At 43.1% G+C, this 115,343-nt stretch carries 111 protein-coding genes and 1 pseudogene (1 of these 112 only partly in view); 76 read left to right on the top strand and 36 right to left on the bottom strand.

From position 1 onward, the window contains the following. The first annotated feature begins 19 nt into the window (after positions 1–19). The 7 genes from BLU98_RS08615 to BLU98_RS08585 all read left to right on the top strand — a co-directional run bounded on the left by BLU98_RS08615 (position 20) and on the right by BLU98_RS08585 (position 6,983). Complete coding sequence (locus BLU98_RS08615) at positions 20–1,483, top strand: oligosaccharide flippase family protein (protein WP_092723627.1); 1,464 nt, start codon at positions 20–22, stop codon at positions 1,481–1,483. 109 nt (positions 1,484–1,592) lie between these two features. Continuing rightward, positions 1,593–2,186 (top strand): acyltransferase, encoded by a 594-nt coding sequence (locus BLU98_RS08610; RefSeq protein WP_092723626.1) that lies wholly within the window; start codon positions 1,593–1,595, stop codon positions 2,184–2,186. Beyond that, positions 2,183–3,373 carry an SDR family oxidoreductase gene (locus BLU98_RS08605; RefSeq protein ID WP_257574836.1) on the top strand — a complete coding sequence of 397 codons (1,191 nt, stop codon included), beginning with the start codon at positions 2,183–2,185 and terminating at the stop codon, positions 3,371–3,373. Before BLU98_RS08610 ends, BLU98_RS08605 begins: the two co-directional genes overlap by 4 nt. Continuing rightward, positions 3,370–5,121, top strand: a complete 1,752-nt coding sequence (locus BLU98_RS08600; protein WP_092723624.1) for an HAD-IIIC family phosphatase — start codon at positions 3,370–3,372, stop codon at positions 5,119–5,121. Before BLU98_RS08605 ends, BLU98_RS08600 begins: the two co-directional genes overlap by 4 nt. Then, the gene (locus BLU98_RS08595) at positions 5,097–5,330 is read left to right on the top strand and encodes an acyl carrier protein (RefSeq protein ID WP_139173869.1); all 234 of its coding nucleotides are present in this window, start codon (positions 5,097–5,099) and stop codon (positions 5,328–5,330) included. The genes BLU98_RS08600 and BLU98_RS08595 overlap by 25 nt, the downstream gene beginning before the upstream one ends. 19 nt (positions 5,331–5,349) lie before the next feature. Beyond that, complete coding sequence (locus tag BLU98_RS08590; protein WP_092723622.1) at positions 5,350–5,895, top strand: GNAT family N-acetyltransferase; 546 nt, start codon at positions 5,350–5,352, stop codon at positions 5,893–5,895. Between the two features lie 29 nt (positions 5,896–5,924). Continuing rightward, the gene (locus tag BLU98_RS08585; protein ID WP_092723621.1) at positions 5,925–6,983 is read left to right on the top strand and encodes a pyridoxal phosphate-dependent aminotransferase; all 1,059 of its coding nucleotides are present in this window, start codon (positions 5,925–5,927) and stop codon (positions 6,981–6,983) included. A 30-nt stretch (positions 6,984–7,013) separates the two neighbouring features. Here the strand turns inward: BLU98_RS08585 and BLU98_RS17770 are convergent. Both BLU98_RS17770 and BLU98_RS17765 read right to left on the bottom strand, forming a co-directional pair. After that, positions 7,014–7,745 (bottom strand): annotated as a pseudogene (locus tag BLU98_RS17770) (IS4 family transposase); the annotation flags it as partial. 15 nt (positions 7,746–7,760) lie between these two features. Next, positions 7,761–8,186, bottom strand: a complete 426-nt coding sequence (locus BLU98_RS17765; protein WP_257574835.1) for a DUF4372 domain-containing protein — start codon at positions 8,184–8,186, stop codon at positions 7,761–7,763. A 158-nt stretch (positions 8,187–8,344) separates the two neighbouring features. Between BLU98_RS17765 and BLU98_RS08575 the strand changes: the two genes are divergently transcribed. From BLU98_RS08575 to BLU98_RS08420, 32 genes are all read left to right on the top strand, one after another. Further along, entirely contained in the window at positions 8,345–9,448 is a 1,104-nt protein-coding gene (locus tag BLU98_RS08575) for a Gfo/Idh/MocA family protein (RefSeq protein WP_092723620.1), read from the top strand. 26 nt (positions 9,449–9,474) lie between these two features. After that, positions 9,475–10,245 carry a 3-deoxy-manno-octulosonate cytidylyltransferase gene (gene kdsB / locus BLU98_RS08570; protein WP_092723619.1) on the top strand — a complete coding sequence of 257 codons (771 nt, stop codon included), beginning with the start codon at positions 9,475–9,477 and terminating at the stop codon, positions 10,243–10,245. A 17-nt stretch (positions 10,246–10,262) separates the two neighbouring features. Then, complete coding sequence (locus tag BLU98_RS08565) at positions 10,263–11,192, top strand: phosphoglycerate dehydrogenase (protein WP_092723618.1); 930 nt, start codon at positions 10,263–10,265, stop codon at positions 11,190–11,192. Continuing rightward, on the top strand, positions 11,185–12,222 hold the full coding sequence (locus BLU98_RS08560) for a Gfo/Idh/MocA family protein (RefSeq protein WP_092723617.1): 1,038 nt from the start codon (positions 11,185–11,187) through the stop codon (positions 12,220–12,222). Before BLU98_RS08565 ends, BLU98_RS08560 begins: the two co-directional genes overlap by 8 nt. A 12-nt stretch (positions 12,223–12,234) precedes the next feature. Beyond that, complete coding sequence (locus tag BLU98_RS08555; protein WP_092723616.1) at positions 12,235–12,873, top strand: D-sedoheptulose-7-phosphate isomerase; 639 nt, start codon at positions 12,235–12,237, stop codon at positions 12,871–12,873. A 15-nt stretch (positions 12,874–12,888) separates the two neighbouring features. Beyond that, the gene (locus BLU98_RS08550; RefSeq protein WP_092723615.1) at positions 12,889–13,638 is read left to right on the top strand and encodes an SDR family NAD(P)-dependent oxidoreductase; all 750 of its coding nucleotides are present in this window, start codon (positions 12,889–12,891) and stop codon (positions 13,636–13,638) included. Further along, positions 13,616–14,704 carry an AroB-related putative sugar phosphate phospholyase (cyclizing) gene (locus BLU98_RS08545; protein WP_092723614.1) on the top strand — a complete coding sequence of 363 codons (1,089 nt, stop codon included), beginning with the start codon at positions 13,616–13,618 and terminating at the stop codon, positions 14,702–14,704. Before BLU98_RS08550 ends, BLU98_RS08545 begins: the two co-directional genes overlap by 23 nt. Next, the gene (locus BLU98_RS08540) at positions 14,701–15,327 is read left to right on the top strand and encodes a cyclase family protein (RefSeq protein ID WP_092723613.1); all 627 of its coding nucleotides are present in this window, start codon (positions 14,701–14,703) and stop codon (positions 15,325–15,327) included. Before BLU98_RS08545 ends, BLU98_RS08540 begins: the two co-directional genes overlap by 4 nt. Positions 15,328–15,380: 53 nt before the next feature. Beyond that, the gene (locus tag BLU98_RS08535; RefSeq protein ID WP_257574834.1) at positions 15,381–16,391 is read left to right on the top strand and encodes a sulfotransferase; all 1,011 of its coding nucleotides are present in this window, start codon (positions 15,381–15,383) and stop codon (positions 16,389–16,391) included. Positions 16,392–16,401: 10 nt separating this feature from the next. Next, positions 16,402–16,824, top strand: a complete 423-nt coding sequence (locus BLU98_RS08530; protein ID WP_257574833.1) for a sugar 3,4-ketoisomerase — start codon at positions 16,402–16,404, stop codon at positions 16,822–16,824. Continuing rightward, positions 16,817–17,239 (top strand): sugar 3,4-ketoisomerase, encoded by a 423-nt coding sequence (locus BLU98_RS08525; protein WP_092723610.1) that lies wholly within the window; start codon positions 16,817–16,819, stop codon positions 17,237–17,239. Before BLU98_RS08530 ends, BLU98_RS08525 begins: the two co-directional genes overlap by 8 nt. After that, positions 17,229–17,798: an acyltransferase gene (locus BLU98_RS08520; RefSeq protein WP_092723609.1), complete on the top strand. Its 570-nt coding sequence runs from the start codon at positions 17,229–17,231 to the stop codon at positions 17,796–17,798. Before BLU98_RS08525 ends, BLU98_RS08520 begins: the two co-directional genes overlap by 11 nt. Positions 17,799–17,803: 5 nt before the next feature. Beyond that, a complete protein-coding gene (locus BLU98_RS08515; RefSeq protein WP_092723608.1) occupies positions 17,804–18,916 on the top strand; it encodes a DegT/DnrJ/EryC1/StrS family aminotransferase in 1,113 nt (370 codons plus the stop codon). After that, complete coding sequence (locus tag BLU98_RS08510) at positions 18,885–20,168, top strand: hypothetical protein (RefSeq protein ID WP_092723607.1); 1,284 nt, start codon at positions 18,885–18,887, stop codon at positions 20,166–20,168. Before BLU98_RS08515 ends, BLU98_RS08510 begins: the two co-directional genes overlap by 32 nt. Positions 20,169–20,182: 14 nt before the next feature. Then, positions 20,183–21,313, top strand: a complete 1,131-nt coding sequence (locus BLU98_RS08505) for a DegT/DnrJ/EryC1/StrS family aminotransferase (RefSeq protein WP_092723606.1) — start codon at positions 20,183–20,185, stop codon at positions 21,311–21,313. A gap of 37 nt (positions 21,314–21,350) precedes the next feature. Beyond that, a complete protein-coding gene (gene rfbF, locus BLU98_RS08500) occupies positions 21,351–22,127 on the top strand; it encodes a glucose-1-phosphate cytidylyltransferase (RefSeq protein WP_092723605.1) in 777 nt (258 codons plus the stop codon). 3 nt (positions 22,128–22,130) lie between these two features. Then, positions 22,131–23,228, top strand: a complete 1,098-nt coding sequence (gene rfbG / locus BLU98_RS08495; protein ID WP_092723604.1) for a CDP-glucose 4,6-dehydratase — start codon at positions 22,131–22,133, stop codon at positions 23,226–23,228. Positions 23,229–23,234: 6 nt separating this feature from the next. Then, positions 23,235–23,684 (top strand): dTDP-4-dehydrorhamnose 3,5-epimerase family protein, encoded by a 450-nt coding sequence (locus tag BLU98_RS08490; protein ID WP_092723603.1) that lies wholly within the window; start codon positions 23,235–23,237, stop codon positions 23,682–23,684. Then, positions 23,671–24,603 (top strand): glycosyltransferase family 2 protein, encoded by a 933-nt coding sequence (locus tag BLU98_RS08485; protein WP_092723602.1) that lies wholly within the window; start codon positions 23,671–23,673, stop codon positions 24,601–24,603. Before BLU98_RS08490 ends, BLU98_RS08485 begins: the two co-directional genes overlap by 14 nt. Before the next feature lie 3 nt (positions 24,604–24,606). After that, the gene (locus BLU98_RS08480) at positions 24,607–25,794 is read left to right on the top strand and encodes an O-antigen polymerase (RefSeq protein WP_092723601.1); all 1,188 of its coding nucleotides are present in this window, start codon (positions 24,607–24,609) and stop codon (positions 25,792–25,794) included. A gap of 1 nt (position 25,795) precedes the next feature. Beyond that, complete coding sequence (locus BLU98_RS08475; RefSeq protein WP_092723600.1) at positions 25,796–26,812, top strand: polysaccharide biosynthesis protein; 1,017 nt, start codon at positions 25,796–25,798, stop codon at positions 26,810–26,812. A 120-nt stretch (positions 26,813–26,932) separates the two neighbouring features. Continuing rightward, positions 26,933–28,057: a polysaccharide biosynthesis C-terminal domain-containing protein gene (locus tag BLU98_RS08470; RefSeq protein WP_092723664.1), complete on the top strand. Its 1,125-nt coding sequence runs from the start codon at positions 26,933–26,935 to the stop codon at positions 28,055–28,057. Positions 28,058–28,059: 2 nt separating this feature from the next. Next, positions 28,060–29,193, top strand: coding sequence for a non-hydrolyzing UDP-N-acetylglucosamine 2-epimerase (wecB, locus tag BLU98_RS08465; RefSeq protein ID WP_092723599.1), 1,134 nt, complete (start codon positions 28,060–28,062; stop codon positions 29,191–29,193). Further along, entirely contained in the window at positions 29,165–30,406 is a 1,242-nt protein-coding gene (locus tag BLU98_RS08460) for a glycosyltransferase family 4 protein (protein WP_092723598.1), read from the top strand. Before wecB ends, BLU98_RS08460 begins: the two co-directional genes overlap by 29 nt. Positions 30,407–30,414: 8 nt before the next feature. After that, a complete protein-coding gene (locus tag BLU98_RS08455; protein ID WP_092723597.1) occupies positions 30,415–31,311 on the top strand; it encodes an NAD-dependent epimerase/dehydratase family protein in 897 nt (298 codons plus the stop codon). A 125-nt stretch (positions 31,312–31,436) separates the two neighbouring features. Further along, entirely contained in the window at positions 31,437–32,393 is a 957-nt protein-coding gene (locus BLU98_RS08450) for an MraY family glycosyltransferase (protein ID WP_092723596.1), read from the top strand. A gap of 25 nt (positions 32,394–32,418) precedes the next feature. Next, complete coding sequence (locus tag BLU98_RS08445; protein WP_092723595.1) at positions 32,419–34,359, top strand: polysaccharide biosynthesis protein; 1,941 nt, start codon at positions 32,419–32,421, stop codon at positions 34,357–34,359. Positions 34,360–34,502: 143 nt separating this feature from the next. Beyond that, positions 34,503–36,056 carry a capsule assembly Wzi family protein gene (locus tag BLU98_RS08440; RefSeq protein WP_257574832.1) on the top strand — a complete coding sequence of 518 codons (1,554 nt, stop codon included), beginning with the start codon at positions 34,503–34,505 and terminating at the stop codon, positions 36,054–36,056. A gap of 28 nt (positions 36,057–36,084) precedes the next feature. Then, positions 36,085–37,671, top strand: a complete 1,587-nt coding sequence (locus tag BLU98_RS08435; protein WP_257574831.1) for a capsule assembly Wzi family protein — start codon at positions 36,085–36,087, stop codon at positions 37,669–37,671. A 75-nt stretch (positions 37,672–37,746) separates the two neighbouring features. Further along, positions 37,747–38,106 carry a helix-turn-helix transcriptional regulator gene (locus BLU98_RS08430; RefSeq protein WP_257574830.1) on the top strand — a complete coding sequence of 120 codons (360 nt, stop codon included), beginning with the start codon at positions 37,747–37,749 and terminating at the stop codon, positions 38,104–38,106. Between the two features lie 28 nt (positions 38,107–38,134). Further along, positions 38,135–39,136 (top strand): HipA domain-containing protein, encoded by a 1,002-nt coding sequence (locus BLU98_RS08425; RefSeq protein WP_092723592.1) that lies wholly within the window; start codon positions 38,135–38,137, stop codon positions 39,134–39,136. A gap of 1 nt (position 39,137) precedes the next feature. Beyond that, a complete protein-coding gene (locus tag BLU98_RS08420; RefSeq protein WP_092723591.1) occupies positions 39,138–39,539 on the top strand; it encodes a HipA N-terminal domain-containing protein in 402 nt (133 codons plus the stop codon). A 42-nt stretch (positions 39,540–39,581) separates the two neighbouring features. Here the strand turns inward: BLU98_RS08420 and BLU98_RS08415 are convergent, their stop codons facing one another. The 14 genes from BLU98_RS08415 to BLU98_RS08350 form a co-directional block, all read right to left on the bottom strand. Then, the gene (locus BLU98_RS08415) at positions 39,582–40,634 is read right to left on the bottom strand and encodes a hypothetical protein (RefSeq protein ID WP_092723590.1); all 1,053 of its coding nucleotides are present in this window, start codon (positions 40,632–40,634) and stop codon (positions 39,582–39,584) included. 110 nt (positions 40,635–40,744) lie between these two features. Beyond that, positions 40,745–43,039, bottom strand: a complete 2,295-nt coding sequence (locus BLU98_RS08410) for an SLBB domain-containing protein (protein WP_092723589.1) — start codon at positions 43,037–43,039, stop codon at positions 40,745–40,747. 45 nt (positions 43,040–43,084) lie between these two features. Next, entirely contained in the window at positions 43,085–44,737 is a 1,653-nt protein-coding gene (locus tag BLU98_RS08405; RefSeq protein WP_092723588.1) for a capsule assembly Wzi family protein, read from the bottom strand. A gap of 71 nt (positions 44,738–44,808) precedes the next feature. Beyond that, positions 44,809–46,212 carry an undecaprenyl-phosphate glucose phosphotransferase gene (locus BLU98_RS08400; RefSeq protein WP_092723587.1) on the bottom strand — a complete coding sequence of 468 codons (1,404 nt, stop codon included), beginning with the start codon at positions 46,210–46,212 and terminating at the stop codon, positions 44,809–44,811. 98 nt (positions 46,213–46,310) lie between these two features. Next, positions 46,311–47,087: a WecB/TagA/CpsF family glycosyltransferase gene (locus BLU98_RS08395; RefSeq protein WP_092723586.1), complete on the bottom strand. Its 777-nt coding sequence runs from the start codon at positions 47,085–47,087 to the stop codon at positions 46,311–46,313. Between the two features lie 13 nt (positions 47,088–47,100). Continuing rightward, on the bottom strand, positions 47,101–47,298 hold the full coding sequence (locus BLU98_RS08390; RefSeq protein WP_092723585.1) for a hypothetical protein: 198 nt from the start codon (positions 47,296–47,298) through the stop codon (positions 47,101–47,103). Positions 47,299–47,319: 21 nt separating this feature from the next. Further along, a complete protein-coding gene (locus BLU98_RS08385) occupies positions 47,320–48,294 on the bottom strand; it encodes a hypothetical protein (protein ID WP_092723584.1) in 975 nt (324 codons plus the stop codon). Between the two features lie 156 nt (positions 48,295–48,450). Then, entirely contained in the window at positions 48,451–49,626 is a 1,176-nt protein-coding gene (locus BLU98_RS08380) for a glycosyltransferase family 4 protein (protein WP_257574829.1), read from the bottom strand. A 34-nt stretch (positions 49,627–49,660) separates the two neighbouring features. Beyond that, a complete protein-coding gene (locus BLU98_RS08375; protein WP_092723582.1) occupies positions 49,661–50,791 on the bottom strand; it encodes a glycosyltransferase family 4 protein in 1,131 nt (376 codons plus the stop codon). Further along, complete coding sequence (locus BLU98_RS08370; protein ID WP_092723581.1) at positions 50,788–52,155, bottom strand: O-antigen ligase family protein; 1,368 nt, start codon at positions 52,153–52,155, stop codon at positions 50,788–50,790. The genes BLU98_RS08375 and BLU98_RS08370 overlap by 4 nt, the downstream gene beginning before the upstream one ends. 14 nt (positions 52,156–52,169) lie before the next feature. Continuing rightward, entirely contained in the window at positions 52,170–53,087 is a 918-nt protein-coding gene (locus BLU98_RS08365; protein WP_092723580.1) for a glycosyltransferase family 2 protein, read from the bottom strand. Further along, the gene (locus BLU98_RS08360) at positions 53,084–54,307 is read right to left on the bottom strand and encodes a lipopolysaccharide biosynthesis protein (RefSeq protein WP_092723579.1); all 1,224 of its coding nucleotides are present in this window, start codon (positions 54,305–54,307) and stop codon (positions 53,084–53,086) included. Before BLU98_RS08360 ends, BLU98_RS08365 begins: the two co-directional genes overlap by 4 nt. Positions 54,308–54,327: 20 nt before the next feature. Next, a complete protein-coding gene (locus tag BLU98_RS08355; RefSeq protein WP_092723578.1) occupies positions 54,328–55,296 on the bottom strand; it encodes a class I SAM-dependent methyltransferase in 969 nt (322 codons plus the stop codon). A 7-nt stretch (positions 55,297–55,303) separates the two neighbouring features. Next, entirely contained in the window at positions 55,304–55,978 is a 675-nt protein-coding gene (locus BLU98_RS08350; protein ID WP_092723577.1) for a hypothetical protein, read from the bottom strand. A 39-nt stretch (positions 55,979–56,017) separates the two neighbouring features. On the opposite strand from BLU98_RS08350, the gene dut reads away from it, so the two are divergent. The 5 genes from dut (at position 56,018) to BLU98_RS08325 (ending at position 59,439) form a co-directional block, all read left to right on the top strand. Beyond that, complete coding sequence (dut, locus tag BLU98_RS08345) at positions 56,018–56,467, top strand: dUTP diphosphatase (protein WP_092723576.1); 450 nt, start codon at positions 56,018–56,020, stop codon at positions 56,465–56,467. Positions 56,468–56,588: 121 nt separating this feature from the next. Continuing rightward, the gene (gene lolB1, locus BLU98_RS08340) at positions 56,589–57,431 is read left to right on the top strand and encodes a lipoprotein insertase outer membrane protein LolB1 (protein WP_092723575.1); all 843 of its coding nucleotides are present in this window, start codon (positions 56,589–56,591) and stop codon (positions 57,429–57,431) included. A gap of 25 nt (positions 57,432–57,456) precedes the next feature. After that, positions 57,457–58,809 carry a murein hydrolase activator EnvC family protein gene (locus BLU98_RS08335; protein ID WP_092723574.1) on the top strand — a complete coding sequence of 451 codons (1,353 nt, stop codon included), beginning with the start codon at positions 57,457–57,459 and terminating at the stop codon, positions 58,807–58,809. Between the two features lie 92 nt (positions 58,810–58,901). Beyond that, entirely contained in the window at positions 58,902–59,111 is a 210-nt protein-coding gene (locus BLU98_RS08330) for a hypothetical protein (protein WP_092723573.1), read from the top strand. Then, on the top strand, positions 59,086–59,439 hold the full coding sequence (locus tag BLU98_RS08325) for a hypothetical protein (RefSeq protein ID WP_092723572.1): 354 nt from the start codon (positions 59,086–59,088) through the stop codon (positions 59,437–59,439). The genes BLU98_RS08330 and BLU98_RS08325 overlap by 26 nt, the downstream gene beginning before the upstream one ends. A 54-nt stretch (positions 59,440–59,493) precedes the next feature. On the opposite strand, the gene BLU98_RS08320 is transcribed toward BLU98_RS08325, so the two are convergent. Further along, positions 59,494–60,507, bottom strand: coding sequence for an AI-2E family transporter (locus BLU98_RS08320; RefSeq protein ID WP_092723571.1), 1,014 nt, complete (start codon positions 60,505–60,507; stop codon positions 59,494–59,496). A 53-nt stretch (positions 60,508–60,560) separates the two neighbouring features. On the opposite strand from BLU98_RS08320, the gene BLU98_RS08315 reads away from it, so the two are divergent. From BLU98_RS08315 to BLU98_RS08285, 7 genes are all read left to right on the top strand, one after another. Next, positions 60,561–60,920, top strand: coding sequence for a hypothetical protein (locus tag BLU98_RS08315; protein WP_092723570.1), 360 nt, complete (start codon positions 60,561–60,563; stop codon positions 60,918–60,920). Beyond that, the gene (locus BLU98_RS08310) at positions 60,907–61,185 is read left to right on the top strand and encodes a hypothetical protein (protein ID WP_092723569.1); all 279 of its coding nucleotides are present in this window, start codon (positions 60,907–60,909) and stop codon (positions 61,183–61,185) included. Before BLU98_RS08315 ends, BLU98_RS08310 begins: the two co-directional genes overlap by 14 nt. 183 nt (positions 61,186–61,368) lie before the next feature. Beyond that, complete coding sequence (gene atpD / locus BLU98_RS08305) at positions 61,369–62,874, top strand: F0F1 ATP synthase subunit beta (protein ID WP_092723568.1); 1,506 nt, start codon at positions 61,369–61,371, stop codon at positions 62,872–62,874. Positions 62,875–62,879: 5 nt separating this feature from the next. Further along, complete coding sequence (atpC, locus tag BLU98_RS08300; RefSeq protein ID WP_026767969.1) at positions 62,880–63,125, top strand: ATP synthase F1 subunit epsilon; 246 nt, start codon at positions 62,880–62,882, stop codon at positions 63,123–63,125. A 199-nt stretch (positions 63,126–63,324) separates the two neighbouring features. Then, entirely contained in the window at positions 63,325–63,570 is a 246-nt protein-coding gene (locus BLU98_RS08295; RefSeq protein WP_092723567.1) for a hypothetical protein, read from the top strand. 208 nt (positions 63,571–63,778) lie between these two features. Next, the gene (locus BLU98_RS08290) at positions 63,779–64,222 is read left to right on the top strand and encodes a hypothetical protein (RefSeq protein WP_092723566.1); all 444 of its coding nucleotides are present in this window, start codon (positions 63,779–63,781) and stop codon (positions 64,220–64,222) included. Positions 64,223–64,422: 200 nt separating this feature from the next. Beyond that, a complete protein-coding gene (locus tag BLU98_RS08285; protein ID WP_092723565.1) occupies positions 64,423–65,310 on the top strand; it encodes an IS1595 family transposase in 888 nt (295 codons plus the stop codon). Here BLU98_RS08285 and BLU98_RS17760 read toward each other — a convergent pair. The 3 genes from BLU98_RS17760 to BLU98_RS08275 all read right to left on the bottom strand — a co-directional run bounded on the left by BLU98_RS17760 (position 65,288) and on the right by BLU98_RS08275 (position 66,396). Next, positions 65,288–65,434, bottom strand: a complete 147-nt coding sequence (locus tag BLU98_RS17760; RefSeq protein WP_257574824.1) for a hypothetical protein — start codon at positions 65,432–65,434, stop codon at positions 65,288–65,290. The genes BLU98_RS08285 and BLU98_RS17760 overlap by 23 nt on opposite strands. Before the next feature lie 225 nt (positions 65,435–65,659). Continuing rightward, positions 65,660–66,118, bottom strand: a complete 459-nt coding sequence (locus BLU98_RS08280) for a hypothetical protein (protein WP_092723564.1) — start codon at positions 66,116–66,118, stop codon at positions 65,660–65,662. Next, positions 66,118–66,396, bottom strand: a complete 279-nt coding sequence (locus tag BLU98_RS08275) for a hypothetical protein (RefSeq protein WP_092723563.1) — start codon at positions 66,394–66,396, stop codon at positions 66,118–66,120. Before BLU98_RS08275 ends, BLU98_RS08280 begins: the two co-directional genes overlap by 1 nt. A gap of 255 nt (positions 66,397–66,651) precedes the next feature. Between BLU98_RS08275 and BLU98_RS08270 the strand changes: the two genes are divergently transcribed. Continuing rightward, entirely contained in the window at positions 66,652–67,077 is a 426-nt protein-coding gene (locus BLU98_RS08270; RefSeq protein WP_092723562.1) for a hypothetical protein, read from the top strand. Positions 67,078–67,139: 62 nt separating this feature from the next. On the opposite strand, the gene BLU98_RS08265 is transcribed toward BLU98_RS08270, so the two are convergent. Beyond that, the gene (locus BLU98_RS08265) at positions 67,140–67,691 is read right to left on the bottom strand and encodes a YqgE/AlgH family protein (RefSeq protein WP_092723561.1); all 552 of its coding nucleotides are present in this window, start codon (positions 67,689–67,691) and stop codon (positions 67,140–67,142) included. A gap of 53 nt (positions 67,692–67,744) precedes the next feature. Here BLU98_RS08265 and BLU98_RS08260 point away from each other — a divergent pair, with 53 nt between their 5' ends. Further along, a complete protein-coding gene (locus tag BLU98_RS08260; protein ID WP_092723560.1) occupies positions 67,745–69,073 on the top strand; it encodes a sensor histidine kinase in 1,329 nt (442 codons plus the stop codon). On the opposite strand, the gene BLU98_RS08255 is transcribed toward BLU98_RS08260, so the two are convergent. After that, positions 69,059–70,285 (bottom strand): S-adenosylmethionine:tRNA ribosyltransferase-isomerase, encoded by a 1,227-nt coding sequence (locus BLU98_RS08255; protein ID WP_092723559.1) that lies wholly within the window; start codon positions 70,283–70,285, stop codon positions 69,059–69,061. The two genes, BLU98_RS08260 and BLU98_RS08255, sit on opposite strands and share 15 nt — an antisense overlap. Positions 70,286–70,524: 239 nt before the next feature. On the opposite strand from BLU98_RS08255, the gene mraZ reads away from it, so the two are divergent. From mraZ to ftsZ, 13 genes are all read left to right on the top strand, one after another. After that, positions 70,525–70,974 carry a division/cell wall cluster transcriptional repressor MraZ gene (gene mraZ / locus BLU98_RS08250; protein WP_026773560.1) on the top strand — a complete coding sequence of 150 codons (450 nt, stop codon included), beginning with the start codon at positions 70,525–70,527 and terminating at the stop codon, positions 70,972–70,974. Between the two features lie 107 nt (positions 70,975–71,081). Continuing rightward, positions 71,082–71,987: a 16S rRNA (cytosine(1402)-N(4))-methyltransferase RsmH gene (rsmH, locus tag BLU98_RS08245; protein ID WP_092723558.1), complete on the top strand. Its 906-nt coding sequence runs from the start codon at positions 71,082–71,084 to the stop codon at positions 71,985–71,987. Positions 71,988–72,087: 100 nt separating this feature from the next. Next, positions 72,088–72,408 carry an FtsL-like putative cell division protein gene (locus BLU98_RS08240; RefSeq protein WP_092723557.1) on the top strand — a complete coding sequence of 107 codons (321 nt, stop codon included), beginning with the start codon at positions 72,088–72,090 and terminating at the stop codon, positions 72,406–72,408. A 100-nt stretch (positions 72,409–72,508) separates the two neighbouring features. Further along, positions 72,509–74,620, top strand: a complete 2,112-nt coding sequence (locus BLU98_RS08235) for a PASTA domain-containing penicillin-binding protein (RefSeq protein WP_092723556.1) — start codon at positions 72,509–72,511, stop codon at positions 74,618–74,620. 3 nt (positions 74,621–74,623) lie between these two features. After that, positions 74,624–76,087, top strand: a complete 1,464-nt coding sequence (locus tag BLU98_RS08230; protein ID WP_092723555.1) for a UDP-N-acetylmuramoyl-L-alanyl-D-glutamate--2,6-diaminopimelate ligase — start codon at positions 74,624–74,626, stop codon at positions 76,085–76,087. 137 nt (positions 76,088–76,224) lie between these two features. Further along, positions 76,225–77,544, top strand: a complete 1,320-nt coding sequence (gene mraY, locus BLU98_RS08225) for a phospho-N-acetylmuramoyl-pentapeptide-transferase (RefSeq protein ID WP_092723554.1) — start codon at positions 76,225–76,227, stop codon at positions 77,542–77,544. A 10-nt stretch (positions 77,545–77,554) separates the two neighbouring features. Beyond that, positions 77,555–78,892, top strand: a complete 1,338-nt coding sequence (gene murD, locus BLU98_RS08220; RefSeq protein ID WP_257574823.1) for a UDP-N-acetylmuramoyl-L-alanine--D-glutamate ligase — start codon at positions 77,555–77,557, stop codon at positions 78,890–78,892. Positions 78,893–79,005: 113 nt separating this feature from the next. After that, on the top strand, positions 79,006–80,328 hold the full coding sequence (locus tag BLU98_RS08215; protein ID WP_257574822.1) for an FtsW/RodA/SpoVE family cell cycle protein: 1,323 nt from the start codon (positions 79,006–79,008) through the stop codon (positions 80,326–80,328). Further along, the gene (murG, locus tag BLU98_RS08210; RefSeq protein WP_092723552.1) at positions 80,325–81,413 is read left to right on the top strand and encodes an undecaprenyldiphospho-muramoylpentapeptide beta-N-acetylglucosaminyltransferase; all 1,089 of its coding nucleotides are present in this window, start codon (positions 80,325–80,327) and stop codon (positions 81,411–81,413) included. Before BLU98_RS08215 ends, murG begins: the two co-directional genes overlap by 4 nt. Continuing rightward, complete coding sequence (gene murC, locus BLU98_RS08205) at positions 81,410–82,765, top strand: UDP-N-acetylmuramate--L-alanine ligase (RefSeq protein WP_257574821.1); 1,356 nt, start codon at positions 81,410–81,412, stop codon at positions 82,763–82,765. Before murG ends, murC begins: the two co-directional genes overlap by 4 nt. A 2-nt stretch (positions 82,766–82,767) precedes the next feature. Next, positions 82,768–83,769: a cell division protein FtsQ/DivIB gene (locus BLU98_RS08200; protein WP_092723551.1), complete on the top strand. Its 1,002-nt coding sequence runs from the start codon at positions 82,768–82,770 to the stop codon at positions 83,767–83,769. After that, the gene (ftsA, locus tag BLU98_RS08195; RefSeq protein WP_092723550.1) at positions 83,766–85,133 is read left to right on the top strand and encodes a cell division protein FtsA; all 1,368 of its coding nucleotides are present in this window, start codon (positions 83,766–83,768) and stop codon (positions 85,131–85,133) included. The genes BLU98_RS08200 and ftsA overlap by 4 nt, the downstream gene beginning before the upstream one ends. A gap of 54 nt (positions 85,134–85,187) precedes the next feature. Further along, positions 85,188–87,059, top strand: a complete 1,872-nt coding sequence (ftsZ, locus tag BLU98_RS08190) for a cell division protein FtsZ (RefSeq protein ID WP_092723549.1) — start codon at positions 85,188–85,190, stop codon at positions 87,057–87,059. 78 nt (positions 87,060–87,137) lie between these two features. On the opposite strand, the gene BLU98_RS08185 is transcribed toward ftsZ, so the two are convergent. The 3 genes from BLU98_RS08185 to BLU98_RS08175 all read right to left on the bottom strand — a co-directional run bounded on the left by BLU98_RS08185 (position 87,138) and on the right by BLU98_RS08175 (position 91,415). Then, entirely contained in the window at positions 87,138–87,968 is an 831-nt protein-coding gene (locus tag BLU98_RS08185; RefSeq protein WP_092723548.1) for an ABC transporter permease, read from the bottom strand. Between the two features lie 10 nt (positions 87,969–87,978). After that, complete coding sequence (locus BLU98_RS08180; RefSeq protein ID WP_092723547.1) at positions 87,979–88,872, bottom strand: ABC transporter ATP-binding protein; 894 nt, start codon at positions 88,870–88,872, stop codon at positions 87,979–87,981. Between the two features lie 167 nt (positions 88,873–89,039). Next, a complete protein-coding gene (locus BLU98_RS08175; RefSeq protein WP_092723546.1) occupies positions 89,040–91,415 on the bottom strand; it encodes a 3-hydroxyacyl-CoA dehydrogenase/enoyl-CoA hydratase family protein in 2,376 nt (791 codons plus the stop codon). Between the two features lie 366 nt (positions 91,416–91,781). On the opposite strand from BLU98_RS08175, the gene gatC reads away from it, so the two are divergent. From gatC to BLU98_RS08160, 3 genes are all read left to right on the top strand, one after another. Continuing rightward, positions 91,782–92,072, top strand: a complete 291-nt coding sequence (gene gatC / locus BLU98_RS08170) for an Asp-tRNA(Asn)/Glu-tRNA(Gln) amidotransferase subunit GatC (protein WP_092723545.1) — start codon at positions 91,782–91,784, stop codon at positions 92,070–92,072. Between the two features lie 4 nt (positions 92,073–92,076). Then, the gene (locus tag BLU98_RS08165) at positions 92,077–92,784 is read left to right on the top strand and encodes an ABC transporter ATP-binding protein (RefSeq protein ID WP_092723544.1); all 708 of its coding nucleotides are present in this window, start codon (positions 92,077–92,079) and stop codon (positions 92,782–92,784) included. Between the two features lie 130 nt (positions 92,785–92,914). Next, positions 92,915–93,478, top strand: a complete 564-nt coding sequence (locus BLU98_RS08160) for a cob(I)yrinic acid a,c-diamide adenosyltransferase (protein ID WP_257574820.1) — start codon at positions 92,915–92,917, stop codon at positions 93,476–93,478. 103 nt (positions 93,479–93,581) lie between these two features. Here the strand turns inward: BLU98_RS08160 and BLU98_RS08155 are convergent, their stop codons facing one another. Beyond that, complete coding sequence (locus BLU98_RS08155) at positions 93,582–94,232, bottom strand: ABC transporter ATP-binding protein (protein WP_092723543.1); 651 nt, start codon at positions 94,230–94,232, stop codon at positions 93,582–93,584. A 119-nt stretch (positions 94,233–94,351) separates the two neighbouring features. On the opposite strand from BLU98_RS08155, the gene BLU98_RS08150 reads away from it, so the two are divergent. Further along, positions 94,352–94,573, top strand: a complete 222-nt coding sequence (locus BLU98_RS08150) for a DUF2795 domain-containing protein (protein ID WP_026767946.1) — start codon at positions 94,352–94,354, stop codon at positions 94,571–94,573. A gap of 54 nt (positions 94,574–94,627) precedes the next feature. On the opposite strand, the gene BLU98_RS08145 is transcribed toward BLU98_RS08150, so the two are convergent. From BLU98_RS08145 to BLU98_RS08125, 5 genes are all read right to left on the bottom strand, one after another. After that, positions 94,628–95,446, bottom strand: a complete 819-nt coding sequence (locus BLU98_RS08145; protein WP_092723542.1) for an enoyl-ACP reductase FabI — start codon at positions 95,444–95,446, stop codon at positions 94,628–94,630. A 137-nt stretch (positions 95,447–95,583) separates the two neighbouring features. Further along, positions 95,584–97,239: a DNA repair protein RecN gene (gene recN, locus BLU98_RS08140; protein ID WP_092723541.1), complete on the bottom strand. Its 1,656-nt coding sequence runs from the start codon at positions 97,237–97,239 to the stop codon at positions 95,584–95,586. Positions 97,240–97,315: 76 nt separating this feature from the next. Continuing rightward, positions 97,316–98,803 carry a tetratricopeptide repeat protein gene (locus BLU98_RS08135; protein ID WP_092723540.1) on the bottom strand — a complete coding sequence of 496 codons (1,488 nt, stop codon included), beginning with the start codon at positions 98,801–98,803 and terminating at the stop codon, positions 97,316–97,318. A gap of 3 nt (positions 98,804–98,806) precedes the next feature. Beyond that, a complete protein-coding gene (locus BLU98_RS08130) occupies positions 98,807–99,562 on the bottom strand; it encodes a zinc ribbon domain-containing protein (protein WP_092723539.1) in 756 nt (251 codons plus the stop codon). A 23-nt stretch (positions 99,563–99,585) separates the two neighbouring features. Beyond that, positions 99,586–100,680, bottom strand: a complete 1,095-nt coding sequence (locus tag BLU98_RS08125) for a Nif3-like dinuclear metal center hexameric protein (RefSeq protein WP_092723538.1) — start codon at positions 100,678–100,680, stop codon at positions 99,586–99,588. 34 nt (positions 100,681–100,714) lie between these two features. Between BLU98_RS08125 and BLU98_RS08120 the strand changes: the two genes are divergently transcribed. Both BLU98_RS08120 and BLU98_RS08115 read left to right on the top strand, forming a co-directional pair. After that, positions 100,715–101,566 (top strand): aminotransferase class IV, encoded by an 852-nt coding sequence (locus BLU98_RS08120; RefSeq protein WP_257574819.1) that lies wholly within the window; start codon positions 100,715–100,717, stop codon positions 101,564–101,566. Position 101,567: 1 nt separating this feature from the next. Next, positions 101,568–102,878: a cryptochrome/photolyase family protein gene (locus tag BLU98_RS08115; RefSeq protein WP_092723659.1), complete on the top strand. Its 1,311-nt coding sequence runs from the start codon at positions 101,568–101,570 to the stop codon at positions 102,876–102,878. A gap of 151 nt (positions 102,879–103,029) precedes the next feature. On the opposite strand, the gene guaB is transcribed toward BLU98_RS08115, so the two are convergent. After that, entirely contained in the window at positions 103,030–104,529 is a 1,500-nt protein-coding gene (gene guaB / locus BLU98_RS08110; RefSeq protein ID WP_092723536.1) for an IMP dehydrogenase, read from the bottom strand. 40 nt (positions 104,530–104,569) lie between these two features. Between guaB and BLU98_RS08105 the strand changes: the two genes are divergently transcribed. Beyond that, positions 104,570–105,763 (top strand): MFS transporter, encoded by a 1,194-nt coding sequence (locus BLU98_RS08105; RefSeq protein ID WP_092723535.1) that lies wholly within the window; start codon positions 104,570–104,572, stop codon positions 105,761–105,763. Positions 105,764–105,769: 6 nt separating this feature from the next. Here the strand turns inward: BLU98_RS08105 and dprA are convergent, their stop codons facing one another. Together dprA and BLU98_RS08095 are read right to left on the bottom strand one after the other, a co-directional pair. Further along, positions 105,770–106,882 (bottom strand): DNA-processing protein DprA, encoded by a 1,113-nt coding sequence (gene dprA / locus BLU98_RS08100; RefSeq protein ID WP_092723534.1) that lies wholly within the window; start codon positions 106,880–106,882, stop codon positions 105,770–105,772. A 92-nt stretch (positions 106,883–106,974) separates the two neighbouring features. Beyond that, positions 106,975–108,885, bottom strand: coding sequence for an OmpA family protein (locus BLU98_RS08095; RefSeq protein WP_092723533.1), 1,911 nt, complete (start codon positions 108,883–108,885; stop codon positions 106,975–106,977). A 61-nt stretch (positions 108,886–108,946) separates the two neighbouring features. Between BLU98_RS08095 and BLU98_RS08090 the strand changes: the two genes are divergently transcribed. Then, a complete protein-coding gene (locus tag BLU98_RS08090) occupies positions 108,947–109,603 on the top strand; it encodes a hypothetical protein (protein WP_092723532.1) in 657 nt (218 codons plus the stop codon). Positions 109,604–109,627: 24 nt separating this feature from the next. Here the strand turns inward: BLU98_RS08090 and BLU98_RS08085 are convergent, their stop codons facing one another. Continuing rightward, positions 109,628–110,209 carry a 7-carboxy-7-deazaguanine synthase QueE gene (locus tag BLU98_RS08085; protein ID WP_092723531.1) on the bottom strand — a complete coding sequence of 194 codons (582 nt, stop codon included), beginning with the start codon at positions 110,207–110,209 and terminating at the stop codon, positions 109,628–109,630. A gap of 35 nt (positions 110,210–110,244) precedes the next feature. Further along, positions 110,245–111,168, bottom strand: coding sequence for a bifunctional 5,10-methylenetetrahydrofolate dehydrogenase/5,10-methenyltetrahydrofolate cyclohydrolase (locus BLU98_RS08080; protein ID WP_307777213.1), 924 nt, complete (start codon positions 111,166–111,168; stop codon positions 110,245–110,247). Positions 111,169–111,785: 617 nt separating this feature from the next. Here BLU98_RS08080 and BLU98_RS08075 point away from each other — a divergent pair. Both BLU98_RS08075 and BLU98_RS08070 read left to right on the top strand, forming a co-directional pair. Next, positions 111,786–115,016, top strand: coding sequence for a SusC/RagA family TonB-linked outer membrane protein (locus BLU98_RS08075; RefSeq protein WP_092723529.1), 3,231 nt, complete (start codon positions 111,786–111,788; stop codon positions 115,014–115,016). 20 nt (positions 115,017–115,036) lie between these two features. Further along, positions 115,037–115,343: the start of a SusD/RagB family nutrient-binding outer membrane lipoprotein gene (locus BLU98_RS08070; protein WP_257574817.1), read on the top strand. Its footprint extends 1,154 nt past the window's final position; only the first 307 of its 1,461 coding nucleotides appear in the window; the start codon lies at positions 115,037–115,039; the stop codon falls past the right edge of the window.

Below are 115,343 nucleotides of genomic sequence, written 5' to 3'. Positions count from 1 at the left end.
AGATAGAATTAGAGAGATAATGAATCATACTGTGATCTATGGTATAGGTTCTGCAATTCAAAGCTTGATTAATTTTGCCTTTCTTCCCTTGTTCACCAAATTTCTTACAACTGAAGAATTTGGCATCTATTCTCTTGTTTTACTCATTGGAACCTTTGCCGGAGCATTTTTCTTTTTTGGTGCTTCAAGTGCGCTTTCCAGGTTTTATTTTGATGATGATACCATACAATATAAGAAGAATGCAATTGCAACAGCATTTAATATTACCATCTTTGGTGTTATCTGCCAGATAGTGCTTGGATTTGTATTTGCCACTCAACTTTCTATACTATTGACGAATAAACCCATCTATTCGCGTCATATTATTCTCATGTTTGTGGCAAGCTCACTAGGAATTATACAAAATTTGTTGCTTTTGATTCTACGACTTGAGAAAAAAAGTAGGAGTTTTATTTTGGCAACCATTAGTGGTGCATCTATTAGTCTATTAGTTATTGTTTACTTTCTTGCGTATAAGAATCAAGGAATTTATGCTCCGATCTTGGGTTTATTATCAGGTAATGCTGTTACGATATTGTTTTGTTTGCTATTTGTAACGAGCAAACTTCATTTTTCGATCAATATATCTGCTTTCAAAACATATATTGCTTTTGGTATTCCTACAGTACTCAATGGGCTTGCATATTATCTGTTGGACTGGCTGGACAGATTTATGATTAAAGCGTTTGGTTCTCTCTCAGATGTAGGCATTTATTCAATGGGTTACAAAATCGGAATGGTCATCTACATACTTTTTATAACGCCATTTGCAATGATATGGTCTACCATGAGGATGCAATATGCCAAACAGTCAAATTATGATCAGATGACTACCAAAGTGGTGTCTTATTTCACACTTGTTGGTATTACCATTACTCTTTTACTTTCTTTATTTGCAAAAGAAATTCTGATCTTATTTTCGGGTAATAATGCTTATTTAGTATCCTATAAAGTTGTACCATGGGTAATGATGGCATGCCTTATCAATGGGTATGGAAACATTTTAGATTACGGCATTTATAGGGAGAAAAAAATTCATTATTATTATATTATCCTGATTGTTTCATGCGTTATTAACGCAATTCTAAATTATTTGTTTATCCCAAAGCTGGGATATATAGCGGCAGCATATGCTACATTTATTACTTACTTATTTTATATTATTGTATTATACATTGTATCAAATAAATATTATAATATCAAGGTTGAATGGGCCAGGGTTCTGTCTTTGTATGTATTCGCGTTTGGTCTTCTTTTTTTAGCAAGTACATTCCCTTTTAATGATTTTATATGTTTTATCCTTAAAATTATTTTGTTCATAAGCGCAATAATTGTGACTTTTCTTCGCTGGCTTACTGCACAAGAGAGAAAGCTGGTATTTGATACTTTGAATAAAATGAAAGGAAAACTTTTTACTAATAAGATTTATAAGAGTGCAGAGTAAAATGAACTGCACTTGGCTATCAACATTATTGTTGCGATGTGAAATAAAACTAAGGCTGTGTTGGGCAGCTTAGTTTGGAAGTTTTATTTTAAACTGTTTATTTTACTATATGAGTATTACTGAAAAATTGATATATGAGGTGAGAAGCTGGTTTGAACTTTATTTTATAAGAGGGTTACCTAATGGCTTTATAGGAACAAGAATAAGAAGGATTTATTGGAAATGGCGAGTCAAGCAAATGGGGGCTAAGTCAATTATTTGCCGGATGGCACAGATAGAAGTTCCTGTATTGGTACGTATAGGTGATAATTTTCTATTAGGAGACCATGCAATTGTTAATCCAGGGGAAAGCAAGGGTATATTTATTGGCAGTAATGTTTCCATAGCAAGCAATGCATTTTTAAGAGCCGCAAATCATAGTTTTGACCGATTAGATATTCCTATTAGTATGCAAGGCCATAATTCAGCGAGTATTGAATATGATGGTAAAGAATACAGTATTGTTATAGAAGACGATGTGTGGATAGCATATAATGCAGTGATTGTGAGTGGAGCAAAAATCGGAAAAGGCTCAGTAATTGCTGCCGGTTCGGTAGTGTCTAGTGTGATTCCTCCGTGGTCGATTGTAGTTGGTAATCCCGGAAGAGTTATAGGAAACAGGGAGAAAAAAAATATTGTTTCAAAAAGCAATGAGATATCATGAAATATGGTGAAATAAAAATAGGGGATACAGCAGAGATCAGTCATACTATAACGGAAAAAGATATAGATAAATTTGTTGATTTGACTGGTGATGATAACAAACTCCATGTCAATAAAGACTTCGCAAGTAGAACAGAATTTAAGCAACCGGTTGTACATGGGATGTTAGGGGCTTCTTTTATCTCAACGTTAATTGGAACAAAATTGCCAGGTGATGGAGCTTTGTGGTTTTCCCAAACATTGGATTTTTTGCGCCCTGTGCGAATTGGAGATACCATCAGGGTTCATGCAGAAGTAGTGGATAAGAATGATAAGGCGAGCTCAATAGGACTAAAAGTAGAGATTTATAATCAGAATAAGCAACTTGTGACATCAGGACTTTCAAAAGTAAAAGTGGTAGATATTGAGGGGCCGGAAGCTCAAGACATTACAATTGCTAAACAAGTTGAAAATAAGACTGTATTAATTATAGGCGCATCTGGGGGTATAGGGAGAGCTGTGGCCATGAAATTGGCAGAGGACGGATATGATTTACTACTACATTATTACTCTAAGAAAGACGTTGTAGATGATTTAATAGGTAAAATTGAGTTATTAGGTAGGAAAGCGGTTTGTGTAAAGGCTGACCTCTTAAATGATAAAGATATAAATGAGTTTTTATTTAAGATTAAAAGGGAATTTACTTCTCTTACCGGGTTTGTCAATTGCAGCACAGTCAAAATACCTAACATTAAATATGCTGATTTAGAGTGGAATATCATGCAGGAACAGATTGATATTAATATAAAAAGTAATTTCCATTTGCTGGCGGGACTTTTGCCATTCTTTGAAAAAAATAAATATGGGAAGATTGTATTCATTGGTACAATGGCTGTAGATCAACCAAATAGCGAATGGTTGCATTATATTACAGCTAAAGCGGCATTAACGGGTTTTGTAAAAGCACTTGCAATTGAATATGCGTCTAAAGGAATAAATGTAAACATGGTTTCACCAAGTATGATAGATACTGATTTGGTCGTAGATGTTCCTAAGAAAATGAAGATGCTGATCGAAGCAAAAACCCCTCTTCGAAGGTTGTGTACACCACATGATGTGGCTGAAGCCATTTCTTACTTGATTTCAGAGAAATCTGATTTTATTACAGGAGAAACTATTCGAATTAATGGAGGACAAGTAATGTTATGAAAACCATGAATCTTTCTGATATTATAAGACGGAATGCTGAATTAGGCGAACAACTCCTTAATAAAGAAATTATACCGCTAAAAGTGTTGGCAAATATTTCTATAAATCAACTAAAGCCAACCTTGGAGTACAGCTTAAGATCCCATACCTTAAATGCTCATGTTACATTTGGCGACTATGACAATATCATCCAAGAGAGTGCGGCAATAGATACATTGAGCATACCTATAATATTCTGGGAATTATCAAACCTCAAAGAAAGTTTTGTATACGAAATTGAAACTGAAAATGAATCGTATTTCCAAAATTACTTTGATAAGATTACTACTGAATTGAAAATGGTTTTCGCGAACTTATCAAAATCCAAGTTGGTATTGTTTAATAAGTTTTCACATTTGTTTTTTTCCTGCAATAGCCTTAAGCCGACGATATTTGAGCAATTTGTAGATAAATTGAATGACTTTTTAATTGAATATGCCCCATCAAACTTTTTTTTAATAGAAATTAACAAAGTTCTTGCACGGGTTTCTATTGAGCAGGCAGTTGATTCAAGAGGCTTTTATCTTTCAAAGACGTTATATTCAATCACTTTCACGAAAATATATTCTGAATATATATCGCCAATAATACTTTCTATTTATTCTAAATCAAAAAAGGCCATCATATTTGATTGCGATAATACACTTTGGAAAGGAGTAGTAGGAGAAGATGGCGTAGAAGGCATTGCTTTATCGAGTGCTAATAAAAACGGTATCTATTACAAAGAAGTCCATCTTATTGCGAAAGCCCTTGCAAAGAAGGGAGTAATTATAGGTATATGCAGTAAAAATAATTTGGAAGACGTTGTTGAAGTCCTCGAAAAAAGGAAAGATAGTTCGCTTACTGAAAGTGATATTGTAATTAAGAAGGTAAACTGGATAGATAAAGCGACTAATCTACTCGATATTTCGAAAGAACTAAATATTGGGATTGATAGTATTGTTTTTGTTGACGATTCGGAGTTTGAAGTTAGCCTTGTGAACGCAAAATTACCTGAGGTGAAAACTTTGACTGTACCTCAAAAAACGTTCGAATATCCACAAACGATCAGTAAAAATTTAGATTTATTTTTCACGCTTAATGTTTCAGAGGAAGATAAAAACAGGGTTAAGATGTATCAACAGAATCTGGAAAGGGGAAAAGAAGTAAAATCTTATCAAAATATCGATGATTATCTGGCCTCTTTGAATATTGAACTTATTTTAAGTAACAAAAGCAAAACTTTTTTTGAACGATTGGTTCAATTAACTCAGAAAACCAATCAGTTCAATTTAACGACCAAAAGATATACAAATGCAGACATGCATTACTTTTATAATTCAACCGAATTTGACATATTCTCTCTTGATGTAAATGATAAATATGGTAACTCAGGGATTACTGGATTATGTATTATTAGGTACAATGAAAGAAATGCAGAAATAGATACTTTTTTGATGAGCTGTCGGATACTAGGAAGGAACATTGAAAAAGTATTCTTAAGCGAGATATTGAAACAAATAAAGCTGAAAGAGATAGATACTGTCAAAGCCGAATACAATAAAACGCATAAGAATTCTTTGGTAGAACCTTTTTTCGAGGAAAACGGTTTTGAATTGATTGAAAAATCAGATGACAAGAAAGAATACTTATTTGACTTCTCAAAGCATTCTCTAAATGAAAATATTAATTACATTAAAGTTATATGGAATCAAGAATTAAAAAGATAATGGCCGATGTTTTTCTGATAGATGAAAGCAATATCAATGAAAACAGCTCACCTGAAACAATAGAACAATGGGACTCAATCGGGCACTTAAACCTTGTGACTTCATTAGAAGAAGCATTCGGAGTAATTTTTGATGAAGAACAAATCATACAAATGCTGAATTTCAAATTAGTAGTGGTTGTTGTCGAAGAGGCTGTTGGCAATAAATAAATTAAAATCCATCAATACCATGACTAGTATTCCATTTATAAAAGGTGCAGGAATATACTTAAGAGAGTTGAATGAGTCGGATCTAAATGGCTCATGGTATTCTTGGTTGAACGACCAAGAGGTGACCAAATTTCAGAATAAAGGGATATTTCCCAATACCCGTGAAAAGCAGAAACAATACCTAGATTACTTGAATGGCAGTAAGAACGATGTTGCATTTGCAATTGTAGAAACTGAATCTAATAAACATATTGGCAACGTCGGGCTGCATCATATTGACTGGGTGCATCATTCAGCTGAATTAGGAATAGTACTCGGAGAAAAATCTGCATGGGGGAAAAAATATGGGAAGCAATCTTGGCAATTGATTACCGAATATGGCTTTAACGTATTAAATCTTCATCGGATCTATGCGCAGATTATGGAAGGAAATATTGCTTCATGTAAAAGCGCTGAATCGGCAGGATTCGTACAAGTAGGATTTGTACCTGATGCATTTTACAAAAATGGCCAATATATAGGCTTTCATTATTACAACCGCATACGCACGCAGTTGCCACTTTGATCAGTTAAATAAGCAAAAACGTATAAGATATGCTTAAAGCCCGACACCTTGTTTCTCAAATTAACAGGCCTGCACCGGAAACACTTAAGAGAGAATCGTTAATGCGACTTGATAAGAATGAGCGAACGACCCTTTTTAGCGAGACTGAGTTTAACAAAATCATGTCATCCATTACCCCTTTCGATCTTGTGGCTTACAGTGAGCTGGAGCCTACTTATGAAGCATTTGTTAAATGGCTGAATATCGATAGATGGAATATTATTCTTTCGCCTGGATCAGATGCGGCTATCAGGTCAATTTATGAAACGTATATAGAACCTGGTAATGAAATCATCAATTATGACCCCAATTATGCAATGTTCTCAGTGTATGCAAAGCTTTTTGGTGCTACAGAAATTGTAAAAAAATTCAAGAACGATTTTTCTGTTGATGTAGACGAATTGATAGCATCTATATCAACGAAGACCAAAATGGTTATCATCTCAAATCCAGGTCATAATGGGACTGTAACTTCTGTAAAGGATATTATGCGTGTCATCGAAACTGCTGAACAATTTAATACAATTGTATTGGTTGACGAAGCTTATTATCATTTCAATGATGTTACATTGGTGGATAAGATTAACGACAAATCAAATCTAATTATCACCAGAACATTATCGAAAGCATTTGGTCTTGCTGCAATCAGGGTAGGGTATATATTAGCAAATCAAGACGTAATTAAAGATATCTATCGGATTAAATTGGTGCACGAAATCGATGGTGTCTCTTCTAAAATTGCAAAATACATGGTCGAGAATGATCATATAATGAAATCTTACGTGAATACAGTCAGAGAAGGAAGAGAATTGATAAGTGAACGGTTTTCGCGAATGGGTATTACTTTATTCCCTAGCCAATCGAATTTTGTTTATTTCGATCTGAATAGAAAAATAGATACACCTCAGCTCATAAAAAAGCTCCAGGAGCATGATATTTATATTAAGACCCCAATTCGAACTGCCCCTTTCGATAAATATCTGAGAATCACTATTGGGAGTGCAACACAAATGGAAGTGTTTTGTGATAGACTCGAGACGTTCATTTAAGATAGTAATGTTAATCACATTAGTGTCTGGTTAAATTAGGTTGATTTTCAATTGAATATGATTTTGATCTTTGACATCTTGGTATATTGTTTTTTCAAAAAGGCTTGGTAAATGAGTTTTATCCAGCAGTGATACACCCAGTATTTGTAGTATTTCATAAGGCGTCTGTTTCAATTTCAATTTTGCTTTTATGATTGCTATCAATGTATAGGTTATGATGGCGATATAGATTTGAGTTCTAACTGCGTTTTCAGAAACACCCCAGAATAATTTTATTTTTAGATGTTGCTTGATCCATTTAAAAAACAATTCAATCTTCCATCGGTTTTTATAAAGAAGTGCAATTTCGGTGGCAGGTAAAGTCAAATTATTAGATAGGAATATGAAGGTTCTTTTTTGTTCCGCATCATAAAACTTGACACGTCTAAATATTTTTTCATACTTCTCAAGCGACATTGCCCCTTTTAATTTTATTCGCTGATCACAAAGAATGCCATTTTTCTTGTCTGGTTTCTCAGCCGGGACTCTGACAAATGAGAGATTGCTTCTTGATCTAATAACAAAAAAAGAATCATGATTGTCAATGATTGCCATACGATCAAAGTCAATGTAGCCGCGGTCCATGATGTAGTAGCCACCAGGTTCATAATCAATAAAATCCAGCCCATTCACATCGTGCACACTGGCTGGTGTAATATGCGTAAAAACCGGGATGGCAGTTCTGACATCCAATAATGTATGCAATTTAACTGCTCCTTTGGCTCTTCTAAAAGCTGCTCACCAAAAAACGTTTAGACAGAGATCAATAGTTGTAGAATCAAATGCATATACATTTCCAGTAATTGAGGAATCAAAATCAGAACCTGTTACACATATTTTTTGAGCTTCCGCAATCAATTCATAAGCATACATCTCAAAAATTTGGCACTCCCTTTTCTCGTTTACTTCTGCCAAATTTGATCTCGAAATATTTTTTCCTATTCCTAAATGATAATGCTTTGACTTATGTGCGGATAAACAAACCAGAAGATCACGAAGGCTATCACGATTACTTAATTGCCCAAACATCATGCACATCATCTGATTCCAACAGGTAAAGTGTTTGACCCATTTATCTCCTTGGAATCTGCTTACACATCGATCAAAAATGCGAGCTGGAAGAAAAGTGACAATCTGCGAAAAAACATATTTGCCCTGATTCATAAACAAACTGATTTACAGTAAGTTATGAAATGAGCTATTTCAAATCGTCACCGACTTTTTTTTCTATGAAACACATATATACCAAGACTTTCAAAGAACTACTAACTATTTTTACCGGACACTAATGTGTTAATCACACTATTTAGAAATAATAATGTATGAATATTAAGAAATTTAAAGTGGCTGTAATTGGCTGTGGCCGAATAGCTGGACACCACGCGCGTTCAATTGAGCAAAATGAGTATCTGGAGCTTGCAGCGGTCTGTGATTTAGCTATAGATCGTGCAGAGGCATATGGAACAGAATTCAAGATCCCTTATTTTGTTGATTATCGAGAAATGTTTAAGGCAATAACTGATCTTGATATCGTAGTGATTGCGACTCCATCTGGAATGCATTTTGAACATGCTATGGAGGTAATGGAAGAATATAGTAAGCACGTTGTCATTGAGAAACCAACCTTCATGAGGCCTGAACAATTAATGCATGCAAAGACAATTGCATTAAAAAAAGGGTTACAAATATTTCCTGTATTTCAAAACAGATATAACTCTGCAGTGGAAAGAGTAAGAAAAGCATTGCAAAATGATGAACTTGGCGATATCAGGATCATGAATGTAAGATTGCGTTGGTGCAGACCACAGCGTTATTATGATCTTTCTCCATGGCGAGGAACCTATTCTCACGATGGGGGTGCAATAACCAATCAGGGAATTCACCACATTGATTTACTTCGATATCTTGGTGGAGAAGTAGACAGAGTAAGCGCAACAATGCGAACGCTTGGAGCTAATATTGAAGTGGAGGACTCTGTAGTAGCAACTTTTGCATATGCCAATGGAGCTATTGGAAGCCTTGAAGTAACTACTGCAGCACGACCTGATGATTTTGAAGCATCTTTGTCAATAGTGGGGTCAAAAGGTCTGGCTCAATTAGGCGGTATAGCAGTAAACAAGTTGGAGATATTCACGCCGCAACCCGCAGATTGCATTACTTTTAGTGATGATTTTTCCGATCTTCCTGATCGTGGTAGAGTTTATGGTCGTGGTCATGGCAGGATGTATGAGGACATAGCCGCTTTCTTTATAAAAAATAAAAATTACCCGGTTAGTCTCGACGATTGTGCAAATACAATTAATTTATTGCACGCTTTCTATAGCTCTGATGAAAAAGGAGGCTGGATAAACATCAATGATCATGTTAAATCTGAACGCCTTGGTAGGACTAATGATAGTATTTCTGATTTATATAGAACTAAATAGTTAAATATTCTTTTCAAAAACCATTTATGAGAATTATTGGCATTATACCCGCACGAATGGCTGCGTCAAGATTTCCTGGCAAACCAATGTATAATATCATTGACAGACCGATGCTTGCACATGTTTATGGACGAGCGAAGCTGTATAATTCGTGGGACCATCTAGCTATTGCAACATGTGATAAGGAGATTGAGGATTACGCGATTTCCCAGAATTATGAATGCACCATGACAAGTGATAAACATGCTAGAGCACTTGATCGGGTTGCAGAAGCGGTAGAAAAAATTACTGAATTTAAGGTGCAGGAAGATGATATAATTATTAATGTACAAGGCGATGAACCTATGATACATCCGGAAATGTTTCCGACATTGATTGAACCAATACTGAAAAGAGAAGAGGTAAAGGCAACCATTCTTGCAATGTTAATTGAGGAAGAATCAATTTGGAGGAACCCAGACACAGTGAAATTGATCTATAATGATAATCATGAGGTCTTGTATACTACAAGATCACCAGTTCCATATAATGGCAATAAATTTTCAAAAGAGTTACAGGCAAGAAGAATTTACGGTCTTTTTGCATTTGAATGGAAATATTTAAAGAAATTTTCAGCTCATTCTGAAACGCGTTTGGAAAAGCTAGAATCTTGCGATAGCAATCGTATTCTGGACATGGATTTTTGCCAGCACATTGCACCATACCCGTATATTAAATCGTATTCAGTAGATAATATCAAGGATATAGAATTGGTGGAGGCAAATATAAAAGCCGACAAATATTGGGGCAAATATTAACGTAATTATGTTTTAGTATGAAGGTAAAGGTATCAGCTGTGGCATTTTCAAAGAATACTTATCTTGTTAACAACTTGAAAGCAGATTTTCCTGATGCTGTTGTTAATGAAAAGGGTAAGAGATTTACACAAGAAGAATTGATTGATTATTTCTCAGATGCAGAAGGCGTAATCGTTGGCCTTGAAAAAATAGATGAGACTACTCTTGCTAGCCTTCCTAATGTTAAGATTATTGCAAAATATGGTGTTGGTCTTGATAACATTGATCTTGATGCGTGTGCTTCACGAAAAGTAAAGATTGGATGGACGGCAGGAGTGAATAAAGAATCAGTAGCAGAGATGGCTCTTGGATTCATGCTTATGCTTTGCAGGAACCTTTATGTCACTTCTAATCAACTTAAACAGGGAACCTGGAATAAATCGGGAGGATGGAATCTGAAAGGCAAAACAGTAGGAATTATTGGATTGGGGCATATAGGCAAACATCTTGCAAAAATGCTAACACCTTTTGAATGTAATATTTTGGGGAATGATATTGTGGATATTGATGCTCCTGATTTACGTGATAAAGTTGTTATGGTAGATAAAGAAACTTTGTTTGCCGAGAGCGATATTATATCAATTCATGCACCTCTTGATGCATCGACAATTAAAATGATCAATAAAGCCGTTTTTTCAAAAATGAAAAGATCAGCTTTTATTATCAATACAGCTCGGGGCGGGATTATTGATGAAGCAGCTTTAAAAGAAGCTTTGAAAGAAGGACTCATCTCTGGTGCCGCTATTGACGTTTATGAAAAAGAACCGCCAGAGGATACAGAATTGTTATCTTTTCCTAATCTTATATGTACTCCCCACATAGCTGGAAATGCCTATGAAGCAGTCGTAGCAATGGGTGAGGCGGCGATATACCATCTTAAAGAGTATTTAAAATATAAAAATGGATAAATTAAAAGTAGGGATTGCAGGTTACGGAGTAGTGGGAAAAAGGCGCCATGAATACATCAACAGCCACCCAAGTTTACAAGTGACCGCTGTTTGTGATCAAGTATTTACTGAGAACAGTGTTACCACTTCTGGTGTTAAATGTTTTACTAATTATACTTACTTGCTCGAGGAGAAACTTGATATTCTTTTTGTCTGTTTGACAAACGATATCGCTCCTATTGTTACAATAAAAGGATTGGAAAAAGGCATGCATGTTTTTTGTGAAAAACCGCCAGGAAGATGTGTAGAAGATATCAAAGATGTTATGGAGGTTGAAAAAAAATACCCTTCACTTAAACTGAAGTATGGATTTAACCATCGGTATCATGATTCGGTCAGAAAAGCCCTCGAATTAATACAATCTGGAACGATGGGAGAAATCATTAATATGCGTGGGGTATATGGTAAGAGCCGAATTATTCCCTTTTCAGGTGGCTGGCGTTCAAAAAGGGCGATGGCTGGCGGAGGTATATTGCTTGACCAGGGTATCCACATGGTGGACTTAATGCGCCTTTTTTGTGGTGAATTTGTAGAAGTAAAGAGTTTTATATCCAATGATTACTGGAGACATGATGTTGAAGACAATGCTTATGCTATTATGAAAGATAAGCGAGGGCGAATCGCAATGCTTAATTCAACTGCAACTCAGTGGCAACATAAGTTCGGACTGGAAATTACACTTACAGAAGGATATATTGAACTTCATGGTATCCTTTCCGGATCAAAAAGTTATGGAGAAGAAAAAATCGTAATTGGGTTACGAAATGAAGAATCCAACGATGGGCAAATGGAAAGTAAGACAATTAAATTCTTACAAGATAATTCATGGAAAGATGAGATCTACGAATTTGCTGATGCTGTAATCAACGATAAAAGAATAGAATTTGGCAGTAGTCAGGATGCATTAGATACTATGAAGCTTGTGTATAGCATTTATTACAACGACATTCAATGGCGAGATAAATTCTACATTAATAATCCGAATGAATAAAAAATCAATTACATGAATAATCTGGACAAGCTTTACCAAGAAAGAGGCCTCAATGCTTTTGAATTTAGCAGAGGGTATGCTGCGTATTTGATAACATTGCTCGAAAAATTGGATCATAAAAACATCAGTGAATGTATCCGCCATCTTGAAGAGGCAAGGCAAAATGCGAACACTATTTTTATAATAGGAAACGGAGGTTCAGCTTCCACAGCATCACATATCGGAAACGATTTTGGATTAGCGGTATTGAAGAAGAGTAACAAAGCAATAAATAAATCATATCGAGCACTGGCATTAACGGATAATATTTCTGTTATTTCCGCTATTGGAAATGACAGCACTTTCAATAATATCTTTTTGGATCAGTTGAAAGTGCATTTTCGCAAAGGTGATAAACTAATAGCAATTTCTGCAAGTGGCAATTCACCTAATCTTGTTGCTGCGGCAGAATGGTTTAAAGAACAGGGTGGAACTGTTATTGGTTGGCTAGGATTTGACGGAGGAAAACTTAAGAATATAGTAGATGTACCAATAGTTGTTGAATCACCGAAAGGCGAGTACGCTCCAGTGGAAGATATCCATTTGGTAATTAATCATATTATCGTCACCTGGATGCAGTATCATATCATGCACGAAGATGGAATTGTTTAATGTATTCTGTAGCATATGCGTTTTGATTTCACTGGTAAAACAATAATTGTTACCGGGGCTACTAGAGGGATTGGTAAGCAAATTGCCGATGATCTGGCTGAACTGAAAGCAAATCTTATTCTTACAGGAACGAATCCTGATGAGATTGATATGCTGAATAGGAGTGCCATTACAAATTCAACTTCTAAGAAGTATCATTGTGTTAACTTTTCTGAGAACGAGAGTTTATTAGAATTTATCGATGAGCTCAAAAAAACTGATCGGGTCCATGGGCTCATAAACAATGCGGGTATCAACAGACTGAATTATATTGATGAAACGCTCATCGAAGACTGGAACGATATGATTTCAGTCAATCTTTCCGCTCCTTTTCAATTGATCCGTTGTGTTTCGGAAAAGATGAAGAAACAATCCTATGGTAGGATAGTAAATGTAGCGTCTATCTTCAGTAAAATTAGTAAAGAAAGACGTTCTGTTTATTCGGCAACAAAATTTGGTATCCACGGATTGACTGTAGGTGTATCCAATGATCTTGCAAGACACAACATTTTGGTTAATACGCTTTCACCAGGCTTTGTGCTTACAGATCTAACCCGTAAAAACCTTTCTGAAAAAGAACAGCTAGAAATGGCGCAAATGATTCCTGCACGAAGACTGGCTGTTACGCGAGACATATCAAATGTGGCCATTTTCTTAATGAGTGATTTGAATCAATATTTAACAGGGCAAAATATAGTTGTAGATGGAGGATTTACAAATATTTGACACATTCGCAATTAATTCAAAAATTAGAGAAACCTATAAAGTTTCCTTTATTAATGATTTTGACTCATTAAAATCATTAGTAGAGAAGGGGAAATTAGTAGCTGTAATTGACAAAAAAATAGCAAAGTTATTCCCTGCTCTTTCAGAAATTCTATCTTCATCACGTAAAGTGGAAATAGAATGTAATGAGCAGAATAAAACAATCGATTATTGTCAGGAAGTAATTCGGAGACTTATTGAACAAAATACAAGAAAGGATGATACGCTTATTGCTATTGGTGGAGGAATTACCCAGGATATAGTTGCTTTTGTATCGTCTATTTTGTACAGAGGGGTCGATTGGAAATTTTACCCAACGACACTTCTTGCTCAATGTGACAGCTGTATAGGAAGTAAAAGCTCTATTAATTTCGACCAGTTTAAAAATCTGATTGGAACGTTTAATCCACCCTCTCAAATTTTTATCAACCCATTATTTCTTGATACGCTTTCTGAGAGCGAAATACGTTCCGGTATTGGGGAAATGCTGCATTATTTTTTTACTGAAGGAATCGATATTGCTGATCAGATCAGTGAACAGTATGAATCGCTACTGCACGATAGATCTAGGCTTCTATATTTCATCAAGAACAGTTTAAGAATCAAAAAGCAAGTTATTGAAATAGATGAGTTCGATACTGGCTATAGACATATATTTAATTACGGACATACGTTTGGTCATGCAATTGAAACAATTACTGAATATCAAATTCCACATGGACAGGCAGTATCAATTGGAATGGACATTGCCAATTATATCTCCTTGAAACTAGGTATGCAAGAGATGGAATCTTTCCAAAGATGCCATACTATCCTGCGGAAGAATATACCTCCGTTTTCTTTGAACCAAAATAATATTAATGAGTATTTATCTGCCTTGAGCCGGGATAAAAAAAATAAAGACAATCGGTTGGGGTGTATCTTAAGTAAGGGGCCTGGAAAAGTGGAGAAAATGTTTCTGCCAATGGATGATGTACTGAAGCAATATTTACTCGATTATTCAAAAGAATATACCAGAAGCGTATGATTCACCTTTCATATTTTTTGAGTTCAATGACTCCAGCTTATGGAGGAGAAGAGAATGCAGTTAAAACGGAAATGATTAGATCAATTGCTAAAGGAGATAATACAAATAATCTTTTAATATCTTTTCCGGCCCACATTGGAACACATGTAGACTTTCCGTTTCATTTTTCAAACAGTGGAAAAACCTGCAGCGACTATACAGCTTCTTTTTGGATATTTCAAAAAATTGGTATTATTGAATCTTCGGTAGAAGACGTACCCAAAGAAATAGAGAAACTTTCTGAAGATATTGAATTGCTTATATGGAAAACAGGATTTTCAAAGTATAGAGGGGAAAATCGTTTTTGGATGGAGCAACCTGTGGTACCGGCTAATTATGCAAAACTATTTCGAGATAGATTTAGACAATTACGTGTTTTTGGATTTGATATGATATCGCTTACTAGTAAATTGGACAGGCTGGAGGGCAGGTTAGCCCATCAGCAATTCTTGTTAGAACATGAAATACTTGTTCTTGAAGATATGAAACTGGATCAATTGAATTTTACTCCAAAAACAGTAATAATAGCCCCTTTGCTTGTAGAACATGCTGATGGGGCACCATGCCACGTAATTGCTTGGTAAAATATTATTGACTAGTATATATGTGCAGATTCCTTATTGTTTCTGGATTTACAATGAGCGGGAAGACGGTTATCTCTGACTTGCTTCGTGAATTTGATGGATATCAAGTTCCTGTTAACACATTCGAATTCAACTTGTTGAGGGTGCAGAATGGATTACTTGACATGCAAAAGGCATTTGATAAAGACTGGTCTCCGATCAGGTCAGATGCTGCAATCAGAGCTTTTAAACGAATTGTTGAAAGGGCAGGAACAGTTGCTAAACTTTCAAACCCCAAAACACTTTTTGTTGCTAACGGAATGAATTATAATGCCTATTTTAATAACAGGTTCCTTGAAATCAGTGAAGCGTATATCAAATCGTTGATTGATTTTGAATACGAATCTGAATGGCCATATTTGTCATTAAATGAATCCGGATATAAACAATTCATTACTCGGTTAACAAGAACGATCTTCCCAAAAAAAATCTTTTTAGAGAAAATATATGGTGCTGGAAATGCGGATTTTGTCAAACTTACAAGGGGATACTTAAATAACCTATATAACGTTATAGCTGAATCGACAACCAAAACATTTGTATTGCATAATGCTGTAGAACCATTCTACCCTATGGCAGGCCTTAATCTTTTCGAAAATGCCAAAGCAATTATTGTAGATCGGGATCCACGGGATATTTATGCAAGTAATTTTGTGAGACATGGCGTTCATGTTCCGGCTGCCGAAGTGAAAAGACACTGGGACCTTAAATTAGGAATAACAGGTGCGGCAAATATTGACGTGTTTATCAAACGGCAGAAGATGATACATGATAAGATTGATACTTCGCTTGATACCGAAAACGTTCTACGCCTCAATTTTGAAGAGATCGTATTAAACTATGAAGATACGTTAACAAAAATATATGGATTTTTGGGAGAAACTTCTCAAGCACATATTCGGAAAAAAGAATTCTTTCAGCCATCTTTATCTGAAAAGAATATCGGAATTTGGAAAAAAATGAGTGATCAGGGAGCAGCAGAAGCAATTTATTATGCACTTCCGAGTTACTGTTATAAAAATTAATTTAACTATTGTGACAATAAGCAATATTCGATTTCAAGAGCTGCCTAAAATAATTGATGAAAGAGGTAATCTTTCTTTTGTGGAATCCCCACGATTTATTCCGTTCGACATAAAAAGAGTGTATTGGATATATGATGTGCCAGGGGGAGAAAAAAGAGGCGGGCATGCTTACAGAACTCTTAATGAAATGATTATTGCATTGTCAGGGAGTTTTGATGTAGAATTTGATGATGGGGAGAACAAAGCGAAGTATACTCTCAATAGATCATATACCGGTATCTTTGTACCGCAACTTATATGGCGTTCTTTGACAAACTTTTCAACCAATGCACTTTGCCTGATTATCGCTTCAGAAGATTATGATGAAAATAACTATATACGTAATTACAGTGAGTTTGTCTCGCTAAAAAAAATTGCATCAGCAAATGAATGAAAATGCAAAAAAAAATACGATTGATGATTGTGCTCTTATAAATTTACCTAGAATTCATCATAAATCAGGAAATATTACTCCCGTAAGAGGCAATATTGAATTGCCTTTTCCTGTTAACCGAATTTTCTATCTTTATGACATTCCTGGGGGGGAATCACGTGGAGCGCATGCTCATAAAGTTTGCCATCAATTTCTGGTGGCGGCCAGTGGGAGTTTTGATATTCTTGTTAATGATGGCCAACATAAAAAAGTATTTACCCTCAATAGGCCATATATCGGTCTTCATATACCTCCATATATCTGGGCAGAAGAGTTTAATTTCTCATCTGGAGGTATTTGCCTGGTATTAGCGTCTCATAAATATGACGCTGAGGATTATATAAGAGATTATAATCGATTTTTGAGTGAAAAATAACGCTTATATTCACCCAACTGCGGAAGTACAGACCCAACATATTGGTTCTGGCACCAAAATTTGGCAGCATTCAGTAGTGTTAGCGGGTGCAGTCATCGGTAATAATTGCAATATTAATTTTAATTGTTTTATTGAGAATGATGTTACGCTTGGTAATAATGTAACAGTTAAATCGGGAATTTTTTTGTGGGATGGCATTACATGCGAAGACGACGTTTTTCTTGGACCGAATGTTGTTTTTACGAATGATATCAGGCCAAGAAGTAAAGCATTTAAAACACCAGTACGGACTCTGATCAAACAAGGAGCTTCGATCGGTGCTAATTCAACAATATTAGCTGGAATTACAATAGGAAAGTATGCAATGACCGGTATTGGCTCCGTTGTTACCAAGGATATCCCTGATTATGCTTTATTTTATGGTAACCCTGCGAAGTTTAAAGGATGGGTAGATAAAAAAGGAAACAAACTATTAGTTAAAGATAACTTATTCTATTCAGAAGAAGAGAATAAGAATTATATGTTAAAGGATGGTAAGCTTGTAGAATTACAAAAGTAAATTAAATGAAAGTTCCTTTCCTCAATCTTAAGAAAATCAACGAAAAGCACAAGGATGAATTATGTAAAGCGTTTAACCAGGTCTTGGAAAGCGGATGGTATATTATGGGGGAAAGGTTAAAAGCTTTTGAGCAAGAATTTTCTTCCTATTGCGGAGTGAAACATACTATAGGTGTTGCTAATGGGCTGGATGCACTTATATTGATAATACGTGCATATAAAGAACTCGGAATTTTGCGAGAAGGAGATGAGATCGTAGTACCAGCAAATACCTATATAGCTAGCATTCTTTCCATATCTGAAAATGGCTTAAGACCTGTATTGGTTGAGCCTGATCCACAAACATTTAATTTGGACAGCAAAAAGATTACCAAAGTCATAACTAATAAAACGAAAGCTATTTTGTTAGTTCACTTGTATGGACAAATGTGCGAGATGGAAGCTATTAAGAAGATTGCTGATGATTATGGCTTATTACTAATTGAAGATTGTGCGCAATCTCAAGGAGCAGTTTGGTCCGGAACAAGAAGTGGTAATTGGGGTAATGCTGCGGGGTTTAGTTTTTATCCTGGCAAAAACCTGGGAGCACTTGGTGATGCCGGGGCTATTACTACAAATGACGACAGACTATCAGAAGTAGTGCGGGCCCTGCGCAATTATGGATCAGAGATAAAATACTATAATATGTATAAGGGAGTCAATAGCAGGCTCGATGAATTGCAAGCAGCCTTATTGCTTGTAAAATTGAAACACTTGGATGCTGAAAATGCTATTCGCAGATCAATTGCATCAAAATATATATCAGATATTATACATCCAAATATTACTTTGCCTACCGTAATCCAGGAAGAGGCACATGTGTGGCACCTCTTTGTTGTACAAGTCGAAAACAGAGATAAATTTCAGCGGCACTTGTCAGAGCTAGGGGTCCAAACTGTGATACATTATCCAATAGCCCCCCATAAACAAAAAGCTTATAAAGAGTTCAATCATCTAGAATTTCCGATAACCCAGAAAATTCATAATACTGTAATTAGCTTACCTGTTGATATTACAATGTCTGATGAAGACATCAATTATATAATTGATGCCTGCAATAGCTATAATGAAACAATTTAATAATTTTCAGCAATATTCTATTTGTTTCTTTTTTCCTTATCATGAGGTAAGTGGCGTTCCTGTTTTGTTTTCTAGAATGGCAAATACGATTATTGACCAATACCCTTTCATAGATGTTTCAATCATTGATTACAATAATGGCGCGATAGCAAGAAATTTTACTTCAAATGATAAAGTAAGAATTATTGAGTTTAAAGACGGTCAAAGAGTCTCCCCACCCGACGACTGCGTACTGATTATGCAGTCGATCCTCCCGTATGCAATGAGGCCTGAGCTGTTGATTAAGCCGAAAACAAAAATATTATTGTGGACATTACACCCTGAGAATTTAGTACCGATATTGATTCCTTTGCCAGGATTACGAAATATTCAAAATCACTATTTCCAATTCTACAAAACCATCGCTTCTCTTTTTTTTAGAAAACGAATCAAGTTGTGTAAGGAATATATTCGAATTGCTAATATTCGAAAAGGACTTTATTTCATGGATGGGCCTAATTTTGAGAAAACAATTAAATACCTTTTCCTTGATCGGTTCGATGTAGATTTCTTGCCTGTACCATCAGTACCTTCTTTATTTAAAGAAGAAAAAACGATTAATACGGATGTGATTTATTTTTGTTGGGTTGGCAGATTGTGCGACTTTAAGTCCCATATTCTTATACATACGCTTAAGAAATTATCGACTATCGCCGCAAAGACTCAAAAAAGAATTTATTATTATGTTATCGGAGAAGGGCCTTTTAGGGAAAGAATATCTATGCTTAATATTGATAACCATTATTTTAAACTTGATATGAAAGGACCAATGACACCCGATGCATTAGACCGATTCCTTGCCACAGAGGTTAACGTGCTTACTGCAATGGGTACCTCAGCACTTGAAGGGGCAAAATTGGCAATACCAACAATTTTACTTGATATCTCTTATTACCCAATAAAAGGTGATTATTTGTTCAGATGGTTGCATGATACAAAAGACTATGATCTCGGTCATGATATAAGTTCCAAAGATTATGTTGAAAATAATTCTTCCCTTGAGACAATGTTTCTATCACTTTTTGAACAGTATGAAGAATTGTCGAGAAAAGCATTCGAATATTTTAAAAATAACCATGATATAGGTGTTACAGCACGTAGGCTTGTTTCAGCAATAGAGCACACAAATTTTGCCATAGAAAATGTTCCGCCGTATTTATTGAAAAGAACTTTTTTGCGGAAACTATACGATAAAATGCGTGGGTTCAATTAAATTTATTTTTGTATATGATTAGGTTGTCTAAATCAGTTGTCGGCACTGAAGAAGTAGAAGCAATTACCAAGGTATTATTACAGGACGGATACCTGGGAATGGGAAAAGAGGTAGATTTATTTGAAGAAGAGATTGCTAATTATCTTGGAGTAAAACGCTCTTCAGTTGTTTGCGTTAGCTCTGGCACTGCAGCATTACATCTTGCAGTACAAGCAGTTGCCAGACAAGGAGACGAAGTGTTAGTCCCTTCATTCACATTTATATCATCATTTCAGGCCATCTCTGCCAGTGGAGCAACTCCTGTTGCTTGTAATATTTACAAGGATTCATTAACAATAGATATTGAGCATGCGGAGAGCAGAATAACAAACAGAACAAAAGCTATTATGCCGGTACATTATGCGAGTAATCCGGTAAATCTTGAGAAAATTTACCGCTTAGCCGCGAAATATAAGCTACGAGTAATTGAGGATGCTGCACATTGTTTCGGATGTAGTTATCAATCAAGTAAAATAGGTTCGTTTGGAGACATAATTTGCTTTTCTTTTGACGGAATTAAAAATATTACCAGTGGAGAGGGGGGAGCTATTATTACATCCGATGAAAAGATTCAATCACTAGTAAAAGATGCGCGACTCTTGGGTATAATGAGTGATACCGAAAAAAGATTTTCTGGAAAACGTAGTTGGGATTTTGAAGTTGTTGATCAGGGCTATCGTTACCACATGAGTAATATATTTGCTGCTATTGGACGGGAGCAATTAAAAAAACTAGATACTGTCTTTGCTCCGACTAGAATAAAACTCGCAACAATCTACAAGGAATTGCTCTGCAAAAATTCATCAATTGCTATCCCAGTTACTGAAAAAAAGGCTTACATCGTACCTCACATATTTCCTATAAGAATTCTGAACGGAAAACGAGATGAAATAAAACAATATTTAGAAGCTAATGGAGTGCAAACTGGTATTCATTACAAACCTAACCATTTGCTTTCCTTATACTCGGATAAAAAAACTAAATTGGATGTGACGGAAGAAATTTATAAAGAAATATTAACCTTGCCATTGCACCCTGATCTGAAAGAAGAAGATATTTATTATGTTTCAGAATTAATCAATAGGTATTTAGGTTATACTGACTAGCATTGCCCCACGATTCTATAAATATAAAACACATCAAGTGAAAACAATTATTCTAGCAGGCGGACTTGGAACAAGGCTGAGTGAAGAAACCACACTTAAACCTAAACCAATGGTTGAAGTGGGTAACATGCCAATTTTGTGGCATATTCTGAAAATATATTCACACCACGGCTATAATGATTTTGCAATTGCTCTTGGATATAAAGGAGATGTAATCAAGGAATTTTTTCTTAATTATAAACTCCATAAAAGTGATATGCTGATTAATTTGAAATCTGGAAATGTGACTTTTCAAAATGACTTTTCAGAGGATTGGAACGTTGGCTTGCATGATACAGGGCCGCATTCTTTGACAGGCGGTAGGTTACTTAGATTAAAAAAGCTTTTCAAACCAGGAGATACATTTATGTTGACATATGGTGATGGAGTGGCAGATGTGAACATAAAGGAGTTGGTTTCATTTCACAAGGCACATGGTAAATTGGCAACTCTAACTGCAGTGAGGCCGCCAGCTCGATTCGGTTCGATTGTTATGCATAATGACGGAGATATTATTGAATTCAAAGAAAAGCCGCAAATAGGAGAAGGATGGATTAATGGGGGGTATTTTGTCTTTAATTATGATGTGTTTAATTATCTTGAAGACGGAGATGAGACAATTCTTGAAAAAGAGCCATTAGAAAATCTTTGTAGAGACCATCAGCTTGTGGCTTACAAGCACAATAATTTTTGGCAATGCATGGATACAATACGTGACAGAGATTATCTTAACAATATTTGGCAATCAGGCAATGCACCCTGGAAAAAATGGTAAATCATGTTTAAAGACATCTACAAAGGAAAAAGAGTTCTAGTAACTGGGCATACTGGTTTTAAAGGATCTTGGTTAACTATTTGGCTCCTTAATTTGGGAGCCGATGTGGCTGGATTTTCATTAGGTATTCCTTCCAAGCCATCACACTTTGAGAAATTAAATATTGAACCCAAAATTAATCACAATCTTGGAGACATTCGTAATTACGACGAAATTTATGCACTTTGCAACAAATTTAAGCCAGAGATAATTTTTCATTTAGCGGCTCAGCCCCTAGTCAGAGATTCGTATGCAGACCCCAAAGGGACTTTTGAGACAAATATGATTGGAACGTTGAATGTACTGGAAGTTATCAGGAATATGGCAGATGCTGTTAAAGTAGGTTTGATTATAACAAGCGATAAGGCATATGATAACGTGGAATGGGTACATGGATATCGTGAAAACGACAAACTAGGTGGAGAAGATCCTTACAGTGGCTCAAAAGGAGCCGCTGAGCTTATAGCTAACTCTTACATGAAGTCTTTCTTCCTTTCAGGTTTCCCGAATCTGGCAACTACCAGGGCCGGGAATGTTATCGGTGGAGGAGATTGGGCAAAGGACCGTATAGTGCCCGATATTGTAAGATCATGGTCGTCGAACAAAGCAGTCGAAATCCGAAACCCACATAGTACAAGGCCCTGGCAGCATGTATTAGAACCACTGAGCGGCTACCTTTGCCTGGCTAGCGAATTATATAACGAGCACTCTGTAAACAGGAATACCTCATATAATTTCGGCCCCGATTCAAAAGTCAATAAAACAGTAGGAGAGTTAATTGAAGAAATGAAACTGTATTGGAATGAGAGTGCAGGCTGGATTAACCGATATGTTAATGATGGAAAAAAGGAAGCAAACCTTTTAAAATTGGCTTGCGATAAAGCGAATATTGAATTAAAATGGTATCCGGTTTTAAATTTTCATGAAACTATTCAATTAACTACAAGCTGGTATGTTGATTTTTATTCTGGTCAAACTGATATATTTCAATTAACAAGAGAGCATATCGATTTTTATACTGCCAAAGCAAAAGAGCGAAATATTAATTGGGCATTGAATTAAATAGTTATGATGGATAAAATACATGATTTACTCTGTGTTCCACTCAAGCAAATAATTGACGAGCGTGGAGCAGTATATCAATACCTTAAATCCACGGGAGATACTTTTAGAGGATTTGGTGAGGCCTATTATTCTAAAGTGAATACTAATGTGGTTAAAGGGTGGAAGTTTCACAAAGAGATACATCAACATTTCTGTGTTCCATTCGGGAGAATTAAATTGATAGCTTATGATTGTCGAATAGATTCACCCAGCTATGGTGCGATTCAGGAAATTATTATTGATGATAGAGAAAATTATCAGATGATTTCAATGCGACCGGAGATATGGTACAGTTTTCAAGCATTGTCCGAACCATTTGCATTACTGGCTAATATTATCAACAAACCACATGATCCAGCGGAATCGCTGAATTTGCCATTGGATAATAAGGAGATACCCTATGTCTGGAAATAAAACTGAGCCATTGGTGAGTGTCATCATTAATTGTTATAATGGTGACAAATTTCTCAGACAAGCTATAGATTCTGTTTGCTCACAAACATATAAAAACTGGGAGATTATATTTTGGGACAATTGTTCTTCTGATAAGAGTGCAGATATAGCAAAAGAATACGGAGACCGATTAAAATATTTCAGGGCTGAGATAAATACTCCGCTTGGGCATGCGCGTAATCTTGCTATGCAGAAAGCGAATGGAGAATTTATAGCATTTTTGGATGTTGATGATATTTGGTACCCCGATAAATTATCATTACAAATCAATGAAATATTAACCGATAATGATTATTGTATTTGTTACTCGGGAGTAGAAGAGGTTTTAGAAGACGAGACGCATTTCCGCTATTATATTCCGGGTTATAAATCGGGCTATCTTATTAATCAGCTTTTGGAAAACTTCAACATTCATATTGTTGCAGCTTTGATCAGGAAAAGTTGTTTGGAAGAGTCAAATATGAAATTTGATGAGCATTTAACTGCCTCAGAAGAATATTGCTTATTCATAAACCTGAGCCTTATGTATCCCATTGCAGTTGTTAACCAGCCGTTGGTCAAATACCGTGTCAGCATGAATTCACTGACCTCTAGAATGTCTGACAAACTTGGATATGAGCGACGGTATTCATTGGAACTTCTTAAAACAAAACAACATTTCTCTAACAAGGTCAATATTCAGAAGTTTAAGAAAGCTTATTTACACTCATATTATTATGATGCAAAATATCATGTAACTATTGGTAACAGATGGAAAGCAATTAATTGCATGATAAAGACACAGCTTAGTGATATAAAGCATATATTTCTATTTTTTATACTTTTCCTACCATTAAGTGCATGGAAGAAAGTTCATATGTATTATCGAAATAGACACTAACCTTTGAAACTTAGATTTGATATATCAAGACCAGATCTTCTTTTTCTTATTGTCTGGGCGTTACCATTTATTTTACTGCAGTTTTTCAGCTTAGATTTTTTTATTGGAATATCTCCTAAAACGTATTGGCTTGTTATCGGAAATGTTGTTTCTTTTTTGGTCATTTATAAAACGTTTAAGCTGCTCTTTGCACATAAAATTTTATCGATCCCCAAACCTGATATTACTTTTAGCCTGGGAAAGGCCATGTCTTTTATCAGGCTTGTTTTTCCTATTTGGATCGCTCTTTACTGTGTAACAATCATATATTCCAAAGGATTTCCATTATTATGGATATTAAGCGGACAATCGAGAACATATGATGAGTTTGGTGTGCCAACTTTGTCAGGCTTTTTAAACATGGTGAGGGCGTTCTTATGTGTGTTGTGTCTGATTGTGTGGCTGAAAAATAAACAAAGAAGATATATATATATATTCATATTCCTAATTATTTCTGCTTTCTTCTTTGAAGCAAACAGAGGTGGCGGTCTTGTTCTGGTCTTGCATCCTGTTGGGTACTATTTATTTATAAAGAGATTTAAACTGGTCCAACTGTTCAAGGTAGCGTTTTATGCATTGATCTTCCTTGCTTTTTTGGGTTTCATGGAACAATATCGTTATCTGCGAAACGATGAGTATGATATATACCAAAAGTTTGAAAATCTTAATTTATCATCCAGTGAGCCTAATATAGCGTTAGTTTATCTTTTGCCTCCCGTTTTATATGTAACAACGCCTGTTCAAAATTTAAATTATCTGGTAGTATCAGGAAACACTCCTAATTATATCCCCTTTTATTCATTGATGTCTCTATTACCTACTGTAATAAGAAACCAGCTCATCGATCAAAATAATAAGGACTATGGAGAACTATTAAATGAAACCTATAATACTACAAGTTTTTATACACCTTTTATAAGAGATTTTGGTATTACTATCACAGTTATCTTGGTAATAATAATACAAATGATCGTTTCCTATGTTCATATAATGGCAAAATACACAGAAAATAATTTTTACAAACTTTTATATCCTGTTTTCTTCATGTGTATCATATTATCCCCATTTAATTTATATTTTACTTCGTTGGTTACTGTTCTTTATCCATTTATATGCGCTGCATTTGTCAACCTTAAAACAAAAAAAACCTAAAATGATTTTATTAATTACAGGTGGTACAGGTTCATTTGGTAATGCTGTTCTGAAACGTGTTTTGCACGAAGACCAATTTAGTGAAATACGTATTTTTTCGAGAGATGAGAAGAAGCAAGATGATATGCGCAAAGCGATTAATAATGACAAAGTGAAGTTTTACATTGGAGATATAAGGGATCAACAATCAATTGATGCGGTAGCTAAAGGCGTCGATTATATCTTTCATGCTGCCGCACTTAAACAAGTACCGTCTTGTGAATTCTTTCCAATAGAAGCGGTCAAAACCAATATACTTGGAACAGATAATTTACTTACATCTGCAGAAAGATATGGTATTAAGAAAGTAGTAGTCCTCAGCACCGATAAAGCAGCTTATCCGATTAATGCAATGGGCATGTCAAAAGCGCTTATGGAAAAAGTAATGGTTGCTCGTTCCAGAAACCTGGACGAAACCAGAACTATATTTTGTGGAACTCGTTACGGAAATGTAATGGCGTCCAGAGGCTCAGTAATTCCTTTATTTATTAATCAATTGAAGGCCGGGAAACCATTGACAATTACTGACCCTAATATGACAAGATTTATGATGACTTTGGAAGACGCTGTTGATTTAGTGCTATATGCATTTGACAATGCAAGGAACGGAGACTTATTTGTGCAAAAATCTCCAGCTGCAACAATTGATGTACTTGCTAAAGCTTTAATTGAATTGTATCAATCTTCTGTAGAGTTAAGAGTTATTGGCACAAGGCATGGAGAAAAACTTTTCGAAACCCTTGTAAATAGAGAAGATATGATTAAAGCAGAAGATTTGAATAAATATTACCGTATACCTGCGGATAATAGAGATTTGAACTATGAACAATATTTTTCTGAAGGGGAAAAGAATATTGTTCAACAGGATGAATATCACTCACATAATACCCATCGCCTGAATATAGAGGAAATGAAAGCCCTTCTTATGAAATTACCAATTGTACAACAAGATATTGATAAAACAAAAGTTTATCATTAGTCAAATAGATCATCAATCTGCTGTTTTATTTGATTATGCTGATATTAACTGTACAAAATATGCTTTCATGATGGTTTGAGCGTTTTTTTTGCACAAGTTATAAAACGAATTGAGAAAGAAATGAAAAAGATTGGAATTACAGGGCAACATGGATTTATTGGAACCCATCTTGCTAACAATATCTTGTTGCAAAAAGACGAATACGAATTAATCCCCTTTAAAAAAGAGAGTTTCGAGGATCAGCATCAGTTGAAAAATTGGGTGAGTGAGTGTGATATCATTATTCATTTGGCAGGAATAAATAGGCATGATGATCTGAAAGAGCTTTACAGATTAAACGTCTCTTTTGCAGAAAAATTGATAGCAGCTTTAGAAGAAGCAAACCATAAACCGTTCTTGTTGTTTTCTTCTTCAATACAAGAGGAAAATAATAATGAATATGGAAACGCTAAAAAGAAGGCCCGGGAAATCCTTCACGATTGGTCTATTAGAAACGATTCAAAATTTTGTGGGTTATTGATACCTAATGTTTTTGGACCGCTTGGTAAACCTTTTTATAATTCGGGAATTGCAACTTTTTGTTACCAACTTACTCATGAGCTAGAACCCAAGGTATTAAAGAATAATTATCTGAAACTTATTTATATCGATGACCTTATTAAGTATATATTCGAGATAATAAGAAAGGAGCAATTTTCGCCGCAATATTATATCCCCGCAACATATGAGCGAAAAGTATCAGATATTTTATTGATACTAGATAGCTTCAAGCGAATCTATTTTGAAAAAGGAGAAATCCCCGATTTGAAAGACCCATTTCACCTTAATTTGTTTAATACGTTTCGTGCTGCAATCGATCATAAAACTTACTTTCCAAGAAAATTTTCAATTCATAGTGATGAAAGAGGTGTATTTGTTGAACTAATTAAGTTATATGATAAAGGCCAGATTTCGTTTTCTACAACAAAGCCCGGCATAATAAGAGGGAATCACTTTCATACCAGAAAGATAGAACGTTTTGCTGTGATCAAAGGAAGAGCAATTATTAAGCTGCGTTGTTATCGAACAGATGAAGTAATAAGTTTTGAAATTGATGGAACAACCTCGCCAGCATACGTTGATATGCCGGTTTGGTATTCACATAATATTGCAAATATTGGTGAGGATGAACTAATAACAGTTTTTTGGATAAACGAGATTTACGATCCAAACGATGCAGATACTTATATGGAAAATGTCAATTGAAAATGAAAAAATTAAGAGTAATAACAGTAGTAGGGACAAGGCCAGAAATCATCAGATTGTCTAGGATCATTGCAGCCTTGGACGATTCAAAATCTATAGAACATATTTTGGTTCATACTGGTCAAAATTATGACTATGAATTAAATCAGATCTTTTTTGATGATCTGCAGATTAGGAAACCAGATTTCTTCCTTAACGCAGCAGGAGAAACTGCTACGGAAACAATAGGGAATATATTAATTAAAATAGACCCATTGCTACAGGAAATCAATCCGGATGCTTTTTTGGTTTTGGGAGATACCAATTCTTGCCTTTGTGCAATACCAGCAAAGAAAAGGCATATTCCTATTTTCCATTTGGAAGCTGGAAACAGATGTTTTGATCAACGAGTACCTGAAGAAACCAACCGTAAGATTGTTGATCACATATCCGATATTAACCTGACATACAGTGATATAGCAAGGGAGTACTTACTTAGGGAAGGATTCCCGTCAGACCGGGTCATCAAAGTGGGGTCTCCAATGTGCGAGGTACTTTCTCACTATTCCTCGCTTATTACATCGTCGGAAATTATACAAAAGCTCGGTATAGAAAAATATAAATACTTTGTAGTATCAGCACACCGGGAAGAAAATATAAATAATGAAACCAATTTTAATGGGCTAGTCCACAGCCTGAACTGTATCGTAGAGGAATATAATTATCCTATTATTTTTAGTACGCACCCCAGGACAAGAAAAATGTTAACTGCCAAGAACATCTCTTTACATGAAAATGTTAAGCAGTTGAAGCCAATGGGATTTGTAGACTATAATGCTTTACAACTTCATTCTAAAGCTGTTCTGTCTGATAGCGGAACTATTTCTGAAGAATCTTCTATTTTGAATTTTCCTGCACTAAATCTGAGGCAAGCGCATGAGCGGCCTGAAGCAATGGAAGAAGCTTCTGTTATGATGGTAGGATTAAATTCAGATAGAATCCTTCAAGCTTTAGTCCAACTTGAAAAACAAAAGAGAGGAGAGGATCGATCAATGAGACAAGTATATGATTATTCCATGTCGAATGTTTCAGAAAAAGTTGTGAGAATTATATTAAGTTATACTGATTATGTTAAAAGAACGGTTTGGAGTGAATAAAAACTGTAAAAATGAAAGGGATGTATGGATAATTTCAGAATTATTTTATCCAGAGACAATTTCTACGGGATATATTATGACAGAGATCGCTGAATGGTTATCTAAGTCTGCAAAAATCTCTGTGATTGCAGGTCCAAATTCATATGACCCTAAAGCAATTTTAGGAAAGGGCACGAGCGATTTGCAATATGAAGTTTATCGCATAACTAATGTTGCATATGATAAAAATAAATCGATTTCTCGCTTATTAGGGCAATTGCTTCTTTCTTTCCGTATGCTTCGTTTGATGCTGAAAATCATTCCCAATGGTGCAAGGTTGCTAATGGTCACGAACCCAATTTTACTTCTTTGGTTTACCAGTTTTTTTAGTAAAAAAAGACGATGGGATATCACACTGATTGTACATGACGTGTTTCCTGATAATGCAGCTGCGGGGGGCTTTGTCAAAAAGGGTTCTATTTTTTTTAAAATCCTCCAGAAAATATTCAGCAGATCATATCAATTGGCAAATAAACTTATTGTGATTGGCAGCGATATGGAAGACCTGATTAAAAAGAAAGTGAATAACAAAACTTCTATTGAAGTAATAACAAATTGGGCGGACCCGGAAATTATCCCGCTTGAAATAAAAAACTATAACGAGTATTACCCATTTGAAGTCAATGGGAAATTGATAATTCAATTTGCAGGAAATATTGGGAGACTACAAGGGCTTGATCATTTTTTCAACGCATTACAGGAGACAAAAAAAAGAAATTTTGTTGTAGTGTTAATAGGAGAAGGGGCCTTAAAACCAATTCTTGAAAAATTTAAAGCGAGCGAAAGTATTGATAATGTTCATTTTTTGAATCCCAAATCAAGATCAGAGCAATGTCAATTCCTTAATAATTGCGATATTGGATTAGTTACACTTAGCCCGGGCATGTATGGATTAGGAGTCCCTTCTAAAGTATATAATATTCTTTCTGTAGGTAAACCCATATTATATATTGGAGATAAAAATACAGAAATTGCAAAGTACATAGAATATTATAAAGTAGGATGGGCATTTACTTGGGAAGATAAAATAAGTCTGATAAACTTCCTGGAGAATATAGCAACTATTGAGCCTAATGAGATAATAGTAAAGGGCAGGAATGCTAGGGCATTAGCTGAGAGCAGATTTACGAAAGAAAAAATACTTGAAGAGTATAAAGAGGTTATTTTTAATTAGCTTTTACAATGAAAATCTTGTTGACAGGAGGGAAGGGATTTCTTGGCAATACAATAGCTGAATATTTTAAGTGTAATGCAGGATATGAAATTAAGGTATTAAGTAGAGACATCAATAGTGATTATAGTGTTGATTTGGCCACTACGACTTTTTATTTGCGAGAACAATTTGATGTTGTAATACACGCAGCAGGGAAAGCGCATAGTATTCCTAAAACAGGAATAGAAGCGCAGAAATTTTTCGATGTTAATTTTAACGGGACAGTTAATCTATTGACTTCACTAGAAGCCTCCCTTCCCAAAACTTTTGTTTTTATGAGCTCCGTTTCAGTTTATGGAATTTCTGAAGGGAAAGATATTTCAGAGTCACATGTTCTTTCCGCAGAAGACCCTTATGGAAAGAGTAAGGCTTTAGCGGAACAGGAAATTTTAAAATGGTGCAGCCATAATCGGGTAAAATGCGTGATTTTTCGACTACCATTATTGGTTGGGCTAGGGGCGCCAGGAAATTTAAAATCCATGATAAAGGGAATAAAAAAGGGCTATTACTTTAATATTGATGGTGGAAGAGCGAGGAGGAGTATGTTGTTGGTTAATGATGTGCCTAGAGCGATAGAAGCGGTTCTCGACACATCTGGAATTTTTAATCTTACAGACGGTGCTCATCCATCTTATAAAGAATTGAGTAATGCCATTGCTTTGCAACTTGGTAAAAGAAAAATATATAATATGCCATATCAAGTTGCATTTTTCTTGGCAAAATTCGGAGATTTCTTCGGAGCAAAATTCCCTATTAATTCTTGTAAATTTAGGAAGCTCACTGAGTCTTTGACATTTGATGATGAGAAAATCCGAAAGAAACTTAAATGGCAATCATCATCTGTTCTCGAAAACATTCGTATTTAAACAGTTTTCATTATTTCAAGATTCATGTGTCCTAGCATTCTCCTGAAAATAATAAAATAAATGCATCGTGCTCTTTTGTAGTAAGATTGATAAGGCCTGCGCGAAATAGAAACAAAAAATATCTAATGAATTTGCTTATATATTTAATGCTGTCTTTTAGCTGCGAGATCATTTATTTTCAAATAGCAAAAAAATTTAACATAATTGATAAACCAAATCAACGAAGCTCTCATACATTAATCACGATAAGAGGAGGAGGAGTTGTTTTCTCAGCTATGCTTTTGATCTGGTATTTACAGAATCAAGATTTCAGCTATTTTATCATAGGTCTTATGGCGATATCTCTAATTAGTTTATGGGATGATGTCAGTACTTTGTCTAATAACAAAAGGATTGTAGTACATGTCATTTCAGTCTGCCTTTTACTGATGGATGCAAAACTAAGCCTGAAATGGTATGCTTATCCAGCAGTTTTTATATGTATAGTCGGAATGATTAATGTTTATAATTTCATGGATGGAATTAATGGTTTAACCGCTTTATACTCACTAATAAATATGGTATCATTATATTGGGTCAATGAGTATCAGGCGCTCTACATAAAGAGCTCAATTTTTTTACCAGTCATTGCGTCCTTGATCGTATTCTCCTTTTTTAATGTCAGAAAAGTAGCTAAATGTTTTGCAGGGGATGTTGGGAGTGTATCTATGGCTTTTATAGTCAGCATTTTTCTGATTAACCTAATTTGCGTAACAAATAGCCTGTTGTGGGGTATTTTTTTGGGCGTATACGGAATAGATTCATTGTTTACTATATGCTGCCGGCTATTGCGAAAAGAGAACATTTTCCAGGCTCATCGTTCACATTTCTATCAGTTTTTGGTTAATGAATTAGGGTGGAAACACGTTACGGTTAGCAGTTTATATGCTGGAATACAATTCTTATTGAATATTATAGTAGTCATAAGCTATTGGAAAAATCTTCCTTTTCTGGCAATCTTGGGACTATTTGTAATTCTTATAATATATATTATCTTTAGGCTCCATTTAGAAGGTAAACACCGATTGTTTGCTAAGTATTGATTGGTAATAACGATAAACTAGTAACATGTTTAGAAAATTAAGCATTGTTCCACGCTGGATTATATTTTTAATTGACTTAGCTATTTGTGGATTCTCTTTTGGATTCTCATCTCTTATAAAGCATAATCTAACATTTGCAGGGATTAACCTGCACGATTTAAGTGGAAATCTTCTGATCATATTACTGATTAACTCTATTGTTTTTATTAATTTTCGCACTTATGCTGGTATCATAAGGTATACTGGGGTACAAGATGCCTTACGTATCTGTTATGCTATTGCAATGAGCACTAGTGTTCTCTTCTTTATTAGCCTTGTGGCTTCTAACTCAGGCGGAGCATTATTTTTTTCCAATGTAACGTTGATAATCTATGCACTTTTTAGTTTTCTGTTTCTTATTTCTTATCGCGTGTTGGTAAAATATGCATTTAGCTACTTACGTAATTACAAGATGGATCGGAAGCACGTGATCATTTATGGTGCTGGAGAGGCAGGATTTGCTACAAAACGGGTATTGGAACATGATACTACTAATAATGTAAATATTGTGGCTTTTTTAGATGATGATTTACGCAAGGTAGGTAAGGTTGTAGATGGTATTAAAATTCAACATATTTCCGATTTGCAAACTATTTCTCTTGCGAATAATGTTGATGAGCTTATCATCGCCGCCTTTAACCTTCATCCTTCTAAAAAGAATGAGTTAGTGGATTTTTGTTTGGACCATGATATTACGGTATTAAATGTACCGCCAGTAGACAAATGGATTAATGGACGATTTTCAACGAGACAATTACAAACAATAAAAATAGAAGACCTATTAGAACGAGAGCCGATTCGCATTAATAACGAAGAAATTCAAAATCAAATTAAAAATAAACGAATTTTGGTTACAGGTGCTGCTGGTTCTATTGGTAGTGAAATAGTTCGGCAATTGTTGAAATTCGATCCTCAAACTATTGTGCTTTGTGATCAGGCCGAAACCCCTTTGCATCAAATGGAGTTGGAATTACAAGATGCTAAAACTAAAACCAACTGTTTTTCATTTCTTGGTGATGTAACCAACTACGATAGGATGGAAGAGCTCTTTAATCTATTCGAACCACACTATGTATACCATGCGGCAGCTTATAAGCACGTACCTATGATGGAATTATGCCCCTCAGAGGCTATTTTGACCAATGTGTTAGGAACGAAAATTATGGCTGATCTGGCTATAAAACACAAAGTGCAACGCTTTGTGATGGTATCTACTGATAAGGCAGTAAATCCGACTAATGTGATGGGAGCTTCTAAGCGATTAGCTGAGACTTATGTACAATCGTTGCATTATCACCAGATAGCAAATCTAGCTAACAATAACCATCATACTACTACAAAATTCATTACCACTCGTTTCGGAAATGTATTGGGGTCTAACGGTTCAGTTATTATAAGGTTTAAAGAACAGATTGAGAAAGGGGGACCTGTAACAGTAACACACCCCAATATTACACGCTTCTTTATGACCATACCGGAGGCTTGTCAACTGGTGTTGGAAGCTGGGTCCATGGGAAAAGGAGGAGAAATTTTCGTGTTTGACATGGGAAAGCCTGTTCCTATTGTGGATTTAGCTAAAAAAATGATTAGATTATACGGATTGGTACCTGGCATTGATGTTGATATAAAATATACAGGATTAAGACCAGGTGAGAAATTGTATGAAGAATTGCTGACAGACTCTGAAAACACTTTGCCGACCTATCATGAGAAAATCATGATTGCTAAAGTAAGGCAGAATCATCTGGATGATATGTTGCATCATTTCGAGGACTTATTTTCACTGGCCAAACAAAAAGATGGTACGATGCAAATGGTGGCGAAAATGAAAGAACTGGTTCCGGAGTTTGTGAGCAATAATTCGGTATTTGAGCAGTTGGATGGGGATAAGGCGGCAGTGATTGAGATGAATAGAGCGGTGTCTTGATCGGGGAGACCCTTCGACTCGCTTCGCTCGCTCAGGGTGACGTTCTTTGTTCGCTCAGGGTGACGACGTTTTTTAATATGGCGAATAGATATAAAAGTAGCTTACTGAGATTAGGTAAGCTTTTTGTTTTTTTAATGGGGGGATTGCAGGTAGCTGCCCAGGGAGTGGAGATAGGATCGGTAAATGATCAGGCATTGCGGATGTTGCAATTGCAAGGGAAACTGGATGCAAAGTATTCTCTAATGGCACGCCCTTTTTTTGCGGAAGGGACCATTACATCTGACAGCATTTATAAACTGATTGATGATAGTGCCGGCATAAATGTGACCAGAAAACGAATAGGAGACAAAGGGATATTAGAAATTTTCCCTCTTACCATCAACAGCCAATTGAATACACATCACCCTTATGGATGGAATCAACCTGGGTTTGTACAGGCGAATGGATGGCAAGGGCTTATTACTGCTGGCGCTTATACTGCTATTGGGCCATTGAGTATACAGGTAAAGCCTGTAGTAGTATATGCTGCTAACACCGGTTTTGAACATACTAACACGTATGGCGCGGTAACAAAAGGTAGTTACTCGCGTGCCTTACCTGGCCAATCCAGTATCCGGCTGAATGCCGGAGCTGTTTCATTAGGTATTTCTACGGAAAATCTTTGGTGGGGGCCAGGTAGTTTTAATTCCTTGCTGATGAGCAATAACGCACCCGGATTCCTGCACCTTACTTTCAATTCTACAAGACCTGTAAAAACCCCCATTGGAAATTTTGAATGGCAATTGGTGAGTGGAAAACTTTACGAGGATACTATGTTGTTGAGAGAGGACAAGAACTTAACTACTACTTACTACAATCCTAAAACATACAGTGGTGATGGTTATAGTGGCCCTTATGATCCCAAGCAAAAATGGCGATATTTCAATGGTATTACGATTACTTACCAACCCAAATGGATTAAAGGGCTCTTCCTGGGCATTAATAGAATAGCCTATGCATACAATGATAGCTTGCAAAGTGGGAATAGCAATTTCTTCCACAGCTATATGCCTGTGATCTTTGGGGTATTTAGAGAGAGCTATGCTTACGGAACACAACAAGGGGTTAAAAAAAGGTACAAACAAATGCTAAGCTTGCACGCACGTTATCTATTGCCCCAAGCTCATACCGAATTTTATGCTGAATATGGCTGGGGAGATAATCTGTTCAATATCCGCGACTTTGCGCTTAATGTGCCCCATTCAACTGCCTATATCCTGGGAGCACGCAAAATGATCCCCCTGAGTGCTAAGAATCAATGGCTGGATGTACAAGCAGAACTGACAAGGCTTTCGCAACCTTCGGATTACATTCCCCGAAACGCTGGAAACTGGTACGGCTACCAGGGCGGTTACACCCAACAAAGCCGCATCATCGGCGCCGGCATTGGCCCTGGGAACAATGTACAAACCTTCGCCACTACCTGGGTGCACGGCTGGAAACGCTTGGGTATAAAATTGGAGCGGCTTCAGCATGACCCTAACAGTTACCCCGTTTACTGGTCAGACTATTCCGTGGGCTTTACCGGCCAGCAACGTTTCGGTAAATGGATAGCCAGCTCACTTCTGCAATTCATCCAGTCGAAAAACTATACCTGGGAAGCCGGAAAAGACCGCTTCAACTTTTATGGAACCCTGAACCTCACTTATGTATTCTAAGCTATTTTTATTTTTTGCTTTATCCTTCTTGACAGTTAGTGAAGGTTGGGGGCAGTCTTTCACCAGCGACCGGCTCAAAGAGCTCTTCCGTAACCAGCAATTACTGGGTACTTACCGATCGAATCATTCGCTCATGGTCAATGCCAACCAGTTGCCATTAGCCGATCTGGATTCGGCTCTGGGCATAAAAGCACAGCAACCTGTCATCGGGTTTCTCCCGACCCAACTGGTACAGCAATACAACAGCCAGTTACCGTACGATTGGAACAATGGCGCCATGATACCCGCCCGCGGTTACCAGTTACAGGCCTCGGTAGGCGTACACGCCCAACTAGGCCGCCACCTTGAAATACAACTGGCCCCCGAAGCCGTACTAGCTGAAAACCGGGTCTTTGAACAATTCTCTTCCCAACTGGGCGATAAATCATGGGCAGCGCGATACCGTTTCTGGAACACCATCGACATGCCCGATCGTTTCGGCAACGACCATTACCAAAAACTGTTCCCCGGCCAGTCTTTCATCCGCTACAATACCCGCTCCCTTTCCTTCGGTATTTCTACGCAAAACCTATGGTGGGGGCCCGCTTACCGCAATGCACTCATCATGAGCAGCAATGCCCCCGGTTTCCTGCACGCTACCATCAATACCATCCGCCCGCTGCACACCGGCATAGGCGATTTTGAAGGGCAGATCATTGCCGGCAAACTGGATGGCAGCGATGTATTGCCACCCCGCACCTACAGCGTTTACAACGGCCAGTTCCTGTACCAGCCCAAAAACGATGAATGGCGCTACCTGGCCGGGATGGTGCTCACCTGGCGACCCAAATGGACACCCAACCTCTTCCTGGGCTTTGCCAAAGCCTCTTATCTCTACAACAGTGATATCTCCAACCCGCTTGATGTGCTGCCCTTTGAAGGCTTCCTGGGACACCGGCGTACCCAGGCCGAACGCACCGGTAAGAAAGCTTCCCTGGGCTCCCTCTTCATGCGTTATATAATGCCGAATGAGCAAGCTGAGATGTACCTGGAATATGGCCGCAAAGACATTTCCATGATGCCCTGGAACGTACTGCAGAACGCGCCCTACCGCAGGGCCTTCACAGGTGGGTTCCGCAAACTCTTCGATTGGAAAAACCAAAGCCATATTCTGCTGGCAGTAGAGTTAACGCAATTGCAAGCCCCCGATGCCACCCTTATACGCAACCCCGATAGCTGGTATACCCATACCTATGTGCGGCAGGGCTATACACAACTGGGCCGCCCGCTGGGTGCCGGCATAGGCCCAGGCAGTAATAGCCAGACACTGGAAATAGCCTGGGTAAAAGGATTGAAAAAAATAGGCATCCAGTTCGAACGCCTCCGCCACAATGGCGATTTTTATTATTATGCTTTTGAATCGATCGGCGATTTCCGCCGCAACTGGGTAGACATTTCCACCACCTTCAAAGCCGATTGGAACTACCAGCGATTCTTCTTCTCCGGCCAACTCGGCATCATCCGCTCCCTCAACTACCAATGGCTGGTAATACAGTTAGATCCCCGCAATTATTTTGCACCGGGTAACGAGTATTTGAATATCGCCGCTAAAATAGGCGTCGGTTACCGGTTCTAGTATTCTTTCCATTCCTCCCATAATGATAAATATATTTTACAAAAAAAACTATATTTGTAAAATATATTTATCATTATGGAAATGAAAAACGCTTCCATCCTGCCAAGTGTTGCTAAAACACTTGCTTCATTGGGGGAAAATATTAAGCTGGCGAGGTTACGCAGAAAACTAAGTACAGAAGAGGTAGCAGAAAGAGCAAACATCAGCCGGCCAACCTTACACGCTGTCGAGAAAGGCTCACCACGTGCATCCATTGGCGCTTATGCACAAGTCCTTTTTGTATTAAACCTGGAGAAAGATCTGTTAAAAGTAGCTGCGGATGATATATTAGGCAGAAAGCTTCAGGATGCAGGGCTTACTGTGAAAGAAAGGTCTCCCAAAAAACCAACGAAAAATAACATGGCTTTACATACAAAAAAGAATACGGGTATTTGATTCAGAATTAAATACAAAAGAAAAGGAAGTGAATAACAGAGGGAATTTAAGGGTCGAAAAATCAAAAGCTTGTTCATTAGTGAATGAATATGCAATTTCACTGTTGAAAGAGGACGAATACCTTGTCAAGAATTACGAGTTGGATGGGGATGCTCCTAAGCAATTTATTAAAGCATACTTTTATGAGGAAGGTAGTACAGTTCGAAAGTCATCCTCAAGTTCCTGGCACTCCTATATTGCAAAGACCGCTGAAAAGTGGTATCCTCATGAGTCGGTTATAGAATATATGATAAATCGGATAGGGCAGGTACTTGGCTTAAATATGAATGATATTCGATTGGTGCGGGCAAATGGTCAAATTAGGTTCCTTAGTAAATATTTCTTGAAGAAAAATGATAAACTGATTCATGGCGCTGAAATTTGCGGGGAACATCTTGGAGATCAATTAATGGCACAGGAAATTGCAAACAATAAGACAACTTCAAGGGAACTTTTTACATTTGAATTTATTAAAGACTCAATAAGGTCCGTTTTTCCTGAGAGCTTTGATAATCTGTTAGTTGAACTTGTGAAGATGATCACATTTGATGCGTTGGTAGGCAATAACGACAGACATTTTTACAATTGGGGTGTCATAGATACGAAGAAAAAAACGTCAAAATTGCCTACATTTGCGCCCATTTACGATTCGGCAAGGGGTTTGCTTTGGAATCTAAATGATGAAAATATTAAGCACTTTTTGAATGTGCATAAAAATGGTGGCAAGAAAGTTGTAAATTATATTGAAGAGGCGAGTCCAAGAATCAGTATCGAAGGGAATACACAAGCCAACCATTTTCAATTAATTAATTTTCTCAAAAAATATAATTCAGAATATCCCGAGATCGTTAATGAATTGGCAAATGCAGAGAATGAAGAAAACGTGCTTAAAATGTTGAGAAGCGAATTTTTCCCATTATTCATTTCTCAACGTTCTGAGATAATAACACTAATTTTAGAAACGAGGTTTAAAAAAATACGAGGTATTTAACATGCTACGCAAAATTAAAAATTGGTTTAGCAAAAGTGATGATGATACAGAATTAGAAGTACAACTTCCCAAAGAAGAAGATGCGAAATTTATCCTTACTGTAGATAATATTCGCATAGGAATGCTTTATTGTGATAAGGGAGATTGGTACTTTAAATACACAGAAGATTTCAAAGATCATTCTAATGAGTATAATCGTATTGTTGGTTTTCCAGACTTAAATAAGACATACAAAAGCGAGACGCTGTGGCCGTTCTTCCAAATCCGTATCCCCGGATTAAAACAACCCGCTATACAGGAGATTCTTGAAAATGAAAAAATCAATAAGGAAAACGAAGCAGCTTTATTAAAACGTTTCGGCCAAAAATCTATTTCTAACCCTTATAAATTGGTAATGGGTTGAAAATACTTTGATGATGAGAAGCTTAGAGGTTAAAATTTTATTTTAAACCGGCTTCCGATAAAACCAGGCCAGCAACAACACACTTGCGGCAAACCCGATAGCTCCTCCCGCTGCCGCAGCCATCCACCAGTGCAACTCATTTTTTTTCAACGGTAACTCCGGCGTGTCTACCACCTGCACGGTGGGCGTTTCCTGTATCAGCGCCGTTCTGCTGATCTCCAGGTTCTTTACAATTTCTGCATAGATCGTTCCCTGCACCACTTTATCCCTCGAAGAAATTTCCGCTGTCACTTCCGGCGCTGTATAAACTGGGTTTACATCCAGCAACATACGACTGGCATCTGCCGCCGAATAAGTTTTGCGGTTCAGGGCATATTGTAAACTATCGGCCTTGGCCTGTAAACGCTTTACATTGGTTGACAACCTGCGCGTTTTGGTTTCAATATAAAAATCGGCCGACTCCTGTAACAATCTTTTACAGAACAACTGGCTCAGTTGCTCATTGCGCATGGTGGTTTGCATTTCAAAAAAACCCAGCTTACGGTCGGGCTTGGCAATGCTCAGCTCTTTTTCTCCTATCTGTTTGATGATGCGTTGCAGCAGGCTGTCTCCCAGCCGGCCGAACGTGCTAAGGCCGGGTGTAAAATCTACCTGCTTACCCACTTTGCTGCTGTTCTTCCATTTTTCTTTCCATCCATAAGTATCTGCGTACAAGTCGGCCAGGGAATATTGTTTGTTGCTGTCGACAGGCGTGAGCAGGGTCTTTTTAATCAAATGCTGACTCCGCACCAGCTCCAGCACATTATCACCTGCCAGTACGCCGCTGGCGCCGCCTGAGAGGCTGCCGATATCAAAGCCGAATTGTCCCGCCAGGGCGCTCATGATGGAGCCGCCGCCTGTTTTGGCGTCTTCTACCACGAAGCTGAGCCGGGCTGTGTATGTAACCGGGCTTAACCAGGCTAATACCAATCCCACTACAATACCTGCTACGGTTACCAGCACCCAGGTGCGTACTTGCCCTAAGGCTGCTTTTATGCGTTGCAGGGCTTGCTGCCATTGAGTTTGGAATGAATAAGGTTCGTCTTCGGGTAACATGATATTTTTAATTTTCAATCGTCATCCCGAGCGTAGCCGAGGGATCTGCCCGAACGCGCTAGCAGCTCCTTCGACTCGCTGCGCTCGCTCAGGATGACGTTTTTTTTCGGTTATTTTCTGAGTACTGCTATCAAGCTAATCAGCGCAGTGAAAGAGCCGGTGAGCGCTGAAATTTCTATCACCGATAAACCGCGCTTTTCTCCTTCCAGCCGCTCGGGTACAATGATCTTACTGCCGGGCATTACACGCGGGTAATGACGGAAGAAAAGAAAATGACGGATCTTTTTATTGATGCCATTACTGTACGCCACATAAGCTTTGCGCAGGTTCCCTTTATCGGTTACCCCGCCCGCATCGGCAATATAAGACAACATCCGGCCAGAGCCATAGCTCAGGATCTGCGGTGTGAACACAGCCCCCTGCACTTCTACAAAAGGTACATTGCGCGGCACATAAATGCTGTCATCCGGCAGCAGCAGGAATTTTTCATTGCTGCGGTTGCCCGCTTCAAACAAATTGGTGCCTACGCGCAAATGGTTGCGGTACACCTGCACATTGGCCATCGATGCATAAGGCGTAATACCACCGGCGCGCAGCAACAGTTCCTGCACGGTCTCATCTCTCCGCTCCAGCGCATAATCGCCCGAATACAATACTTCACCCCTGAGTTTTACATTGCCCAGGGTATGGTAGTTGAGTAGTTTGGGAACGAACACATAATCGAGTGGTTGCAACAGGGTATGGCTGCTTTGCTGTAGGGTAGAATCTACATCTACCTTTAACAGGCTGAGCAGTTGGTTGGCCAGGGTATCGGATTTATTTTTCTCTAATCGTGATATCTCCACTTTGTGGGTAGCGGCATCGGCCGTAAAGCCGCCCGCCATTACAATAGCGTCTTCTACTGAAATACCCTGCCGGAACTCAAATGAGCCCGGGTTGCGCACATTACCGCCAACGGTAACACTCAGCACATCCCGTATGCTGTCGCGCGCAGGTATGTAAACAGAGTCTTCGCGGATCAATGCAATATCATTGCTTTTGCCCGATTGTATTTGGTTGAGGTCGAAAGAGACCAGCTCGCGCAGGGCGCCATTGTCGCGGAAGCGCACAATATATCCGCGGTTGCGGAACGCATCTTCGCGCAGGCCATCGGCCTTACGGATCAGTTGGGTAAGGGTAAGATCCTGGCTCAATTCGTAATTGCCGGGATGATACACCGCGCCGCTGATAACGACACGGTTGCTGAAACGGCTGAGTATTTTTTCTACCTGCACCGAATCGCCATTGCGGGGAAGGAAATAAGCAAAATCGGCGGCCGCCACATCACGCACCTTTCTTTCTTTATCGCCCAACTGCACCAACTTTACCGCGTCTTTGAGAGCATGATCGCCCAGTCCGCCGCCATAGCTAATGAGATCGGCCAGGGTTTCTTTGCCCAGCAGCTCATAGATCGCCGGGCGCTTTACTTCACCCGCCAGCATCACCCTTTTCTCGTACACAGGAAAACGGATCACATCCTGGTCCTGCAAACGGATATTGGGTAATGTGCCCTTTTGTAAGAATTCATAAAAGTCAACCGTCTGTAATACTTTATTGTCGCGGATCAGCTCAATTTTTCGCAAAGAGCCGTTCTGCGAAGGACCGCCGGAGAGGTACAATACGTTGAAAAAACTGGCCAGGGCTGTTACCGTATAATTACCCGGCTTCTCGGCTTCGCCGATCACACTTATCCGGATGCCCCGCACATTGCCAAGGGAAAGGTACAAGCGGGTGCGGCCCGATGCCAACCCGGGGTAAGGAACGCGCAGCCGGTTCTTGATCTGTTGTGTGGCTTGGTCGATAGTGAGACCGTTCAGGTTCACAAAACCGGCATGGGGCAATTCATAATTGCCTTCACGGCTGATCACAGCGGTATTGGTGAGTTCATTGAGACCCGAAAGGGAAAGCGTTAATTCATCATTGGCGCCCAATACATAACTGGCCGGGGTGGCCACATTGAAATTGGGCTCAAAAGACATCTCCGGACTATTGAAAAAATCAAACCCGTAGTAAGGAGAATTTTTTTTCAGCTGCGGCGTTTCAAAGATCCAGGTGGAGTCGCGCATGAAATTACTGGTATCCTTGATGATGGAGTTGGTGCTGAATCGTGATTTGGAACCCGCCTGTAACTGCACCAGCCTTTTTTTGAAAGCATTCACTTCAGTAGGACTCATCCCTTTCTGCACCAGCAAACGAACGGCATCGCTTTCAGACATGCCCGACTTCTGCGCCTGTTGCCACAGTTGAATGATCTGCTGGTCGGACAGCTGCGATACTTTGCCGGAGAAACTGCCGTTCTGCGCCAGGGCGGCGGTACCTGCCAAAGTAATGAACAGCCAACCCAGGCCACGGAAAAAATGCTTCATAGTATGGAATAAGTGCGACAAATATATAGGTTTTGAAGGAGAGGCTTAGAGCCCGTAACTCATGCCGATGTTCAGGGTATGGTCGTTGTACGACTGTCCCGTTTTATAATCGGTTACGTGCAGGTTGCTGATAAAGCCGCGCAGGTACAATTTATGCACCCATTGATAAGAGAGGCTGCCATACCATTCCTGGCGATGGTTTTGCAGGTCGAACAGGAAGGGCGGTTGCGGCTGTGCAAAATATTGCTGGTCTACAGTGCCGGGTCCGCCCTTGCGGATATACTGGTAGCGAACCATGCACTGGAGGCGGGGAGCAGGAGTGTATTTGAGGAAAGCGATCCACCGGTCGGCATTATTACCCATCCAGTCGCCCAGCAGGTAACTGTCGTGCGTATACAGTTGGGCGGGTATCAGGTTGCTGTACACAAAGGGCCTGATCTTGGTATATTCGGCGCCGATGGTGAGATAAGGGATGAACGCATCTGTAACGGAAGCGCCGATATTCATACCTATCTGGTTGCGGTTTTTTACCTTATCGAACACCTTTGACAGGAGTATCTCGTCGATGAACAGGGTGGAGTACAAATGGGTTTTGGGCAACTGGTTGCGCGAGCTCACCTGGAAAAAGAACTGACCGTTTGAGCCGTTGTTATTGTTGTTGTCATTGACCAGGTTGTCATAAGCTTTGAAGAACATGATGGGGATCAGGTAGCCCAACTCCAGCCGGTCGCTGTAGATCATCGATTCGCCTAAGCTGATATCCAATCCTTTTGTGGGCGTGATCTGTACACTATGCGTAGCCATATATTTGGCGATGGTGAACTCGCGAATGCCACCATAAACGGTGTTGCCGGTACGGTAGGAGCGGGTAGAGTCTATAATATCTGAATGCAGCCAGGCATGGGTATAGTTGAAGCTGAGCCAGGGCAGTGGCCGGTAATCGAGGCGTATATAGGGATAGGTAGGGGCTTTGTCGGACAATACCATCCGTCCGTTCTCGCCATAACCCCATAGCAGGTGATCCTGCCCGATGCTTACCGAACCATTCTTCCAGGTATAGGCTAATCCGGCGCGTATGGCGGTGTAGTTATGGCTTTTTTTATTGTCGGCAATACGGCCAACGATACCGGTTTCGGGCGTGTTTTGCCTGGTAGTATCCATACCCGGGCCTTTTTCGTTGATATCGTTGAGGGCAATGTACCACGACCAATGCTTACCGCCATACCCATATATATTGAACCCGGAGCTGTATTGCTTCACATCCTTGCCACTGCCGCGTATATAGCCGGCAGTGATCACCGGATCGGCCCTGAGCAGGAACTGTTTACCGGTATAAGAAAAAAAGCGCCAGCGCGCATAACCGTCTTTTTTGAAAACGGTAGGTTTGGTATCGATGGCCGATGAATCGCGCTGCAATTCTTTTGAATCGGTATATTCCTGACGATAGAAATCAAGCTCTTTTTGTTCTACCCGGCTAAGTTGTGTTTGGTGGGCAGCCAGGCTGTCGAGGCATTGTTCAATATAAATGCGGCTGAGTGGCCGGATATGATCATTGAAAACGATGAATCCCTTCTGCGCCATACGGGAAAGATAATTGTACACCTCGCCGCGGTGGTCTTCCCAAACAGATTGACCGCTAGCCTTAGGGGTAAATGCTTGAAAGCTAAACAAGAGTGCGAAAAATAAGATGCTTCTCATTTAAAAATAATTTACAATGTACCGAACGGTCAAAGGTAGGCTTCGGCAAAAGATGCATAAATTAATATATTCTAATACGCATTCTGATCCCCTCTGCAGATATTGATCACCGTTTGCAGAATGATCTGGCAATCCAGCCAGAATGTCCAGCGATGGATATAATAGAGGTCGAAGTTCACACGGCGCTGCATAGAGCCCGGACTGCGGGTTTCACCACGACAGCCATTCACCTGCGCCCATCCTGAAATACCCGGCTTCACCACATGGCGCAGCATGTAATTGTCTACCGTTTGCATGGATTCCAGGTTTAGTGGTGTGGGGTGGGGGCGCGGACCCACCACCGACATATTACCCAGCAACACATTCCAGAACTGGGGCAGTTCATCGAGGTTAGTGCGGCGCAGCACGGCACCGAGGGGCGTCACGCGCGGATCGTTTTTCAGGGCCTGGTTATAATGGCCGTTGCTGTCGGTATCGTGGCTGCCATTCACCATGGTACGGAACTTATAGCAAGTGATCTTTTCATTGTTGAGACCCCATCTTTCCTGCTTGAAAATAACAGACCCTCGGGATGTAAGTTTAATTGCTATCGCAATCAGGGGGAGCAGCCAGCTACCGATCAACACGAAGAAAAAAAGAGAAAACAACACGTCGAAAATGCGTTTGAGAAGCTTGTTCTCTTCTTTATCCAGCGGCAGCTCGCGGATATTGATCACCGATAATTGCCCGATATTATTGACCTGTATGGAAGAGGTGGCGAACTGTTGCACATCGGGAATGATTCTTGCCTTGGTACCGTAATAATCGCAGATCTCAATGCATTCCTGGATCATTTTGCTTTGGGCATTGGGCAGGGCGATGACCACTTCATCTACCATCTTGCCTTGTAAAAGGGCAGGCAGTTGAGAAAGGCCTCCGTGATAAGTACAGCCGTTCATTTTAGGCGTATGGTCGTCGATGAATCCAATGCATTTATAACCGTAATAATAATATTTATTGATGGTCTCATAAAAATCGAGGGCGCTGTTGGTGGCGCCTACCAGCAACAGGTTGTCGAGCAGCTTGCCCTGGAAAAGGGCCGAGTGCAGGTATTTACGGATAATGTATTTGGTAATGGTAAAGAAACCAAAGAGCAGGGCGATGAAAGTGACGAAGAACAAACTGCTGAATTGAAAATAATCCTGGAGGAAAAAAGAAATGGAACTGAGCAGTATGCTGTAGATGACCAGCGTGTAAGCAATAAAAACGATCTCTTCAGAATACTTGTTAGACCGCCGGTCTTTGTATAGCTTGGAAAAAGCGGTAGCAACGTACCAGGTAGTGAGGGCGATCAATAAAAAAAGATAATTGCTGGCATCGTTGGCGAAAATACTTTGTTTGAGAACCAGGCGTCTTGCCACTATGAAAGAGATCCCGATCACAGGACCGTCGATGATGTATTTAATGAGCGTGTACCGGTTATACGACTTGGTCATAATGCGTTCAAAAGGATATTAGCACGTTGATAGGGGGGATCAACAATTTTCATGCTAAAATAGTTGAATATTTAATAGCCACCTAAGAAAGACCCGGTTTAGGGGATAAAACGCTGCTTGCGGATCTTCTGCCTCACTACCAGGGGGATGAAGCGGGGTGCCTCTACAAAATAGCGGTTGAACAGGCGCCGGGGTTCTTTGTAAAAGCGGTACAGCCATTCCAGGCCGTTTTGTTGCATGAAACGGGGTGCCCGGGGTATCAGTCCGGCTGCCACTTCAAAAGCGCCGCCTACGCCAATGGCCACTTTCACTTCCAGTTGGTCGAGGTGATCATATATCCAGAAATCCTGCTTGGGGGCCGTAAGACTCACCCAGAGGATATCGGGTTTAACCTCGTTGATGAGCCGGATCATTTTTTGGTTTTCGGCCTCGCTGAACTGTTCGGCGAAAGGTGGAGAGTAGAGGCCGGTGATGCGGATGCCGGGGAAGCGCTGTTCATAGGCTGTTTTGAGCTGTTCGGCCACCCCTTCCCGGGCGCCCAGCAAGAACATGGTATATTTTCTATGGTAGCACTCCTCCATATATTGCGGGAGCAGGTCCAGGCCGGTAACCCTTCCTTTCAGGGGGGTGCCCAACAGTTTGGAGGCCCAGATCAGGGGAACACCGTCGCACAAGGTGAGATCGGCGCTGTTGTATAATTCTTTGAGGGGCCGATTGCGGTGTGCCCACACCACGCAGTTGACAGGCGTAACACAAACTCTTTTTTTCTCGCCGGCATCCACCCACCGGTTGAAGATATCCATCGTTTCCCGCAAACTAACATTGCTAATGCCCGTTCCGACAATATTCACTTTAGCTGCAGTTTGCTCGTTCATAAGCTATAACACCTTATATCTTAGCGTAATTACTAACTACAATATTCTTGTTTTTAGTTATTTCGCGTAATTTTCGTAACAGTATAGCTTTTTCTTCTTTCTCTTTTTCCTTTTGTGCTTCTTCGTGTAACTTTTGAATAGCCTTATATACAGCCTCCTTTTCAATCTTCTCCTCAACTGAACTTTCGATATTGACTTTCTTAGTTTTCATGACTCAAAAGTATTATAAATTTTAAAAAGACTGCGATTTTAGCTCATGCCCCGATAGAAACCTAAACCCATTTTCATTAATGACGGCAACCTTTACATTTCCACCTACTGTAGGTATATTCTCAGTATACTTTTGTATATCTCTTTCAATTCTCATCAAAAGACAAGCCAAGTCTACTGCTTGCTGCAAACTAAGCTCTCGTAATTTATTCATTTTAATGTCATAGTAGAATTCCTTTGGTAATACATCCTTATTTTTTGACAATTCTGTTACATAGTCTTTTGGAAGGCCTGCAGGATTGATATTAAAATCTTTGAATATTTGTGTAGCAACTTTAGGTATCAATTCATACACAGTATCGATATCGCCCCATAAAATCTTTTCAGTTATTCTATTTTGTCCTTCACAAACGACCGTAGAATAATCTGGTTGTTCTTGAAAAGAAACACACTGCAATTCTTCACCATCTTTTAAGTCTTTGGGGCTACTTCGATTCACATGAAGTTTGTAAATAACTGTCTTTTGCGTCATCTTAGAAAAACGGGTAATGATAAAAATAGTATGATAAACTTCGTTTCCACTTTTTAGACATTCATTTGCTTCTTTATTCAAATACTTCGCAAGCTCTTGCACTCGTGTTTTTATTTGCGTAGAATCGCCTTTTTTTATTAATGATTTTTTCGCAGATGTTATTATATTTTCTAAGCTCTTATTGTTTAATCTTGCAGCTCCTGCAGTAGCTATTGCAGTATGGCTTCCATACTCAAAAAGTTTCTCTTGGAAGTCCTTAGTATAAGATGGCTTTGACTTAAACAGATTAACAACTTCACCTGCATCAAGGCTGATGTTTATTTCACCATTGTTATCCTTTACTACTTTGGATTCCATGTACTTATAAAAATCCTCATATTCTAAAATGGGTTTTGATGTAGTAACCAGCGAATCAGCAATCAAAGCTGCTCCTTTTTTAGCTATTACGGTGGCTATAAAAGTCATAGGTAGTACTTATAGGTGTTCACTTGTAATGATCAAATCAAATATAGAGAGGCGATTAATTTCAAACAAGGGTGTTTTCACTCTTGTTTAGATGCAGAATGATACAGATGTACTTCCATTTCTGGTGGATGACGTCTGAGACACCGGTCACCGGCATCAAAAATGATAAACCTGCTCGAGGGTTTGCAGGTAACGCATTTCAGAGTAGTGCTGCTGAAAGCGATTGTATGAATCGGCGGAAATTTTGTCGAGCGTTTCCCTGGAAAGTCCTTCAAATAAATTGATCACCCTGATCAGGTCGTCGGGGTTGCCGGCTTCGTAAAGGAAACCATCCGTTTCATTGTTTACGAACCCACGGCTGTTGATGGTGGTTGCTACAATAGGAATGGCTCCGGTGCTCCGCGCTTCAATCAGGGTCATGGGCATTCCTTCAATCCAGAGAGAAGGAAATACAAGAGCGCGGCATTGCGCATAGTATTTAAACAGCACTTCGGGAGGCTGGGCGCCTTCGTACCGGATGTACTCAGAAGTATGTTGTTGCACAAAGTCAGACAACTCCCCTTCGCCAAAAATCACCAGCTTTTTCTTCGCTTTTGTGAAGGCTGCTACCAGGTGCTGGATGCCTTTTTCTTCACTCAGCCTGCCTGCATAGAGATAATAGTCGTCCCGTTGATCGTAATGCTGATAGTTGCCATTGCCGGCCATCGGCAAAAAATTCGGCCTCACTACAATACGTCCGGCAGGCACGCCTATTTCTTCCAGTAAATGGGGCATGAATGGATTGACAGCGATAAAACGGTCTACTTTTTTAACCCAGGTGCCCAGCAAACGGTGAAAACGGGTAGACAGGGCCAGTGCAGCCGAAAACATACCGGAAGATTTGAAGCATTTACCGGCAATCCCCTTATTGAAGCTTTTCTTTGTATGACAATCGAAGCAGGTTTTGCCATTGAGGAAGAAAACACCGTTCAGACAAAACAAGCGGTAATTGTGCAGGGTCATTACCGTGCTGGCGCCGGCAGCTTTTGCCGCCCAGAACACAGAAGGCGATGCCGTATAAAAGAAGTTGTGCACGTGTACCACCTGTATCCTGTGTTTCTTGACCAGCCGGTATACTTTCAAAAAAGCGTTCAGGTTATAAAAAAGCTTCAAAGGCATTGAAAAAGCGCCGAAGCCTGCTTTACTCAGTTGTTGGTTCTGAAATTCCAGGTAGTGGATGGTATAGGCATTCCTCGTTAGCACTTCCATTTCGTTGTGTACCACACTGTCTTCCCCGCCTTTGTGCAGGTACTTATTGTGGACAAACAATACAGAAGGTTTCAAAGGAACCATTGGTGTAATTTGGAAAGGCACAAAGATAGTCAAATCAGGAACTCCGGAGCTTTTTAAATAGCGCCACCAGTTCCTGCGCAGCGATCTTCCAGGAAAACTGCCGCAACCGTTCTGTTCCTTTTTGTATGAGGTCGGTCCGCAAGGCTTCATTGTCGATCACCATACGCATTTTCGAAACCATATCAGCCGTATCATAGGGGTCGAACGTTAACACCGCGGGTCCGCCTATTTCCGGTAAGCAGGTATTATTGGCCACCAGTACCGGTACCTGGTAACTGAATGCTTCCAGTATGGGAATGCCGAAGCCTTCGTTTACAGAAGGGAATATATAAAGGGCTGCGTGCTGGTAAACCATGCCCAACTGGTCATCTGGCAGGTAACCGGGTGTGATCACTTCATTTTCGAGCTGGTGCTCCCTGATGGCGGCCATGATCTGTGCCGTATCATCTGAATGCATTTTTCCATCACCCTTTCCTACTAACACCAATTTGTATTGCTCGTATCCATGATCGCGTAATTGTTTGAATGCACGTATCAGTGCGGGAAGGTTTTTCCTTTTTTCCATCACACCTACATGCAATATGTACCGGAAGTGCTGGTGAACCGGAAGCCAGGAAGGAAGCGCTGCTGTAGCCTGCCTGTTATGCAGCGTTTTCGGACCTTCATAGATAGTGACGATCTTTTCGAGCGGGATTTTTGTATAATGATGGATCCTTTGCCGGGCATAATGACTGGGCGCTACAATGCATGCAGAACGCCTGGCCGCAGGAATGGCGATAAGTTTAAATAGTTTAAGCCAGATGTGGTTATAGTGTTGGGGATATTCGTAAAAAAATGCATCGTGAAAAACCTCTACGGTTTGATAACCCAAATGCAGATAAGGGGCAAAATAATCGATACAAAAAATAATATCCGTTTTCTTCGACCATGCTTTTAAAGGCAGCGACACCTGTTTCCAGCATTGCAGGTTGAAGTGCTCGAACAACTTCAGTAATTTATTTTTGCCGGAATAGACAGGTATCCAGGTATCGAAAAAGAAAAAACGGCAATGGCTGTCTTCTAATAGTTTCAACTCCCTGCACAACTCTTCGAGGTAAGTCTTTTGGCCGGTAGCGGCAGCCTTTAAGTTGCGTATATCAATGCCGATATTGAGGGGTCTTGTCATAGTTGGTGCCGCAATGATAAATTATTTTGTGCAACCATGCTAATCATCAGTCCGGACAAGAACCAGGTGAAATAACTGATGTATATATAAGATTCTACTTCCGAAGTGAGCAACGGAATAATAAGTCCCACTTTCAGTAATACCAGGGCAATGCCCAGCTTGCGGTATTTAAGGTGTGATTGCCGCATGAATAGTTTTGCTGCGTTACCAATGATCAGTACATATATCCATAAATAAAGCAGTACCGATACCAACCCGGTTTGCACACCGATGATGATGAGTTGATTTTCTCCGCCAATATTGGCTTTGAGCTCACCAGCTATACGGCCCGATGCGCCGAGGCCAAGTCCTAGCGGGTGGCTGGCAATGGCCTGCACGCCGTCGAGCCACTCTAACAAGTGACTTACACTGGAGCTGTCGGTAAAGTCGATGGTAGACGCAATGAAATCATATACATCGCCTTTGGTCCATACCAGGGTGATCAGTGCAAGCGCCACCAGCCCCCAATGAAATATTTTCAGCAGCAGTTTCTTTTTAGTGAGAATGGCATAGGCATACAACATGATGAAATAGCTCACAAAAGAGGCCCTTGAAAAAGCAAAGAGCACGGAGAGTAATGTGCAACAAAAGGCAATGATGATGAAGTTGTTCAACTTCAGTTTGTTGTCCCTCCTTGTCATCAAAGCTATTAATACGGAAAGAGTAACCAGGGTGGCTGCCGCATGCTCCAAGGGCATGGAAAAAAAACTGGCAAAACGTTTGATGCCGTTAGACGTTTCGAATGTCCAGGTAAGACCATAATTACCCGAAGGATCTACGTTGAAAAAGTAAAAATTATAATCGGGATAACCAGTATGGGTTTGCAGGTGCTGGCCGTTGATCAGTTCGAACAGCAACACTACAGCTGCCGCTATGGCCACCATACAGATATAGCTGAAATACTTGTTAAGGTTAACGTTGGTGCCGGAAGATAAGCGGCCGATAAAATAGACCAATGCAAAAAAGCAGCTGCTCTTGTAAGAGAGTAGTTTCTCCATCACACTGTAACTGCCAATGGGCAGGATCACATATAAGAGGATATAAGAAAGATAAGCGATGATGAGCCAGTCAACCGTATGGAATTGTATGCGCTCTTTGAGCCGGTAGATCAAACAGCCTAATGTAAGCAGTACGAGGAATTCTTTGCAAGCCTGCAGAAGGGGTATCAGGCTGCCGAAACCATACATGAAACTGACAGACAACGATGTAATATAGATAGGCAGCGAAAAAATAACGAAGATCAGGAAACGGTCTGTTTTGCCCTGTAATACATAATAAACCGATAAGAAAAAGAAAACCAGGTATATGACAGGAAACAGGAACATGGGCAATCTTTGCTTTATGGGTATTGAATGGAATCAAAAATGCCGTCTTTAATGGCGCGTGTCATGGCTTTTAGTTTTTGAAAACGGCCCCTCATGGTGAAATACCCCAATACCATAACAAGATAACCAAAATTAAACAGCGCTACACTAGGTACGCAATACCAGGGCGTATATTGCTTAATGATCCACAGCCGATTGCGCTGGTTATAATAATGTGCAAGCGGGTGAACATAGCCTTCTTTGGATTTGGTCTTACTCTTTGTAGACATACCGGCAATATGATAGATCACCGCATCGGGTTCGTATACCAGCGGGTAACCCAGCTTGCGAATGCGGAAAGAAAGGTCTACATCTTCATTGTATAAAAAGAACTTGTCTGCAAACAACCCGCTCTGTTGTAAAACACTGTTACGAACCAGGAAGGCACATCCTGTGATCCAGTCTACCTCTTTACGGATGGCATATTTGGGATGGGTATGCTTAGCTTCCCCCAGGGTATAGCTCCAACCCAGGAACCGGTTATAATAAGAGCCGCCGTTCCAAAGCAGTTGCCGGTTGTGCTGGTAAAAAATGCGCGGTTGTACAGCGCCGGCTTCCCGGTGGGCGTCCATATAGGCGGTGAGCTTTGCAAGAAAATCAGGTTCTGCGAGGGTATCGTTGTTGAGTATGAGTGAATACGTGAATCCGTTTTGCAATGCATACCGTAAACCGATATTATTACCTCCTGTAAAACCCAGGTTAGCGGAAGAACGTAAGAAAACAACTTGTGGATGCGCCGCTGCAAGCTGATCGGCTGAACCATCTGCAGAAGCATTATCTACCAGGATCACTTTGTAAGATGGATGAGTAAGACCGGCCAGCGAATGCAGGCAATCGTTCGTTACTTCGAAACTGTTCCAGTTGAGCACTATGATCGCAACAGAAGAATTCATGCATGTGTTTTGCGGATGAACAGAAAATACAAAGGCAAACTGCAAACTTCGATGATAATAGGGAAATACCCATACCAGTTTTCATGGCCCAGCTTTACAAACAGGAAAGAAGTGATGATGGCAATGGAACAAAGGATCACCCCGATGGTAAACAGGTAGCTGTACCTGTTTTTAACCAGCAGGTCAATCACATTCATGGCATTGAGTGCGGCTATAAAAGGCACGAATGCAACAGAACGGATATACAGGGTGGTGAGAGTATCCGGTTTTCCCGTAAGCAGGGTAACGATCCAGGGAGCAAGCCAGAGCAGTCCGCCCGCAGCCAGCAGGAAGCAAACAGCCAGCCACCCATTGATGGTGGTTTTATATGAGTGCCATAATTCTTTTTGTTCGCGGAACAGGACCGCTGCGCGCGGGTATACAGCACTGGAAAAAGAAACGATGAGCAGGCGGAACGACCATACGATCTTATCGCATAAAGAGTAAGCGCCGAGAACGAGCGGGGAAACCACACCCGAAAGGGTAAACAGAAAAAAAGACTGTTGCAATTGCACAAACAAATTGTTGCCTGTGAGAAAAAAATTATGCTTCAGGAATTGCCGCATCGCTTCAACGGAAATACGGTACCGGGTCAATTGATATTGACGTAGAAGGTATACCAGCAGGGGAATAAAGAAAACAGTACTGCTGAGACCCAGGTAGAAATTAACCCACCAGCCGGGCGTATTGGCATGTATCAGTACAATGATGAGCAGCGCAGAAAGCAATTTGGCCATCAGGTTGGCTACATTGTATAAAAATAATTTTTCGATGCCGATGAAAAAGAACAGCGGATTAAGCATTTCTGCAAAAACGATGGTACTGGCAAACAGGAAATAACGGGCATGCGGAACAGAAAAACCATAGAGACCTGCGAGCACTATCATTGATAGTATGAAAAGCAGGAAACGCGTATAGTAAACCGTATAAAAGATTTCATTCAGTGCCTTGCCATTGTTTTTATTGATCGCTACGTCTTTAATACCCGACTGGTTGGTGCCATAATTAATGAACAAACCGGCAAGCGCTGCATAAGCATTGGCCACCATGGCATACCCGAATTCATGCAGTCCGATGATACGGATGATGATGGGGAACAGGAGGATCTGGATCACTGCATTGGATACCTGGATAAAACCGAGGTTGAAAAAATTGGCCAGGAAAGGCTTGCTTTTGATCATGGTGCAATGATATAGATAAGTTATTTCATTTTCTTCAACCAGAAAGAGCCCGGCTCGGCATCTGCTGTAAGGTTGGTCAGTACTGCTTGCGTTTGAGGAAAATAACTGTTTTTAAGGTGGTTCAATGTAAAAAGGATTTCAAAACTTTCATTGAAATACAAGAATGCTTCCAGCAGGTACTGTTCGTTCCAAAGCCTGATTTCATCTACCAACCATTCCTTGCGGTAATGGCGCGGCGTAAAGATATCATGGATGTGAATGATCACGTCTTTAGCGAGTATTGGAAGAATTTCCAGGTATTCAAACAAGACATCGTTTTCGGGGCGGATCACGTGCGATGAATCGATGAAGAGAAAATCACCCGCTTCGAGTTGAGAGAAAAAAGAAGGATCGATGTTCTCAACCTTTTCTTTCTTGAATTCAACTTCTTCGAATTGTTCCAGCCATTGGAATTCATATGGCTCGATGCAGATGAGCTTGGTATCGTGACCTTCCGCTTTGTTCCTGCGGATCGCTTCGAGACTCAGCAGGGTGGTGAACCCGGAACCGATTTCGATGATCTTTTTAGGCTTGAGGTTACGGATCATCAGGTAATACAGATCCGCATCGCCTGCAGCAAAAGAACCGTTTTGCAGGTAATAGCCAGGCCGCTGCTGCGCTTGACTTTTGTGTTGAGGCAATGAACGCAATTCTTCCACATAACGCAGTTGCTGCAACATAGATAATTGTGCCTGCTCCCTGAGATCGATATGAAGATTGCGGATCTTTTTCGCATCGAATTGAGCGGAATATTTGATCTGCGGCTCGTAATAATGGTTCCTCACCGGGTAGATGCCCTGGCGAAGGAATACGGCCCTGTTGACAGGAAACTTATGAATACCATGCAGTTTGATCACACGCAACAAAGGCAGGTACAGGAAAGTAACAGGACTGGTGATTACGTCATAGATACGTAAGGCCGCCTTTTTAAACATACTCTTCATTTTCATGTGCGGATTAATATTTGACGGCCGTGATGCGGATATTATCGACTGACCAGCTTTTCTGGCATAAACTGTTAAAAGGCTGCAATGCGTCGCTGCAAGCCAAGGTCATTGCATTGGCATTATGTGAAGTGGTGATCTCTATTTTATACAAACTGCTTCCGTTGGCTGAATCTTTCAGCGCGCAAACGCCCGGTAAGCTGATATTCCAGGCATCGCTGTGCGCAGGGCTGGAAGCATTGCCTGCCTTGTAATTATTAGGGAAAGACTGGCCATGGATCCCATTGGAAAAAGTGGTTTGATAAAAGGGGTGATCATCCAGCGTCATTTGCCATACATCGGGAATATTATTACTGCCCAGGATAAAATCGCCGTCCCACTTATCGTGAATAAGCAGGTCGAACTCTATTTTGATGGCATTGTGCTCGGGCAGGGTATCGAGGTGCAGCTCAAAACGGTTGTTGTTGAAGTTGCCGAACACATGGCTGTTGTTAAAGGAGAAGATCTTTAGCGAAGTATCGAGCCCATTGTAATTGTACACTTTAAGACTGGATTTCGACAATGTTTCGAAATCGTTAAAGTATACTTGCCTTTTAGTGGGCAAGTCTTTGAAACAGGCAGAAAAAAGGCAGGTTATTACAAAAGATATCAACGAAAGGGGAAGTAATGTGCTCCTGCTGTTCTTCATGGGGCCAAAAATAAGGCATCATTTCCTACATTTGCCACCATGCCGGAAAATCGTTTAACCATCAGGATCATCAACCACTCGAATAATGCATTGCCTGCTTATGCCACCAATGGTTCATCGGGTATGGACATCAGGGCCTGGCTCGATCAACCTCTCACCCTGGCACCCCTGGAAAGGGTGCTGGTGCCTACCGGTCTTTTCCTGGAAATACCCGAAAACCACGAAGCCCAGGTGAGGCCCCGCAGCGGTTTGGCCATCAAGCAGGGTATTACCTGCCTGAACACGCCCGGTACCATCGATGCAGATTACAGAGGTGAGCTGAAAGTGATACTCATTAACCTCTCTAACGAACCCCAGACATTGCAGCCGGGAGACCGTATTGCGCAATTGGTGTTCCAGAAAGTGGAGAAAGCGGAGTGGCTAGAGGTGAAGGAGCTGAACGAGACAGAAAGAGGCAGCGGAGGCTTCGGACATAGTGGAAAACAATAACTAACGCGTCATCCTGAGCGAGCGAAGCGAGTCGAAGGAGCTGCTTGAAGGTTTGGGCAGATCCCTCGGCTACGCTCGGGATGACGTCGCAAATTGAGGATGACGTACGAAAAAATAGATCATGAGCTTAACTAAAAATAATTTTCTTGTTGTGGTACTTCTTCTGTCAGCAGCTTTCGGCTGTAAGACGGCTAAGAAGGTACAGACCATCCAATCTGCCATCACCAAAAAAGACACGGCACAGACCGTAGTGATCAGCGAGGCACCGAAAGTAGATTCAGCAGCGATTGTAAAAGACCTGGTAAATAAAGTGGCGAAAAACAAAATTGATTTCAGCACTTTCAACGCCAAGATCAAAGTAACTTACGAGAGCTCTGAGAACAGCGATAACTATACCGCTTACCTCAGCATGCAAAAAGACAGCATGATACTGATTAAGATTGCGGGTAAATTTTTAGGCATCAGCAAAGTGGGACTGCAGGCCAAGATCACGAAAGACAGCGTGGTGCTGGTGAAACTGGTGCAGGGTGCATCGGTAAGCTATCGATCCATCAGCTACCTGCAGGATGTAACACAGATACCGTTCGATTTCAATACCCTGCAGGACCTCATCATCGGCAACCCCATATTCATCGACGGAAATATTGTATCGTATAAGAATACCCCTTCGCAGTTGCTGGTACTCATGGTGGGCGACCTTTTTAAGCACCTGCTGAGCATCGACAATAACAGCGGCAGGATCCTGCACAGCAAGCTCGACGATGCCGATCTGCAACGCAACAGGACCTGCGATATCACATTCAATAATTACCAGCCACTGGGTAATTATCAGTTTGCTGCTTACAGGAAGATTTCAGTGGCGGAAAAATCGAAACTGGACATTTACCTCGATTTCAAGGAATTTTCCCTAAACGAACCGTTAAAATATTCTTTCGATATCCCTAAAAGAATAAAGCGTAAGTAAATTTCCTTCTTAAACCGAGCCGGACATGATGAAAAGACTGTTGACTGTATTTCTTTTACTGGGCCTTGCAACGGGTTGCGCCTACGCGCAAACGACCAGGGAAGAATTGCAGAAAAAAGAACAGGACCTGAAAAAAGAATTGGCCGACCTGAACCGCCAGCAATTGGAAATACAGAAGAACAAGAAACTATCGCTGAGTCAGCTCGCCATCATCAAGAGAAAAGTAAAAGCCCGTGAAGAACTGGTGAACAGCATCAGCAAACAGATCCGTGCACTGGATGAGACCATCTTCACCAACGAACGGGATATTTATCGGCTGGGCAAAGAACTCGATACCCTCAAACTGAAATACGCCAAGAGCGTTGTGTTTGCCTATAAGAGCCGGGGCGGTTATGAATACCTCAACTTCCTTTTCTCGGCCAACAGTTTCAACGACGCCGTCAAGCGCATTACCTACCTGAAAAGTTACCGGCAGAACAGGGAAGCGCAGGCCAATGCCATCGTTAAATCTGACCAGCTGCTGCACGAAAAGATTGGCCAGTTGAACAACAACAAAAAAGAACAGGTGGTGACCCTGCAAAAACAAAGCGATCAACTGAAAGCTTTGCAGGAAGACCGTCGCGACCAGGATCAGGTAGTAGCGCAGTTAAAAGGAAAAGAAAAAGAAATAGGCAAGCAGATACACGACAAAGAAAGGCAGCGGCAGAAAATGCGGGAAGCCATCCTGGCTGTGATCCGCCGCGAAACAGAGGAGGCGGCCAGAAGAGAAAGAGTGGCTAGGCTGAAAGCGGCTGAAGATGCCAAAAAAGCGGCAGCTGCAGGTACACCCAAAGAAGCGGAGCCTAAGAACAACACTGCAACCGCTACGGTAAAACCCAAAGCAACAGAGTCCAAAGTGGCCGATGCACCAGCGCGCGACCGGGTATACACACCTTTAGAGTCTACACCGGAAGGCCGCGAAACCTCTATCAAATTTGAGAACAACAAAGGCCACCTGCCCTGGCCGGTAGATGTGGGTAATATCGAAGCGCATTTTGGGGTAGAAACCATTCCGGGCACCAAGCTCACGCGTAAGACCGATGGTATTGAGATATCCCTGCCACAAGGATCAACAGTGAGAAGCATTGCCGATGGAGAAGTGTCGTATGCCGGAGAAGTACAGGGAGAAGCTACTGTGTTTCTGCGGCATGGTAAGTACTTCAGCATTTACAGCCATCTTTCCACCATTTTTGTTTCACGTGGCCAGCAGGTAAAAGCCGGCTCTGTGCTGGGCCGCTCGGGCACCAACATCGACGGAGAAGGCGCATTGCTGTTAATGATCAACAATGAAAAGAACACCCCCCTCGACCCCGAACAGTGGCTGAAGAGGCGCAGGTAATTGTTGATGTTATTTTTAAGATTTATGGTAGATTATTTGGGTTATCCTTACAATGAATTTGAACTTGTCATTGACGAGAATGGATTAAGATCATGCCAACAGTTTTAGATTATAATATTGATACTAAACAGGTTAATAGAACTGATTCAATACCAGTTCATAAACCTGGCTTCATTAGTAGAATTGTAGGTAGTTATAAGGCAAGGGCCAAGAGCATTGCCAGGGGGCTTGCAGAAGCGGAAAAAATTAAGAACGGACAGAAGAAAGTAAAATCTTTTGAGCAAGCCATCAAAGACCTTTAAAGTTATCCCAACAGACAATTTTTTATCAGAAGCAAAAAATCTCCTTAAAAAATATCCGAATATTAAGGATGACTTTTTGGCCCCTGCTGATATGCTTAAGTGTGACCCTATAACTGGAAACGATTATATTGGCAGGCAGTGTTATAAAGTCGGGATGCAGATCTCCGATAAGAAAAAAGGTGAATCTGGAGCTGCGCGGGTAATAGTAAATATTGAAATATCAGATAGAGAGGTTTATGTTTTATCAGTGTATGATAAGGGAAATCAATCAACCATTAGCGAAAAAGAGTTGAATAAACTGCTCGCAAAAAAATCATTGATTAATTAAACTTTTCTTCTTTGCCCCGGGCTTAAGCCCGGGGCAAAGAAGAAAAGGAGGGGATCAATTTTTTTGCTGGAACTCCAAATAATAGATCTTCAACAAGATGATGAAATAAGAGATCAGCAAAGGCCCGAATATGAGCCCCGTGATGCCGAAATAATGCAACCCGATGATCACGCCCAACACCGTAACAATGGGATGCACATCCGCCATCCGCTTGGCCAGCGCAAAACGAACAAAATTATCCACCACACTGAGTACGATAGATCCCCAGGCCAGCACAAAAACACCCTGCCAGGTATGACCTGTTGCTATTAAATAAACAGCCACCGGCACCCATACCAACGCCGTTCCCACCACCGGCACGATAGAAGAAAAACCAGTGACCACAGCCCAGAAACCCGCTTCATTCATCCCTGCAATCAGGAAGGAAATATAAATGACCAGTCCCTGTACCACCGCAATCAATGGAATGCCTACGGCATTGCTGACGGTCTGGGCTTTCAGCTCATGTCCGAACATTTTGATCTTGGACCGTTTGAAAGGCAGGTAAAAAATAACGGCCGCCTCCATCCGGTTGATGTTCACGATGAGGAAGTACAGGAAGAAATACATCATGGAGATATCGCTTACCAGGTTGAGACCCTGGTTGAGGGCTGAAGAAATAAAATTGGTGAGCCAGGAAGTGAGCTGGTCTATGTTCTTGGACGATAACAGGGTGAAATGCAAATGCACCTGCAAGTAGGCATCGAGGTCTTTCAGCGGGCCGATGATCATCTGCGTGTTGCTGGTAACGGAAATGATCTTCGAATACAACATCGTTGCCAGTAATGAAATGGGTAGAAGGATGATGAAGAAGGAAACCACAATGACCAGCAGGGCCGCCATGGGCTTGGACCAGCGCTTCTTTTTGATCAGCCATTCCACCGGCGATTTACTCAATACATAAAACATGATGGCCGCAAGAAAGGCGGTGAGGAACTGCACCAGGCTGTACAGCAGGAAAACGCCGAAGAGGATGATGATGGCCAGGAAAAAATACCGGTTGATCTTATAATCTTGTCGTTGTAGCATGCTTATCGTATTTTCGTTAAGCTCCTCACGAATATAATTCAAACCCCGCACCGATGGAAAAGAACCGTTTCTTTACCGAGTCGCGCAAAGAGCTGGAACAATACCTGCTCGACCGCCTCTTACTCATGAAGCTGCAGGGTACCGGCCGGCTGGCCAGGCTGGTGGCGGTGCTGTTTTCGGTATTGGTGATGGCCATACTGGCTGCTTTGATCATCCTGTTCCTGAGTATTATGGCAGGCTATTATTTTGCCGACCTCACCGGCAGCCTGTACAAAGGCTTTGGCCTGGTGGCGGGCTTTTATGTGCTGGTACTGGTATTATTGGTGATGGTACGCCGGAAATACGAGAAAAAGATCATTAACCTGATCATTGCGATAGTGCTGGATAACCCTAAAGACGATGACCGTGACTGATCCCATACAACAGATGCCCATCCGCAACCAGGAAGACCTGCAAAGGGCTGTATCGTTGGTAAAACAACGCATCAGGAAGCGGGAAGAAGACCTGGAAGAACGCTGGGAACAGCTCCCCGAAGCCGCCGCCCAAACCATGATAGAAGCAGCGGTGCCGATGTTCCTGGGCAACCGCCTGGCATCGGTAGCGCTGCGGATGGGGAAAAAGGTGGTTTACAAGCTGCTGGACAAGTTTTTAGGCCCGTCATCGACGCCGTCATCCTGAGCGAGCGAAGCGAGTCGAAAGACCTGCTGGCGGGTTCGGGCAGATCCCTCGGCTGCCCCTTCGACTCGCTTCGCTCGCTCAGGGTGACGATCGAAAAAATCCCTTCTTCCCTACACATCCATCAGACATTTTCCCTACTTTTGCGGCCAATTCGAAATTTAAACCTCATTTATCTCTCCAAATATGGCTACAAAAGGTAAGATCAAACAGATCATTGGTGCCGTGGTAGACGTGCATTTTCCCAATGATAATGCATTACCCGAGATCTACAATGCGTTGGAACTGACCAAAGAAAACGGTGAAAAACTGGTGCTGGAAGTACAGCAACACCTGGGTGAAGACAGTGTACGTACCATTGCGATGGACGGTACCGAAGGCCTGGTGCGCGGTATGGATGTAACAGATACCGGAAAACCCATTGCCATGCCAACCGGAGAGGGCATCAACGGCCGTCTGTTCAACGTTACCGGCGATGCGATCGATGGTCTGCCACAGCTGAGCAAAGCGAACGGACGTCCTATCCACAATAAACCCCCATTATTCGAGAACCTGAGCACTTCTACAGAAGTACTCTTCACCGGTATTAAAGTGATCGACCTGATCGAACCTTATGCAAAAGGTGGTAAGATCGGTCTGTTCGGTGGCGCCGGCGTAGGTAAAACCGTATTGATCCAGGAACTGATCAACAACATCGCAAAAGGACACGGTGGTTTGTCGGTGTTCGCAGGTGTGGGCGAGCGTACCCGTGAAGGAAATGACCTGCTGCGTGAAATGATCGAAGCGGGTATCATGAAATATGGCGACAAGTTCAAGCACAGCATGGAAGAGGGCGGCTGGGACCTGAGCTCGGTAGACCTGGAAGGGTTGAAAGAGTCAAAAGCAACATTCGTATTCGGACAGATGAACGAACCCCCCGGAGCCCGTGCACGTGTGGCGCTCTCTGGTTTGACCATCGCGGAGTATTTCCGCGACGGCGATGGCACCGGTAAGGGTAAAGACATCCTGTTCTTCGTAGACAATATCTTCCGTTTCACCCAGGCAGGTTCTGAGGTATCGGCCCTGCTGGGACGTATGCCTTCGGCCGTAGGTTACCAGCCTACACTGGCTACTGAAATGGGGCTGATGCAGGAGCGTATCACTTCAACCAAGAACGGTTCAATCACTTCCGTACAGGCGGTATATGTGCCTGCGGATGACCTGACCGACCCCGCTCCGGCTACTACCTTCGCCCACCTCGATGCTACTACCGTATTAAGCCGTAAGATTGCCGACCTGGGTATCTATCCTGCGGTGGATCCGCTGGATTCTACATCACGTATCCTGACCCCCGCAGTAGTAGGCGATGCGCACTATGATACTGCCAACCGTGTAAAACTGATCTTGCAGCGTTATAAAGAATTGCAGGATATCATTGCCATCCTCGGTATGGATGAATTGAGTGAAGAAGATAAGATGACCGTTCAACGTGCACGTAAAGTGCAACGTTTCCTGTCACAGCCCTTCCACGTGGCTGAGCAGTTCACCGGTCTGAAAGGTGTATTTGTAAGCATCGAAGATACCATCCGCGGTTTCAACGCCATCATGGATGGTGAAGTAGATGAGTATCCCGAAGCGGCCTTCAACCTGGTAGGTACTTTGGAAGATGCTATAGAGAAAGGAAAGAAATTGTTGGCGGCAGCGAAAGGATAATAATTATGATTTTAGAAATACTGACTCCCGATAAAAAAGTATACAGCGGTGATGTGCTGGGTGTTCAACTGCCCGGTATCACAGGGTTGTTCGAAGTATTGGATAAGCATGCTCCGTTGGTAAGCGCATTGGGAAAAGGACAACTCAAAATTCTGAAAGACAAGAACAGCACCGAGAGCTACAAGATCCAGAGCGGATTTGTAGAGGTCCTGAATAACAAAGTGACTGTGCTTGTAGAAGGTTGCGAATAATGTAATCTTTCATTAATAATCTAATTCATTGCCCCTGGCTTAAGCCAGGAGCAAAAATAAAATGATCATTCAATTTTGCCCTGGGCTTAAGCCCAGGGCTTTCTGTTAAAAAAAGCCTAATTCAAATAAATCTGGTTTGAAAGGAGATTTTGAAAGGGTAATTTAATCGTCTTAATTAAACCCTTAAAACGATTGTACCATGAAAAAACTTTTTGCATTAACAGTTCTGGCCGCTTTTTTTGTTGTTCCGGTAATGGCACAGGAAGGTAAAAAAGAAACCCCTAAACAAGAGAAGAAAGAATGGAAAAAAGACAAGATGCAGGACAAAAAAGAGTGGAAGAAAGATATGAAAGAGGATAAAAAAGAAGACAAGAAAGAGGATATGAAAAAGCATCACAAGCACGATAAAGATGAAAAGAGCGAGAAAAAAGAGAACAAACAATAAATGAAATCATTTTTTTTTGCCTGGGGCTTAAGCCCCAGGCATTTTAATTTAAGGTGTATGTGTATTCACGACATAAGTTTAACATGGGGCTAAGATAAGGTTTTTTTAAGGTAAATAATTATGTTAACAATTAAAAATTAGCCTATTAACTAAAAGTTTTGGTTATTTGTTATTTAGTAATACATTTGAGTAACAAAACGCATGTCCAATGCAAGATATTACTACTCAAATTAACTCCGTGACAGACATTATGAATATGTCAGCCGAAGATTTTATCCTTCATAAAATACGAATAAGGCTTGATGAAATAAATTCCCTGAAAGAGGATTATTTCAAAATAACAGGCAAACATGCCGATCATATATTGAATGCAGTGCAAAGAAGTCAATTCGTTTTCCCCAGTAAGAAAGAGATAGAAAATAACATAGCTACATTCCTTTCAGATGTAGGTACTTCTACGTTTAAGACTAATCAAATAATATCCCGTTTTCACCAAATAGAAATGACTAAAGATGTAAGGAATGATCTTACACGTAGGTATTCAGGTCAATTAACAGCCATGAAAAAGGATAAGAAAATATTCAGTAAAAAAGTGGATGGAGAAAAGGGAGATTTATTCAGTACTGATGAAAAACTATTGAAACTAATGTAAATAAATAGAGCCACAAAACGCACGTCCAAGATTGTTTAAGTGGCTCTATTAGAATTTAAAAAGGGGGATGTAGAAGAAATCCGTTCGACCATTGACAAGTTAACGGAGTGGGTGCAATACCCACCATCTCCACCATTTTTTACTACTGTAAAGTTACATTTTTCAGGGGTAAAAACAAGTAAAAACGACAAAAATTTACCATGAAAAATAGGTACACAATTGACGAATTTAGGGCTGAATACCCCAATAATGACGCATGTTTGGAGAAATTGTGGCAATTACGGTACGGAAGCAACTTTGTTTGTCCGAAATGTGAAAATACTAGCACATATAAACGGGTAAAAGGCCGCCGATCATACCAATGTCAGTCATGCGCAAATCAAATATACCCCACCCAGGGAACCATATTTGAAAAATCAACCACTCCACTCACTTATTGGTTTTATGCTATCTTTTTGCAGACAACTACCCGTAACGGTGTAGCGGCAAAAGAATTGGAAAGGCAATTGAAAATATGCTACAAAACAGCATTACGAATGAGCCATCAAATAAAAATGCTTATGGCCAATAAAAAAGTGAACAAGCTAAAAGGTGTTGTTTCTGCTGATGAATCTTTTATTGGTGGCCTGAATAAAAACCGACATTCAGATAAAAAAGTACCTGAATCACAAGGCCGTTCTTGTAAAGATAAAACACCCGTTTTCGGAATGGTTGATTTGAATGGGAATGTATCTGCTCATGTGGTTAGTGATACACAAGGGAACACATTAAAATCACTACTGGATAAACACGTAGATAAAGAAAACTCTATCGTTATTACTGATGAATGGTTGGGATATAAACAACTGGAAAATAATCAGTACAAACACGTTGTAATAAACCACCTATCAGGTGAATATGTTCGTGGTGCATTCCATAACAACCGGATAGAGGGAGTTTGGTCACAACTAAAAAGAACCATTAAAGGAACTCATGTACAAGTATCACGTAAACATCTTCAAAAATATGTTGATGAGGTTGCTTTCAGATACACCAACAGAGAAAGACAGGACGAAATGTTTGAACTTATTTTGAAGAACGTTGTTTGACAGACTTCTTCAAAACAGAAGTAAATTTTTTCTTGCCGTTTTTATCTTGCTTACTGTTCTTAGCAAATTCATTATAACCGGAAGAAACATCTAACATTGTCTTATCTTTCTTGTTCTTTGACATAATACAAATTTACATCTTTACGCAGAAATGGCACCTCCTTCTATGTAATGTATCCACAGCATAGGTATATCTCACTTCATAAACAGGAGTAGAACAATTCCTTAATCCAACACAATACCTATTTACATGGTATGCTATTGATCTACTGCCCTTGCATATAAATACATTATTAGATGATTTTATTGAAATCTGTATCAGTAGTATAAATAGTATTATTCTCATAAATTACCAATGAAAATTATAAATTTCATATGCCTTACCTAACATAACCTCTTGCATACTGTCTGGAACAATATCCTCCCAATCAGAAAATTCAAATTTTGTATCTTCTATTATGCTACCATTTGAATCGTACACTACAAATCTGTCTATTTTCATTTTACGATCAATAAAAGCAATTTCTATCATCTGTTTAATAGTAGCATTCGTATATACTTTCTCTTTGAAATGAAATTTATTAATTATTACTTTAAACCAAGTTTTTACAAACTGATTATTTTCAGCATCCTTCCAAGCTTCTATATATCTTTTCCATAAATAATACTTATTTTCACCGCCACTATATCCTATAAATTCCCAATCTTCTACATTTGTCGTTACCTTACTCCTATTAATAGGTGATTGACTTTTACTTTCAAGTTGGAAAGAAAAAAATACTATACAAAATAATATTATATATTTCATTAGTTACGATTATGTTGAATTATCAAATCTGGTGACTGAACTCCTTCATCAACATGATCTAGTTGACCATTGATGAAATAGAAAAATTTGTAGTCAGGAGGTTTACCAAATGGGTAATTTATCTTTTGATAAATTGTTTCGCTCTTTGAAGATTTTACAATTTTTACACCCTTGTTTTTAGATAAAAATGCTTGCTCATTCATGCCAATAAAAAAATAAGGGGCTTTACAACTAATGATTAATAAAACCAATAAAAGAACTAATAATGAATACCTCATATAATATTATTGATGCCTTACGTCCCGGCGGGCAGGTAAATAAAATAGCGTGGGACAATATAGCTACTGTATCGAGGTACTGGTATACCCTTAGTCCAATAGACAATAAAGCCCACGCCGTTGACGTGAGCGTTTAAAGCCATCGTTCTTGGACTAAAAGAAAATTACCAGTTTTCGATACAAGAAGTCAGCTAAACGCTAATATTTTCAGGTTTAAAAGTAAACATTAGCTTTGAAATATCAAAGACAGTTAATATGAAAACAATAACACTAACCCACAATACACCAGCCGTATTTCATGTAAGGGAATTGCCCCCGTTAAAAGAAATGGCATTGGGTTTTGGATTCAATCCCGGTAAAATGGGGGAAGATGCTGCAATAAGAATAAATATATCATTATCTGTTAATGGTGAAAACGGAATCCGGATAATAGTATGCACCCATGATTCTATGTACAAAATGGAAGGAGAAGGATTGGTTATTGAAGATAATATATTTGATTGCTGCTTAAATTCGATCAGTCTTATGAAAATGTTTCTAAAATTTCATCAATTAGGACGTTTGCTTCTTCAAGAGTTAAATTCCCTTGCTCTACCCTCGAAAGATAGTTTTGGAGAAGATTTAATTGATGTTGCGAAGGCTCTGAATGCAATCGAGGGGAAACGTGGATTTCCCCAATAGAAATAGGTATCTCTCTATAAATATAATAACTTTCTTTATTTATGTCTTGACTACACATTTACCTAATTTAATTGAGGATCGATGGGGTAATTGATCATTTGCCGGTATTCGCCGCCCAGCTCTTTGAGGGCCTCCTGCCATACCAGGTCTTTATCATGATGGAAAACCAAATTCAGATTCGCCTGCCGCGTGATCCATGTTTTTTGTTCCAGTTCATCATTCAACTGCCCGGCGCTCCAGCCGCTGTAGCCAATGAAAAAACGGATATCGTCCGGATCTAAAGTACCTTCCCGTAACTGCCCCAGCACTTCTTCAAAATCCCCACCCCAATACACGCCTTTGATCACTTCTGTTCCGCCCGGTATAAGACCCGGCTGGCGATGCAGGAAATGCAGGGTGTTTTTCTGAACAGGGCCACCTTCGTAAAGCGGGAGATCGAGTCCCTCCGCTTCTTTGACCACATCCTCCAGTTTGGCATCGAGGGTTTTATTGAGCACGAATCCGAAACTGCCTTCGTCCTGGTGCTCGCAAAGCAATACCACCGTTCGGGTAAAATTAGGGTCCTTCAAAAAAGGGTCTGAGATCAACAATATACCAGGCGTGGGAGAAGTCATAAGGAAAAGTTACAACATTTTACATAAACCCTGATCCTGTTATATTTGCTGCAATGAAAAAAACTTTCCCGGTCATCATCATACTCATTACCCTGTCGCTCTTCGGATTGATCTGGCTGCAGGTATCCTGGCTGCGTAACCTCTTGCAATTGCGAGAAGCACAATTGCTTACCAAGCTAAATGAAGTAGCAGCTACAGTGGCCAATGATATGAGTAAAGTAGTATATGGTGGCCAGAGCATACGCCCCCAACGTAGGGGCGGAATGCGCTTAGGTTCCGAATTCCCGTTGTATGTGCCGAGACCGTTGACTATCAAAGAAAAGTTCTCTCTCCAGGATGTAACCAACCGGCTAAACAGGGCATTTGATATTGAAGAGATCAAGAATACCAGGTTCGAGTTTGCTGTGCTGAATAGCAATGCCGATTTCGAAATGGGAACGACTAATTTTGAAAAGGAAAGCGATGATACAATTAATAACCGGCAATTGATTGTTCCCATCATCCCGGATAGTGGAACGGATATGGAAGGACTGGCTTCTTTCGAACATCTGGTGATTGTATTCCCCGGTTTCAAATACCAGGTATGGAAATCGCAACGATGGGTAGTGTTTGGCGCTGCATTGTTCATGATTGTGATCATCGCTGCATTTTATGTAACAGTGAAGACCCTGCTCAATCAGAAAAAGCTGAGTGAGATCAAGAGTGATTTCATCAACAACATGACGCACGAATTCAAAACGCCGCTGGCTACCATTTCACTGGCGGTGGATGCATTGAGAAATGAAAAAGTACAACGCGATCCCGATAAGATGCAGTATTTCAGCGGCATCATCAAAGAAGAGAACAGGCGGATGAACAAACACGTGGAAACCATACTGCAGGCCGCTATTTCAGAAAGGCAGGAACTGAACCTCCACCTGAGTCAACTGCATGTGCACGAGATCATCCGGCGCACGATGGACAACTACCAGCTGCAACTGGAAGAGAAGCATGGAGCCTCCAGTTTATTGCTCAATGCAAAGAACGACCTGGTGTTGGCTGATGAAGTGCATTTCACCAATATGATCTCCAACCTGGTAGACAATGCCATCAAGTATTCGAAAGAGAAACTGCAAATCAAAATATCTACCCATAGTACGGCGCATTACCTGGTGATCAGGATTGAAGACAACGGCATTGGCATGAGTAAAGAAACACTCAAACGTATTTTCGAAAAATTCTATCGCGCGCATACCGGTAACCTGCACAATGTAAAAGGATTTGGCCTCGGCATGAACTATGTGAAAACCGTGATTGATGGGCACAAAGGAAAGATCAAAGTAGAAAGTGTAGTAGGACAGGGAAGTAGTTTTACTGTTGAGATGCCGTTAAACAATGTCTGACATCAACAAACATCCATCGCCATAGCTTAAGAACCTGAACCCATGCTCCAATGCATAGTTGTATATGCGCTTCCAATCATCTCCTACAATAGCTGCAACAAGCAATAGCAATGTAGACTGCGGCTGATGAAAATTGGTGATGAGCCCCTTAGCTATTTTTAGTGTATAACCCGGCGCCATGATAATCTGCGTTTTGGTCAACAACTTTTGCAATTGATGTTGCTGCATCCAATTGATCAAAGATTGTAAAGCAAGTGATGGACTGATAGCTTCATGCTTCAACTGGTAAGGCTCCCATTGGGTAAGATGCAATGCAGCCGGTTGTATATCCGGATGCAATATCGTTTTCACTCCTAACCAATAAAGGCTTTCAATCGTTCGTAAAGAAGTGGTGCCTACCGGAACAATGGTATCAGGCCATTGTTGCAATAATTTTTCGATCACAGATAGAGGCACATCAATGAACTCAGCGTGCATATCGTGTTCTTCCATGGTGGCCGATTTCACGGGTTTGAAAGTACCCGCGCCTACATGCAACGTAACGAATTCGTGACGGATGTTTTTTTGCGAGAGCGACGCAAATACCGCATCTGTAAAATGCAGGCCGGCAGTGGGCGCTGCTACAGAACCATCGTACCTGGCATAGATGGTTTGGTAACGTTCTTTATCGCTTTCTTCCGCAGCCCGGTTCAGATAGGGAGGCAAAGGCAATGCGCCCGCCAGGTGCAACAGTTCGGCAAATGAAAGATTTGCATCGTTCCAGCTCAATTCAATGATATAATGATCGGCTCGCTGCTCAATTTTTTTTGCCGATAAAACAATACCGGAGTCGCTGAGTGCTTTGTGCAGCACCGGTTCTTTCCATTTTTTTGCGCCGCCTACCAGGCATTTCCACCACACTTTTCCTTTCTCCAGCATGGCTGAAGTAATATCGGGATACTGCTCGTGCGGCTCCAGGCAGAATATCTCTATGATACTACCGGTATTTTTCTGAAACAGTAAGCGTGCCTCCACCACTTTGGTGTTGTTGAAGACCAGCAGACTGCCCCCGGGCAATTCCCCGGCCAGTGATACATAAACCGTTTCACTGATCTGGCCGCCCCGGTATACCAGGAGCCGGCTCTGGTCACGCGCTTCCAGCGGGAATCGGGCGATGCGGTCATCCGGCAGGGTATAGGTAAAATCCAGTATGGACAATGCTTTTGGATGCATAAAACGTGGTCCTGATGAGGTTAATCACATAAAAGAGGCGGTAATTCACCGGTTATTCACACTAATTCACAGTTTGCGCAGGGGTGAAATGCCCAAAAATCGAGCAAATTCAACGCCTGTAAGCCTTTGGGGCTTATGCTTTTTGTGGATAAATACAAATGTCCCATTTTTTCGCTAAAAGTGGGAAAAAGTGTTATTTTGTGTCAACAAGTGGTAATCTTGGTAATATTTATCAACAAATGAACGGTTTTCACGGCGAATATGAGGCTACGGTAGATGCGAAAGGTCGCTTCCTGCTTCCCGGCGGACTGAAAAAACAGTTACCGGAAGGGGAAGGGCGTTTCATCATCAGCCGTGGTTTCGAAAAATGCCTCACGCTGTACCCGCTCAAAAGTTGGGAATTGATCATTGCCAAGATCAGCCAGTTGAATGATTTCGATCCCAAGGTACGCCAATTCCGTCGTCAGTTCCTGGGCGGAGCAACAGAGGTGGAGCTCGATAGCGCCGGCCGTATGTTGCTACCCGCTTCGCTGAAGGAGTTCGCCGGCCTGAGCAAGGATATTGTCCTGGCCGCGGCCCTTGACCGGTTTGAGATCTGGGATGCAGGTAAGTACAAACAGCTCTTTGAGGATTTTTCTCCGGAAGGATTCAGTGATCTGGCTCACGACGTGATGAAGGAAATTAAATAATGGCTCCATATGCACGTCATCCTGAGCGAGCGAAGCGAGTCGAAGGAGCTGCTTGAAGGTTCGGGCAGGTCCCTCGGCTACGCTCGGGATGACGATCAGAATTAATTATGAAAAGCGATTATCACATTCCAGTGTTGTATCATGAAACCATGGAAGGGTTGCGTATCAACCCCGAAGGGATTTATGTCGACTGTACGTTTGGCGGCGGTGGGCATAGCAGGGGTATCCTGGAACAGTTGAACGAAAACGGGAAATTGTTTGCGTTTGACCAGGATGCAGATGCGCAGCGAAATATTCCGAACGATGAACGCGTGGTTTTTGTGCCGCAGAATTTTCGTCACCTGCAACGTTTTTTGCGATTGCATAAAGTGACTGCAGTAGATGGTGTGCTGGCCGACCTGGGTGTGAGCAGTCACCAGTTCGACGAAGGCGACCGCGGCTTTTCAACGCGCTTTGCCGGTCCACTCGATATGCGTATGGACAGGCGGCAGCAAATATCTGCTGCTGATATTATTCGCACCTACACTGAGCAACGGCTGCACAAATTGTTTGAGCAATACGGTGAAGTGTCGAATGCCAAAACACTGGCGCGCCAGATCGTACAACAAAGAAATCATTTGCATGTTGCCACTATTGAACAGTTCAAATCACTGATCGCTCCGGTAGTAAAGGGAAATCCCAATAAGTACCTGGCGCAGGTATTCCAGGCTCTCCGGATGGAAGTGAACGACGAAATGGGTGCATTACAGGAAATGTTACAGCAGGTCCCTGCTGTGTTGAAACCGGGTGGCCGTGTAGCCATCATCACTTTTCATTCTATAGAAGACAGGATGGTGAAGAATTTTTTCCGCCAGGGAAGTTTCGATGAAACGCCCGATAACCCGCTATTGCCTGTGGTGAAGGAAGAAGTGCTGAAAGTGATTACTAAAAAACCAATCACTGCAAATGATGAAGAGTTGAAAAGAAACAGTAGGAGCAGGAGTGCGAAGTTAAGAGTGGCAGAGCGAGTATAAAATAGAACGTCATCCCGAGCGTAGCCGAGGGAGCTGACCGAGCTTTCAAGCAGGTCCTTCGACTCGCTTCGCTCGCTCAGGATGACGATAAGAATGAAACATGGAAAAAACGAACAATACTGCCAACAAGAACCCCTTCAAAGGGTTATTGAATTACCAGTGGATCACGAAGAATATTCCCTTCTTCCTGTTCTTGTCGGTATTGGCTGTAGCATACATCGCAAACGGTCACCTGGCAGACAGAACCATGCGCAAGATCAACAGCACCACCAGTGAACTGAAAGAACTGCAATACGAATACAAAACGATCAAGAGTGAAGTGATGTACAGAAGTGAAGAAGAACAGGTGGTGAAAGCGGCTGAGCCATTGGGTTTGAAAGTAGTGAGGGAAATGCCGCAACGATTAAAAGCAGAAAAGTAACTATAAAAAAACGTCACCCCGAGCGTAGCCGAGGGGCCTCACGAAGCATTCAGCAGCTCCTTCGACTCGCTTCGCTCGCTCAGGATGACGATACAAAACGATGGAAGTAAAACGCGACATACTATGGAGAGTCTACCTCTGTTATATACTGGTGGTAGTGGTATGTATCGCAGTGTTTGCCAAAGCGGTGTACATCCAGCAGGTGCAGGGAAAATACTGGCGCAGCATGAGCGACAGTCTGCACCAGAAAATAGTAGAGATAGATGCGGAGCGCGGAACCATTTATAGTGAAGACGGGCAAATGCTGAGCACCAGCATTCCGCAATTCGACATCTATATGGATTTCAGGGTGGCAGCCCTTCGCGAAAAGAATGGTCAGCGTTTTCGCGAGAATATAGACTCTTTGAGTTATTGTTTATCCAATCTCTTCGGAGATATGTCGGCCGGTGAATACAAGCAATTGCTGAAGCAAGGCTATCGTGAGAGCAGCGCTTATTTCCCCCTGAAGAAAAAAATATCCTTCAGGCAATACCAGACCCTGCGCAGTTTTCCGCTGTTCAGGCAGGGCAAATACAAGAGCGGTATGATTGCCAGTGAACGCACCATACGGCTCAACCCCTACCAGATGCTGGCGTTCAGAACGATCGGCCTGGCGCGTGACTCGAACAAGGTAGGATTGGAAATGACCTACGACAGTGTGCTCAAAGGAAGGAATGGCAAACAACTGGTGCGCTCCATAGCAGGTGGTGTGAATGTGCCGGTGAATGATAACTATGAAGTAGAGCCTGAGACCGGTAAGGATATCGTAAGCACGATAGATGTTTTCATACAGGAAGTAGCGGAGAATGCATTGATGCGCATGTTGGTGAAGAACGAAGCGGAACATGGTTGCGCTATTGTGATGGAAACGAAAACGGGCAAGATCAAAGCCATTGCCAACCTGGGCAAGCGCAGTGATGGTAGTTATTGGGAAGATTTCAATTATGCCATCACGCCCTCGGAGCCAGGATCAACTTTTAAGCTGGCCACGCTGATGGCTTTGCTGGAAGACAGAAAAGTTTCTTTGAATCAAATGGTGAACCTCGAGCAGGGGAACTGGAAAGTTGCAGGTCAAACGGTGTTCGACAGTGAAGAGCATCCGCCGGGAGAAGTAACGGTGAAGCGCGCCTTTGAGCTCAGCTCGAATGTAGGTATGGCAAAACTTACCCTTGCAGGTTTTGGATCTGCGCCCAGCCAGTTCATCCGCCACCTGAAAAGAATGCGGGTTGATACCATTACCGGTATTGACCTGGCGGGTGAAAAAAGACCGGTGATCTACAAACCCGGCAGCAGGTACTGGGGGCCTACTACATTACCCTGGATGGCTTTCGGTTATAACCTGTTGGTAAGTCCGCTCCAAACCCTGGTGTTGTACAACGCAGTAGCCAACGGTGGTAAAATGATGAAGCCTTATCTCGTAAGCGCCATCAAAGAAGAAGGCTTATTGCTGCGTAGTGTTGAGCCGGTAGTAGTGGAAGAAAAGATATGCAGCGATCAAACCCTGCAAGAACTGAAATCCTGTCTCGAAGGCGTTTGCACAGCAGGAACGGCGGCGGGCGTTTTCAAGAACACACCTTATGCAGTGGCCGGGAAAACAGGTACAGCGCTGATGGCTGATAACAACAGGGGGTATGCAGATCAGATATACCAGTCATCTTTTGCAGGCTATTTCCCTGCCGGTGACCCGCAGTTTACCTGCATAGTAGTGATTAAGAACAAGCCGCATGCATTGTTTCACCATGGCGCTTCGGTAGCAGCGCCGGTGTTCAAAGAGATAGCAGACAGGTTGTACAGCAGTTATGTGCGGCAGCCTGTTAAGAAAGAAAACGAATGGAAGAAAAATGACAGCAGCAGCTTTAATTATACTGGTTTGAAACAAGAGATGGCCTGTGTGGCGAGAACCTTGAAGATACCTTATAAAGATACTCCCGAGAGTGTGAACGAGTGGGTTGATTTCGGTGGCAAGAGTATGGGAGCGGTGATGCAATCCAGAACCGTTGACGAAAAATTGATGCCGCAGTTGAAAGGGATGGGACTGAAAGATGTGGTATACCTCTGTGAGAACATGGGTTTGAAAATAAAAGCGAATGGAAGAGGGAAAGTAACTACCCAATCCATTGCAGCCGGACAAATGATCGCAAAAGGACAACTGGTAACGATAGAACTGAATTAAACAATGGCAAAACTGCAAGACATATTGTACAAAGTGCACCTGACCCAGGTGCATGGCAGCACGGCTGTTGAGGTGAAAGACATCCAGATCGACTCGCGCCATGTAAGTGCAGGCTCTGTATTCGTAGCCATCCGCGGCGCGGCGTCTGACGGACACCGCTTTATTTACAACGCCGTAGAAGCAGGAGCTGTTGCCATTGTATGTGAAGAGATGCCGGAAGTGATGTCGGACGGCGTGACTTACCTGCAAACCAGTAACACACATGAATCGGTGGCTTATATGGCGCACCAGTTCTATGGGGAGCCATCGCTGAAAATGAAGCTGGTGGGGGTTACCGGTACGAATGGCAAAACAACCATCGCCACCCTGTTGTTCAAATTGTTTACACAGCTGGGATACACTTGCGGGTTGGTAAGCACGGTGCAAAACCAGATCGGCGACAAGATCATCCCCGCAACACATACCACACCCGATGCGGTGAGCCTGAATGCTTTGTTGAAACAGATGTACGACGAAGGATGTACGCATGTATTCATGGAGTGCAGCAGCCACGCCATCCACCAGCATCGCATTACCGGGTTGCAGTTTACCGGGGCCTTGTTCAGCAATATCACACACGACCACCTCGATTACCATAAAACATTCGATGAATACATACGTGTGAAAAAAAGTTTCTTCGATCATTTACCGGCTACTGCTTTCGCCGTTTCGAACGCCGATGATAAGCGGGGAGAAGTGATGCTGCAGAACACACACGCTAAAAAATATTTCTACAGCCTGAAAACGCTGGCTGCCTTCAAAGGAAAAATACTGGAGAATGCGCTGACCGGACTGGTGATGCTGGTGAACGATCAGGAAGTGCATTTCAGGCTGATTGGTGAATTCAACGCATACAACCTGCTGGCAGTATACGGCGCGGCGATGTGTTTGGGAGAAGATAAGGAGAAAGTGCTGGTGAAACTGAGCATGCTCACCGGGGCGGAAGGCCGGTTCGATTATATCATCAGCGGCGGGCTGATCATCGGTATTGTTGACTATGCACATACACCCGATGCATTGGAAAATGTATTGACCACCATTCGCAAGTTGCGCAAAGGACATGAACAGATCATTACGGTAGTAGGCTGTGGTGGCGACAGGGATAAGACCAAGCGGCCGATGATGGCGCAGTCTGCCTGTGACCTGAGCGACAAAGTGATCTTCACCAGCGACAACCCACGCACAGAAGATGCTTCACAGATATTGAGGGATATGGAAGAAGGGTTGTCGAGTGCAGCAAAAAGAAAATACATCTCTATTGTAGACAGGCGCGAAGCGATCAAGACGGCTGTCAGCTTTGCCAATGAAGACGACATTGTATTAGTGGCCGGAAAAGGACATGAAAAATACCAGGACATCGGCGGCGTAAAACATCCGTTTGATGATAAACAAGTATTAAAAGAAATGTTTGAGCTATTAAATAAATAAAACAATCAACCGTCATCCTGAGCGAGCGAAGCGAGTCGAAGGACCTGCTGAGCGTTCGGACAGATCCCTCGGCTGCGCCCTTCGACTCGCTTCGCTCGCTCAGGATGACGACCTCGGGATGACGTAAAGAATTTTTTATGCTGTACCAATTATTCACCTGGCTGAAACAAGAATTCAACGTTCCCGGAGCGGGGATGTTCCAGTTCCTTACTTTCAGGATTGCGATGGCCATTTTGTTGTCGCTGTTGATTGCTACGGTATATGGTAAACGGCTTATTCTATTCCTGCAGCGCAAACAGATTGGCGAGAGTGTGCGCGACCTGGGGCTGGAAGGGCAGACACAGAAAAAAGGAACACCCACCATGGGAGGCATCATCATATTGCTGAGCATCCTGGTGCCTACGCTTTTGTTCGCCAACCTCGATAAAGTGTACATACGCCTGATGGTATTGTGTACGGTATGGCTGGGTGTGATCGGGTTCCTGGATGATCACTTCAAAATACGTGCACGTAAAGCGGCACTGGCCAAGGGTGAGAGCTATAAAAAGAAAGACAGCGACGGGCTGGCCGGTGTTTCCAAGATCATAGGACAGATCGGTCTGGGTATTATCATCAGCACTACCCTTTACTTCAGCAATGCAGTTACGGTTGAGCGGGAAGTGATCGGAAACGTGTTTGTGAAAGACAGCGTGCTGCACAGGGGAGAACATTTTGCCAAAGACTCCAATATTGTAGTGAAGAAGATAGATGGGGTGGAAAGAAAATTCGTTAGGGTGAAAACACCCATCACTACCATTCCTTTTGTAAAGAACCACGAGTTCAATTACAGCAGGTTGCTCACCTGGATGGGCGAAGGTGCCGAGAAATACACATGGATCATTTATACCATCATCATCACGCTGATCATTACGGCAGTGAGTAATGGCGCCAACCTTACAGATGGACTCGACGGACTGGCAGCGGGCACCAGCGCCATCATTGGTGCGGGCATCGGGTTGTTCGTGTATTTGAGTGGTAACTATAAGTTCGCCGATTACCTCAATATCATGTACATACCCAACCTGGGTGAGCTGTCCATATTCGTGGGTGCTTTTGTAGGTGCATGCATCGGGTTCCTCTGGTACAACGCCTATCCCGCGCAGGTGTTCATGGGTGATACGGGCAGCCTGGCATTGGGTGGTATCATCGCATCATTGGCGGTGATCGTGCGGAAAGAATGGCTGATACCCATTTTCTGCGGTGTGTTCCTGGTAGAGAACCTGAGTGTGATCATACAGGTCTCTTATTTCAAGTACACAAAGAAAAAATACGGTGAAGGCAGGCGGGTGTTCCTGATGAGTCCGCTCCACCACCATTACCAGAAAAAAGGGTTTCATGAAAATAAGATCGTGCTGCGGTTTTGGATTGTAACGGTATTGCTGATGGTGGCTTCGATTGTGACATTGAAAATCAGGTAAAAAAATGAACATGCACAGACTGGTTATACTAGGCGGAGGAGAAAGCGGTGTGGGGGCTGCCTTGCTGGGCAGGCAAAAAGGATATGACGTGTTTGTGAGTGATGGAGGAGCCATCAAAGACAAATACAAACAAGAGCTCATTGAAAACAATATAGCATTTGAAGAAGGGCAGCATACCGTGGAACAGGTACTGAACGCCAGTGAAGTGATGAAGAGTCCGGGTATTCCAGAAAAGAACGATCTGGTAAAGCAGATCAGGGTCAAAGGAATACCGGTGATCAGCGAGATAGAACTGGCGTACCGTTTCAAAGGCGATAGCAAGATCATTGCCATCACCGGCAGCAATGGAAAGAGCACCACTACAGCGCTTACTTACCATATCTGCAAAACAGCAGGTCTCGATTGCGCCATGGTAGGCAATATCGGCTACTCTTTTGCCAAACAAGTAGCGGAAGATCCTAAACAATGGTATGTGGCCGAGATCAGCTCTTTTCAACTGGACGATATCAAAGATTTCCGGCCCGATGTAAGCGTGTTGTTGAATATCACGGAAGATCATCTCGACAGGTATGAATACCAGTTTGAGAATTACATCAGGAGCAAGTTCAGGATCATCCAGAACCAGACCATGAACGATTATTTCATTTACTGTGAAGACGATGAAGTGATCATGAACCATTTGGCATTACTAACCATCCATACTAACCCATTACCATTCTCTATGAAACACGAAGTAAAAAAAGGCGGCTACATCAAAGGCGACCAGATGATGCTAAGAATACAGGACGAACGCGTAAGCATGAGCATTTATGACTTTGCGTTAAAAGGTAAACACAATCACTACAATACTATGGCAGCAGGTATTGCCGCAACCACCATTGGTATCCGAAAAGAAAAGATACGCGAAGCCGTGAAGGATTTCCATAGCCTGGAACACCGGATGGAATTCGTGGCCATGGTAAGGGGCGTTGAATTCATCAATGACAGCAAGGCAACCAATGTGAACAGCACCTGGTATGCACTGGAAAGTATGAACAAACCCACTGTACTGATATTGGGTGGTACGGACAAGGGAAATGATTATGCTTTGCTGAACGACCTGGTAAAGGATCATGTAAAGGCGATCGTATGTATGGGTGTTGACAACAAGAAGATCATAGCCGCTTTTAAAGATATTGTTCCGGTGATCATTGAAACCGACAGCGCCAAGAAAGCGGTGAACGCTTCTTTCAAACTGGCTGCCAAAGGTGATGTGGTGTTGCTGAGTCCGGCTTGCGCCAGCTTCGACCTGTTTAAAAATTACGAAGACAGGGGCAAACAATTTAAAGATGCGGTGAAAGAACTATAAACGTCATCCCGAGCGTAGCCGAGGGATCTGACCGAATGCTCAGCAGGTCCTTCGACTCGCTTCGCTCGCTCAGGATGACGTTCTTCGCTCGCTCAGGATGACAAAAAAAATATATGATGTTCGAAACAAAAGATAAACTATTCTCTCAAATGCCTTCGGTGGAAGGCATGCGCAACCAGCTCGTGTACCGCACGAGAGGGGATAAGTTTATCTGGGGTATAGTGGTGCTGTTATCACTGGCTTCTATACTGGTGGTATACAGCGCTACGGGATCGCTGGCTTATAAGATGTATAAGGGGAATACCAGCATTTACCTGTTCAAGCAGGTTTCATTTACCATGATAGGTGTGTTGCTGATCTATTTCCTGCATCGCATCAACTATACTTTGTTCTCGCGTGTGGCTACGATCCTGTTCCTGCTTTCTATTCCATTGCTGATCTATACATTGTTTTTCGGAGCGAAGATCAACGATGGTAGCCGGTGGATCAAACTGCCCATCATCAACCTTACTATACAGACCAGTGACCTGGCCAAGCTGGCATTGTTTATGTATATATCCAGGATGCTGAGTAAAAAGCAGGAAATGATCAAGGATTTCAAAAAAGGATTCCTTCCGGTGGTAATACCCGTGCTCATCATCTGCGCGCTGATCATGCCGGCGAATCTTTCCAATGCCTTGCTCACCGGCGCCACTTCTTTACTGCTCATGTTCATTGGCAGGGTAAGCATCCGGCACATCCTGCTAACCATCGGCGTAGCGTTGATTCCTGTGGCGTTGATTGTATTGGTAGCGGTTGTTACCTACGATGGAAAACAAAAAGAAGACAATAAAAAAACAACGGCGGCAGAGAAAGTAAAATCATTCGGACGATTTGGTACCTGGGTAAAACGCGTGCAGGACTTTGTGTATGCCAAAGACACCGAAACCCCATACCAGGTGCAGCAAGCCAAGATCGCTATTGCCAATGGCAGTGTGCTGGTAGGATTGGGACCTGGTAATAGTCGCCAACGGAATTTCTTACCGCAGGCTTATAACGACTTCATCTATTCCATCATCATAGAAGAATATGGCTTATTGGGTGGGGCGTTCATGATATTCATATACCTGGTATTCCTGTTCAGGTGTATCAGGATATTCAGGCGTTGCCCGTATGCGTTTGGCGCTTTCCTGGCATTGGGACTGAGCTTTACCCTTGTGATACAAGCGGTGGCCAATATGGCTGTGAACGTGAACATCGTACCGGTAACCGGCGTAACGTTACCGCTGGTGAGTATGGGTGGTAGCTCGTTCTTGTTCACCTGCGCGGCCATTGGTATCATTTTAAGTGTGGCGAGGAATGTGGAACAACAGGAAGGAAAAGTGCAGGAGCCAGCGGTGGATCATTTGGCGCCGGTAGAGGAAGGGATCGTTGACCAACAAGAAGTAAAAAAATGAAACGAATCATCATAGCCGGTGGCGGTACCGGCGGACATATTTTCCCTGCCATTGCCATTGCCAATGCATTGAAGCAGCAAGCGCCCGACACGGAAATATTGTTCATAGGTGCGCAGGGTAAGATGGAGATGGAGAAAGTGCCGCAGGCGGGATATGCTATACAGGGACTGGATATAGCAGGATTCAACAGGAGCTCTTTGATCAAAAATATCAGTCTTCCTTATAAACTGGTAAAGAGTTTTTACCAGGTACGGAAGATCGTGAATGCTTTTCAACCCGATGCAGCAGTGGGTGTAGGTGGTTATTCCAGTTTCCCGGTATTGCGTTATGCGCAGTCGAAAGGAATACCCACATTCATTCATGAGAGCAATTCCTTTGCAGGCAAAAGCAATATCCTGTTGGGAAAGAACGCTACGGAAATATTTGTGGCATCGGCGGGAATGGAAAAGTTTTTTCCGGCAGATAAGTTATTGGTAACAGGTAACCCGGTAAGAAAAGCCATTATTCAATCTGCTATGGCGCGCGATGAAGCCATCCGCTTTTTCGGACTCGATCCGAACAAGACCACCGTGCTGGTGGTGGGCGGTAGCCTGGGTGCCCGCAGCATCAATGAAGTAGTGGCTTCGCATGTTACCGATCTATTGTCATTGGATTTGCAAATGATCTGGCAAACCGGTAAGAACGGCGCGGATGGATACAAGGAGAGAGGCAAACCATTTCCCAATATTTGGGTAGATGCATTCATTACGGAGATGGACAAAGCTTATGCTGCGGCCGACCTGGTAGTATCTAGGGCCGGGGCTATGTCGGTAGCCGAATTGTGTGTGGCAGGTAAACCGGTAATATTCGTGCCTTACCCGCATGCAGCGGAAGATCACCAGACAGTAAATGCGAAATACCTGGTGAATAAAGAGGCTGCTATGCTGGTGAAAGATGAAGAAGTGCGGGTGAAACTGTTCTCCACCATCGTTCAACTGGCGAAAGACAAACAGAAACAACATGAACTGCACGAGCGCATTAGCCAGTTAGCTGTTACCAATGCAGATGAAGTGATCGCAACCGAAATTTTAAAACATTTGAAGTGAACCCACTGGCAACCATACAAAAAATATATTTCATAGGCATCGGCGGCATTGGCATGAGTGCGCTGGCCCGTTATTTCCATGCAAAAGGAGTGGAAGTGAGTGGGTACGACAAAACATCTACGCCACTGACACGTGCCCTGGAAGACAGCGGGATAAAGATTCATTACGAAGAGCGGGTTGAACTGGCGCCCAAAGATGCCGATGTAGTGGTATATACGCCAGCCATTCCTGCACAGCATGCAGAGCTGGTGTATTACAAAGAACATGGTTATACGGTAGTGAAGCGAAGCGATGTATTGCAGTGGATCACGGAAAGCTCTTTCAATATCTGCGTAGGAGGCACACACGGTAAAACAACCGTTACCACCATGATTGCACACTTGCTGCGCCACTCTGGTTATGGGTGCAATGCATTCCTGGGAGGCATATCGGCTAATTACCAAACCAATTTCTGGAGTAATGAGCGGAATGTAGTAGTGGTAGAAGCCGATGAGTACGACCGCAGTTTTTTGAAACTGGTACCCGATATAGCGGTGATCACAGCGATGGATCCCGATCACCTCGATATCTATGGTACGGCGGAAGAAGTGGAGAAAGCCTTTATCCAGTTCTCACAGAAAGTAAAACCGGGAGGATGCCTGGTAACCAAATACGGATTGAAGCGGGGTGCCGACCTGAAAGCGGCGCGCCATTTTGAATACAGCGTGGACAATACTGCAGCCGGTGTACATGCAGCTGATATCAAAGTAGAACAAGGCAGTTACCGCTTTGATGTGGTAGCGGAAAACTGGAAGCTGAACGATGTGGTATTGCATGTAGGCGGATTGCACAATATTGAAAATGTATTGGCGGCGATTACGGTAGCGAAATACTTACAAATAGGCGATGAGCAGATCAAAGCGGCAGTGGCCGACTTCAAGGGCGTACACCGGCGCTTTGAGTATGTACTGAAAAATACAGCCCATACACTGATCGACGACTATGCGCACCACCCGGAAGAACTGAGAGCGCTGATCAGCGGTGTAAGGAGTTTGTTTGGAAAAGAGCAGCTGGTGTTGGTGTTCCAGCCTCACCTGTTCAGCAGAACGAAAGACCTGGCCGATGCATTTGCTGAGAGCCTTGATATGGCAGATGAAGTGATCCTACTGCCCATTTACCCGGCAAGAGAATTACCGATGGAAGGGGTGAGCAGTGAATTGATATTGAACAAAATGAAATTGAAGCATAAACAGGTACTTGATAAGGAAGTGATGAAAGGATGGATGAAAGAGCACAAGCCCGGACTGGTAGTGATGGCGGGTGCAGGAGATATTGATGCACAGGTGCAGGCAGTAAAAGAATTGCTTTTATAAGCATGATGGAAAACAAAGCGAACTGGAAAAAGCGATTGGAGCAGGTTTTGTGGCTGCTCGCTGGCATCGGCGCCGTAGTGCTGATGGGTGCCGCTATGCGGAAAAAAGACCAGAAGCTTTGTACGGATATCAGGATCGAGATCATGGGAACAGAACAGCAGATGTTCATCGATGAAAAAGACATTGCCGGCCTCTTGAAAAAGAACGGTGAAGTGATAGGGGAACCGGTTGCCATGCTGAACCTGCGTTACATGGAAACACTGATTGAAAAAGATCCCTGGGTAAAGAATGCAGAAATGTTCTTTGATAACAAACAGGTGCTGGATGTTCGCATAGAAGAAAGAGAGCCGGTAGCGCGTGTTTTTACGAAGCAGGGCAGCTCGTTCTATGTAGACAGGGAAGGACTTCGATTGCCGCTCAGTGAAAAGCTATCGGCCCGTGTACCGGTATTCACCAATTTTCCTTCGGAGAAAGTGAACCTCTCGAAACCCGACAGTGCCCTCCTGAAAAACATAGTGAGCCTGGGCCGTTATGTACTGGCAGATTCTTTCTGGATGGCGCAAACAGCACAGATAGACATCACACCCGAAGCAAATTTTGAGCTGGTGCCGGTCATCGGTAACCATACAGTGGCGCTGGGCAATGCTTCGGAGCTGGACAGCAAATTCAACAGGTTGTATACGTTTTACCGGCAAGCCTGGTTGCAGAATGGCATGCAAACCTATTCCCACCTCGATGTGCAATACCACAACGAGGTAGTGGCCACCAGGAGAAATTATACGAAGCCTGTTGCGAAGGATTCGCTGACTGTAACAACTGCTCCGGTAACACATGCAACCCCTGCGGCAGCGCCCGTAAATGTTAAACCCGTAGCAAAAAAGAACAGCACAACAAAATCTGTTGGGGCTGCAAGCAATAAAAGAAGTAATAATTCGTTAACGAATGAGCGAAAGGCAAAGGCTGTTATGAAAAAGCAAACAACAACTAAAACACATACGCTATGAATCACAATGAACCACCCATCATTGTTGGTCTCGACATCGGAACTACCAAAATCGCAGCTATTGCCGGTCGCAAGAACGAACACGGCAAGCTGGAGATATTGGGTTTCGGCCGCGCCAACAGCAATGGTGTGCAGCACGGGCAGGTATTGAACATCGACCAGACCATCAAAGCCATTCAGCAGGCTTTGTTGAACTGTTACGAGAGCAACCCGGAATTGGAGATCAATGAAGTGTACGTGGGTATTGCCGGGCATCATATCAAGAGCCTGCAAACCCGCGGCGACATTGTTCGCCAGGATCCTGAAACCGAGATACAACGCTGGGAAATAGACCAGTTGCTCAACAACCAGCGCAAGACATTTATTCCCGCAGGTGACCAGATCATCGACGTGATACCGCAGGATTTCCATGTAGACAATATCCAGAACATCAAAGATCCGGTTGGATATAATGGTGTGAAAGTGGGAGCGAATTTCCACATCATCACCGGCGACCGAAATGCCATCCGCAACATCAACCGAGCTGTTGAAAGAAGCAGCCTGGTAACCAAAGACCTGGTATTGCAACCACTGGCCTCTGCAAGTGCTGTGATGAGTGATATAGATATGGAAGCCGGCGTGGCCATCCTGGACATCGGCGGTGGTACAAGCGACCTGGCGGTATTCTATGAAGGCATATTGAAACACACAGCAGTGATACCTTTCGGCGGAGAGAACATTACCAATGATATCCGAATGGGACTGGGTGTACTCAAGAGCCAGGCCGAAGCCATGAAAGTACAGTTTGGTAGTGCATTGGCCGATGAAGCGAAGAGCAACGCTTTCATCACCATACCCGGTTTGAAAGGCATGCCTGCCAAAGAGATCAGTGTGAAGAACCTGGCGGCCATCATACAGGCGCGCATGAGCGAGATACTGGATTTCGTTACTTACCATATCAAGCAAGTGGGTCTCGACAGCCGCGCGCTGAACGGCGGTATCATTTTAACCGGTGGTGGTTCGCAGCTTAAGCACCTGATACAATTAACAGAATATACAACAGGCCTGAATGCGCGCATCGGGTTGCCCAATGAGCACCTGGCGCCCAATCATATAGAGGAACTGAAGAAGCCGATGTATGCTACCTGCCTGGGATTGATATTGAAAGGCTACAGCGATTACGATCATAAATACAAAGAGTTTGCAGAGAAATTCAAGAAAGTGGAAGTGCCCAAATCGCTGACGGTAATACAGGCAGAACAACCGGAAGTGCCGGTGATGAATGTACGCGCAGAAGCCGGCGAAAGAAAGCCGAAATTCTGGGACAAGTTCAAGAACAACCTGATAGAACTTTTCAAAGAAGAAGAAGATCAAGTCATCCGATAACTTCAACTCATATCCTATGTACCACTAACATCTACCTAACCCAAATAATACGCTATGATTCATTTTGATCTTCCCAAACAAAAATCCTCCATCATCAAGGTCCTCGGTGTAGGGGGTGGGGGAAGCAACGCGGTTAACTTCATGTTCGAGCAGCACATCGAAGGCGTTGATTTTATTATATGCAACACCGATGCGAAAGCCATTGAACAGAGTGAAGTGCCGAACAAGATCCAACTGGGACCACATCTTACACAGGGTTTAGGTGCAGGCGCCAATCCCGAAATTGGTAAGAGAGCTACGGAAGAGTCGCTCGAAGAAATCAAACGCATACTGGAAGTGAATACCAAGATGGCATTCATTACAGTAGGCATGGGCGGCGGTACCGGTACCGGTGGCGCACCCATCGTTGCACAGATCTGTAAAGACCTGGGCATCCTTACCGTGGGTATTGTAACCACTCCTTTTGGCTTTGAAGGTCCGCGCAGGCAACTGCAGGCCGAAGAAGGCATCCGCCAGTTGAAACCTTATGTAGATACTTTGCTGGTGATCAGCAACGACAAGCTGCGCATGCAATACGGTAACCTGAAAATGAAAGAAGCTTTCTGCAAGGCCGATAATGTATTGGCCACTGCAGCTAAGTGTATCACCGATATCATCAACAGCAAAGGACATATCATTGTTGACTTTGCCGACGTATGCACTGTGATGAAGAGCGGGGGCGTAGCCATATTGGGTAAGGCCGAAGTAGAAGGCGAGGACAGGGCCGAGCGCGCCATCGAAGAAGCGCTGGCTTCTCCTTTATTGAATGATAACGATATCAGGGGAGCCAAATGGATCCTCATCAATATCAATAGTGCCGAAGGTGATCATGAATGCACGATGGATGAACTGGAAACCATCAATAATTACCTGCGTTTGCAGGCAGGACCCGATACCGATGTGATAGTGGGTATGGGATACGATCAATCGCTCGACAGGAAAATAGGCATCACTTTGATCGCTACCGGTTTTGAACACAAAGATCCTTTTGCCAAACCCATAGCCGTTAAAAAAGCGGAGCCGCAACCTGAAAAGATCATGATGACATTGGGCGAAGATGCAGAAGCGCCCAAAGCAGCGCCACAGCCGGTACAACAGGTGTTGCTGCTGGAAGAAGTAGATCCTTTCGCTCCGCAGATGCAGGAAGTGCCAATGCAGGAACCTGTGCTGAATATTTTCCCAACAGTTGTTGAAACCGTACAGCCGGTTACACCTGTTCGGGAAGAAGAAAAGGAAACGATGGTATTGCAGTTCGAACTGAATCCTGAAATAACCGACGAGGTAAAAGTACCCGACACTGTTCAGGAAGAAGTACATGTTCCGCGGAAAGTGATCGCAGATGAGATGCTGCAATTCAAAGTAACGGAACATCCGGCCCAACCTGCCGCTGCTGCTACTGCACCGGCTGCTGTGTCATACCTCAGCAAGCCATCTAATATTTATGCATCGGAAGAGCCGGTAGCCCAGGCGCCTGCGCCAAAGCCACAGCCTCAACCACAGCCGCAGGTACAACAGCAGCCTCAACCTGTACAGGAAGAGCTGCCAATGGAAATGCAGTTGGTAGAGCGTGAAGAGAAAAAAGCGCCACAATCCCAGCCCCAGCCAGTTATTGACGATGTGCTGGATGATGTGGAAGAGCAGAAAAGAAGGGCAGCAGAAAGGATACATAAGCTGCGCAATCTTTCTTACAACATGAACAGTGCAGCAGATACCAACAATGAATTTGATACGGTTCCGGCTTACGTACGCCGTAATATGGAACTGTTTGGTAATACACTTACTTCGGTAGAAAACTTTTACAGCAAGTACACGGTAAGTAAGGACGAGAACAACCAAGCACAGATATCAACCATCAATACTTTTTTGGATGGAAAGAAGCCTGACTAAAGATGGTTTAAGAATTTTTGTTTAGCCTGGTGATTTTAGTTGTTTGCCCCCGATTGCTGAAAGTCGGGGGTTTTTTATTTACAGGTCGCGCTTTTTCTGCACGGTATAACAGATGTACCAGATGATGGCCGTTAGCGCGATGGTGAGTATGATCTGTGTGGGAACATCGCTCAATGCGTTATCATAACCTTGTTTGGCATCTTTGCCCCAGTGTCCTACAAATGCAGGCGGGATGATCATACCGTCCGATATCTTGAAAGGAAGCAGCCGCGCTACGATATCGAGGTGCAGCTTGTATTTGAAATAACTGGCGGCAATGTTCTCGATTACCAGGTAATAAAAAACAAAAATTCCCAACGCGATAAAAGCTCTTTTGATTAAGAAGCCTAATAGAAAAGCGATCGACAACTGGGCGAACGATTGCAGCAGGAAAAGCGGTATGTATTGCAGTTGCTCGCTCCACCGGTAGTAGTACATTTTATCCGATGCGAAGCCAAAAGCGCAGGCTACCAGTGTATACACGATTGTTACAATTATCGATACGGTGAGTACCCCCATCATTTTTGCGGTGATGAATTGCTGGCGGCTCCATCCGTCGATAACGTTCTGGCGATGAGTACGGAACTGGTATTCGTTGGCAATGAGCATGATCACCAGTATGGAAGGCAGCATCACAAAGTAAGAAGAAAAATAAGCCACGGTATGCCAGGATTCAGGGAAAGCATACGGATTGCCCAGCAACATTTTGGCAAGCATATTGGTCATTTCTTTGCCGGAAGTGATGGTATCATACAGGGTGTACATCATCAGGTTGATACCGGGATAAGTGAGCATAACGATCGCCAGCATCCACCAGAATGCACGGTATCTCTTCAGCTTCAGCCATTCAATTTTCAGTAAAGCGAACATAGTGTTGGTCTTATTCGTTTGTTAATTCAAAGAATTTGGCTTCCAGGCTTTTCTTCTTCAGCACCAGCAGGTTGAGCGCAACGCCTTTTTCAAAACAGAAGCGGTTGATGTCTTCAAGCTTCGCCGTTCCTACGGGGAAATACAATTGTATATTCTTTCCATCCTGTTTAATAGAAGTGTAGCCCGGAAAATGTTCCAGCGCTGCACGCAGTTGGTCGGGTTGCGAAGAAGATACTTCTGCAATGTCTTCATTCGCGAGTACTTCATCTACCTGTCCGGCTGTAAGGAGGGTGCCTTTTTTGAGGATAGCTACATGGGTACATACTTTCTCCACTTCATCGAGCAGGTGGCTGGCCATGATAATGGTCTTGCCCTGTTTTGCCAGGTTTTTGATGAGTTCGCGTATCTCTGCAATGCCAACGGGATCGAGCCCGTTGGTAGGTTCATCGAAGACCAACACTTGCGGACTACCCAATAAAGCAGCGCCGATGGCGAGCCGTTGTTTCATACCCAGACTATAAGTGCTGAACTTGCTTTTCTTACGCGCGGTGAGTCCCACTATGTCAATCACTTTATCGATATCAGCCGGTACCCCCCTGCCACTGATGGCCTGTGTAATTTGCAGGTTGTCTACCGCCGATAAATAATGATAGAGATTGGGTGTTTCAAGCAATGCACCGATCTGTTTCCGTGTTTCGGGAGAGCCCGGTTGTCCGAACCAACTGAAACTGCCGGCATCCTGCCGGAGAATATCGAGTATGATGCTGAGCAATGTGGTTTTGCCGCTGCCATTGGGACCAAGGATACCAAACACCGATCCCTGCGGCACATTGAATGATACCTCGTTAAGCGCTTTGATGGGGCCATAAGATTTACTGATGGCCTGTAGCGAGAGCACTGACATGAGCAGTTATTTGTCTAAAGATAGGGAAATGACTAATATGATCGTCATCCCGAGCAACGTCACCCTGAGCGAGCGAAGCGAGTCGAAGGGGCTGCCGAGGGATCTGCCCGAATGTTCAGCAGGTCCTTCGACTCGCTTCGCTCGCTCAGGATGACGAAAAAGGGTAATTAATTTCTAATGGGCTTGCCGGTTTTCAGTACACTTTGTATTCGCTCCAATGTTTTCTTCTCTCCGCAAAGGCTCAGGAAAGCTTCACGTTCCAGGTCGAGCAGGTATTGTTCGCTCACCAGTGATTGTTCACTGAGGTCGCCGCCACACATCACATAAGCGAGTTTCTTAGCTACCACCACATCGTGATCGGTAGCATAGTTGCCACGCCACATGCCATTGATACCTGCATACAAAGCGCCTAATACCGAACGGCCCAATACCTTGATGTCTTTGCGTTGTACCGGTGTAATATAACCTTGTTCGTATGCTTCGATCACTGATTTCCTGGCTTCGTTGATACGGCGGCTGGTATTCATCACTACCTCATCGTGTCCCTTTCGCAAAATACCCATCTCAAAAGCTTCGAATGCCGAAGTAGCTACTTTGGCAGTGGCTACATTGAAGAAGCGGTTCTTGAGTGTGATGGTTTCGGGCTCATCTTCATGCATCTCATCAGCGGCACGCAGCGCAAATTCTTTGGTGCCGCCACCGCCGGGGATCAGGCCTACGCCCAGCTCTACCAGCCCGATATAGGTTTCTGCTGCCGCACATACTTTATCGGCATGCAGGTTCATTTCACAACCGCCGCCCAGCGTCAATCCGTGTGGAGCGGTAACCACCGGCACAGCAGAATAACGTACCCGCATCATGCTGTTCTGGAACAAACGTATGGCCATATCCAGCTCATCGTATTCCTGTTCAATGGCCAGCATGAAGATCATGCCTACATTAGCGCCCGCGCTGAAATTGGCGCTCTCATTGGCAATGACGAGACCTTTGAATTTTTCTTCTGCAATACCAATGGCTTTGTTGAGTCCTTCGAGCACTTCACCGCCGATGCTGTTCATCTTACTGCTCCATTCAAAACCGGCAACGCCATCACCAATATCGTACAAACGGCAGGCGCTGTTTTTCCATACCAGTTGATCGCGGTGATTATTCAATATGAGGAAGGCTTCACCACCGGGTAAGGGTTGGTAAGTTTTACTGTTCACATCATAATACAAGCGTTTGCCATTCTCCACTTTATAAAAACTGGTGGCGCCGCCTGCCAGCATCTCTTCTATCCATGGGGCCGGTTGATGACCAGCCGCTTTCATGGCCGCCACTGTTTTGGCTACTCCCAAAACATCCCAACTTTCAAATGCGCCGACCTCCCAACCGAAGCCGGCTTTCATTGCATCGTCGAGACGATAGAGTTCATCGCTGATCTCGGGGATGCGGAAAGAAATATAAGAGAAGAGGGAATAATGAAAGGCACGGTAGAATTCACCGGCTTTATCGGGAGCCGCTACGAGCATGGCCAGCCGTTGTTTGAGATCATCTATGGGCTTGGCTGCATCGAGACTTGCAAACCTGGGCCTAGCCCTGGGGCCGTATTCCATGGTATGGAGGTTCAGGGTAAGGATCTCTTTGCTCCCGGCAGATTGCACTTTTTTAAAGAAGCCTTGCCCGGTCTTATCACCCAGCCAGTTATTGGTTACCATGGTATCGAGCCAGGCGGGAATATTGAAAACGGCGCGCGCCTCATCAGCCGGACAATTCTCTGCAACACCCCTGGCCACTTTTACCAGGGTATCGATGCCTACCACGTCGGCCGTGCGGAAAGTGGCCGACTTGGGACGGCCGATGAGCGGACCGGTAAGCGCATCGATCTCATCAATGCCTAGTTGCATCTGGTCCATGATATGAAAAATGCTCATGATGCCGAACACACCAATGCGGTTGGCAATGAAGGCAGGCGTGTCTTTACACAATACGGTTGTTTTCCCCAGGAACAGATCGCCATAGTGAAGCAGGAAATCCACCACGTCCCGGCTGGTATGTGGCGTAGGTATGATCTCCAGCAGCCACAGGTAGCGGGGCGGGTTGAAAAAATGGCTGCCGCAGAAATGTTTTTTAAAATCCTCACTCCGGCCTTCAGCCATGAGATGGATAGGAATACCGGAAGTATTGGAAGTGATAAGGGTACCGGGTTTGCGGAACTGCTCTACTTTTTCATAGAGTTGCTGCTTGATGTCGAGCCTTTCCACCACCACTTCAATGATCCAATCGCAATGGGCAATTTCTTTCAGGTTGTCTTCGAAATTACCCGTGGTAATACGCTTCACCACCTCTTTGGTGAAAACAGGAGAGGGGTTGCTTTTAATGGCGGCCTGCAAAGCATCGTTCACCAGTTTGTTGCGTTCGGCAGGTTTGGTACTTGTTTCAGCGCCTTTGGCCAGCATATCGAGCAGCAATACCTGAACGCCAATACCTGCAAAATGACAGGCAATGCGTGAACCCATCACACCACTGCCCAGGACGGCCACTTTTTTAATGGATCGGATCATAGCTATACTTTGTATAAAATTAGTTAGTTATGCAACTATTTCAATCGAAGATAGCAAAAAAATATCCAACACCGGATGCAGGGAAACGGATGTTGGATATTAGCCATTCGGGACGAAGCGGGTATTCGATAAGCTATCTTTCCGAGGTGGCGGCACCTTTGTATGCCATGTATAGGCATACGAGATAAACAACTAGCAATACGTAAACTAACATAATCAGGGGGGGATTAGTTGCGACAATATACACTTAAAAGCGCGATTTGTTGCCATGCCGGGCGAAGCATTTATTAACCCAATGTTAATATCGGCTTGCCGTTTAACAAGAAACCGGGGAGAAATGGCTGGCTTTCAATTATTTTTGTTCACATGGACATCACCCCTGAAATGATCAACAACCTGGCCCATTTATCAAGGCTGGAATTCAGCGAAGCGGAAAAGCGATCTATTGGCGCCGATTTACAGAAGATAGTGGCGTTTGTAGAAAAGCTCCAGGAACTGGATACCCATGGTGTAATGCCATTGCTTCACATCAGCGATGCAGCCAATGTGTTAAGGAATGATGAACTGGGCGGATCGGTAACACGTGGCGAAGCGCTGATGAATGCGCCGGTGAAAGACGAAGCATTCTTTAAAGTGCCGAAGGTCATCAAAAAATAATCGTATGAGCAACCCGATCATCCAGTTAGAATCGATTGAAAAAAGCTATTTCATGGGCAACCAGGCGATACAGGCGTTGAAAGGCGTATCGCTTGAGATATCCAAAAATGAATACGTGGCCCTGATGGGTCCTTCGGGCAGCGGCAAGAGTACATTGATGAATATTTTGGGCTGTCTCGATTCTCCAACCGGTGGCAGGTATATTTTGAACGGGCTCGACGTGAGCAAGATGCCGGACGACAGCCTGGCCAGTGTGCGCAATACGGAAATAGGATTTGTGTTCCAGCAGTTTAATCTCCTGCCCAGGCTCACTGCGGCTGAAAACGTGGCGCTGCCATTGATCTATGCAGGGATAGGCCGGAAGGAAAGAACGGAAAGGGCTATGGAAGCGCTGAAGAAAGTGGGATTGGAAACGAGGAGCCATCACAAGTCGAATGAGCTGAGTGGCGGACAGATACAGCGTGTGGCTATTGCCCGTGCCCTGGTAAACAACCCTTCCTTGTTACTGGCCGATGAGCCTACCGGCAACCTCGATACCAGAACCTCTGCTGAAGTAATGGAAATATTCTCCAAAATACAGGAAGCAGGAAACACGGTGGTGCTGGTAACACACGAAGAAGACATCGCTGCTTACGCGCATAGGATCGTACGCATGAGAGACGGCGTCATTGAAAGTGATAAGTTGAAAGAAACAATGATGATTCATCATTAATGAACGTCATCCTGAGCGAGCGAAGCGAGTCGAAGGACCTGCTGAACATTCGTGCAGATCCCTCGGCTACGCTCGGGATGACGACCGAAACGCGCTCGGGATGACGGCAGCTTTAAAATCAGAATTTTTTATGGCCATAAAAATATATACGAAGACTGGCGATCTTGGTAAGACTTCACTGATTGGCGGAACCAAGGTTCCCAAAAGTCATATCCGCATAGAAGCTTATGGTACGGTGGATGAGTTGAACTCATACATCGGTGTTGTAAGCGACCTGATCACTGATGCGCGTTCCAAAGCAACATTGAAAGAGATACAGGACCGTTTGTTTACCGTGGGTGCCTCACTGGCCTGCGACCCCGATAGGGAGCCATTGATGAAAGTGCCTGATCTGAAAGAAACAGATATCGATTTTCTCGAACGGGAAATTGACAGGATGAATGAAGCATTGCCTGCTATGAAATTCTTCATATTACCTGGCGGCCATCCGGCCATTTCACATGCACATGTGGCGCGTTGTATTTGTCGCCGCGCAGAACGTTGTTGTGTGCACATGCAGGAGCAGGCAATGTTCATAGAAGCATTGGTGATTAAATACCTGAACCGGTTGAGCGATTATTTGTTTATGTTATCGCGCTACTTAGGGCACCTGTTAGGCGTAGCGGAAATACCCTGGAAGCCGAGAACCACCTGAACGTCATCCTGAGCGAGCGAAGCGAGTCGAAGGACCTGCTCAACATTCGTGTAGATCCCTCGGCTGCGCTCGGGATGACGATCGAGAGTACTCGGGATGACGTTCAGATAATTCTTCCGTCCTTCATGTGCAACACCCTGTCGCTCATGGCAGCGAGTTCTTCATTATGGGTAACGATCAGGAATGTTTGCTGGAACTCCTTTTGCAGTTGAACGAATAGCTCGTGAAGCGCTGCGGCATTGGTACTGTCGAGATTACCGGTGGGTTCATCAGCAAACACAATATCGGGTTGATTGATGAGTGCCCTGGCTACGGCAACGCGTTGCTGTTCGCCCCCCGATAATTGCTGGGGTTTATTGTACAGCCGGTCTTCAAGACCCAACCGGGTTAAAAGGGTTATAGCCCTTTCTGCTATCTCTTTTTTACGGGTTCCGGCTACCCAGCCGGGAATGGAAACATTTTCAAGGGCGGTGAATTCGGGCAGGAGATGATGGAACTGGAAAACGAACCCGATGTGCTGATTGCGAAAGGCAGCCAGTTTTTTGCCTTTGAGGAGGCCGATCTGCTGGTTGTTCAGCGTGATGGTGCCGCTATCGGCATTGTCGAGCGTACCCAGGATATGCAGCAAAGTGCTTTTTCCAGCCCCCGAAGAGCCCACAATGCTTACGATCTCACCTTTTGAAACGGTGATATCCACGCCTTTCAATACTTGTAGACTGTCGTATCGTTTAGTGATCTGTTCTGCTTTCAGCATCTGGATGGTAGGTATTAGCCCTGCAAACGTACAACAGGGGGGATATATTGGGTAATTTTTGGACTGGGGTTTGGTGATATCATTTATACGGCTACATTTGCAAAAAATTAGAGGTAAATATGTTCTGGACATTAGAATTAGCAAGTTACCTGGAAGAAGCTCCCTGGCCCGCCACCAAGGATGAACTGATCGATTATTCCATCCGGAGCGGGGCGCCTATTGAAGTGGTAGAGAATCTTCAGGAACTCGAAGACGAGGGAGAAGTGTACGAGAGCATTGAAGATATCTGGCCCGATTATCCCAGCCAGGAAGATTTTATGTTCAACGAAGACGAGTACTAAGATCCCTTAAAATAGTTAGTGAGCCATTCATTTATGTGAATGGCTTTTTTGTTTTTATCCTGTGATACCTAATTTCTGCATTACTTCCATACTCACACCAGTATTCGAATACCCGCCGTCGTGGAACAGGTTCTGCATGGTTACCATGCGCGTGAGATCGGAGAAAAGGGTGATGCAATAATTGGCGCAATCTTCGGCAGTGGCATTGCCCAACGGAGCAATGGCATTCGCATAATCATAAAAATCACCGAAGCCTTTGATACCAGTACCTGCGGTAGTTTTGGTGGGTGATTGCGAAACCGTATTGATGCGAACTTTTTTTGACAGACCATACTGATAACCAAAGCTGCGTGCAATGGATTCCAGCATGGCTTTGATATCGGCCATATCGGTATAAAAAGGGAACACGCGCTGTGCGGCCATATAAGTGAGCGCTACCACGCTGCCCCATTCGTTGATGGCATCGAGTTTCCAGGCAACGGACAGCATCTTGTGTAAAGACATGGCCGATACATCGATCCCTTTCTGGAAATATTCGTAATTGGATTCAACATAAGGAACGTTCTTACGCACGTTGACACTCATGCCAATGGAGTGCAATACAAAATCTATTTTGCCGCCCAATACTTCCTGCGATTTGGTAAACAGGTTGGTAAGGTCTTCAACGCTGGTTGCATCGGCCGGGATGATCTCGGAACCGGTTTTCTCTGCCAGTTTTTTGATCTCGCCCATGCGCATGGCGATGGGTGCATTGGTTAATACAAAACTGGCGCCTTCTTCGTGTGCTTTCTCTGCTACTTTCCAGGCAATGGAATTTTCATCCAGAGCGCCGGTAATGATTCCTCGTTTTCCTTTTAGTAAATTGTAAGCCATAGCTATTGTTATAGGTTGGGTGTAAAAATAGGGAATATATGTTTTATTGTTCGTCATCCCGAGCGTAGCCGAGGGATCTGCCCGAATGCTCAGCAGCTCCTTCGACTCGCTTCGCTCGCTCAGGATGACGATTATTATTAATCAGCAATCAACTCTTTTGCGTTCTCCAATGCAGCCGCTGTGGGCTTTTCGCCGCTGAGCATCTGGGCAATGGTGGTAATGCGTTCATCCTGGTTGAGCAGCCTGATATTGGTCTTGACCTGGTTGTTGACTACTTCTTTGTACACAAAGAAATGTGCATGGGCCTTGCCTGCGATCTGTGGCTGGTGCGTGATACAGATGATCTGCCGGCTCGCTGCCAATTCCTTCATGATAAGTCCTACCTGTTTGGCAGCTTCACCTGAAATGCCCGTATCTATTTCATCGAAGATCAGGGTAGGCAGGTTGATCGATTGTGCAACCAATGATTTGATGCAAAGCATGAGCCTGCTCAATTCGCCGCCACTGGCCACTTTGCGAACAGGCTCGAAGCGGTTGCTTTTGTTGGCATCGAAAAGGAATTCCACCTGGTCCTTTCCAAACGGCTGCAATGCCGTATCGTTGATTTGTACTTTGAGTCGCGCGTTGGGCATACCTACCTGTTTGAGCAAGTGGTTTACTTTTTCCTCGAGGGGTTTTACTTGCTGGTGTCTTGCTTTGGAAATGGTGACAGCCAACTGGCTGGCCGACTCATATAAACGGGATTGCGCTGTTTCTTTGGCGGCGATGGCATCATCAATGTCCAGCACAGCCTGTAATTTATTTTCGAGCGCTGTTTGTAATTGCAGCAATTCGGCCGTGGTTTGCACCCCGTGTTTTTTCAACAATTTATATCCTTCGGCTAAGCGGTTATTGATCCACTCGATTCTTTTTTCATCGAAATGAACGCCACTGTTCAGGTGAACGGTTTCTGCTGCAATATCCTGTAACTCTACCTGGCTGCTCTGCAAACGTGCAATGAGTGCAGCAATATCGGCGTGATATGATGTGTACGATTGTAGCTGCTGGATGAGTTGTTTCAAAACAGTGGTCACGGGTTGCTCGCTTTCTTTCAATTCATAACAAACCCTGTCCAGCGCCACTTTAATGCCTTCTGAATTGCTTAATAATTTCAACTCGTGGTCCAGCTCTTCCAATTCATTTTCGCGGAGACCGGCTTCATTCAGTTCATCGAAAAGAAATTGGTGGTAATCGGCTTCTTTGGTGAAGGCTGTTTTTTGATCCTGCAATGCGGTGAGTTCTTTACTCACTGCATGCCATTGCCGGAAGAGGGATTGGTAATTGTCGAGCAACTGGTTATTGCCTGCAAGTGCATCCAGAACTTCGCGTTGAAAATCGGTGTCGCCCAACTCGAGTGTATCAAATTGCTGGTGGAGGTCAACCAACAGGGAAGCCAGTGTTTTCAACTGTTGCAGGGTAGCCGGTGTATCGTTGATGAAAGCGCGGGATTTGCCGTTGGCAGCGATTTCCCTGCGAAGGATCAGTTCTTCTTCTGCATCGAGTTCCTGCTCTTGCAAAAAAGCCAGTACTTGCTTGCGGTCTTCCACTGCAAAATAACCTTCAATAAAGCATTTTTTTTCTTTATTCACCAGCACGTTGCTGTCTGCCCTTTCACCCAGTATCAGGCTGAGTGCTCCCATCAATATACTCTTTCCTGCACCGGTTTCACCGGTGATCATATTCAACTGCGATGAAAAATCAATTTCAATCTCGTCGATGATCGCGTAATTCTGTATGATGAGTTTCTTTAACACAGGAATGATGAAAAAACAAAAATCAAAATTTAAAATTAAAAAGTCAAAAGTAAAAGTACGGTATCAGAAATTTTTATTACTCTCCTTTGCACCGGGCGATGCCTGATTTTGCTCTTTGATCGAGCGAATTTTTGTATTCATGGTCTCCCATATCGAGGCATTGCCGGTAATAGGAGATGGCAGTGGCTTTATCGCCTTTGGATTCATAGAGCTGACCTGCCTGCAACGCAGCCCTGGCTGCGAAATATTCGGTCCTGTTTGCACCGATGCGTATGGCTTGCTGGTAAAATGTAATAGCTTCTGCATCCCTGCCCAGGTCATCATAAATGCGGCCCATGCGGTAAACGAATTCCAGTTTCTCTTCTTCGCGCGAAAAGTCGCGTTCTGTCTTTCCATGTAACAGTGCCAATGCATCGTGATGGTAGCCGCCATCATTCAGCAAGCGGGTCTTCAATAACAATACATTGGGCCATCTGCCCGATTGGGCATCTTTCAACGCCTGCTTATCGGCATCGGAATCGGTAGCGCCGAGCGACAGTACATTTTTCCGCGCAGCCTCTGCCGCCTGCATATTGCCTTGCAGGTAATAACACCAGCTCAGTTTCTGGTAAGCGTCTTTCAGGTAGAATTTTCCTTTGAAGCTGGATACAAACCTTTCCATGCAGGAAGTGGCTTCGGGCAATTCGAGGTGATAAAGCCGGGCAAAGCCCATTTCAAAATCCCATACAGGGGTATGCAGGTATTCGTCGGACTTATTCCTGTTGAGAATGATGTTCCTGGTCAAATCGGCCTGCTTATTATTCAGGGCCAGGTTGGCAGCCATATAAGCGTGCAGGTGGTTGTTCACCAGGTCCAGCTTACGTTGGTTGATAAATTGTAAAGCTTCTTCTTTTTTGTTTTCGAGATAGAAGAGGAGGTAGGGGTATATGAAGTTGGCATCAGCAGCCATTAATCTTCCCCAGGGATCGTTGCTGTAAACGAAGCCGTGCACGATGCGCATGCCTTCTGTAAGCGAGCCTTTCATGCCAAACAGGGAAGCCAGCCATTTATATCCCTTTGGAATAGTACCCACCACGGCCTGCAATGCGCCATACATGAGGTCGTTGGGCATGAAAGTGGGAAACGCTTTCCTGTTTTCTTTGATGGCCTGATAGGCTCTTCTGAATTCCCAGCCTGCATCCCAGAAATGACCGAACTTGATGGATACGGCTGCTTTATGGGTACGTACGGTGCTGAGGCAGAAATAATAAAAAGGGGAGCTTTGCGGACCTTTCTCCAATTGGCTGATGCGTTGCGCAAACCGCGGATAGCGGGTGGCATATTCAGCAGGGTCTTCGTTGAAAAAGAGAAGATAGAAATCGGCATAGCTCTCCAGCACAACCGGTATGAGGTTATGTGGATTCTGTTGCCTGGCTTTTTCAATGAGTGCCAGTCCGCTGTTGATCTTTAACCTGGTGATTTCCTGGTAAGCCTGTTGGCAGGTGGTATTGAATTCATACACTTGCTGTGTTTGCCCTTGCAGGAAACTGCAGCACAGTAACAGGAGAAACAGGTAGTGTTTCATTTCCTATTTTACTTCAACGCTGTCGTTCAGGTCGGCATCAACGAGAATGCGGCCGCAGTTCTCGCATACGATGATCTTTTTATGTAAACGGATCTCGCTCTGGCGTTGAGGAGGGATGGCATTGAAGCAACCACCGCAGGCATCTCTTTCTACCGGTACAACGGCCAGGCCATTGCGGTAGCTTTTGCGGATGCGGTCGTAGCTGTACAGCAGTCTTTCATCGATACGGCTGCGTGCAGCATCACTGTCTTTGGCAAAATGAGATTCTTCTTTTTCGGTATCTGCGATGATCTTCTGCAGTTCACCTTTTTTATGATTGAGAACGCCTTCTTTAACGCTCAGTTGTTTTTTGGCAGATTCCAGCGCCTTCACTTTATCGGCCAGTTCTTCATTGGCGTCGCGAATGTGCTTCTCGGCCAATTTGATCTCGAGCTGCTGCATTTCGATCTCTTTGTTGATGGCTTCGAATTCGCGGTTATTCTTTACGTTCTCGCTTTGCTTTTCGTATTTGCTGATGAGGGCTTCGCTTTCCTTGATGGCAGTTTTTTTGCTTTCAATGAACTCGGTGATACCGTTGAGTTCTTCTTCAACACGGGTCTGGCGGCTCTGTAAACCATGCACTTCATCTTCGAGGTCGCTCACTTCCATGGGCAGTTCGCCTTTCAGGATCTGGATCTCATCCAGTTTGCTGTCAATCTTTTGTAACCTTAAGAGGGCTACCAATTTTTCTTCAACAGAGAAATCTTTAACTGAAGCCATATAGTGTTTTGTCGTTTGTAGCTTTAAAAATACCGAACAGGGTTGGTATTGATTGCTGATTTGAGGACGGCAAAGGTAGGGAATTTAGCCTGTAAAAGTTCAACCAGGAGCTCGCTGGTATATTGTTCACTTTCCCAGTGGCCGATATCGGCAATGACCAGCCGGTCGTTGGCATCGAAAAACTCGTGGTATTTAACGTCGGCCGTAACATAAACATCGGCTCCGGCCGCCAGGGCCCGGCCGGTTAAAAAGCTGCCGGCGCCCCCGCAAAGCGCCACTTTTTGTATCTTTTTCCCCAGTAAAGGCGTGTGACGTACAATACTTAATTCAAAAGCATTTTTTAGTATATGTAAAAAGCCTTCTTCAGTTACCGGTTCGGGCAGTTCTCCTATAAGGCCGCTCCCCACTTCGGGGTGCTCATTGGCCAGGGGGATGATATCATAGGCCACTTCTTCGTAAGGGTGAGACTTGAGCAGGGCTGCCACCAGCCTTGACTGGAGATGGGCCGGGAAAATGACTTCCAATTTGACCTCTTTTTCCCTGTGCAGCTCACCCGGGTTGCCTGCAAAAGGGTTGGTGCCGGCCCCGCCTTTGAAAGTACCGGTTCCTTCCACATTAAAACTGCAATCGCTGTACCGGCCAATATGCCCGGCACCTGCTTCGAACAGGGCGGTGCGCAGTTCATCGGCTTGTGCCAGGGGGACAAAACTGCAGAGTTTCATCAGTTGTCTGTCTTTGGGGGCGAGGATGCGCCTGGAAACCAGTCCAAGACGGTCTGCTATCCGGTTATTCACCCCATGCAATACATTATCGAGGTTGGTATGTATGGCATAGATGACGATATCGTGTTTGATGGCGCTGATAACGGATTTTTCTACATAATTCCTTCCTGTTATTTTTTTCAATCCCCCGAAAATAATAGGGTGGTGGGCCACGACCAGGTTGCATCTCCTTTCTTTGGCTTCCATGATCACCTGCTCAGTGGCGTCGAGGGTACAGAGTATGCCGGTGCAGTTCCAGTTGCTGTTACCGGTGAGTAATCCCGCATTATCATATCCCTCCTGGTAAGAAAGCGGAGCGGCCTGTTCCAACACCTGTATGGCTTCCATTATTTTCATGGTTGCTAATTTACCTTCATTCTATCTTTATTGCATGGGAAACGGAGATTTTCTTTTTTACAATGGCAAACTGATGCGAGACAACGGGCCGTTGATCGACGCCTCCAACCGTTCATTCCGGTATGGAGATGGCTGTTTTGAAACGATGAAAATGGTGAACGGAAAATTATGTCTCGCTTCCTATCATTTTGAACGACTGTTCAACTCGCTGGACCTGTTACGGTTTGAATGTCCTGCACATTTTACACCGGCCTACCTGGAGCAGCGCATTTTGACGGTAGCGGAAAAAAACAAACACACTGCATGTGGCCGTGTGCGGCTGACGATTGCCAGGGGGAATGGAGGTTTGTACGATGCGGCAAATCATTTTCCCAACCATCTTATACAGACATGGGCATTGGAAAAGCCGGCAACGGGTTTGAATGTGAACGGCGTGGAAATGGATATTTTCCCTGATGCCAGGAAAGTGTGCGACCTTTATTCGATGCTCAAGAGCAACAATTACCTGCCCAATGTGATGGCAGCTTTATGGGCGAAGGAACGCCGCTTGAACGATGCTGTTTTACTCAATCCGTATGACCGTATTGCGGATGCGACCATCGCCAATATATTCATAGTGAAGGATGGGGTTATTGCAACGCCTTCCCTTGCAGAAGGAGCGGTCAACGGCGTGATGCGCAGGCACCTGCTGCATTGTTTACACCAGGCGGATATGCCTGTTGAAGAAAAACAGATCACGGTGCATGAACTTTTGGAAGCATCGGAAGTTTTTCTCACGAATGCCATCGCGGGTATTAAATGGGTGAAACGTGTGGGCGCAAGCGAATACGGTTGCCAGCTGGCACCAGCATTGTATGATCGATTCATTGCCAATATTCATGAATGAGATGAAGAAACCGCTTGTCAATATCCTGTGGTTGAGAAGAGACCTGCGGCTGCGCGACCATGCAGCGTTGTACCATGCCTTGAAAAGCGACCGGCCCGTGCTACCCATTTTCATCTACGACCGGCATATCCTGGACAAGCTGGAAAACAGGCAGGACCGGCGGATGTCTTTTATATACCAGGCTTTGGAAGCGATGCAGCAAGAGCTGGTGACGATGGGCAGCAGCCTCGCCGTATACCATGGGTATCCTGTGGAAGTATTCGACAAGCTGTTGCAGCAATTTGATATAGGCGCTGTATTCACCAACCACGATTATGAACCGTATGCCATAGAAAGGGATGCGTTGGTGGGGCGGCTGTTATCGGGTGCTGGTGTGTTGATGTATACGTATAAAGACCAGGTGATTTTTGAAAAGAACGAAGTGCTGAAAGACGACGGAAAGCCTTACACGGTGTTTACACCTTACAGCCGCAAATGGAAAACACTGCTGAATGATTTTTACCTGCGCTCTTATCCCGATTCGGTTTTGTATGACCGGTTTTACCGGCAGGAGGCCATGGCGTTGCCCAGCCTGGCGCAGATAGGCTTTGAATGGCGTGGAAATGATTTTCCGTCGAAAACATGGGACCTGGCAAGGATGCAACAATATGGAGCTACCCGCGATTTCCCGGCGATGGACAAAGGCACTTCGCGTTTGGGCGTGCATTTGCGTTTTGGCACCATCAGTATACGGGAGCTGGCCAGGACGGCGAAAGCTACGAGTGAAGTGTACCTCAACGAGCTGATCTGGCGTGATTTTTATCATGCCATCCTCTGGCATTTTCCACAGGTGGGTAAAGGCGCCGCTTTCAAACCGGAATACGACCGCATTGTTTGGCGGAATAACGAAGGAGAATTTACGCGATGGTGCCAAGGATTAACCGGCTACCCGCTGGTAGACGCCGGTATGCGTGAGCTCAATGCTACGGGCTATATGCACAACCGGCTGCGCATGATCACGGCTTCATTTTTGTGCAAGCATTTGCTCACTGACTGGCGATGGGGTGAAGCATATTTCGCAACACAGTTGCTCGATTTTGACCTGGCTGCGAACAATGGCGGCTGGCAGTGGGCGAGCAGCAGCGGCTGTGATGCCGCACCTTATTTCAGGATATTCAATCCGGCACTGCAAGCGGAGAAATTCGACAAAGCGCAGCAGTATATTGAAAAATGGGTGCCGGAAAGGAACGGGTTCCAATATCCGCCACCCATTGAGCAGCATGAACTGGCGAGGCAACGCGCGTTGGCTGCTTATGCGCTCGCGCTGAAATAATGCATTGTATGAATTTGATCTTAAGTATCCTTCGGTCGTCATCCCGAGCAACGTCACCCTGAGCGAGCGAAGCGAGTCGAAGGGGCAGCCGAGGAATCTGCCCGAAGCTTCTGCAGGTCCTTCGACTCGCTTCGCTCGCTCAGGATGACGGCTATTTTCTGCTGTAGTTCGGCGCCTCTTTGGTAATATCTATGTCGTGTGCATGGCTTTCTTTCATGCCTGCATTGGATATTTTTACAAAAGTGGCTTTCTGCAGTTCCTGTATGCTCCTGGCGCCGCAATAACCCATACCGGCGCGGAGTCCGCCTACATACTGGTAAACGATCTCGCTGAGATTGCCTTTGTAAGCTACACGTCCTTCTATGCCTTCGGGTACGAATTTTTTTACATCGTCTTCCACATCCTGGAAATAGCGGTCGCCACTGCCCTGGCTCATCGCGCCGAGGCTGCCCATGCCGCGATATTCTTTGAATTTACGGCCTTCGTAGATGATGGTTTCACCGGGGCTCTCTTCCACTCCTGCAAACACGCTGCCCATCATCACCACATTGGCGCCGGCTGCGAGTGCTTTTACCATATCGCCGGTATAACGGATACCGCCATCGGCGATCAGCGGAATGCCTTTGGCTTTCAGTGCGTGACTGGCTTCCATAATGGCTGTGAGCTGTGGTACGCCTGCACCTGCAACAATGCGGGTGGTACAGATAGAACCGGGGCCGATGCCCACTTTTACACAGTCGGCACCTGCATCGGCGAGTGCTTTGGCGCCGGCAGCAGTGCCTACATTACCGGCGATAATTTGAAGGTGCTTGAAATTTTTTCTCAACGATTTCAGCGCATTGATCACTCCTTTACTATGACCGTGGGCGCTATCGAGCGTAACTACGTCAACACCCACCTGTTGCAATGCCGCGGCGCGATCCATGAGATCGCGGGTAATACCCAGTGCAGCGCCTACCAGCAATCTGCCCAATGAATCTTTAACAGCATTGGGGTTGTTGCGTAACTGGAGAATGTCGCGGTAGGTGATGAGTCCGATCAGTTTGCCCTGCCTGTTCACCACGGGCAGTTTTTCTATTTTATACTGGCGCAGGATCTTCTCTGCTTTTTTCAGATCGGTACCTTCAGGTGCAGTGATGAGGTTTTCTTTGGTCATCACTTCTTTCACCTGCCTGCTTTTATCAGTTTCAAAACGCAGATCGCGGTTGGTAAGGATACCTACCAGTTTGTCTTTGGCATCCACAATGGGAATACCACCAATCTTATACTCTTTCATCAGCTTCAGTGCATCGCCGATGGTAGCTTCTACCAGGAGGGTGAGCGGGTCGATGATCATGCCGCTTTCACTGCGCTTTACCTTGCGAACCTCATCTGCCTGCCGTTCTATGCTCATGTTCTTGTGCAGTATACCGAGGCCGCCTTCGCGCGCCAGCGCAATAGCCAGGCTGGCTTCGGTAACGGTATCCATTGCTGCCGAGAGCATGGGTACGTTGAGGGTAATGTTTTTGGTGAGCTGTGAGCGGATGTCCACTTCACGGGGAAGTACCTCACTGTAAGCGGGCATTAATAATACATCATCGAAGGTGAGCCCTTCGCCGAATAACCTGGATGCTGCCGTCTTGTTAGTAGGGGAAATATTTCTTGTTGCCATGTGCAAAGATAGGCCAATTTTTTAAACTTAGCTTTGCACCATGGAAAAAACCCTTGCAGCGCCCGATCAGCCCTATTTCAATTTGCAGTTTGCGTTGTTGTGTGCCAGTAACTTTTTATTCGCGGCCAGCTTTACCATGATGATTCCTGAATTGCCGGGATACCTTACCAAACTGGGAGGAGCTGAATACAAGGGACTCATCATTGCGCTCTTTACATTGATGGCGGGTATATCCAGGCCTTTCAGCGGTAAATTAACCGATACCGTAGGGCGTGTACCGGTAATGATCTTTGGGTCGCTGGTCTGTGTAGTATGCAGTTTGTTGTACCCCGTGCTGACTTCCGTTTCCGGGTTTTTATTGCTGCGTTTTTTTCATGGCTTTTCTACAGGATTCAAGCCTACCGCCACTTCGACTTATGGGGCAGATGTAGTGCATGAGTCGAGAAGGGGAGAAGCGCTGGGTGCATTATCTATTGGTTATACGGTGGGTATGTCGCTCGGACCATTGCTGGGAAGTTACCTGGTGAATACATTTTCTTATAACATCATGTTCTATGCATCGGCCGGACTGGCGCTGGGCTCTGTGATCATCCTGTATAATATCCGTGAAACGCTTCCCGATCCGAAAAAATTTTCTTTGCAGGTAATACGCGTACAAAAACATGAAGTGTTCGAAAGAACGGCGTTGAAGCCGGCCATCATCATGTTCCTGCTGGCCTTTTCCACCGGCAGTACTTTAACGCTGGCGCCGGATATGAGCGAATGGCTGGGCGTGCAGAACAAAGGGTTGTTCTTTGCGTGGTATACGGTTTCCTCTTTACTCATCAGGTTGTTTGCCAGCAAGTCTTCCGATAAATACGGAAGAGTACCTGTGTTGATTGTTTCCTCCCTTGTGTTGGCTGCTGCGATGGCCATACTGGCATTGGCGCACTCGCCATTCATGTTGTTATTGAGCGCTACCATATTTGGTTTGAGCTGGGGTATGAATGGACCTACCATTGCGGCCTGGACGGTAGACCGCTGCGCACCTGAGAACCGGGGGAAAGCAGTTGCCTCCATGTATATAGCGCTTGAAGCAGGTATTGGTATAGGCGCTTATTTGTCGGCCTTGATTTACCAAAACCTGTCTTCTCATTTTGTGTATGCTTTCATGATGCCATCTGCATTGGCGTTGATATCGTTTGGATTGTTGATGGTATGGAGAAAGAAACAAGCGTTGTTGGTTGTAAGATGATAGTTGTTAGTTGTTAGATGTCAGTTGATATATTTTGCCTGGTAGTGAGATGATCAATTGATATAGTTCAAGCGTCAACAAAATAGCGATGACGGTGTTGTAAGTGAGTGTTGTTTGTTTGCATATTTCATCGAGTGATACAGGTGCATTTTTTTCCTGCATAACCGACATTACTTTTTGTTCTTCATTCGAAAGGGAAGGGAACAAAGTGTTTTGCATTTTTGCGTTTGGTTTTTTAATTTCTTCCCATCCCATTGAAGCGGCGAGTTGTGCGGCATCTGTTAATAATATGGCTTTGTTTTGCTGGATGAGCTGCAGGCAGCCGGTGCTTTTCCCGTCGGTTATTTTGCCGGGAACGGCAAACACATCGCGATGGTAATTACAGGCGAGGTTTGCGGTGATCATACTGCCACCTTTGATGGCTGTTTCTATAACAATGGTCGCATGGGAGACGCCGGCTACGATACGGTTCCGGCGGGGGAAGTTGTGTTTATCCGGCGCCGTATCTTTCCCAAATTCTGTTAAGAGTCCTCCTTTTTCTATTAATTCTCTTGCCAACGCATGGTGCTGCGAAGGATAGATGGTATTGAACCCATGCGCCAGTACGCCCACTGTTCCGAGTGATTGTTTCAGCGCGGTCTTGTGTGCAATGGCATCGATACCGAAGGCTAGTCCGCTTATGATCAGTGGTTGCCATGGCTTTAATTCTTCGATGAGTTTTTCTGTTACCTGTTTACCATAAGTAGTATTGCTCCTTGTTCCAACAATACTCACAATCCGGTGATGGTTAAGCGGTGTTGAGCCACGGTAGTATAATAAAACAGGCGCATCATAGCAATGCAGCAGCAGTTGCGGGTAATCCGGGTTCGACAGGAATAGCGGATGTATCCCATGTTTTTGACAGAATCTGATTTCTTTTTCCGCTGCTTCGAATTGCCGGTATCTTTTAATCTGTGCAGCTCTTATTTCACCGATGCCTGGCACCAGGCTCAATTCTTTTTTACTTGACTTGAATACCTGTAATGCCGATCCCAGGTGCTCTATGAGCAGCCTGCTATGAACCGGCCCCAGTTCGGGTACTTGTGTAAGTGCTACCTGGTATAATAGTTCCTGGCTCATGCCAGCGAAGATCTGTTATGGCATAGTTGTCTCGATCAGGTATTAATACCTGAATATTTGTATGACAACTTCATTCTTCAAGCGTTAGAACTTTACATGCCAGTAATAGTGAAGGAAGTACGCCTGTTGAGGGCTCTTCCCGCTTCGGTACTGTTGTCGGCAACAGGTTTGCCGGCGCCATATCCTTTATAACTGAGGCGTTTGTTATCGATGCCTTTGCTCACCAGGTAATCTACAATGGCTTTGGCGCGGTTGGTAGACAATACAAGGTTATCTTCAGCTTTGCCCACATTGTCTGTGTGACCGCTGATCTGCACTTGTAAACCTGCATTATCTTTTAATACCTGAACCAGTTGATCGAGCTCGGCAAGTCCCGTTTCAGGCAAGCGGTATTCGTTGTTAGCGAACAGGATATTGTGGAAAGTGAAAGAAGCATTGAGTGCAACCGGCTGCAAGAAAATGTCTTTTCGATAAGTACTGTCGGCCTCTTTTTTACTCAGGCCATAGACCTCACTGTAAAACAGGTATCCTTTGCGGTTAACGGTAAAAGTATAGTCCTTGCCAATGGGTAAGGTGATGAAATAATCACCCACTTCATCGGTCTGCACTTTCATGAACGATAGGTTGCTGCCGTTATCAATAAGCTCGATATTAGACGGAAGTGGTTTTTTAGTTTGTGCATCGGTCACTTTTCCTTTTACATAGATGGTGCGATAAGGACGGATGTCGGGTCTCAATTCAAATTTGTAGAGATCCAATCCTCCTCTGCTGTCACTTCTGTCACTGGCATAATAAGCAGTGAGGCCATCTGCCGATACAGCCAGGCTTCCTTCGTTCTCAATAGTGTTGATGGGATAACCCAGGTTCTCAGGCGTTCCCCATTCTCCATTGGAACTTTTGCGGAGCACAAACAGATCCGAACCACCATAACCGGGTAACCCGTCTGAATGAAAGTAAAGGGTTTGGTTGTCGGCATGGATGAATGGTGCGAATTCATCGCCGGCTGTGTTGATCGCGGGTCCCATGTTCACAGCAGGTGTCCATTTGCCATTGGCTTGCCGGTAGCTTACATACAGGTCGCGCCCTCCATAACCACCGGGACGGTTACTACTGAAATACAACGCGCGCTTATCCGGACTCAACGATGGCGAACTTTCCCAGAATTCGGTATTGATGCTTTCGCCCATGTTCTGCGGCTCGCTCCATCCCTGCGGTGTGTAATACGAAATATAGATATCGAAGCCTCCATATCCCTTGCCTGAGATATCAGCGGCAAACAACATCCATTCACCATCTTGCGATACGGTGATGGCTCCTTTGGCGGGTTCAATGTTGATGTCTCCTTTAATAAGCCTGGCTGCAGCGAACCCCTGTTTGGTAATGCGGCTTTCAATAAAATCTTCGCGTTGCGCTCCTGTTCTCCTGGTAAATACCAATAGGCTGTCGGTAACGGTAACCGATGGATAGTATTCGTTCAAGGGCGTATTAACACTATCACCCAGGTTAATGGGTATAAAGTTGTAATTGTTGTTGGGATGTTTTTTGGCATAGTCAATAGCGAACTCATAGCAACGTTTGCGGTAAGCAGCGCTTTTTTGTCCGCGTTCACTGATGCGTGGAATATTGGCGAAGACCGTTACGGCTTTCAACGCTTCTTCAAAGCGGCCCAATCCGGCCAGGTTGATGGAATAAGGCAGGTTGAATACTTTGAAATAATTGCTGTCGATACTTCTTGCTTTCTCATAGAGTGTAACAGCCTGCTGGTATTTTTTTAATTCACCGCAAGCGCCTGCTAATGAGAGATAAGCTTCCATATAATTGCTGTCGATCTTGATGCAATCGGTAAGCATGGGTATGGCGTTCCGGGTATCACCTGCCTGTAACAGATCAAGCGCTTTTTCGTATAAGGGAATCGCTTTTGGATTGATCTTTTGAGGCTGGTATGATTGAGCAAAACTGCCAATGCCAATGAAAAGGACGATATAAAAGAGAATTGGTTTCATAGGGATTTGAAAGTAGAGATTTAAACCAAGAAGTCAAAATATTTTAACTTTATAAAAAAAGATGAAACAATTTTATACCATTGTTTATTGCTTGCTTGCAACAATATATTGCTGCCATGCGCAACTGCCGGTGAGCAAAGAGCCCCGGCACCACAATGTATTTGAGAATGCCTGGGTACGGGTACTGGATGTGCGCATTCCTCCCCGCGATACTTCACTTTTTCACAGGCATGAAATACCTTCTGTATTCCTGGTGTTGACCAAAACCAAAACGGGCTCCCAGGCAATTGTTGAACCGGCCAGGCCAAACCTTTCTTCGGGCAATATCTGGTATGAAAGTTTTGAAGAGAAACCACGGGTACATCGTGTATGGAATAATGATACTTCTGAGTTTCATGCGATGGACATTGAATTGTTGCGTCATGCACATGGCGATACAAGTCCGCTGCCGGAGATGGATCATTTCACTTTGTTGTTTGATGAAGCACCTGTAAGGGCTTACCGGATAATGGTGGATGCGCATACCAACCTGCACCTGACGAAGCGGGCAACACCTGTTTTGATCATCAAATTAACAGATGAAGGAAGCGAGGTGAATGTGAATGGCAAACTATATAAAAAAAGAGGCGACTTCAGTTTTATCGACGCAGACCAATCTATTGATCTTAACTACAAGGGAGCCGGGCGTGTGCCGCTGGCTTTTTTTGAGTTGAAATAACAGCAACAGTGAAGACCTGCTGCATCAGGGAACATGGATGTATTTGTGTACCTGCAAGCTCAATTCCCATTGAGGGTTTGATTTGATATAATCGATGATCAGCGGTGTTACTTTATCGGACTGATCCCATTCAGGTTGCAGGTAAAGCTTGCAAGTGGGATTTACTTGCGCAGCATAAGTTTCAGCCCATGTAAAATCGTGTTTGTTGTATATGATCACTTTGAGTTCATGGGCCAGGGGTACGATTTCAGGCAGCGGCGCTTTGAATTTTTTGGGAGAGAGACAGATCCAGTTCCAGTTACCACTGAGCGGAGAAGAGCCGGATGTTTCGATATTGGTCTCGAAGCCGGCTGCTTGTAATGCATGTGTAAGTTCATCCAGCGAATGCATTAATGGTTCTCCACCTGTTATAACGGCGAGCCGGCCGGGATATTTTTTTGCTTCCCCAACGATGGCTTCTACCGATAACAATGGATGTTGGGATGCATCCCAGCTTTCTTTCACATCACACCAAAAACAACCTACATCGCATCCGCCCAGTCTTATGAAATAAGCGGCACGACCCTGGTGGAAGCCTTCACCTTGTAAAGTGTAGAAGGACTCCATAACGGGGAGGAGGGTGGTATGGGAGTTGTGAGTTGTCAGTTGTGAGTTGTTAGATATGCTTGCATGGTATTTTTCAAAAGGCCGGCGATGGTCATCAGGCCTACACCACCGGGTACAGGTGTGATGGCGCTGGTTTTTTCGGCCGCTTGTTCATAAGCCACATCGCCTTTGATACGGAATCCTTTTTTAGCAGTGGGGTCGGCTACACGGGTAATGCCTACATCGATCACTACAGCGCCTGGCTTGATCATATCGGCTGTTACGAAACCGGGTTTGCCCAATGCGGCTACCAGTATATCTGCACCGGCGCAAACTGCTTTAATATCGGGCGTATGCGAATGACAGATGGTAACGGTGCAATTGCCTTGCGGAAGATTGCTGCTGAGCAGGATACTCATAGGGCGACCAACAATATTGCTTCTGCCGATCACCACAGCGTGCTTGCCTTTTGTTTCAATACGAAAATGCTCCAGCAGCAGCATGATGCCATAAGGAGTAGCCGGTACGAATGTGGGCAGTCCCTGTACCAGCTTACCTACGCTGATGGGATGAAAACCATCCACATCTTTGGAAGGGGCTATGGCTTCGATGACTTTCTGTTCGCGGATCTGTTTGGGCAGGGGCAGTTGCACGAGAATACCGTCTACCGAAGGATCGGTATTGAGTTGGGCAATTTTTTGCAGCAATACTGACTCTTCAATGTTTTCATCGAAACGGATCAGGCTAGACCTGAAGCCGGTTTCTTCACAGTTTTTCACTTTGCTGGCCACATAGGTTTCACTGGCGCCATTGGTTCCCACCAGTATGGCAGCTAAATGCGGAGCGCGTTTACCTGCTGCTAACAGGGTGGCGGTTTGTTGTGTCAATTCTGCTTTTACCGCTGCAGAGGCGACTTTCCCATCGAGTATTAACATGGGCGCAAAACTAATCTTAATTCGTTGTAACACTGTCAGGTGCATAAATGTTTATGCAAGCGTGCGAAACAATGAACATATAGTTAGATAGAGAGGACTTATTATACAAATTAGGTATTTTGATCATATTGCCAGTGTTTTTCTCCGCCTCCACCCCAATATTGTACCACATGCCCTTATTGTCTAGCTCATCCTGATGATATCCATTGTCCGTAGTTATGGAATAAAGTTTTTAATCATAGATAACGACAGAATCAAAGCGCATCACCATACAAACAAAATGGTATGCGCTTTTTTGTTAGTGATAGCCAACAGATAGCACAGTTTTTCAGTTTGCTGGCCACGCAGAAATTTGTGACCCTATTTATGCCCATTTAAGATTCTTGAATTGCGCATATTCGCAGTAAAACTTGTTTTTATATCTGCGAAATCATTTTATTAAGTCGCTCATTAATATTTAGTTAGAGCCTAAAAGATTAAAATTTGATTAAAAATAAAACTATTTGATGAAATACGCAGCCTTTTTGAAATAAAATCAGTCTTTTTGAAGTACGAAAATTAAGGTTTTGTTAACTCGGCCTATACGAACGTTTGTTTACTAAGTCGATTTAGCGTATTTTTCGTTACACGTTACAGTAACTAATTAATAAAAACTAAAGCACATGAAGAAAATGTCATCATTGTTTGTGTTGCTGCTATGTATTTGCAACATGGCTAGCGCTCAGACAAGACCGGTTACAGGAACCGTGACCGACAAGAAAGGACAAGCTATTCCGTTTGCATCGATCATTGTGAAGGGCACCAGAACAGGTGTTACTGCTGATGCGGAAGGAAGGTTTATCATCAAAGCCAAAGCAGGGGACGTTTTAGAGATAGAGTCCCAAGGGCAGATCAAAAAAGAAATATCCGTTACCAGCGACAATTCTGTAACAGTAGTGATGGATAGAAATGAGAAAGAAACGCTGGCAGAAGTTGTAGTAACGACTGCTTTTGAAATCAAGAAAAGTGCAAGAACTACTCCTTACAGTGCGCAAACCATCAGTTCCGATAATTTGAACCTGATTCGTCAGCCTAACCTGAACAATGCTTTGGCTGGTAAAGTAGCCGGTGTACAGTTCAGAGGTCAATCGCCCATTGCGCTCGACAGGGATGCATTGCTGCGTATTCGTGGTGGTTCTACACTGAGTGGCGATGCGGGTCCGATCTATGTAATGGACGGAACGATTGTGAACTCTATAGATATTAACCCTGACGATGTTGAATCGCTGACTGTTCTGAAAGGGGCCAATGCTACTGCGCTGTTTGGTGGTCGTGCTGCCAATGGTGCCATAGTAATTACTACCCGAAAAAAAGGAAGCGGCAATGGTATTGGTGTTGAAGTGAATACCGGTGTTACTTTTGACAGGGTGTATGTACTTCCTAGGTACCAGGATAAATATGCTGGTGGTGCAAGTCCAACCCTGATGACTTATACCTGGAAAGCCGGCGATCCGGTAGAATGGAAGGCATTGGACGGTAAGAAATTCCCCGATTATACAGATGACTCCAGTTGGGGGCCTGCTATGGATGGCTCTGAATACGTACCCTGGTATGCATGGATTGGCGGTCACAGCCGTTCATTCAAAACTGCTTCACTGGTACCTCAGCCGAATAACGTCCGGGATTTCTGGGAAACTGGTGTTACTACCAATAATAACATCAACTTTACCAAGAGCGGGCAAGGATACAATGTACGTTTGTCTTATACCAAGCAATACGTGAAAGGTATATTGCCTTACTCTAAATCTGACAGAAACAACATTAACCTGTCTGCTTCATTTGATTTAGACCAGCATCTGACTGCTTCTACTAATATCACTTATTCACAGCAGCAGATCGATGGTATCTTCAACGACGGGTACGCTAACGCTTCTTCTGGTAACTTTAACCAGTGGTTTCACCGCGATCTGGATTTCAAGATCATGAAGGAGTTAAAGGACCTTACTACCCCCATCGGCACTTATGCAAGCTGGAACTTCTCTTCCAACCCCGATGGTTATGATCCTGCTAACCCATTGAATTTTTATGGTGGAAACTATTGGTACAACCACTATACCCGTCTCCAAAATAATACTACCACTCAAAACAGACAACGTTTGTTTGGAGATGTTTCGTTGAAATACAAGTTCAACAATCACTTCTATGTGAAAGGAACTGTTCGTAAAAACCAGTTGACAACACTTTATGAAACCATCTTCAGTTCTAAACTGGCAGCAAGTGCCACTCAAACAGGAGATCTTGCTTCGTTTGGTACCGGTTATAGCAATTACCAGGAAGACAACTTCGAATTACTGGCTGGTTATACACAAAGGTTTGGTGACCTGGATGTGAGCGCCACCATAGGTGGAAACAAGTTGTCGATCCGCCAATATGGGCTTACGGCCTTTACTTCGAAAGGATTGAACGTGCCAGATCTTTACTCCATCTCTAACTCTGTGGCACAGCCTAACATTGGTAGCACCCGTAATAACTGGGAAACCAAGTCACTGTTTGCTACCGGTGACTTTGAATATCGCAAATTTGCCAGTATTACCTGGGCTATCAGGAGCGACTGGTACTCAACTTTGCCACAAGTACCCCAGGGTAACAATAGGCTCATATCTCCTTCACTGGGTGCCGGATTGGTATTCAGTGAGTTTACTAAAAGTTCGTTACCATGGCTCAGCTTTGGTAAAGTGTTTGGCAGCTGGGGTAAGAAACCCAGGGATTTGGATGTGTACAAGAATAACTTCCTGTATGGTGTAAACCCCAATCCTTGGAATGGCAACTTCTTGATGGCAACTCCCCGCCAATTATTGGATCCCGCATTGAAAGGTTCTTTGATCACTACCTATGAAGCTGGTATAGATCTCCGGTTTTTCAAGAATAAACTGGGTTTGAATGTGGTTTACTATAATGAAGACAACAACGGAGAACCAGTAAGTGTGGCTCAAAGCGGTGTGAGTGGATTTACTTCTAAGCTGATCAATGCAGCGCGTATTAAGAAACAAGGGATAGAGGTTATCCTGAGTGCAACGCCGATTAACAAGCAGAATTTCAGTTGGCAGGTCAACCTGAACTACAGCTACCTGATAAATAACCCTGTGGTTGCTTTGCAACCCGGTGCGGCTGCCGGAACCAGGCAATTACTTGCTGGCGGTGCATTCGGTACCCGTTTTGCACGTGCCTTCCAGGAGTTGGGTTCAGATTGGGGCCAGTTGATTGGTGGCGGTATCAAACGTAATGATGCCGGTGACCTGGTAATCAACCCGAATAACGGTAACTATGTGGCAGATGTGAATAAACATTGGGGTTCGGTTGTACCTAAAACCAACGGTGGTATCGTGAACACATTCACCTATAAGCGGTTTACTTTAGGATTTAACCTTGATTTCCAGTCAGGCGGCAAGTTCTTCTCTTTATCTGAAATGTGGGGTGGTTTCTCCGGCATTACGGAGGCTACTGCCGCTACCAATGATAAAGGAAAGAATGTACGTGATGCTGTATCTGCCGGCGGTGGTGTACATGTTAAAGGTGTAAGTTCCGTTGACCTGAAAACGGTGGTAGATACATACGTACCTGCCGATGCTTATTTCCAGCAGTTCTATTTCAACAGGATTGCGGAACCTTATGTACATGACCTGACCTTTATCAAACTGAGGGAAGTAAACCTGGGCGTAAACCTGCCTGTAGAAAAGTGGGGATTAGCTAAATACGTGAAATCTGCGAATTTCTCAGTTATAGCTCGTAACCCCTGGCTCATCTACACGAAGACCAAGAGCTTTGACCCCTCCGAAATTTCTGCTATACAGGGTGAAGATGGACAGTATCCGGGTACTCGTTCACTGGGCGTTAACCTGAGACTCAATTTCTAACCCTTATAAACTCAATGATCATGACTAAGAAAATAAATAAAATTATATTGATGTTGGGACTGGGTTCAACACTCATTGGCTCAACCGGTTGTTTCAAGCAGTTGGGAGATTATGGAAAAATGAATAGTAACCCCAATGCGACTACCTCGCCTATTACTTCCGCACTGCTAACCAATGCATTGGTTAGCTTGAACGGTGGTGTTTGGGACGAGGGTGGTTTTAGAACAGTGAATGGATTGTATGCGCAGTACTTTTCAGAAACACAGTACACCGATGCGTCGCGTTATGCAAGACCTACGACTAATTTTGATGGTTTTTATGCCGGTC

It is taken from the genome of Hydrobacter penzbergensis, assembly GCF_900106985.1.
Lineage (GTDB): Bacteria > Bacteroidota > Bacteroidia > Chitinophagales > Chitinophagaceae > Sediminibacterium > Sediminibacterium magnilacihabitans.
This window is presented reverse-complemented; position numbering and strand designations above follow the sequence as displayed.

Bases quoted from the DNA above. Each gene is read 5' to 3' on its own strand.
- BLU98_RS08085 (WP_092723531.1), bottom strand. From the start codon at position 110,209: ATGGAGTCCTTCTACACTTTACAAGGTGAAGGCTTCCACCAGGGTCGT.
- BLU98_RS08175 (WP_092723546.1), bottom strand. From the start codon at position 91,415: ATGATCCGATCCATTAAAAAAGTGGCCGTCCTGGGCAGTGGTGTGATG.
- BLU98_RS08490 (WP_092723603.1), top strand. From the start codon at position 23,235: ATGATGGATAAAATACATGATTTACTCTGTGTTCCACTCAAGCAAATA.
- BLU98_RS08380 (WP_257574829.1), bottom strand. From the start codon at position 49,626: ATGGTTCCTTTGAAACCTTCTGTATTGTTTGTCCACAATAAGTACCTG.
- BLU98_RS08145 (WP_092723542.1), bottom strand. From the start codon at position 95,446: ATGGCTTACAATTTACTAAAAGGAAAACGAGGAATCATTACCGGCGCT.
- kdsB (WP_092723619.1), top strand. From the start codon at position 9,475: ATGAGAATTATTGGCATTATACCCGCACGAATGGCTGCGTCAAGATTT.
- BLU98_RS08160 (WP_257574820.1), top strand. From the start codon at position 92,915: ATGGCCATAAAAATATATACGAAGACTGGCGATCTTGGTAAGACTTCA.
- ftsZ (WP_092723549.1), top strand. From the start codon at position 85,188: ATGATTCATTTTGATCTTCCCAAACAAAAATCCTCCATCATCAAGGTC.
- BLU98_RS08420 (WP_092723591.1), top strand. From the start codon at position 39,138: ATGCTACGCAAAATTAAAAATTGGTTTAGCAAAAGTGATGATGATACA.
- BLU98_RS08565 (WP_092723618.1), top strand. From the start codon at position 10,263: ATGAAGGTAAAGGTATCAGCTGTGGCATTTTCAAAGAATACTTATCTT.
- BLU98_RS08150 (WP_026767946.1), top strand. From the start codon at position 94,352: ATGTTCTGGACATTAGAATTAGCAAGTTACCTGGAAGAAGCTCCCTGG.
- BLU98_RS08445 (WP_092723595.1), top strand. From the start codon at position 32,419: ATGTTTAGAAAATTAAGCATTGTTCCACGCTGGATTATATTTTTAATT.
- BLU98_RS08595 (WP_139173869.1), top strand. From the start codon at position 5,097: ATGGAATCAAGAATTAAAAAGATAATGGCCGATGTTTTTCTGATAGAT.
- BLU98_RS08255 (WP_092723559.1), bottom strand. From the start codon at position 70,285: ATGCATCCAAAAGCATTGTCCATACTGGATTTTACCTATACCCTGCCG.
- BLU98_RS08585 (WP_092723621.1), top strand. From the start codon at position 5,925: ATGCTTAAAGCCCGACACCTTGTTTCTCAAATTAACAGGCCTGCACCG.
- BLU98_RS08280 (WP_092723564.1), bottom strand. From the start codon at position 66,118: ATGAAATATATAATATTATTTTGTATAGTATTTTTTTCTTTCCAACTT.
- BLU98_RS08355 (WP_092723578.1), bottom strand. From the start codon at position 55,296: ATGAAAATGAAGAGTATGTTTAAAAAGGCGGCCTTACGTATCTATGAC.
- BLU98_RS08240 (WP_092723557.1), top strand. From the start codon at position 72,088: ATGGAAAAAACGAACAATACTGCCAACAAGAACCCCTTCAAAGGGTTA.
- BLU98_RS08525 (WP_092723610.1), top strand. From the start codon at position 16,817: ATGAATGAAAATGCAAAAAAAAATACGATTGATGATTGTGCTCTTATA.
- BLU98_RS08540 (WP_092723613.1), top strand. From the start codon at position 14,701: ATGATTCACCTTTCATATTTTTTGAGTTCAATGACTCCAGCTTATGGA.
- murG (WP_092723552.1), top strand. From the start codon at position 80,325: ATGAAACGAATCATCATAGCCGGTGGCGGTACCGGCGGACATATTTTC.
- BLU98_RS08075 (WP_092723529.1), top strand. From the start codon at position 111,786: ATGAAGAAAATGTCATCATTGTTTGTGTTGCTGCTATGTATTTGCAAC.
- BLU98_RS08185 (WP_092723548.1), bottom strand. From the start codon at position 87,968: ATGTTCGCTTTACTGAAAATTGAATGGCTGAAGCTGAAGAGATACCGT.
- BLU98_RS08120 (WP_257574819.1), top strand. From the start codon at position 100,715: ATGGGAAACGGAGATTTTCTTTTTTACAATGGCAAACTGATGCGAGAC.
- atpC (WP_026767969.1), top strand. From the start codon at position 62,880: ATGATTTTAGAAATACTGACTCCCGATAAAAAAGTATACAGCGGTGAT.
- BLU98_RS08455 (WP_092723597.1), top strand. From the start codon at position 30,415: ATGAAAATCTTGTTGACAGGAGGGAAGGGATTTCTTGGCAATACAATA.
- BLU98_RS08095 (WP_092723533.1), bottom strand. From the start codon at position 108,885: ATGAAACCAATTCTCTTTTATATCGTCCTTTTCATTGGCATTGGCAGT.
- BLU98_RS08130 (WP_092723539.1), bottom strand. From the start codon at position 99,562: ATGGCTTCAGTTAAAGATTTCTCTGTTGAAGAAAAATTGGTAGCCCTC.
- BLU98_RS08605 (WP_257574836.1), top strand. From the start codon at position 2,183: ATGAAATATGGTGAAATAAAAATAGGGGATACAGCAGAGATCAGTCAT.
- BLU98_RS08410 (WP_092723589.1), bottom strand. From the start codon at position 43,039: ATGAAGCATTTTTTCCGTGGCCTGGGTTGGCTGTTCATTACTTTGGCA.
- BLU98_RS08375 (WP_092723582.1), bottom strand. From the start codon at position 50,791: ATGACAAGACCCCTCAATATCGGCATTGATATACGCAACTTAAAGGCT.
- BLU98_RS08385 (WP_092723584.1), bottom strand. From the start codon at position 48,294: ATGACTTTTATAGCCACCGTAATAGCTAAAAAAGGAGCAGCTTTGATT.
- BLU98_RS08275 (WP_092723563.1), bottom strand. From the start codon at position 66,396: ATGAGGTATTCATTATTAGTTCTTTTATTGGTTTTATTAATCATTAGT.
- BLU98_RS08505 (WP_092723606.1), top strand. From the start codon at position 20,183: ATGATTAGGTTGTCTAAATCAGTTGTCGGCACTGAAGAAGTAGAAGCA.
- BLU98_RS08090 (WP_092723532.1), top strand. From the start codon at position 108,947: ATGAAACAATTTTATACCATTGTTTATTGCTTGCTTGCAACAATATAT.
- BLU98_RS08270 (WP_092723562.1), top strand. From the start codon at position 66,652: ATGAAAACAATAACACTAACCCACAATACACCAGCCGTATTTCATGTA.
- BLU98_RS08155 (WP_092723543.1), bottom strand. From the start codon at position 94,232: ATGCTGAAAGCAGAACAGATCACTAAACGATACGACAGTCTACAAGTA.
- BLU98_RS08390 (WP_092723585.1), bottom strand. From the start codon at position 47,298: ATGAAAACTAAGAAAGTCAATATCGAAAGTTCAGTTGAGGAGAAGATT.
- BLU98_RS08235 (WP_092723556.1), top strand. From the start codon at position 72,509: ATGGAAGTAAAACGCGACATACTATGGAGAGTCTACCTCTGTTATATA.
- BLU98_RS08230 (WP_092723555.1), top strand. From the start codon at position 74,624: ATGGCAAAACTGCAAGACATATTGTACAAAGTGCACCTGACCCAGGTG.
- BLU98_RS08395 (WP_092723586.1), bottom strand. From the start codon at position 47,087: ATGAACGAGCAAACTGCAGCTAAAGTGAATATTGTCGGAACGGGCATT.
- BLU98_RS17765 (WP_257574835.1), bottom strand. From the start codon at position 8,186: ATGAATCAGGGCAAATATGTTTTTTCGCAGATTGTCACTTTTCTTCCA.
- BLU98_RS08350 (WP_092723577.1), bottom strand. From the start codon at position 55,978: ATGAAGAACAGCAGGAGCACATTACTTCCCCTTTCGTTGATATCTTTT.
- BLU98_RS08610 (WP_092723626.1), top strand. From the start codon at position 1,593: ATGAGTATTACTGAAAAATTGATATATGAGGTGAGAAGCTGGTTTGAA.
- BLU98_RS17760 (WP_257574824.1), bottom strand. From the start codon at position 65,434: ATGTCAAAGAACAAGAAAGATAAGACAATGTTAGATGTTTCTTCCGGT.
- BLU98_RS08165 (WP_092723544.1), top strand. From the start codon at position 92,077: ATGAGCAACCCGATCATCCAGTTAGAATCGATTGAAAAAAGCTATTTC.
- BLU98_RS08335 (WP_092723574.1), top strand. From the start codon at position 57,457: ATGATGAAAAGACTGTTGACTGTATTTCTTTTACTGGGCCTTGCAACG.
- BLU98_RS08360 (WP_092723579.1), bottom strand. From the start codon at position 54,307: ATGATCAAAAGCAAGCCTTTCCTGGCCAATTTTTTCAACCTCGGTTTT.
- BLU98_RS08545 (WP_092723614.1), top strand. From the start codon at position 13,616: ATGGAGGATTTACAAATATTTGACACATTCGCAATTAATTCAAAAATT.
- rsmH (WP_092723558.1), top strand. From the start codon at position 71,082: ATGAAAAGCGATTATCACATTCCAGTGTTGTATCATGAAACCATGGAA.
- dut (WP_092723576.1), top strand. From the start codon at position 56,018: ATGCCGGAAAATCGTTTAACCATCAGGATCATCAACCACTCGAATAAT.
- BLU98_RS08265 (WP_092723561.1), bottom strand. From the start codon at position 67,691: ATGACTTCTCCCACGCCTGGTATATTGTTGATCTCAGACCCTTTTTTG.
- BLU98_RS08135 (WP_092723540.1), bottom strand. From the start codon at position 98,803: ATGAAACACTACCTGTTTCTCCTGTTACTGTGCTGCAGTTTCCTGCAA.
- BLU98_RS08320 (WP_092723571.1), bottom strand. From the start codon at position 60,507: ATGCTACAACGACAAGATTATAAGATCAACCGGTATTTTTTCCTGGCC.
- BLU98_RS08400 (WP_092723587.1), bottom strand. From the start codon at position 46,212: ATGACCAAGTCGTATAACCGGTACACGCTCATTAAATACATCATCGAC.
- gatC (WP_092723545.1), top strand. From the start codon at position 91,782: ATGGACATCACCCCTGAAATGATCAACAACCTGGCCCATTTATCAAGG.
- BLU98_RS08460 (WP_092723598.1), top strand. From the start codon at position 29,165: ATGTTAAAAGAACGGTTTGGAGTGAATAAAAACTGTAAAAATGAAAGG.
- wecB (WP_092723599.1), top strand. From the start codon at position 28,060: ATGAAAAAATTAAGAGTAATAACAGTAGTAGGGACAAGGCCAGAAATC.
- BLU98_RS08295 (WP_092723567.1), top strand. From the start codon at position 63,325: ATGAAAAAACTTTTTGCATTAACAGTTCTGGCCGCTTTTTTTGTTGTT.
- BLU98_RS08550 (WP_092723615.1), top strand. From the start codon at position 12,889: ATGCGTTTTGATTTCACTGGTAAAACAATAATTGTTACCGGGGCTACT.
- atpD (WP_092723568.1), top strand. From the start codon at position 61,369: ATGGCTACAAAAGGTAAGATCAAACAGATCATTGGTGCCGTGGTAGAC.
- BLU98_RS08180 (WP_092723547.1), bottom strand. From the start codon at position 88,872: ATGTCAGTGCTCTCGCTACAGGCCATCAGTAAATCTTATGGCCCCATC.
- BLU98_RS08510 (WP_092723607.1), top strand. From the start codon at position 18,885: ATGCCTGCAATAGCTATAATGAAACAATTTAATAATTTTCAGCAATAT.
- mraZ (WP_026773560.1), top strand. From the start codon at position 70,525: ATGAACGGTTTTCACGGCGAATATGAGGCTACGGTAGATGCGAAAGGT.
- BLU98_RS08470 (WP_092723664.1), top strand. From the start codon at position 26,933: ATGAAAAAGATTGGAATTACAGGGCAACATGGATTTATTGGAACCCAT.
- BLU98_RS08415 (WP_092723590.1), bottom strand. From the start codon at position 40,634: ATGTTACCCGAAGACGAACCTTATTCATTCCAAACTCAATGGCAGCAA.
- lolB1 (WP_092723575.1), top strand. From the start codon at position 56,589: ATGAGCTTAACTAAAAATAATTTTCTTGTTGTGGTACTTCTTCTGTCA.
- dprA (WP_092723534.1), bottom strand. From the start codon at position 106,882: ATGAGCCAGGAACTATTATACCAGGTAGCACTTACACAAGTACCCGAA.
- BLU98_RS08370 (WP_092723581.1), bottom strand. From the start codon at position 52,155: ATGTTCCTGTTTCCTGTCATATACCTGGTTTTCTTTTTCTTATCGGTT.
- BLU98_RS08125 (WP_092723538.1), bottom strand. From the start codon at position 100,680: ATGAAAATAATGGAAGCCATACAGGTGTTGGAACAGGCCGCTCCGCTT.
- BLU98_RS08215 (WP_257574822.1), top strand. From the start codon at position 79,006: ATGATGTTCGAAACAAAAGATAAACTATTCTCTCAAATGCCTTCGGTG.
- BLU98_RS08260 (WP_092723560.1), top strand. From the start codon at position 67,745: ATGAAAAAAACTTTCCCGGTCATCATCATACTCATTACCCTGTCGCTC.
- BLU98_RS08365 (WP_092723580.1), bottom strand. From the start codon at position 53,087: ATGAATTCTTCTGTTGCGATCATAGTGCTCAACTGGAACAGTTTCGAA.
- BLU98_RS08575 (WP_092723620.1), top strand. From the start codon at position 8,345: ATGAATATTAAGAAATTTAAAGTGGCTGTAATTGGCTGTGGCCGAATA.
- BLU98_RS08430 (WP_257574830.1), top strand. From the start codon at position 37,747: ATGGAAATGAAAAACGCTTCCATCCTGCCAAGTGTTGCTAAAACACTT.
- BLU98_RS08310 (WP_092723569.1), top strand. From the start codon at position 60,907: ATGACCGTGACTGATCCCATACAACAGATGCCCATCCGCAACCAGGAA.
- BLU98_RS08115 (WP_092723659.1), top strand. From the start codon at position 101,568: ATGAAGAAACCGCTTGTCAATATCCTGTGGTTGAGAAGAGACCTGCGG.
- guaB (WP_092723536.1), bottom strand. From the start codon at position 104,529: ATGGCAACAAGAAATATTTCCCCTACTAACAAGACGGCAGCATCCAGG.
- BLU98_RS08405 (WP_092723588.1), bottom strand. From the start codon at position 44,737: ATGAGAAGCATCTTATTTTTCGCACTCTTGTTTAGCTTTCAAGCATTT.
- BLU98_RS08475 (WP_092723600.1), top strand. From the start codon at position 25,796: ATGATTTTATTAATTACAGGTGGTACAGGTTCATTTGGTAATGCTGTT.
- rfbG (WP_092723604.1), top strand. From the start codon at position 22,131: ATGTTTAAAGACATCTACAAAGGAAAAAGAGTTCTAGTAACTGGGCAT.
- BLU98_RS08615 (WP_092723627.1), top strand. From the start codon at position 20: ATGAATCATACTGTGATCTATGGTATAGGTTCTGCAATTCAAAGCTTG.
- BLU98_RS08080 (WP_307777213.1), bottom strand. From the start codon at position 111,168: ATGCACCTGACAGTGTTACAACGAATTAAGATTAGTTTTGCGCCCATG.
- BLU98_RS08590 (WP_092723622.1), top strand. From the start codon at position 5,350: ATGACTAGTATTCCATTTATAAAAGGTGCAGGAATATACTTAAGAGAG.
- BLU98_RS08450 (WP_092723596.1), top strand. From the start codon at position 31,437: ATGAATTTGCTTATATATTTAATGCTGTCTTTTAGCTGCGAGATCATT.
- ftsA (WP_092723550.1), top strand. From the start codon at position 83,766: ATGAATCACAATGAACCACCCATCATTGTTGGTCTCGACATCGGAACT.
- BLU98_RS08560 (WP_092723617.1), top strand. From the start codon at position 11,185: ATGGATAAATTAAAAGTAGGGATTGCAGGTTACGGAGTAGTGGGAAAA.
- BLU98_RS08600 (WP_092723624.1), top strand. From the start codon at position 3,370: ATGAAAACCATGAATCTTTCTGATATTATAAGACGGAATGCTGAATTA.
- mraY (WP_092723554.1), top strand. From the start codon at position 76,225: ATGCTGTACCAATTATTCACCTGGCTGAAACAAGAATTCAACGTTCCC.
- BLU98_RS08285 (WP_092723565.1), top strand. From the start codon at position 64,423: ATGAAAAATAGGTACACAATTGACGAATTTAGGGCTGAATACCCCAAT.
- BLU98_RS08200 (WP_092723551.1), top strand. From the start codon at position 82,768: ATGATGGAAAACAAAGCGAACTGGAAAAAGCGATTGGAGCAGGTTTTG.
- BLU98_RS08555 (WP_092723616.1), top strand. From the start codon at position 12,235: ATGAATAATCTGGACAAGCTTTACCAAGAAAGAGGCCTCAATGCTTTT.
- BLU98_RS08515 (WP_092723608.1), top strand. From the start codon at position 17,804: ATGAAAGTTCCTTTCCTCAATCTTAAGAAAATCAACGAAAAGCACAAG.
- BLU98_RS08535 (WP_257574834.1), top strand. From the start codon at position 15,381: ATGAGCGGGAAGACGGTTATCTCTGACTTGCTTCGTGAATTTGATGGA.
- BLU98_RS08290 (WP_092723566.1), top strand. From the start codon at position 63,779: ATGCAAGATATTACTACTCAAATTAACTCCGTGACAGACATTATGAAT.
- BLU98_RS08485 (WP_092723602.1), top strand. From the start codon at position 23,671: ATGTCTGGAAATAAAACTGAGCCATTGGTGAGTGTCATCATTAATTGT.
- BLU98_RS08330 (WP_092723573.1), top strand. From the start codon at position 58,902: ATGCCAACAGTTTTAGATTATAATATTGATACTAAACAGGTTAATAGA.
- BLU98_RS08315 (WP_092723570.1), top strand. From the start codon at position 60,561: ATGGAAAAGAACCGTTTCTTTACCGAGTCGCGCAAAGAGCTGGAACAA.
- murD (WP_257574823.1), top strand. From the start codon at position 77,555: ATGCACAGACTGGTTATACTAGGCGGAGGAGAAAGCGGTGTGGGGGCT.
- BLU98_RS08105 (WP_092723535.1), top strand. From the start codon at position 104,570: ATGGAAAAAACCCTTGCAGCGCCCGATCAGCCCTATTTCAATTTGCAG.